The sequence below is a fragment of the Rhodothermales bacterium genome (assembly GCA_041391505.1).
GTDB lineage: Bacteria > Bacteroidota > Rhodothermia > Rhodothermales > JAHQVL01 > JAWKNW01.
Window position 1 is genome coordinate 1 of sequence record JAWKNW010000018.1, and the last position, 115343, is coordinate 115343.

A 115343-nucleotide genomic window follows, 5' to 3' on the forward strand; every position below is an offset into this window, starting at 1 on the left:
CCTCGATCTGTCGCGGATGAACCGGGTGTTGCGGGTGGATGTGGACGATGCCGACTGCACCGTCCAGGCCGGCGTGCGGCGCAAGCAGCTCAATGCCGAGCTGGCGCCGACGGGGCTCTTTTTTCCGGTGGATCCAGGCGCGGACGCGACGCTCGGCGGCATGGCGGCCACACGCGCCAGCGGGACCAGCTCGGTCCGCTACGGCACCATGCGCGACAACGTCATCGCCCTCCAGGTGGTGCTGGCGGACGGGCGGCTCATCGAGACCGGCAGCCGCGCCCGGAAGTCGGCTTCGGGATACGACCTGACGCGGCTCTTCGTGGGCTCCGAGGGGACGCTCGGCGTGATCACGGAGGTGACGCTGCGGCTCTACCCGGTGCCGGCGTACGTCGTGGCGGCCGTCGCCCCGTTCGGGTCGCTCGCCGAGGCGGTGGGGGTGGTGGTGAAGGTGCGCCGCGCCGGCATCCCGATCGGCCGGATCGAGCTGCTGGATGCCCTGATGATCCGCGGCATCAACGCCTACGCCGGGCTGACGCATCCCGAGGCGCCCACGCTCTTCATGGAGTTCAGCGGGACGCGGGAGGAGGTGGAAGGCCAGCTGCGGCAGGTGGAGGCGCTGGTGCGCGCCGGCGGCGGGAGGGATTTTACGTGGGCGTCGGATGCCGGGGAGCGGGCGGCGCTCTGGCATGCCCGGCACAATGCGCACTACGCGGCGAAGGGGCTGCGCCCCGGGGCGCGGTCCAAGGGGACCGACGTGTGCGTGCCGCTCTCGCGCCTGGCCGAATGCCTCGCGCGCGTCCAGGCCGATATGGCCGGCACCTTCCTCATGGCGCCGCTCGTGGGCCACGTGGGAGACGGCAATTTTCATCTGCAGTACCTCATCGACCCCGAGCGCCCCGAGGAAGTCGCCGAATCCGAGCGGTTGCACGAGCAGCTGGTCCGCCACGCGCTCGAACTGGGCGGCACGTGCTCGGGCGAACACGGCGTGGGGCTCGGCAAGACGCGATTCATGGCCGCCGAGCACGGCGAAGCCCTGCACGTCTTGCACACGATCAAGCAGGCGCTGGACCCTGCGGGGTTGCTAAATCCGGGGAAGATGCTGCCGCCGGCGTGAATCGGCGCGCCGGCCGCGGTCGATTTTAACCGGGCCGCCGTCCGTGTTATACTCCGCCGTTTATCGTATCATACGCCGATTCGTTCGCCAGACCTTCCTTCCGGTGCAACTATGGGATCATGCGATGGCGTACATAACGAGGCACTCCCACCCACGCAGCCTCGCCTCGATGACGGGATTTTCGGGCGTTGAGGGGTTGAGACTCCAGAGCTTCCATGGCGATCAATAGTGACACCGTTCATTTCGTAAAGGCCTTTCTCCGGAACCCGGTCGGCGTCGGCTCCATCGTCCCCAGTGCGGCCGAACTGGCTGCCGCGATGATCGACGACGTTTTTGTGGAGCCGGGGGATGTCGTGCTCGAACTGGGGCCTGGCACCGGGGCCTTTACCCGGCACATCCACCGCATGCTGCCCGCCGGGGCGCGTTATCTGGGCATCGAGTGCGAGGGGCGGTTTGTCACCCTCTTGCGGCAGCGGTATCCTGATTTCTCGTTCGTCCAGGGCATGGCGGAAGATGCGCCGCGGCATCTCGAGGAGGCCGGCATGGGGCAGGCGAAACTCATCATATCGAGCCTCCCGTTCGCGAGCTTCGCGTCGCAGGTGCGCAACGCCATCATCACCAGCATCGACGACCTGATGGCACCGGGTTCCGTCTTTCGCACGTTCCAGTACGTACACGCCTACCCGCTGCCGACGGCCGTTCGTTTCCGGCGAAGCATGGAAGAGCGTTTCGGCGCCTGTCACCGGAGCCCGGCCATCCTCCCCAATGTCCCGCCGGCGTTCGTGTTGACGTGGGTGCGCTGATCGGTTTCGACAAGACAGAAAGCGGCCGTACGGACGCCGGTGCTTGGGTCAACAACGCATGCTTGCCAGGGCAAGAATAAACCGGGTATCCGCAGGCCGCTCTCTGATTCGGGGAGAGTACAGTGTAGGAAGGATAGGCCGCCGGCGGTATCCCGTGAATACGTCATTTTAGGTGCTGCGAACCTGCTTTCAACTTTTCTCGCTCCGGGAACACGCGTCGCCGGGCTATGGTAAAGAGGGCATGAAACGATGTCTCTGATAGCTCATCCAGAAGGGTGGAGGGATTAGGCCCTGTGAAACCCTGGCAACCGTCCGTTCGCAGTAATTGAACGGGAAAGGTGCTACGTCCTACCTCAGGTGAGGGAAGATGAGCGGGAGAGAGTGTCACGCGACAGCGTCTGGCTGCAGCTTGCCTCTTCCGCTACCGTACGGGAGGGGTTTTTTTATGCCCCCACATCGTCTTCGCGCTTCTGAGTGAGCATCGCCCATTGGCGGAGCCGGCCGCTCCGCCTTGTTCCAGACCGTGCATGCCTCAAACGCTGATCCTGCCAGAGTTCTCGCTGGAATCCGGAACGACCCTGCGTGAAGTGCCCGTCGCCTACCAGACCTGGGGCACGCTGAACGAAACCCGTGACAACGTCGTCGTCGTGTGTCATGCCCTGACCGGCAATACGGCGATCGACGACTGGTGGGGCGGGCTGCTCGGCCCCGGCAAAGCGCTCGACCCGGCCTGCCATTTTATCGTGGCGGCCAATGTGCCGGGATCGCCTTACGGTTCGGTTTCCCCGCTGACGCGCAATCCGGACACCGGGCGCGCCTATGGCGCCGGCTTCCCCATCTTTTCCATCCGCGACACCGTGCAGCTCCATCGCCGGCTGCTGGACGATCTCGGCGTCACGGGCGTCCAGCTCGTGATCGGCGGGTCGATGGGGGGGATGCAGGTTCTCGAGTGGGCGTTTTTGGGTCCGTATGTCCGCGCCATCGTACCCATCGCCGTCGGCGGCCGGCACTCGGCCTGGTGCATCGGCTGGAGCGAGATGCAGCGGCAGGCCATCTATGGCGATCCCAAATGGAACGACGGCCGGTACGACCCGGCGGACGGTCCCGTCGCCGGCCTTTCGGTGGCTCGTATGGCGGCCATGATATCCTATCGGTCCCATGCCTCGTTCCAGGATCGTTTCGGGCGCCGGCGGATGGCCGAAGAGCGGGAGGACGGCGCCTTTTCCATCGAGAGTTATCTGCGCTACCAGGGCGAAAAGCTCACGCAGCGCTTCGACGCCAACTGCTACGTTCGTCTGACGCAGCTGATGGACACGCACGATGTCGCCCGCGGCCGCGGCGCGTATCCCGACGTGCTCGCGCGCATCGAGCAGCCGGCGCTCATCATCGGCATTACCTCGGATCTGCTGTACCCGCTGGCCGAGCAGGAGGAGCTGCACGCCCACCTGCCCGACTCGGAGCTGTCGATCATCGAATCGTCCGACGGCCACGACGCCTTCCTCATCGAGGTCGACGCCATCAACGAGCGCGTCATGCGCTGGATGCACGACCGGGCGCTGTGCCGGGAGCACGAGCCGGCGCTGCCGCTTGCCGCGCATCGCTGATCCCCGTTTTTCCACGATCATCACCCGCCTCCACACCCACAAACAACCCATACGGGATGAAACACCCTGAATCCCCCCTTCGTGTCGGCATCCTGGGCGCCACCGGAGCCGTTGGCCAGAAGTTTGTCGAGCTGCTCCATGGCCATCCCTGGTTCACGGTCACGGCCCTCGCCGCGTCCTCGCGCTCGGCCGGCAAACCGTACGCCGAGGCCGTCAACTGGATTTCCTCGACGCCCATACCGGACGCCATCGCGCGCATGGACGTGCTGGAGGCGGCGCCGGGCATTCCGTGCGACGTCGTCTTCTCGGGGCTCGATGCCGCCGTCGCCGGCGATCTCGAGCGCGCCTTCGCCGAAGCCGGCTATGCCGTGATCTCGAACGCCAAGAATTACCGGATGCACGAGCAGGTACCGCTGCTGATCCCCGAGATCAACCCGGATCATACCGCGCTCATCGATCACCAGCCCTGGCGCGCCCACGGCGGGTTTATCGTGACCAACCCGAACTGCGCCACCGTCGGGCTCGTGGGCGCGTTGCGGCCGCTGGAAGATGCTTTCGGCATCGAGGCCATCCAGGTGACGACGATGCAGGCCATCTCGGGCGCCGGCTACCCGGGGGTGGCCTCGCTCGATATCCTCGGCAACGTCATTCCCTATATCGGGGGGGAGGAGGAGAAGATGGTGATCGAGCCTCTGAAGCTGCTCGGACGCATCCAGGGGGATCGCGTCGAGCCGGCGTCGATCCGGATCAGCGCCCAGTGCAACCGCGTCCCGGTGCTGGATGGGCACCTCGAGTGCGTATCGCTCAAGCTGCGCAAAACAGCCTCGATCGACGACGTGATCGCGGCGTTCCGCGGGTTCGACACGCCGGCGGCCGTCGCCGGACTGCCGTCCGCTCCCGAAACCTTCCTCCAGGTGTTCGATCAGGCGAACTACCCGCAGTCGCGCCGGCACGCGCACCTTGGGCGCGGCATGACGATCTCCGTCGGCCGCATTCGGCCCTGCGAAGTGCTCGACGTCAAGTTTGTCGTGCTCTCGCACAACACGATCCGCGGCGCCGCGGGCGGGGCCATCCTCAACGCCGAACTGCTGCTGCGCCAGGGCTACCTGAAGGCGGCGCGCGTCGGCAAGGAAGCTGTAGCCTGAGTATGCCCATGGCCTTCGACGTGCGGCAGGCTCGCCCCGCGGATGCGCCCGCGCTCTTCGCGATGTGGCGCGCGCTCATGGAACAGCACATGGCGCTCGAGCCCCGCTTTGTGCTGGCGGCGGACGCGGACCACCGCTGGCGCAACGACCTGGCGGTCTGGCTGGTCGACGATTTCCACCGGTTCTTCGTCGCGACTGACGACGGCCGGCCGGTGGGGTTCGTGCATGGCCAGCGCTGGCGTCCCTACCCGATTTACGGCGACGCGCTGGAGCTGTTCATCGCCGAGTTGTACGTCGATGAAGCGGTGCGGCGGTCGGGTCTGGGCGGGGCGCTGCTCGAACGGATGCGCGCCTGGGGGCGCGAGGTGCGCGCCGCCCGCCTGCGGCTCGGGGTGCTGTCGCGCAACGCGGAGGGCATGGCGTTCTGGGATGCGAGCGGCGCCCAGGCGCTGAGCGTCGAATACACGATCGAGCTCGAGCAAACCCCCGAATCGGCCCCCAAAAAGCCCGGCCGGCTGGGCTTTTTTTCTGGAACCTGAGCCGGACGATGGGGTACACCTCCCCATCGACAAAACGGGCCCGGCTCCGCATAGTCTTCACTTGACAGGCCGGGTTTGCGTTTCGTATCGTTGTCGTCCGCAAAGCGGAACTAGCTCAGCTGGTAGAGCGCAACCTTGCCAAGGTTGAGGTCGCGGGTTCGAGTCCCGTGTTCCGCTCAGAAAAGCCGTTCGATGCCTCGCATCGGACGGCTTTTTGTTTGATATCCGGCAACATGATCCACGGTCGGGGAACGCCTTGACGGATCGGGCATTTTTAAGAGACTTTCTTCACCCACATCGAACCCTACGCATGCGGTATCTATCTTCTCTCACGGCGCTCGCCCTGCTCCTCCTCGTGGCCGCCGGCTGCCAGTCCGATTCGCAGGACGCTACGGAAATGAAACAGGTCGCCCTCGTGGACGAGGCGCTTCCCACCATGATGGTCTACAAGAGCCCGACATGCGGCTGTTGCTCGAAGTGGGTCGAATACCTGCGCGCCAACGGCATGGAGGTCAAGACGCAGGATATCGAGGACATGGGGTCCATCAAGGAACGTTTCGGCGTTCCGGGCCGGCTCTCGTCGTGCCATACGGCCGTCGTCGGCGGGTACATCGTCGCGGGCCACGTGCCGATCGAGGACATCAAGAAGCTGCTGCAGGATCGCCTGAACGCAACCGGCATCACGGCGCCGGGCATGCCGGTCGGCTCGCCGGGCATGGAAGTGGAAGGCCGCGCGGCCGACAAATACGACATCATCCTGTTCGACGCGAACGGCAACCAGTCCGTCTTCGCCTCGCACTGAGCGGCGAGCCCGTCAGCGCACGTCGTACCGGTTGAAGGCGATCAGGGCGAGGGCGACCGCGCCGAAGGCGTAGAGGGTCAGGATGATCAGGTCGGCGGGGGATTGCTCGCTCTGATCGTGGCGTCCGGGCTGTACTGCGGCAAATCGCTCAGGTCCAGCGGCTCCGCCTTTTCGTTGCCGCCGATCCGCATGGTCATCCCGCCGGGGTTTTTCTGCCCGGATATAGGCCGTAAACGCGGTGCGGTAGGCGTACAGCGACTCGGTGAAGCGCCGCTTCAGGCCGAGATCCGTCCGTCCGAGCCGCATGGCGGCGAGCTGGTAGGCCGACGCCGGCGAGAAGCGTGACAGCGAGAAGCCGAGCGATTGCTGGACGGCGCGCACGTTGTTCAAGTCTCTCGTCCACCTTCCGGTTGTACTCCGCGATGTCGTTGTCCATCCGGCTCTGACGGTCGTCGTCCTCGACCATCCAGTCCCATTCGTGATCGGCGTCGTATTGCTTGCGCTCCGCCTCGCTCATACCTTCCTTGGCGCGCGCCCGGCTCTGGAACGATTCCGGACAGCTCCTCGAAAAACGCGCTCCGGCGTTCGCGCGCAAAGCCGTCCTTCCGGCTCTCGATCTCGCTGGCGGAGGGTACCTGCACAGCGCGAGGCGATCATCATGCCGCCGCGCGGCACGACGAGCACCATGGCGATCCAGAACACCAGGAGCGTCAGAAACGACATGGCGGATCGGTGGGTGAGGGTCGAAAACAGGACGCCCAGGCACAGAAAGGCCGTGAGATACAGCATCGAGTAGCCGGTGAGCTTGCCGAGCCGGAGCCAGTCGTCGCCGGCGAACGGGATGTTGAAGACCATCGGGAGGAGCACCCCGATGAGCATGGGGATGATCAGCGGGATCATAAGCCCCAGCCAGGCCCCGGCGATCTTGGCGGCGATGTACTGGGTTCGAGGCACGGCGTTCGCGAGCATCAGGCGGAGCGTGCCCGACTCCTTTTCGCCGCTGATCAGGTCATAGGCGAACACGATGGTGAGGAGCGAAAGCACCACCTGCACGATGAAGACGAAGTCGATGGCCCGGAACACCGCGAAGATCGGTTCGATGCTGTAGGCTCTGTTGCAGACGGACGTCCTGCCACGAACTGATCACCGAAAACCGCCCGATGTCGAAGTGAATCCCCGATGCGAAGATCTGCATCGCCTCCGGCTTGCGGTATACGCGCTGCCGGTTGCCGGAGCTGCCCCCATGAGGTCGCTTCCGACAGCTCCTGGCCGACCAGCGCCGTCGCGGCGGAATACTGCGCGCTGCTGTTGCGGTATTCGACGATGCCGGCGAAGATGCTGGTCAGGATCAGCACCGTGCAGGCCCCGAACGTCGCGACGAACTTGGGGCTCAGCAGCAGGTTCTGAGTTCTTTCTCAACGAGCAGGAAAAACATGGGCGTGGAAGAAGGTCATGAAAGTAAGGTCATGACAGTGAGGTCATGAAGGAGGGTCATGACAGTGAGGTCATGACAGTGAGGTCATGATGAGGGTCGCGACAGTGAGGTCATGAAAATAAGGTCGCGACAGTGGGAGTCATGAAAGTAAGGTCATGATTTGGTAGCTCCTGACCGCGCAGCAAATGACCGCGCAGCAAATGACCGCGCAGCAAATGACCGCGCAGCAAATGACCGCAAATGACCGCGCAGCAAATGACCGCGCAGCACATGACCGCGCAGCTCCTGACCGCGCAGCACATGACCGCGCAGCAAATGACCGCGCAGCAAATGACCGCGCAGCAAATGACCGCGCAGCACCTGACCGCAAAGCTCTTGACCGCGAAGCTCTTGACCGCGCAGCAAATGACCGCGAAGCTCCTTCATCGCACATCGAACCGGGTGAAGGCGAAGAACGCGCCGGCGAAGAAGACCACATTGTACAGCAGTAGCAGTCCGATATTCCAGATGGCGGTCGGCAGCGTTTCTTGGAAGGTGGGAGGCGCGTAGGTAAACGCCGGCACCTCGTTGATGTCGATTTTTTCGGGTTCGGGCTGTTCCTCGGTCGTGGAGCGCATCATGATCATGAAGCCCCCGCCTGAGCTCATGCCGGCTTTCTCTTCCTGGAACGCCTTGAACGAGGTCTGGTAGTCCCGAACGGCCTGCATGAAGTGGCTTTCGGCGCCGAGGGACGTGCCGGCGAGGTCGGTGATGGCCATGGTGAACGCCGCCGCGGGCGATAGCCGGGCGAGGCCGAAGGCCCAGCGCTGCTGGACGAGCTGACGGTTGTAGCGCTCCGTATTGAGCTGGTCGGTCAGCGTCGCCATCTCCTGATCCCGTTTTTCGCCCAGTTCGCGCTGCTTCTTCATGAAGTTGTTCATCCGCTCCTCCATCCGCTTCTGGGCCGCCTCGGGGTCGTCCGACTCCTCGTTGATCTCCATGCGGAAGCTGCTCCCGTCCGATTCGGCGCCCATGGCGGCGGCCAGCGCCTTCATGTCCTCCTGCGCCATCTGCATCATCTTCTGGCGTTTCTGGTACGCGATCTCGTCGACGGACGGGACCTCGACCGCGCGGCCGGCGAAGAGCACGGCGGCGCGGGGGACGACCAGTACGGCCGCGATCCAGATCACGAGCAGCCAGATGAACGAGCTGGACGATTGGGCCGTGATCGCGGAGATCAGCACCGAGATCATCAGAAATACCCCGAAATACAGCAGGCCGCTTCCGACGATGCCGGCAAGGCGGATCCACTCGTCGCCCGTCATCGGCACGCCCATCACGGCGAACAGCAGGCTGCCGAGCAGAATGGGAATGAGCAGCGGGATGCCCAGCGCGAGAAAGGAGCCGGCGATCTTGCCCAGGATGAACTGGTCGCGGGCGACCGGATTCGCGAAGATGAGCCGCAGCGTGCCCTGTTCCTTTTCGCCATTGACCGCGTTGTAGCAAAACAGGATCGCGAAGAGGGAGAAGACGATGGTGAAGACAAACTCGAGGTCCAGCAGCCGGAATACCGCCGCCGCTGTATCGTCGCTGTAGAGGCTGTTTTCGAGCGACAGCTCGCCGCGGCCCTGGATCTGGACGGAGCGCCCGATGTCGTTCGAGACGCCGGATACCAGCGCGGCGAGCGGGCTGGGCGGGACGAAGAGTGTGGGCGAGAGCTGGAGCCACTGATCGGTGGTCAGGTTCGCCATCTGCGTGCTGTTTTCCAGCCGGGCGGACTCGTAGCGCGTCTGCATCAGCCGGTAGTTTTCCGCCCCCATATAAAATGCGAGCAGGATGAGCAGCGAGCATACGCCGAAGGTGACGGCGAACCGGGGCGTGCCGATGAGGTCGCGCAGCTCCTTCTCTACGATCAGACGAAACATGGGTCAAACAGGCCAGAGATGGTATAGGATAGCCGGCCCGAGCAACGGGCCTCCGGGCCGGCGCGATGCTTATTGCCGTTCCGTGCGGATCTGCATCTTCATCTCGGGGGCCTGCGGCTTTTCGAAGATAAGAACCTTTCCGATGCCCTTCTGCTCGATTTCCATCTTCACGCTGCCGCCCACGGCAATGGCTTCATAGGCCGCGTTCAGATCGGCGACCGTAGTCACATATTTCGCGTTGACACTGACGATCACATCGCCCGAGGCGATGTCGGCCAGCTCCGGCGCCTTGCCCGGTATGGGGAGCGCGCGGTCGACGACGACTTCGCCGTTCCGTTCGCCCACGATGAAGCCGGCCGGCCACACCCCGATGTTCTCCAGCCCCGGGACGCCCTCGCCGCCTTCCGAATTGAATTCCATCCGGATACCCTGCCCGCCGAAGGACGTCTGCGGTTCGGGTTTGGCAAAGGAGCGGATCATCTTCTGCTCGCCGCGCTGCACGCCGAGCTTGACCTCCTTGCCGGTGTCGATCCGGTCGAGCAGCGTTGAAAGCTCGACGGCGTTGCCGACCCGCTCGCCGTTGACATACAGGATGAGGTCGCCTTCCTTCAGATCGACGGCGTCCCCGGCGTTGTGGTCGGGCGGCATCACCACCTTTTCGATCTTGACCTGATCCGATCCGGTCACCACGACGATGCCGCCCGGAATTTGCATCATGGCGAGGGCGTTCTCGTCGTCCGTCGTAAAGCTGAAGGCCTGCGCCCGGGCGGTGCCGAGGCCGGCGGCGGCGATGAGCAGGAGGGAAAGAAAGGCGCGTGCGGTACCCAGTTTCATGGCACTCAAAGTGGCTTGTGCGTAGATTGGCGAGCGTTTCGCAATATGAAGGACAACGCCTGTACGCGGGCTGATATTGTATTATGGGAAAGAAGATTCTGATAACGGGCGCCAGCACGGGCATCGGGGCCGCGTCCGCCCTCGAACTGGCTCCGGGCAACGAACTGTTCGTGCATTACAACAATTCGAAGAGCGAGGCCGAATACGTGGCGGCCGGCGTCAACGCGCGCGGCGGCCGGGCGCATCTGGTCCGGGCGGACCTCATGAACGAGGCCGGCTGTAAGGCCCTGCACGAGGTCGTGGCCGCGGAGACGGACCGCCTCGACGTGCTGGTGAACAACGCCGGCGGCATGCTGCAGCGGCACGACGTCAAGACCGTCACCTGGGATCTCATGGAGCGCATCTTTGCGCTCAACACGTTCTCGACGATGCTGGTCACGCGCCTCTTTATCCCCCTCCTCGAAAAGAGCGGCAACGGCTGCATCGTCAACATGACGTCGATCGCGATGCGCACCGGCTCGCCGACGTCGACGCTCTACGCCTCCTCCAAGGCGGCGGTGGACTCCTTCACCCGCGGCAGCGCCCGCGAGCTGGCGCCGAAGATCCGCGTCAATGCCATCGCCCCGGGGGTCATCCTGACGCCGTTTCACGACCGGTACTCGTCCACGGAGCGCCTCGACAAGCTGAAAAAGGACACGCCGCTCGGCGAACACGGCGCCGTGGAGCACATCGCCAGCGCCATCCGGTTCCTCATCGACAACGACTTCATCACCGGCGAAACGATCGACATAAACGGCGGGATGTTTATGCGCTGAGCGCGCCCCGTGCCGTCCTTCCGCCATCTCAACACGATGCCGGCTCAGTAGGATGCCGGGTTGCCCAGGAGGATGGCGGCGATGAGGATGGCGAGTAGGATGGCCCAGAGCAGGATGGCGAGGCGCGTCGCCTTACGGGCCTTCTCGGTCTCGTACCAGCGCATCGGGCGGATGCCCTGGATGAGGAAGGTGACGATGCCGGCGAGGTTGATGGCCGTGAGGTTGGTGATGAGCAGCAGGCCGGCCCGGTAGGCATGCTGCCAGAAGCCGGCGCCGAGCATCATCCCCACCACCACGAGCGGCGGCATGAGGGCGACGGCGACCATGACGCCGATCAGCGCCGAGGAGACCCCCCGCGTCATCGACAACGCGCCGGCGACCCCGGCCGCCAGCGCCAGCGCCATGTCGGCCAGCGTGACCTCGGTGCGTGCCGCGATCTCGGGAGAGTTCGGGTCGACGGGCAGCAGGAGCCCGATCCCGAACGACAGCGCGAGGCCGAGGAGCAGGCCGGCGATGTTGATCCGCATCGCCCGTTTTAGGAGATCGGTGTCGGCCAGCGTGGTGCCCAGCGCGAGCGCGATGTTGGGCCCGATCAGCGGCGCGATCACCATCGCCCCGATGATCACCGCCACGTTGGCGCGCAGGAGGCCGATCGCCGCCACGAGGGTCGACAGCACCACCAGCGTGTAATGGCTTTTTGTGGTGCGGATGGCGTCGTCGATGTCCTGGTACAGCTCCTCGCGGCTGATGCGGGCCTTGCGGCCCGGCGTCTCTTCGTTCGGCGTCTCCGCTTCCTCCTTTGGTTCGAGGCGCGGGAGGGTGGCCTCGACGTTGGTCACGACGATCCGGTAGGCGTCCTCGTCCCCGATGCGCTCGTGAAGCCGTTCGAGCAGCGTCTCGGTGCTCTCGGTCTCGACGAGGAAGCGGACCAGCTTCTGGCTGCCCTCCATGTCGATCTCCCAGCGGGCGACCACTGAAGCCTCGTCGTCCAGCGCGGTAGGCAGGACGGACGCATCGGCGACGTATAAATCGACTTGCTGGAGGGCCATGGAAATGGGCGGGTTACGGGGTGAACGATACCGGAGCCTCTGTTTCGGGGAGGCGCCTGCTCATTCCGTGGGGCTCACAGGGAGACCCCTTGCTTCCAGGGGATGAAGTCGTGCTGCCCGAGGATCTGGGCCTTCGTCTTCATCTCGCCGCTGGCGACCCGGATCAGCATCTCGAGGAGTTCCTCGCCGACATCCTGGATCGACTTTTCGCCGGCGATGATCGAGCCGCTGTCCAGGTCGATGATGTCCGGCAGGCGCTGGGCCAGCCGGGTGTTCGACGAGACCTTGACGACCGGCGAGATCGGGTTGCCGGTCGGCGTGCCGAGGCCGGTCGAAAACGCCATAATGTTGGCGCCGGCGCCGGCCATGCCGGTCGTCGACTCCACGTCGTTTCCCGGCGTGCAGAGCAGGTTCAGCCCCTTCGCCGTCGCGTACTCCGGGTAGCCGAGGACGCCGGTGATCGGCGAGGTGCCGCCCTTCTTCGCGGCGCCGGCCGACTTGATGGCGTCGGTGATCAGCCCGTCCTTGATGTTGCCGGGGGAGGGGTTCATGTGGAGGCCCGAGCCGACGGCCTCGGCCTGCCGGCTGTACTCTCGCATGATGCGGATGAACCGGTCGCCGATCTCCGGGGTGACGGCCCGGTTGATCAGTTCCTGTTCGACGCCGCACAGTTCGGGGAATTCCGACAGGATGACGGTGCCACCGAGCGCCACGAGCAGGTCAGCCGCGTGCCCCATCGCCGGGTTGGCGGAGATCCCCGAGAACCCGTCCGACCCGCCGCACTCGACGCCGAACGTCAGCGCGCTGAGCGGCGCCGGCGCGCGCCGGAGCTGGTTGGCTTCCACCAGGCCGGCGAAGGTCTGCCGGATGGCATCCGAGAGCATGTCGTATTCCGAGGGGCCCCGCTGCTGTTCGTAGAGGTAGAGCGGCTTGTCGAAGTTCGGATTGCGTTTGTGGATCTCTTCCTGGAGCATCTCGATCTGCGCGTTCTGGCAGCCGAGACTCAGCACCGTCGCCCCGGCGACGTTGGGGTTGTGGATGTAGCCGGCGAGGAGGGAGACGAGTGTCCGGGCATCCTGCCGGGTGCCGCCGCAGCCGCCTTCGTGGGTCAGAAACTGGATGCCGTCGATGTTTTCGAAGACGGGTGCGCGGGTGCTGGCGGCTTTCTGGGTCGGATACGCCCACGCGCGCAGCGCCTCGGCCGGCGCGCCGGCGCGGTACTGCTTCACCAGTTCCGCGACATGCTGCTGGTACAGGGCCGGCTGCGCATAACCCAGCTCCTTCTCGAACGCATCGCGCAGGATGGCCACGTTGCGGTTTTCGCAGAACACGAGCGGGATGACCACCCAATAGTTCGCGGTGCCCACCTGGCCGTCCGACCGGTGGTAGCCCATGAACGTCCGGTCTTTCCAGCGGCGCACGTCGGGCGGGGTCCACGAGAACGTGCTGTCGGCGGCGTTGAACTCGGCGGTCGCGTGTTTGACGTTGCCGGTGTGGATGGGCGCGCCGAGCGGTATCGCCTGCGTGGCGCGGCCTACGAGGACGCCGTACATGTAGATCGGGTCGCCCGCCGCGCGGGCCTGCGTCACGAGTTTGTGTTTGGCCTGCACCTTCTCGGGCAGCGAGATGACCGAGCCGTTATCGCGCACGGCCGTGCCGGCGGGCAGGTCGTCGAGGGCGACGAGGACATTGTCGGAGTCGTGGACTTTGAGTACGTTGGCCATGGGTAGATCGAGGTATCGCCTGGTGTGTTGCGCCCTGAATGTACAGCAGATCGCGTCCTCTCGCAGCCCCGCGCCCTCAATTTGCATTTTTATCTGGCAATCCGAACGTACGCACCCTGGCGCTTCGTCCATCGGATGCCGGATGCAGGATGCCTGGATGCAGGATGCCTGGATGCAGGATGTCTGGATGCAGGATCACCGATCCACTAAGAAACCCGCATCCCTGTAGCGCTTCCCTGAGACGCTTACGTCACGCTCTAATCCACACCGATTCATGCGCTCCCTAGCCCTTACCCTCAACCTGAAGGACGACCCCGCCGTCATCGAGGCCTACAAAGCCTACCATGCGAACGCCTGGCCGGAGGTGGTCGAGGCGTTGCAGGCCGTCGGCATCCACCAGATGCGCATCTGGCTGCTGGGCCGCCGGCTCTTCATGGTCGCCGATGTGGCCGACGACTTCGAGCCGGCGGTCGACTTCCCGCGCTACCTCACCCTGCATCCCCGCTGTCAGGAATGGGAAGATCTGATGGGCACCTTCCAGGAGCCGGTCCCGGAAGCGCGGCCGGGGGAGAAGTGGGCCATGATGGAAGAGGTGTTTCGATTGGTGATTAGCGAATAAAAATTAGCGAACAAGGAGGGGGGTGATTGGGGATTCGTGAATAAAGATTTGCGAGCAAGGAGGGGGATTTGATTTTTGGGGATTCGTGAATAAAGATTTGCGATCTGGGAGGGTATGTTTTGGGGCGACTTTGTCTGGTAGGAGATAAGTGGATTTGTACAACAACGAATGACTCTGCCATGAAATCTTCTCGCTCTTCGGGACATCGTTCTGATGCCGTCATTCGTGCGACGGCCTTCGAAAATAGACTCATCGTGTTCGCGATCCGTGCTTGCGATGCAGCCGAAGAACTGCCCTCATCCTTTGCTGGAAGCCACGTTGCCGGGCAGCTCATTCGAGCTGGTACGGCCGCTGCTCCGCATTACGCCGAAGCGCAGAGTGCGGAATCTCGCAAGGATTTCGTGCACAAACTCAAGATCGGCGTCAAGGAACTCCGGGAGGCGAAAGTCTGGCTAAAGTTTATCGAACAAAAAGGATTTCCAGTCTCGACCGATCTGAATTCCTTGCTGGCTGAAGCGGATGAGTTGATCTCGATCTTTGTTAAAAGCATTCAAACCGCTCAACGAAATCAAGCCGGCACCGCGCACACGCGAACGCCTCCCCCTCACCAATCCCAACTCCTTGATCGCTAATCGCTAATCTTTGAGCCGCGCCACCGGCCCCTGGTGTTTGGCTTTCTCTTCGGGCTCGACGTGGATCGTGATGCTGCAATCCGCTATGGCCTCGCGCAGGGCGGCCTCGATGCGGTCGCAGATGGCGTGGGAGGCCTCGACGCTCATCGCGCCCGGGACGACGAGGTGGAATTCGATGAACCGATGCTGGCCGGCGGTGCGCGAACGCAGCGCGTGCGCCTCGATCGCGCCATCCATGTTTTTGCGGATGATCTGCTGGATCTGTTCCATCTGGGCGTCCGGCAGGCTCTCGTCCATCAGGCCGCCCATCGACTCGCGCATGAGGCGGAGGCCCTCGATCACGACATTGATGGCGACCGCGATCGCGAGCAGCGGATCCAGAATCCACCATCCGGTGGCGCTGGCGAGGAGGATGCCGACGAGCACGCCGCCCGTGCTGATCACGTCGGTCCAGAGGTGCCGGCCGTCCGCCACGAGGGCCGGCGAGCGGCGCTTCCGGCCGGTGCGGATGAGGTAGACGGCCCAGCCGGCGGTGAGCACGCCGGCCAGGAGCGAGAGGAGGGCGCCCCGGGTCAGCTCGGTGAGCGCGACGGGCTCCATGAGCCGGCTGCCGGCGGCGCGGGCGATCTCCACCGCCGCAAAAAGAATCATGGCGCCCTCGGCCACGGCGGCGAGAAACTCCGCCTTCGTGTGCCCGAACGGATGCTCGCGGTCCGGCGGCTGCGAGGCCACGCTGATCGCGAACAGCGCCATGAGCGCCGCCGCGACATTGACGATCGACTCCAGCGCGTCGGAATACAGCGATACCGAACCCGTCATGAGGTACGCGGCGTATTTCAGCCCCAGCACCGAGATGCTGAACGCGATATTGATGCGGGCCGTGTTGAGGGGCGACATAGGCGGGATCGCTGATGGGAGATAGGATACCCCTGATGCGCGCATGCGATCCGGCACCGCTTTTTTTCATCAGCAGCGTTCGACATTCCGCCGCCGACCTCCGATATTGAACCCCCGCTACGGTTTGTATTTTCCGCCTCGCTTGCTACCAACCATGTCCATGCGTCCACTTCGCCTGCTCGGTCTTCTGGCTCTCGTGCCGCTCGGGCTTTTCGCCCGCTGTTCCGGGACCGAAACGGCGACCCAGTCGACCCCGGCCCTGCCGGCGGTAGTGGATTTCAACTTCCACGTGAAGCCCATCCTGTCGGACCGGTGCTTCAAGTGCCACGGCCCCGACGAGAAGACCCGCGAGGCCGGCTTCCGGCTGGACACCCGGGAGGGCGCGCTCGCCGCGCTGATGGATGAGGACGGTAACCCGACCGACCGGTACGCCATTGTCCCCGGGGCGCCGGACCGCAGCGAACTGGTCGCGCGGATCCACCACACGGACCCCGAGGAGCGGATGCCGCCGGCCGACTCCAAGCTGTCGCTCTCTCCGAACGAAATCGCCATCCTGGAACGATGGATCGCGCAGGGTGCGGATTGGAAGGAGCACTGGGCCTTCACGCCGCCGGCACAGGCGCCGCTTCCGGACGTGCGTGCCGCGTCGTGGTCCCGGAACGAGATCGACCGGTTCGTACTCGCCCGGCTCGAACGCGAGCGGCTCGATCCGGCCGACGAGGAGGCGCCCGAGATCTGGCTGCGGCGCGTCTCACTCGATATCACGGGGCTCCCGCCATCGCTCGGCGACCTCGACGCCTTCCTGGCGGACCCGTCGCCGGAAGCGTACGAGCGGACCGTGGACCGGCTCCTCGCCTCGCCGGCGTACGGCGAACGCATGGCGACCGTATGGCTCGATGCGGCCCGCTACGCCGACTCGCACGGCTACCAGGACGACCGGCCCCGGACGATGTGGCCCTGGCGCGACTGGGTCGTGCGCGCCTTTAACGAAAACCTGCCTTACGACGACTTCATCACCTGGCAGCTCGCCGGCGACCTGCTGCCCGAAGCCACGTACGAGCAGAAACTGGCCACTGCCTTCAACCGCAACCACGGCGTGACCCAGGAGGGCGGGGTCGTCAACGAGGAGTACATCACCGAATACGTCGCCGACCGCACCAACACCGCGACGACCGCGCTGCTGGGTGTGACGATGGAGTGCGCCCGCTGCCACGATCACAAATACGACCCCATCAGCCAGAAGGATTATTACAGCCTGTTCGCCTTCTTCAATACCATCGACGAGCGGGGCCAGATCAGCTATTTCGATCTCGCGCCGGCGCCGAACCTCCGTGTCGAGGACCCGGCGCTCGAGGCGCGGGCCGATTCGGTACGCGCGCGCATCGCTCGCCTGGAGGCCCGTGTCGCGGAACGCGCCGCGGCGCCGTCGTCAGGCTTCGCGGACTGGGAGATGCAGGGCCTCACCGACGCCGAACTGGAACGAGGGCTCTCGGAGGGGCTCATCGTCCATCTGCCGCTCGACGCGCTGCAGGAAGGAATCGCCGCCAACGCCGCCGGCGCCCCGGCGCGCATCAACACCCGGCTGCTGAATGTGCTGGACCCACCCGCCGTGGTCGAGGGCCGCGAGGGACAGGCCTTCGCATTCGACGGGCACAACTACCTCGATGCCGGCGACGCGGCGGACTTCGAGCACGCGAGCGCCTTCTCGATCGGCGCATGGATCCGATACGAGGGATCGGGCGACCGCGACGCGGCGCTGGTCGTGAAGCGCAACGAGGAGCAGAAACGCGGCGGCTACCAGCTGGCGCTGACAAAGGATCGCCGGCTCCAGTTCAGCCTCATCCACGATCAGGGCAAGGAGCGGCTCGACGTGGCGACGAGCGCGCGGGTGCCTGAAGGGACGTGGGTGCACGTCGCCGCGACGTACGACGGGTCCGGGAGGGCGGCCGGCGTGCGGCTGTATGTGGATGGGGATACGCGCCCCGTCGCCGTCGTCAACGACGCCCTCGACCGCCGCAGCATCCTGAACGGCAACGAGCTGCTCGTGGGCAACTGGAACACCCGCGACACGCCCAACGGCCAGCTGGAAGGATTCCGCAGCGGCGCCATCGACGAAGTCAGGGTGTACGGCCGCACCCTGTCGGCGCTGGAGGTGGCCCGTCTGGCCGGCGGCCGGCCGCTGACGCGCATCTCCGAGGCGCTGCCCCGCGAGACGTTCCGCGATGCGCTCTACGACTACTACCTGCTGCACGACGACGCCGAATACCGGGGATGGCAGACCGCGCTGGACAGCCTGCGCCGCATCAACATCGACATCCCGTACGTGAGCGTGATGGCGGAGATGGCCGAGCCCCGGATCACCCATGTGCTGGCCCGAGGCGCGTACGACGCGCCGACCACCGAGGTGACCCCGGGCACGCCGGCATCGATCCTCCCGTTTCCCGACGATTACCCCCGCAACCGGCTCGGCCTCGCCCGCTGGATGACGCATCCCGACAACCCGCTGACCGCGCGCGTGCTCGTGAACCGCGTCTGGGCGCAGTTTTTCGGACGCGGCATCGTGGCGACGCCGGAGGATTTCGGAAGCCAGGGCGCGCTCCCCACGCATCCGCTGCTGCTCGACTGGCTCGCCGTCTGGGTGCAGGAGAACGGATGGGACATGAAGGCCCTGGTCAAGAAGATCGCCCTCTCGGCCACCTACCGGCAGGCGGCGCGCATCACGCCCGAAAAGCTCGCGCGGGACCCGCAGAACCTCCTCCTGGCGCGCGGGCCGTCGCAGCGGATGACGGCGGAGATGCTGCGCGACAATGTGCTGGCGCAGAGCGGTCTGCTCAACAGCGAGGTGGGCGGCTGGTGGGTGAAACCGTACCAGCCGGCCGACGTCTGGAAAGAGCTGGCCAACCAGATCGGCGAGAACAAGTACCGCCCGAGCCAGGGCCGGGATCTGTACCGCCGGAGCCTCTATTCGTACTGGAAACGCACGATTCCCCCGCCGGCGATGCTCACGTTCGACGCGGCCGAGCGGACGGTGTGCGTGGTGAAACGACAGTCCACCACCACGCCGCTCCAGTCCCTCGTGCTCCTCAACGACCCGCAGTTCATCGAGGCGTCGCGCGTGCTGGCCACGCGGGTGCTGCGCGGCGGCGAGCCCATCGTCGACGCGTTCCGGATGGCGACGTCGCGGGCGCCGACGGAGCGGGAACGCGCGCTGCTGGATCGACTCTACCAGGAAGAGTACGCCCGCTTCGCGGCCACGCCGGCGGACGCCGAGGCCCTCCTCCGCGTAGGCACCTACGGTGTCGATCCGGCCGCCGACCCCACCGAACTGGCCGCCATGACCGTCGTGGTGAGCACCCTGCTGAATCTGGACGAAGCGAAAATGAGATCGTAGCCTCCTGACAGGCCGAGTCCGCCCCGCGACGCGGGGGACGTCGAGACCCTGATGGAAGCACCCTGATGGCGCAACCCATGAATCGAAAAGCACCCCTTATTTACGACGGGCCCGAGCACGAGGCCGCGCTGTGCACGAACCGCCGGCACTTCCTCTCGACCCTGAGCCTGGGTCTGGGCAGTGCCGCGCTGGCGTCGCTGCTGCCGGGCTGCGGGCTGGGCGCGAACCCGAACGCCGTCGGGCCGGCCGCCGGCGGCATCCTGCATGCGCCGCACCTGGCGCCGAAGGCCAAGCGGGTGATCTACCTCTTCCAGAGCGGCGGCCCGTCGCAGATGGATCTGTTCGATTACAAGCCGCGCATGGCCGCGCTGCACGGGCAGGAGCTGCCGGACTCGGTCCGCAACGGCCAGCGGCTAACGGGGATGACCGCCAACCAGAGCACGTTTCCGATGGCCCGGTCGTATTTCGACTTCAGGCAGCACGGCCAGAGCGGGGCGTGGGTGAGCGAGCTGATGCCGCACACGGCCAACATCGTCGACGACCTGTGCTTCATCAAGTCGATGCACACCGAGGCGATCAATCACGATCCCGCGATCACGTTTTTCCAGACGGGCTCGCAGCAGCCCGGCCGGCCGAGCATGGGCGCGTGGCTCAGCTACGGGCTGGGCAGCGACAACGAAAACCTGCCCACCTTCAGCGTATTGCTCTCGCGCGGGCTGCAGCGCCCCCAGCCGATCTATTCGCGGCTCTGGGGCGCCGGCTTTCTCGCCTCCATGCACCAGGGCGTCCAGTTCCGGTCCGGCCGGCAGCCAGTGCTCTATCTCGACAACCCGCCCGGGGTGAGCGACGTCGACCGCCGGCGGGCCCTGGACTACCTCGCCGAGCTGAACGGCATCCGCGCCGAGGAATTTGGCGACCCCGAGGTGCACTCGCGCATCGCGCAGTACGAGATGGCCTACCGGATGCAGACGTCCGTCCCCGAGGCGATGGACATCTCCGACGAACCAGACGACATCTTCCAGCTGTACGGCGAGGACGCCCGCCGGCCCGGGACGTTTGCGGCCAACTGCATCCTCGCCCGCCGGCTGGCCGAACGCGGCGTGCGGTTCATCCAGCTCTATCACATGGGCTGGGATCAGCACAGCAACCTGCCGCACGACATCCGCCTCCAGGCCAGGGATACCGACCAGGCCAGCGCGGCCCTGGTGACCGACCTCAAGCGGCGCGGGCTGCTCGAAGACACGCTCGTGGTGTGGGGCGGCGAATTCGGGCGAACGATCTACAGCCAGGGTTCGCTCACGCCGGACAACTACGGGCGCGACCACCATCCGCGTTGTTTCACGCTGTGGATGGCCGGCGGCGGCGTCAAGGCCGGCACCAGCTACGGCGAGACCGACGAATTCAGTTACAACATCGTGCGCGACCCGGTGCACGTACACGACTTTCACGCGACCATGCTGCATCTGCTGGGTATCGATCACGAACAACTCACCTTCAAACATCAGGGGCGCTACTACCGGCTGACGGATGTGCACGGAAAACGCGTCGAGGGGGTGCTGGCATGAGGCGGGGATTGCTGGGAGGGCTGCTGGGATTGGCGTTGATCGGGACGGTGCAGGCGCAGCCCGCCGGGGAGGCCGGGCCGGCGTTCGGCCCGTTTGTCGAGTCCGGCTTTCCGTTTATCACCACCACCCTGGACGCGGCCGTCGACGGCGGCGTGTTCCCCGAACGCAATCTCGCCGTCCGCTGCCTGGCCCTGGTGCTGGACGACGCGACGTATGCCTGTTTCGACACCGACCTGCTGCGCGTCGCCGCGGCGTGGTCGGGCGATTTTATGGCGCTGACCGGCATGCCGCACGTGTCCTACCACGAGGCCGGCAACAAGAAAAATGAGATCCCCCGTATCACCGGCGACGTGTTCGCGGCCACCGGAATCTATCCCGGGTGGAGCGGCGGGGCGCCCGTGTTCGTCGACCCCCGGCCGGCCGGCCCGAACCCGGCCGAGATCGGGCGCGGGCCGATCGCGGCGTCCGAAGGCCGCTGGGATGGCGTCGAAGTCCTCGGCGGCGAGGCCGTCCTGCGCTACACGGTGCGCGGCGCAGGCGTGCGCGAGGTGATCCGAGCCGTCCCGGACGGACGGGGCATCGCCCGGACGATCGAGGTGCAGCCCCACGCGGAGGCGTTGACGCTCGTGCTGGGCGAGTGGCGGAATCCCGCCCATGTCGAGGGCAACGGGCGCCGGCTGCGCATCCATCACGGCGGCGGTGAGGCGCAAGTCCGCCTTTACGCAGAATCGGAGGGCCCCGCCCTCCGCATGGAGGCCGATCGCTATGCCGTCCTGCATTTGCCCGTCTCGTCGGCGGTCGTCTCCTTTCAGGTGATCGTGGAAGCCGGCGCGGCCGGACGAAGGGCGGAGTTGTCCATCCCCGATCTCGCCTCCGCGCGCACGCTGTGGGACGGTGAGGTGACGACGCACGGCGTCGCCGGCGCGGCGTCGGGGCCCTATGCGATCGACGACCTCACCCTGCCCGTGCCCAACCCGTGGCGACGCAACGTCCGCGTGTCGGGCATCGGCTTTTTCGACGACGGGCGTGCCGCGCTTTCGACATTCGAGGGGGACGTCTGGCTGCTCGCCGGCATCGACGACGGGCTGCAGGCGTTGCGCTGGACGCGTTTCGCCTCGGGGCTCTGCGAGCCGATGAGCCTGAGCGTCGTGGACGGGCACATTTATGTGTTCGGACGGGAAGGCATCGTCCGGCTGGTCGACCGCAACGGCGACGGCGAGGCGGACTTCTACGAGAACTTCAGCAACCTGCCGGTGCAGACGGGCGAGTCGCGCGAATATCCGCTTTCGATGCGGGAACGGCCGGGCGGCGGGTTTCTCGTGGCCAAGGGCAGCGCGCTGAACAACGGCCCTTCCACGAGCCCGGCCATCATGCCCGGATTTCGCGCCGGCGGCCCGCACAGCGGGGCGATCGTGGCCGTCTCCGCGGACGGACGCCGCGCCGAGCTGTTCGCGAGCGGGTTGCGCGAACCCTATCTGGGCGTGCATCCGGAAACGGGGCTCGTCACGGCGTCGGATCAGCAGGGCAACTTCGTCCCATCCACCCCGATCTATGTCATCGAGCCGGGCGCGTACCACGGCGTGCCGGCGTCGGCGCACGGCGCGGATACGACCGTGATCGCGACGCCCCTGCTGTGGATTCCGCACCGGGTGGACCGGTCGGGCGCCGAGCAGGTGTGGGTGACGAGCGACCGGATGGGGCCGCTAAACGGCGCGCTCGTGCACCAGTCGTACGGACAGCCCGGCATCTACCGGATCTATATCGACGAGCGCGGCCGGCAGGGCGGCATCATGCCGCTGCCCGGCGTCTTCCCGGGGCCGACGATGAAAGGCCGCGTCAACCCGGCCGACGGGCAGCTGTACATCGCCGGCTTCCAGGTGTGGGATTCGAGCGCCGACCGCGTCAGCGCGCTGGTCCGCTACCGATACACCGGCCAGCCCGACCCGATGCCCGCGGGTTTTGTCGCGGGGGCGGAAGGCGTGGTGCTGTCGTTCAGCGAACCGGTACAGCCGATGGACGCCGGCGCGTTCTCCGCGTCGCGCTGGAACTACCACCGCACCTCCGCCTACGGCTCTGGCTTTTTCAAGCAGGATGGCACGCCCGGGCAGGAGACGATGCGCGTTCTGGGGGTGCATCCCTCGAACGACGGACGCTCCGTGTTCGTGCAGATCGACGACATGGCGCCCACGATGCAGTTCGCGCTGGGCTATGGCGTAGGGTTCGGCGGGAGCCCGGTGGCGGATACCCTCTACCTCACGGTGCACAACGCCCGACCGCTCGATCTGTCGGCGTTCGACGCCGCATCGATCGCGCGCGCCGCGGCGAACACGACGTCATCCGGGCCGGCGACGGCGGAGGCCGCTCCGACGGTCGACCGTGGCCGGGCGCTCTACGAGCAGTGGGGCTGTGCCGGCTGCCACTCGATCGACGGCAGCACGGCCGGCAAGACGGGGCCGACGTTCAAGGGCCTCTACGGCGCGTCCCGGTTTTTTACGGACGGCACGTTCACGGATGCCGGCGATGCGTATTTACGCCGCTCCATGTACCGGCCCGACGCCCAGGTCGTATCCGGTTTCCAGGTCGCCATGCAGTCGTACGAAGGCGTCCTCTCCGAAGGCGACGTGGCGTCCCTCATCCTCTTTATCAAGTCGCTGACGCCCTGAGGGCGCCTGGCGCGACGCATCGAAACACCCCCATGCCTGCATCAGACGACGCGCCCCGCCGCAGCGATCGCTGGTTTGCGCCGGACGACCTGCGTTCGTTCGGCCACCGCTCCCGCGCCAAACAGATGGGGTATGCCGATGAGGAATACCTCGGCAAGCCGGTCATCGCCATCGTCAATACGTGGAGCGACCTGAATCCCTGCCACAGCCATTTTCCCGAACGCGTCGAGGCCGTGAAGCGGGGCGTATGGCAGGCCGGCGGATTCCCGGTCGAGCTGCCGGCGCTGTCGATCACCGAGACCTACATGAAGCCCAGTCCGATGCTCTATCGGAATCTGCTGGCGATGGAGGTTGAGGAAATCCTCCGGAGCCAGCCGGTCGACGGCGTCGTGCTGATGGGCGGATGCGACAAGACGACGCCGGGTTTGTTGATGGGGGCGCTGAGCGTCGATCTGCCATTGATTTACCTGCCGGCCGGCCCCATGCTGCGGGGCAACTGGCAGGGCGAGACCCTCGGCAGCGGCAGCGACGCCTGGAAGTACTGGGCCGAGCGCTGCGCTGGCCAGGTGACGGAGGCGGAGTGGAAGGGCGTCGAGGATGGGATCGCCCGCTCGCCCGGGCACTGCATGACGATGGGGACGGCCTCGACGATGACCGCCATCGCCGAAGCGCTCGGGCTGACGATGCCGGGCGCGTCGTCGATCCCGGCCGTCGACGCCAACCATCCGAGGATGGCGTCGGCCTGCGGCCGGCGGGCCGTCGAGATGGTGGCCGAAGGGCTCCGGCCCAGCCGGCTCCTGACGCGGGGATCGTTCGAGAACGCCGTCACGGTGGATATCGCGCTGGGAGGCTCGACGAACGCCATCGTGCACCTCGTGGCCATCGCCGGCCGCGCCGGCGTCCGGCTGTCGCTGCACGACTTCGACGCCATCGCGCGGCGGACTCCGCTGCTGGCCAACATTCGGCCTTCGGGGCGCTATCTGATGGAGGATTTTTACTACGCCGGCGGCCTGCGGGCGCTGATGGGGCAGTTGCGTCCGTTATTGAAGTTGGATGAGCGCACGGTGGCCGGCGGCACGCTCAGCGAAGCGATCGCCGGCGCGGCCGTACACGACGACCGGGTGATCGGTTCACTCGAAACCCCCTTCGGCCCGCCGGGCAGCACGGCGGTGCTCTTCGGCAACCTGGCGCCGGACGGCGCCGTCATCAAGACCGCCGCCGCCGAACCGCGGCTCCTGCAGCATACCGGCCGCGCCGTGGTCTTCCGCGACTACGCCGACATGAAGCGGCGCATCGACGACCCGGCGCTGGATATCGACGCCGATTCGGTGATCGTGCTCCAGCATGCCGGGCCGAAAGGGGGGCCGGGCATGCCCGAGTGGGGGATGCTCCCGATCCCGAAAAAGCTCCTCCAGCAGGGCGTGCGCGACATGGTGCGGATCTCGGACGCCCGCATGAGCGGCACGTCGTACGGGGCCTGCGTCCTCCACGTCGCGCCCGAGTCGTTCGTCGGAGGTCCGCTCGCCCTCGTGCGCGACGGCGACCGCGTGACGCTCGACGTCGCGAACCGCGCGCTGCGTCTGGAGGTGCCGGACGACGAGCTGGCGCGCCGGCGCGCCGCCTGGACGCCTCCGCCGCCGCGCTACGGCCGGGGGTTCGGCGCCCTGTACATGGCACATGTCACCCAGGCCAACGAAGGGTGCGATTTCGACATCCTCCACCGCGGACCGGATACGCCCGAGCCGGAGATCCATTGATTGGCGATTAGCGATCACGGATTTGCGATTGTAGATGTAGGGACTCCCGCCATTCTGACAGGCCATTCCTTGATCTGCAATCCTTGCTCGCTAATCGCTAATCAATGACGCTAATCAAGCGGCAGGAGCCACGCCCCGAGCATCGTGATCGCGAGGCCGACGAAGCCCATCACGACCGAAATGGGCGTCAGGGTGCGCAGGGCCTCGCGCTCCGGGAGACCGCCCATCTGCGCCACCACCCAGAAGCCGCTGTCGTTCATCCACCAGATCGGTTTGGAGCCGCACCCGATGGCGAGCGCGAGGTAGAGCGGGTGGAAGGCCAGGCTGCCGTCGCCGGCCATGCCGCCGAACACGCCGGCGGCGGTGATCATGGCGACCGTAGCCGAGCCCTGGGCCGTGCGGATGAGCATGGTGAGCAGGAACGCGACGGGGAGGAGCCATTGCTGGGAGGTTGGCGTGTGCTCCGCGATGGCCGCGCTGATGTTGGTTTGCTGGAAGAGCTGCCCGAGCGCGCCGCCGGCCCCGGTGATGAGGATGATGCCGCCGGCGCTCAGAAGCGCCGGTTTGACGGCCGCCATCGCGTCGTTCCAGGAATCGAACCGGGCGAGGAGTCCGAGCGCGACGAGGGCGCCGGCGAGGAGCGCGATGTTCTTGTCCGCGAGGAAAGCGAGCCACGGGGCTTCATGGATCGCGCCGGCCGTGATCAGGACGAGGGGCAGGGCGATGGGCAGGAGGGCGAGTCCGAGCGAGGGCATCCGGGTCTCGAGGGGGGCGGTATCCGTCTCGAGGTCGGTGGGGGTGAAGGGCCGCAGGGCGTCGGCGTGGCGGGCATAGGCGAAGCCGGCGGCCGCGCAGAGCAGTCCGACCATGCCGCCGCCGACGATCATCAGGCTCAGGTCGACCCCGAACGCATCCGCGATGAAGAGCGGCCCGGGGGTGGGCGGGACGAGCGAGTGGGCCATGACGCCGCCGGCGACGATCGCGAGCACGTAGAGCAGGTAATTGCGGCCCGTCTGCCGGTACAGCGACCGGGCGAGGGGGATCATCAGGAAGAAGACCGTATCGAAGAAGACCGGGATGGCCAGGAGAAATCCGCCGCCGAGCAGCGCCTCCGGCGCCCTTTTTTCGCCGAATAGCGTGAGGAGGCTGCGCACGATCCGGCCGGCCGCTCCGCTCCGCAGCATCCCGACGCCGATGACGGCCGCGAGGGCGATGACGATGCCGATGCTGCCCGTGGTCCGCCCGAACCCCGCGGCGATCCGCGCGCCGACGCCCGTCGCCGCCAGGCGGGCCGCCTCGGCGTCGGACATCCCCTGGGCCAGGCCGTATTGCACGACGAGCGCGTCCGGCGTGATGAGCGCGACGAGCACGGCCCCGAGCAGCAGCGCGAGGAACGCCGGCATCCGGAAGAGGAGAATCGCGCCGACGACGCACACGAGGCCGGCCAGGAAGATGAGGAATGGGAGCATGGGGCGGAGGGGGAAGGGGAAGGGGGATGACAAAATGCGGCAGCCGCCCCTTACACGCAACTGCATCCCGTATCCCGCATCTTGCATCCCGAATCCAACATCCCGCATCCTGCATCCCGCATCCTGCATCCCGCATCCTGCATCCCGCATCCCACATCCCGCAACCCACATCCCGCATCCCACATCCCATCCTCCGCATCCCACATCCCGCATCCCACTCCCGCATCCCGCATCCATCCCACATCCTCCCGTCCCATCCCGCATCCTGCATCCCCATCCGCATCCCCCATCCCCCATCCCATCTTGCATCCCACCCCCCGCATCCGCTATCCTTCATGATTCATGTTCCATCCCCATCCCCACGCCCCATGCGCACCGCTCCAGTCACATCCGAACTACTCGCGTCCAGTGTCCTCGCCGTCCCGCCGCTCGCCCGGCATGCGGATCTTACCTTAAATGAGAAAGAAAACCGCCGGCTGATCCGCCATATCGAGCAGGGCGGGGTTCGCATCCTGCTCTACGGGGGCAATGCGAACTTCTATCACATCGATCCGGAGGAATACCGCGATGTGCTGGCGCATCTGGCGGAGGCGGCTTCGGAGGAGACGACGGTGATTCCTTCGATCGGGCCGGCGTACGGGACCATGATGATGCAGGCCCGCATCCTGCGGGACACGGCGTATCCCACGGCAATGGCGCTGCCGTGTACGTTTGCATCGACGTCCGCCGGGATGGCGGACGGGTTGCGCAGGGCGGCCGACGTGGCCGGCAAGCCGCTCGTGCTGTACATCAAGTCCGAGGGGATGCTGGACGTGGCCGATATCGCCCGGCTCGACGCGGAAGGGATCGTTGCGGCGATCAAGTATGCGGTCGTGCGCGAAAACCCGTTGGAGGACGCGTTGCTGCGGTCGCTGGTGGAGGCCGTGCCGGCCGCGCGCATCGTGAGCGGGATCGGGGAGCAGCCGGCGATCGCGCATCTGCGGCGGTTCGGGCTGGTCGGGTTCACGTCCGGTTGTGTCTGCATCGCGCCGGCGTTGTCGCAATCCATGCTGCATGCCCTCAAGGCCGGCGACTACGGGCGGGCCGAAGCCATTCGCCGCGTGTTCGAGCCGCTGGAAACCCTGCGTAACGAGATCAACCCGATTCGGGTGCTGCACGAGGCGGTGCGCCTGGCCGGCGTGGCCGACACCGGGCCGATGCTGCCTTTTCTTTCGCCGCTGGAAGCGGGGCAGCAGGCGCGGATCCAGGCCACGGCGCAGCACCTGCTAACCGGGCAGGATGTGACCGTTTGAGAGGGCCTGACGGAAAAAAATCGCGCAAGTTGCCCGAAAGCTGAAAAAAAAGTATTGGCAATTTAATTATTGCTTGCAGTAGCGCTTCCGGACTTAAAAAATTAAATATAAATTGGATTTATAGCTATTAAATACGGTGTAACCTCTTTGGTAGTGAAATTTATAAGGGGTTAGATTTTTAGACCCAAGGCTATTGGTGCCGGGGTGGACGATGGGGGATGGCGCGGCGGTTGGAGTTGTTAACTGCGTGTTAAGCAGGATGGAGGGCGGTTTTTGGTCGGAATTGGGGCGGATTGGAGCGGATTGCCCGCCAGGGGGCGAGAATGGCGTGAAACGGCGATAATGCCGGATCGGAAGGGGGAATTACGTTGCCCTGTTTTTTCATGTCTTGATAACACAGATGCAAATTAATAATATCACTATTGGACAATGCGGTATGCCACCACCATGCTGTACCCCCCTGACGCCGGTGCGTAGCAGACGATGCTCCCTGCGGGATCTATCCGCGGTGCGCAGTCGCTGATTCGTTTTGGATGGTGGGCAGGGGTCCGGTGCCGAAGCCGGGATCGTGACAGGATGGGTCGCCGCGGGCGTCGCCACATATTGCACACGCTAGAATCATCCAACTGGAGGAAAGCTCAGATGAAATTGGTGAGGCTACAACTTGTACTCTTGTCGTTCCTGATGCTGTTCGCAGGGACGGCATGGGCGCAGACAGGCAAGATTGCCGGCATCGTAACGAGCGCAGCGACCGGGGAAGCGCTTCCCGGCGTCAACGTGGTTATTGACGGCACGACACAGGGTGCGGTTACGGACCTGAGCGGGTATTACGTCATTCTGAACGTGCGCCCGGGTACCTACAACATTCGGGCGTCATTCGTCGGATTCACCCCCCAGGTATCGGAAAATATCCGGGTGAACATCGACCTGACGACGGAGCTCAACTTCGGTCTCCGCGAGGAAGCGGTCGGCCTCGATGAGGTCGTCGTTTCGGCGGAGCGCCCCGTCGTCCAACGCGACGTGTCGTCGAGCCTCGTGAACATCAGTTCCGAGGAGATCGAGAACCTGCCTGTTGCCAGCGTGGCGGACGTCATCGGGCTTCAGGCAGGCTTTGAGCCGGGCCTGAACATCCGCGGCTCGGGCGGCGACCAGGTCGCCATGGTCGTCGACGGCGTCAACTTCGCGGACCCCCGCGGCAACCAGCCGTTCCTCGGCGTCAGCTATACCTCGATGGAAGAGGTGCAGGTGATGACCGGCGGGTTCAACGCGGAATACGGCAACGTGCGAAGCGGCCTCATCAACGTCGTCACCAAGGATCCGGGCCGGACGCGGTACTTCGCCGATGCGATCTTCCGCTACACGTCCGCCCAGGAGAAGTATTCGGGTGCGTCTCCGGGCGACCTGAACACGTTCTACAAATATCCGCGCTTCAGCCAGGATGTGTACCCGGACGCCAATGGCGACCCGTGCACGGTTTCCATGTGCGGCACCTCCATCCTCCCGCAGTACCTCGCGCGCCAGTACGAACCCTTCGGCGGCTGGATCACGCTCTCGCAGGGCACCGGCTGGACGCCGGAGCAGATGCGCGTGGCGCAGGAGTGGTACTACCGCAAAGACTTCAAGATCGAGAAGCCGGACTACGAGGCCGACGCGACGATCGGCGGTCCGGTCCCGGGTGGCACCTCGCTGGGCAACCTGCGCTTCACGGCCTCCTTCCGCCAGACGCAGACTGCCTATAACGTGTCGCAGCAGCGCCCGACCCAGGACCTGCGCACCTTCCAGGGCAAGGTCATTTCCGATGTGGGCAAGGGCATGCGGCTCGTCCTCAGCGGCATGCACAGCCTCGAGCAGGGCTTCGCGCTCGACAACTTCACCGCCCAGTTCCTGACGGCGGAATCGCCCCAGTATCCCTGGGACGGCCGCGGCTATCTCTACGCCAACCAGGGCAACGGGTACGCGAACAACGGCCTGTATGGCGACTGGACCTACAGCCCGTCGGACATCACCCGCCAGATCCTCGGCGCCGAGTTTACGCATACGCTCAACGCCAGCACGTTCTACACCGTGCAGCTGCAGCGCAACTCGTCGTCGACCCTGACAGGTGAGCCGGATCGCCGGCCCACGTCGCCCGACGGCCAGAGCGCCATCGCGAACTGCGTCACGCCGGGCCTCCAGCTGCGTCAGGCGTCGTCCTGCGCCGCCGACGAAATCCCGGTCACCTATGCGCCGTTCGGCTTCCGCGAGCTGTACGAAACCTCGGTGTTCGGCACCTACGGCGCCCAGGGCGGCGACGCGCGCGACTCCACGGACGTGCTCCGCTGGAGCGGCCGCTTCGACCTGACGAGCCAGCTGAACCGGTTCATGCTCGTCAAGACCGGCGTTGAATTCCTCTACAGCGATTACGACGTGTACCACGGCTCGTGGGACCCGGCCAACCCGCACCAGGAAAACCAGAAGATCCGCTGGAGCCGCAGCCCCGTTCAGGGCGCGCTGTATGCCCAGACCAAGCTGGAATTCCGGGGCATGATCGCCAACCTCGGTCTGCGCGCGGATTACTTCCACGCCACGGGCGAATGGTACGATTACGCTCCGTTCGACCGCGCCTTCTCGGCCCTCTTCGGGTTTGAGGAACTTGACGTCGTGCTCGACACCGCGCCGACGGCCCGTCAGCTGACGCTGAGCCCGCGTCTCGGGATCTCTTTCCCGGTTACCGAGACCAGCAAGTTCTACTTCAACTACGGCCACTTCCGTCAGATGCTCGACCCGGCCCGCCTGTTCGGCATCGAATACCGGATCAACGGCCAGATCAACAACATCGGCAACCCGAACCAGACGCTGCCGAAGACGGTGGCCTACGAGCTGGGTTACGAGCAGGGCTTCGCCGATCAGTTCCTGATCCGTGTCGCCGGCTTCTACCGCGACCTGTCGAAGCAGCCGCGCAACGTGACGTACATCAGCCTCGACGACCTCGTGAACTACTCGCGCGTCGAGCCGCTGAACTTCGCCGACAACCGCGGCTTCGAGATCACGCTGTCGAAAAACCGCGGCCGCTGGCTGCGCGGCTTCATCAACTACAGCTACCTCGTGAAGAAAGGCGGCAACTTCGGGTATGGCCAGATCGACGAGAATCGCCGCGCCTTCCAGGAGTACATCAACAGCCCGTCCTCGCTGTCGTCCTCGACGCCGGTGCCGGAGCCGTTTGCGCGCGTCAACCTCGAGTTCCTGCTGCCGGCGAACGTCTCGCAGAACGAGACGGTCAACGCCCTCCTCGGCGACTGGCGCATCAACCTCCTCGGCGACTGGCGCACCGGCGCTCCGTCGACCTGGGACGGCGGCCTCAACGTCAACGTGAACGGCCCGGGTCAGGACCTCCGCATCGCGTACAACGTGAACTGGCGCGATTACAAGATGCTCGACCTGCGTCTGGCCAAGAACATCGGCACCTCGTTCGGTCGCGCTCAGCTGTTCGTCGACATCACGAACGTGCTGAACCTGAAGCAGATGTACTACCGCAACGGCAACATCTTCGTCGGCACCGACGACGCGCGGGATTACATGCGCTCGCTCCATCTCGACGGCAGCATCTTCGACCCGATCGTGACCTGTTCGACGGGGGCCGACGAGGGCAACTGCGCCTACAATGAGAAGCAGAATCTCCCGTACCTCTGGGTGCCCGGGAATGATAAACCGGGCGACTTCCGGAAGAATGGCGTTGCGTTCGATCCGATTTTTGTCGACGCCAACGTCCAGGACGGCGTGACCGAGTCGTACGAAGGTGCCCTCTACTACGACGTGGCGACCGCCAGCTACATGACGCTCCAGAATGGCACCTTCGTGCCGGCCGATGAGAATCGTGTCAAGCAGGTGCTCGACGACAAGGCCTACATCGACATGCCGAACAACCTGCGCCTGTTCCTCAATCCGCGGAACGTGTACTTCGGCGTCCGGCTGTCCTTCTAAGCTTCGCGGCAGGGGGGAGGATGCCTCCCCTCTGCTGCACCTTCCTTGCTATTTTTCTAAATCCAGATGCAAAACAACATGAACCCTCGGAGAACCCTCTGGTCGAGATTGCTGCCGGCGTTCTTGCTCCTGGCCCTGAGCCTTGGCGTTGCGCAGCAGTCCCAGGCTCAGTATACGTTCCGCTGGCTGAACGTGGGCGACTTCCAGCACCGCTTCTATGGCGGCGGTGCCCAGCCTGAGATTTACAACCCGTTCCCCACCATGCTCTGGCCGGGTATCCAGGCTACCGATCCGGGCGGCGTCTCGTACATGCACGGCCTGTCGACGTGGATCAGCGCGAAGAATTTCACCGATGAAAACGGGACGGCTTTCCCGGTCCGCGTTTCGCACGTCGGCCCTCGTTTCGACGGCGTGGGTGAGTTCTTCGAGGAAGAGAACCGGCTGATCAGCCAGTGGGAGGCGCCTTCGATGACGGTCGACGGGCTCGACACGTTCAAGGACGTCGTCGCCATCGATGAGATCGATCCGAACCTCAAGCCGGATCGCATGGTCATCAATACGGTGAACTCCTCCGTCGGCGTGACGATGAAGCGCACCGCGATGCAGTGGAGCAACCAGTATCACGACGACTACCACATCACCGAGTACCTCTTCACCAACACGGGCAACGTGGACGACGACGAGGAGATCGAGCTGCCGAACCAGGTGCTCGAAGACGTCTTCTTCACGTTCATCCGCCGGCCCAAGACCAGCGCTTCGTCGGCCTCGTGGGATAACTCGGAAGGCGGTTCGGCCTGGGGCCACACCAGCCAGACCGACATCCTCGGCAACGGCGAAAACGACTACGGCCTCGACTGGCGCGGGTTCTTTACGTTCATGCGCCACTCGCCCGAAAAGACCGTCTACAGCACGATAGGCGCACCGATGTGGTCGCCGGGCTCCTGGTGGTACTCGCTGCAGACCGACACGACGGGCCGCCTCGGCGCCGCCGCCATGCACGGCGAGATCATCTTCCATGCGGACTCCTCGCCGCACGCTCCGGGTGTCGCCCAGGCCGACGATCCGGCCCAGCCGTACGGCATGAGCTACATGAACGCGGACGACGCCGACCTGACGGGCGCCAGCAACCACAACAACATTCAGTTGATGGAGCTGGAGCGCGACTGGATCGAGCGCGGCGCGCCGGCCCGCCCGAACTACCCGGGCGTCTGGAGCAATGCGCCGCCCCGCGCCGTGCCGTCGCAGATCTACGGTCAGTACCCGGCTGCCGGACCGATCGAGACCAGCGAAGACTTCATCAACCATTTCGCGACCACCGACGACCCCGCGTTCACCGGCAACTGGATGTACTCCAGCGTGTTCGGTCCGTTCGACATGCAGCCGGGCGAAGAGTATCGCGTGGTCATGTTCGACGGCGTCGCCGGCCTGAGCCTCGACCTGTCGATCGAACTCGGTCAGTGGTACCGCCGCCGCACGGTCTGGGAAGGCCGGCCGCGCGCGGAAGCGGATGCCCTGCTCTTCAGCTGGGATCCCAAGCGGAACGTGACCTGTACCGAAGGCGCTGCCGGCTGTATCAGCCTGACGAAGGACCAGTGGGTCATGACCACCCGCGACTCCCTCTTCAGCCTCATCGAGCGCGCCCGGGCGAACTACGACGGCGGCTACAACGTGATCGCCCCGCCGAAGCCGCCGAGCAGCTTCGCGGTCAATTCCGGACCGGACCGGATCACGATCTCCTGGGTGCCGACCGAACAGCCGGCCGGCGGATGGGAGCTGTACCGCGCCCAGAACCGCTACCTCGGCATCCCGGCGCCGTTCGACGAAGAGCGCTACGTCAAGATCGCCGACCTCCCGCCCGGCGCGACCTCGTACGAGGACACGGACGTAGGCCGTAACGTCGCCTACTTCTACTACCTGACGGCGGTCGGCGGCTCGAACTCGATCGACCCGATGGGCCTCACCGGCACGCCGGACGGCTCGCCGCTGAAGAGCAGCCGGTACTTCTCCCAGTCGTACGATCCGGCCTTCCTCAAACGCGCTCCGGGTTCGACCCTCGAAGCGGCGCGCGTCGTGCCGAATCCCTACAACCTGGGCGCCAACGCGCAGCTGCGCTGGCCGGACCAGCAGAACAAGATCGCCTTCCTCGATATCCCGGGGAACAGCACGATCGAGATCTACACCGAACTCGGTGAGCTGGTCACGACGATCCTTCACAACGATGGCAGCGGCGACGAGAACTGGAACCTGACCACGGACTCGAACCAGCTCATCGTGAGCGGTATCTACCTCGCCGTCATTGTCGACAACGACACGGGCGACAAGATTGTCCGCAAATTCGCCGTCATTCGCTGAGGCAGCCGGCGCGCGGTGCGAGGCCATCGCCCCGCGCGCCCATGCCGCATGAAGCCATAACAGAAGGTGCTTCCAATGAAATTGAACAGAATCGCTTGCATGCTCCTGTTGACCTCGGCGATAACCTTTGCGGCGAACGCACAGGATCCCGGTTTTCAGGAGACGGACGTCCAGAAGACGTCGCAAACCAACTTTAAATTTCTGAGTCTCTCGGTGGACCCCCGCGCCTCGGCCATGGGCGGCGCCGTCGTCGCGCAGGACATGGCCTACTCGAATGCCATGTTCTACAACCCGGCGACGATGGCCTACATGCAGAGCGCGGTGTCGGTGGGCGTGATGAACACGCAGTGGATTGCCGACATCACGTACTACGCCGGGAGCATCGCCTTCCGGCCGGGTAACGGCCAGTTCGGTGTCTTCGGCATCTCCGCCGTCGGCGTCAACTACGGCGACTTCCTCGGCACCGTCCGCGAGGCCGGGAACGCCAGCGGTTACCGCGACACGGGCACCTTCAGCCCGTCCGCCATGGCCGTCGGTTTCGGCTACGCCAAGGCGCTCACCGACCGCTTCGCCGTGGGCGGCAACCTCAAGTTCGCGCAGCAGGATCTCGGATCCAGCATCGTGGACGTGGCCGAGAGCGGCGACGACCAGAGCCGCGACTACTCGAAGGGGACGATGGTGTTCGACTTCGGCGCGCTCTACCAGACGGGCTTCCGGAGCATGAACTTCGCCGTCAACGTCCGCAACTTCGCCCGCGAACTCAAATACGAACAGGAGAACTTCGAACTCCCGCTCACCTTCCGCATCGGCGTGTCGATGGACATGCTCGACTTCGCCGAAATCGACCACGACATGCACACGCTGCGCATCGCGATCGACGCCAACCGGCCGCGCGACTTCTCCGAGCAGATCATGGTGGGGGGTGAGTACACCTTCATGAAGATCTTCTCGCTGCGGGCCGGCTACACGTTCCCGTCGGATCTCGAAGGCCTGAATCTCGGCACCGGCATTCAGTTCTTCATCGACGAGCGGATCGGCGGCGCGATCAACTACTCGTACACCGCGTTCGACGTGTTCGATTCGGTGCATCGCATCGGCGCGCACTTCTCATTCTGACCTCAGATGCCGGCTCGAAGCGCGACGTTTCGGGCCGGCGTTTGCTTAGATCGGCAGTCCATCGCGGCACTCTCCCGGCGAGAGGACCGGGGTGGACTGCTTTTCGTTCGTATGACCTGGTATTTTCGGGCGGCTGGATGGGCGGTTCTCGCGGGGTTTGCGAGTCTCGCCGGTGGATGTGCGGAGGAAGCCCTGCCGCTCGTTTCGACGCGCACCGCCCCGATCGTCTCGCCGGCCATGGCGCCGCCGACCGCGGAGATGACGCGCGAACTCGGCCGGCTCTTCGAGGCATCCATCGCCGCGCCCTCCCGCTACTACTATCTGAACAGTGAACGCGCCGCCGAGGTGCTCCGGGAGATGGACGGCGCGCCGGCCGACCGGCAGAGCCTCCTCCGGCAGGCCTATGCCATCGAGCAACTCTACGCCGGCAACACCCCATCCGCCATCGACCTGTTCGAAGCGCTCCTGCGCGAGGAGGGCGGCGAAGCCGGCAACCTCTCGGCCCGGCATCGCAAACTGCTCGACTTCCTGGCCATCTCGGGGCTGCGGCTGGGCGAACAGCAGAACTGCATCGGCAACCACGCGGCCGAAGCCTGCATCATGCCGCTGCAGGGGGGCGGCATCCACACCCTCCAGGAGGGCGCGCGCAGCGCCATCGGCTGGTACGAAACCCTCCTCGGCACCTATCAGAACGACTACCGATCCCGGTGGCTGCTCAACGTGGCGTACATGACGCTCGGCCGATACCCCGCCGGCGTGCCGGAACCTTGGCGCATCCCCGGCCTGGAGCCGACGCCCGGTCCCATCCCCGCGTTCAAAAACGTCGCGCCCCAGCTCGGGCTGGACGAGCGCCGGCTGGCCGGCAGCGTGGCCATCGAGGACTTCAACGAGGATGGCCTGCTCGACCTCTTCGTGACGGCCCATCGCCTGGGTGACTCCGTCATCCTCTACCTGAACGACGGCGATGGCGGCTTTGTGGATGCCACCGATGCGGCCGGCATCGCCGGGCTCAGCGGCGGACTCAACGTGGTGCATGCCGACTACAACAACGACGGCCACGCCGACATCCTGATCCTACGCGGCGCCTGGCTCGGCGTGTCCGGCGCGCAGCCGAACTCCCTCCTGCGCGGCCGGGGCGACGGGACCTTCGAGGACGTCACCCGCGAGGCCGGCCTGCTTTCGTATCACCCCACCCAGGCCGCCGCCTGGGCCGATTTCAACAACGACGGCTGGCTCGATCTCTACATCGGAAACGAACTGAGCAACCGGTGGCTTTCTGTCTGGCAACAGTCGACCGACACGCCGGCCGACAAGGCCAACCCGTCCGAACTCTACCTCAACAACGGCGACGGCACCTTCACCGATGTCGCGCCCCGGCTGGGGCTGGACGTGTCGCTCTTTGTGAAGGGCGTCGCGTGGGGCGATGTCAACAACGACGGGCTGCCGGATCTGTACCTCTCCGTCCTCGCCGGCCCGAACCGCCTCTACATCAACCGCGGCGGGACGACGATGGACGACTGGCGCTTCGAGGAGGTGGCCGGCAAGGCCGGCGTGCACGAGCCGTTCTTCAGCTTCCCCGTCTGGTTCTGGGATTTCGACAACGACGGGTGGGAGGATCTCTGCGTCGGAAATTCGGACCTCCGGCGTCTGGATGACGCCGCCGCCGACCTGGCCCGCGAATTTCTGGGCCTGCCCGCCCTCGCGGAGATGCCGAGGCTCTATCGCAACAACGGCGACGAGACCTTCACCGATATCACCGCGCCCGCCGGCATGGAGCATGTGCTCTACGCCATGGGCGGGAATTTCGGCGACCTCAACAACGACGGGTTCGAGGACGCCTACTTCGGCACCGGCGCGCCCGACTACCGCTCGCTCGTGCCGAATCGCATGTTTATGAATGTGGATGGTCGCCGCGTGCGCGAGGTGACGTTCGAGAGCGGATTCGGCCATCTGCAGAAAGGCCACGGCATCGCGTTCGGGGATCTCGACCGCGACGGCGACCAGGACATCTACGCCGTGATGGGCGGGGCCTACGAAGGAGACGTGTTTCAGGACGCGCTGTTCGAAAATCCGGGCGTGGCGGATGCGCCGGCGTGGATCGTGGTGCAGCTCGCCGGCCACACCGCCAACCGCGCCGCCATCGGCGCGCGGCTCCGGTTTGTCGTCACCCGCCGGAACGGGGAGCGGCGCGAAATCCACCGCATCGTATCGACCGGAGGCAGCTTCGGTTCGTCGAGCCTGCAGGTGGAAGTCGGGCTCGGGGATGCGGAGCGCCTCGATCGGCTCGAGGTCGTATGGCCCAACGCGGGGCGGTCGACCGACGTCTTCGAGCAGATCCCGCTGAACGGCTACTACCGGGTGGAGGAGGGCGGTGCGATGACGCCGCTCACGGCGCCGCCTGTGCCGTTCCGTAAAAGCGAGCCCGCGGGCCACACCCATTGACCCTTCCGTGACGTCCCTCCGCACCATAACGCCCTTTATTGCGGTCGCCGCGCTGGCGGCGGCGTGCGCCGGCCCCTCGACCGAGCCGTCCCCCGACCTCTTCGTCGACCTCTTCATCGACGCGACGCGCGAGGCCGGTCTGGACGGGTTTCGCCACGAACGCGGCGCCGCTGGCGATCACTGGATGCCCGAGACCTACGGCGCCGGCGTCGCCTTTGTCGATTACGACGGCGACGGCTGGGCCGACGTGGCGGCTGTCGGGGGCGGGGTCTGGGCGGCTCCGGCAGAGGGGCCGGCGGCCATCACCCTCTACCGGAATCTCGGGGACGGCCGGTTTCGCGACGTCACCAAGGAAACCGGGCTCGACCGGTACCGCGCCATCGGCTTCGGCATCGCCGGGGCGGACATGGACAACGACGGGGATCTCGATCTCTACCTCACCGCGCTCGGCCCGAACCTGCTGCTCCGGAACGACGACGGCGTCTTCGTCGACGTCGCCGCCGAAGCCGGCGTGGCCGGCGACGCCTGGAGCACCGCGGCCCTGTTCTTCGACGCGAACCGCGACGGACTCGTCGACCTGTACGTCGGTCAGTACGTGGACTGGACGCCGGAGACCGATCGCTGGTGCACGTCCGACGGGGTCAACAAGGACTACTGCATGCCGCACGCCTACGAGGGCGTCGGCGCCCGGTTTTACCTCAACGCCGGCGACAGCCGGTTCATCGACCGCACCCGCGAGGCGGGCATGGACGACAACCCCGGCAAGACGCTCGGCGCCGCCGAGTACGATCTCAACGCGGACGGCTGGCCGGACGTCGTCGTCGCCAACGACACGCGGCGCAATCTCGTGTACCTGAACCGGAAGGACGGCACCTTCGAGGAAGTTGGCATCCGCAGCGGCGTCGCGTACGACGACAACGGGCGCGCCCGCGCCGGCATGGGACTGGACATCGGGGTGCTGGATGGTACGGGCAAGCCGTCGATCGTGATCGGTAATTTTTCCGAGGAGATGGTGGGGGTCTACCGCGAGGTGGGAGGCGGCATCTACCGGGATCTGGCGCCGGCGTCGGGCATCGGCATGGCGTCGAAGCAGGTGCTGACGTTCGGGGTGCTGCTGGCGGACGTCGATCTCGACGCCGATCTGGATGTGCTGCTTGCCAACGGGCACATCCTGGAGCAGGTCGCCGAGATGCAGGACGGCATGACCTATCGCCAGCCGGCGCAGCTGTTTATGAATCAGGGCGACGGCCGGTTCGAGCTGGCCGGCGCCGACCGCGCCCGCGTCCTCGCCGAACCCCTCGTCGCGCGCGGCGCGGCCTACGCGGATTACGACCGCGACGGCGATCTCGACGTGCTCCTGACCGAAAACGGCGGGCCGCTCCATCTCTGGCGCAACCAGACCGATCCGGCGACGGGCGCGGACGCGCATGCGCTCAGGTTGTATCTTGCAGGCCGGCGGAGCCCGCGCGATGCGCTCGGCGCCCGGGTCGTGGCGGTGGCCAACGGACGGATGCGGCAGGAGCGCCGCGTCCGCGCCGGCGGAAGTTATCTCTCCCAATCGGAGACGACCCTGACGCTCGGGCTCGGGCCGGTCGATCGGCTCGACACCTTGCGGATTCACTGGCCCTCCGGCTGGGTGGATACCTACGAGCAGTTGGAAGCCGGCCGCGAGTTGCGCCTGACGGAAGGGGTGCGCGAGGCGGAGGTGCTGCGCATCTGGGCTACCCCGGGCACGCCGGCCCCGCAAGAACGTACGGAATCACTATGAGGCGAGACACCATCCTGTTACCCACCGGTCTGGGCCTGATCGTCGCTACCCTGCTGATGACGGGCTGTTCGCCGGCCGCGCCGCCGGCCGACGACCCGCGCGCCGTGCCGTTTGTCGAGGCGATGTTCGCGGCGATGCGACGCGGCGACCTGAATGGCGCGCTGGCCCTGTCCGATAGTGCCGCGCGGTACGCCCCGCGCAATGCGGAGCTTGCCGTCGCGCGCGGCGATCTGTACAGCGCGCTGCGCCGCTACGATGCGGCGAAGGAAGCCTACGAGGCCGCCGTCGCCGCCGACTCCCGGTTTCCCGGCGCCTGGTATCAGCTCGGGCAGAACGCCTTTCTCCAGCGCCGGTACCGCGAAGCGCTCGGGTATTACCGCAAGGAGCAGGATGTGCTGGGCGCCGGCGCCGACCCCGCCTCGGCGGCCGCCATCGAGGCGCAGATCGGTCGGACCTACGCCATGCTCGGGGTGCCGGACAGCGCGCGGGTATCCTACACCACGGCCCTGGCCTCGGACAGCACCCAGGCCTCCGCACACGCCTGGCTGAGCGAACTGCTGGAGAGCGAGGGCCGGCTTCCGGAGGCGCTGCATCATGCCCGGCTCGCCCTCCAGGCGAACCCGCGCGAACTCGAAAACGGCTACCGGGTCGGCGCCCTGCTGTTTCAGACGGGCAAGCCGCAGGAAGCCCTGCCGTACCTGAACGTCGTCGCGCAGCGGCTGCCGGGCCACGAAGGGGCGGCGTTCAACCTCGGGCGGGCGCTGCAGGCGCTCGGCCGCGAAGGGGAGGCGAAGGTGTATCTGGATCGGGTCGAGCAGATCCAGGCGCTCCAGCAGCAGGCCGTCGTCGCCGAGCGCGCCGTGGAAACCTACCCCGGGGAGCCGCAGCGATGGATCGACCTCGCCGGCCTCATGATGCAGATGGGGTATTTCGACCGCGCCGAGACCGCGTTGAACGCGGCGCAGGCGCTGCGGCCGCGGGACCTGTCGCTCCAAAGCGACCTGGCCAACCTGGCCTTTACCCGGGGCGACACCACGGCGGCGCTCCAGCGCTTCCAGACGTTGCTTCGCATGGACTCGACCTATGCCGACGGCTGGCTCAACCTGGGCATCGTCTACGCCGTGTCCGGCGATGTGGCCTCGGCGCGGAAGGCGTGGGAAACCGCGCTCCGGCACAAGCCGGGCGACCCCGACGCGACGGCGTACCTGAACCAGTTGAAGAGCGGTCAATGAGCGCGATGCGTCCATACCGCACATGGAGATGGCTCGGCCTGACGGTGCTGGCGATGGGTCTCGGGTGCCAGCCGGCGACGCAGCCCGAGGCGCCCGCTGCCGCCGGCGACAACCTGTTTACCGACGTGACGGAGGAGGCCGGCCTGCTCGGTTTTCATCACGTCACCGGCGCGTTCGGCGAAAAATGGTTTCCCGAGTCGATGGGCTCCGGGTGCGGATTCATCGATTACGACGGCGACGGGCTCGTGGACATCCTGCTCGCCGGCGGCGGCGCGTGGCCGCAATCGGGCATCGAGCCCCCGCAGGCCATCTGGCTCTACCACAACCTGGGCGGCGGCCGCTTCGCGCTCGTCACCCGCGAGGCCGGTCTGGCCGACGCGCCGGGCTACAGCATCGGGTTCGGGGTGGGTGATTACGACAACGACGGCGACCAGGATTTTGTGATGACGACGCTGACGCAAGATCGGATGTACCGCAACGACGGCGGCGTCTTCACCGATGTGACCGACCTGTCCGGCATCGGCGATCATTCGGGATGGAGCACGTCGGCCGCATTTTTTGATGCGGACCGCGACGGGCTGGTCGACCTCTACATCGGCAACTACGTCAGATGGTCGCCCGAAACCGACCTCTTCTGCACACACGACGGCACGATCAAGGGGTACTGTACGCCGGAAACGTACGACGGGCTGCCGGGGCGCTTTTATCACAACCAGGGCGACGGCACCTTCGCCGACTGGACCGAGCGCGCCGGCTTCGGGGCGGCGTACGGCACGACGCTGGGCATCCTCACGTTCGACTTCGACCGCAACGAGTGGCCCGACCTCATGTTCGCCAACGACACGCGCCCCGATCAGCTGTTCGTCAACAACGGCGACGGCACCTTCACCGAGCGCGGCGCGCAGAGCGGCGTCGCGTACGACGAAAAAGGGCGCGCCCGCGCCGGCATGGGGATCGACGCCGGCGTGGTGGACTCCACCGGCGAGGTCACCGTCTTTGTCGGCAACTTCTCGCGCGAGATGATCGGCGTCTATCGCTATGGCGGGAGCGGTTATTTTCTCGACCGCGCGGCGGCGTCGAAGATCGGGCGGAGCAGTTTGCTCACCCTCACGTTCGGGCTGGCGCTCCTCGACATCGATCTGGATGGCGACCTCGACCTCTTCGCCGCGAACGGGCACGTCCAGCCGGATATCGAGGAATTTGCAGACAACGTGCGCTACGCCGAGCCGGCGCATGTCTTCATGAACCAGGGCAACGGCACCTTCGAGGACGTGGCCGCGCACATCGGCGGCGCGGCGGCGCGGCCTATCGTCGCGCGCGGCCTCGCCTATGCGGACATCGACAACGACGGCGACCAGGACGTGCTCGTCGTCGAGAACGGGCGCGGCGCGCATCTGTGGCGCAACGAGGCGAATGCGCAGGGGTACCTCCGGGTACGGACGCAGGGAGGCCCCAGCAACCGCGGCGGCCTCGGCGTGCGCATCGTCGCCGTCGCGGGATCCCGGCGGATGGAGCGGTATATTCGGAGTGGATCCAGCTACCTCACCGCCTCCGAGCAGGTGGCCACGTTCGGGCTCGGCGGGGCGGGAACGGAGGTGGACAGTCTCTACCTGTACTGGCCCAGCGGCCACGTGGATCGGCATGCCGGCGTCCCGGCCGGCCGGCAATGGCTCGCGGTGGAAGGCGCCGCGTCGCTCGAACCCGACCGGGCTCCCTCCTCGTCGAAAACATCCCCATCCCCATGAAGCCGTCGATCTCCCCTCGCGCCCTTTTCGCGTTGCTGTGCCTGCTGGCTATCGGCTGCGGCGACCGTCGCGCGGCGCCGCCGATCCCGGACGGCGACACGGCCGAGCTGCTGCAGGCCGGTGAAGATGCCCTGCGCCAGGGCTACTTCGAAGAGGCGCTCATCCTGGCCGACAGCGCGGCGGCGCGGATGCCGGCGGCCGTCGAGCCGCTCTTCCTGCGGGGCATGATCTTCACCCAGACGATGCGCTGGGACGAGGCCGAAGCGTCGTATCAGGAGGTCCTCAAGCGCGACCCGGAGTACCTCGGCGCATGGAATAATCTCGGCAACATCGCCCTCCGGCAGGCGCGGGTGAACGACGCCCTCACCAGCTATCGCAACGAAATCGCCCTGCATCCCGCCCCGCGGCCCTGGATCTCCGTCGGGCGCGCCTACCGGGAGCTCGGCATGACCGACAGCGCGACCTACGCCTTCGATCAGGCGCTCAAGCTGGACTCGACCGCGCTCGACGCCTATCTGGCTTATGCCCAGATCCGCGAGGAAGAAGGCGAGTTCGACGAAGGCCTGCGTTATGCCCGCAAGGCGTACGCCCGCGCGCCCCGCAATCCCGACGTGCAGTACGTCCTCGGGATGCTGCTCACCAAGACCGGCAACGATGCGGAGGCCGTGGAGCACCTCGCCGCCGTGACGCAGGTATGGCCGTGGCACACCGAGTCGCATTACAGTCTGGCCCAGGCGCTGCAGCGGCTCGGTCGCGACGAGGAGAGCGCCCGGGTACTCGCCGAAGCGGAAAAGCTGTGGCAGCGGCAGGCCGACGTGTCTTTCTTCCAGAAGGCCGTCACCAACGACCCCGACAACGCCTACAACTACGCCGCGCTCGGCACGGCGCTCCGGCTCGCCGGCCGCTTCGAGGATGCCGTCGACGCCTACAAGATCGCCCTCTCGCTGGAGGGGGAAAACCTCGAATTCCAGAATAACCTCGCTTCGCTGTATTTCCTTCAGCAGGATACGCTCGCGGCGATCCGGACGTACCGCGCCATTCTTCAGAAGGATGCCAGCATGCTCAGCGCGTGGATCAACCTCGGGGTGCTCCACGCCGTGTCCGGCCGGCCCGATCTGGCCCGGCAGGCCTGGCAGCAGGTGCTCGCACGCGACCCGCAAAACGAACAGGCGGCCGCGTATATCCAACGACTCGACAACGAGCCGGCGCGCCGGCCTTAAATCTACACGCCATGATGAGGATACGGAGATGCTTCGCCGCGGCGGCCCGGGGCGCCCTGTTGGTCGCCCTGCTGGTCGGCGCCGGCGCGGCGCGGGCGCAAACGGCCACCCTGAACGGGTTCGTCATCGACCGGGCGGATCGGCAGCCCATCGAACTCGTGAACATCGCCCTGCGCGATGATGCCGGCACGCTGCGCGGGACCGTGACCGATCGGGATGGGGTTTACCTCGTCACCCGGCTCACGCCCGGCCGGTATGTCATCACCGCCTCGTTCGTGGGCTACGCGTCGGTCCGTGACACCCTGGTGCTGGAGCCGGACGAGAACCGGACATTCAACATCGAACTCGGAACGGACGAGGGGGCGCTCGGCGAAGTCCTGGTGCAAACCGAGCGCGAGTCCGGCGCGGCGCGCGTGACGGCGGGCCAGCAAACCATCCGGCCGGCCGATCTCGAACTCATCCCCGTGCCGGACGCCTCGGCCGACCTCGCGGGATACCTCAGCACGCTACCCGGCGTCATCTCCACCGGCGACCGCGGCGGGCAGTTGTTCATCCGCGGCGGCGAACCGACCCAGAATCTCGTTCAGCTGGACGGCATCCTGCTCTACCAGCCCTTCCACGTGCTCGGGTTCTACTCGGCCTTCCCGGCGGACATCCTCAACCGGAGCGACATCTACGCCGGCGGCTACGGCGCCAAGTTCGGCGAGCGCATCTCCTCCGTCATCGACATCTGGACGCGCGACGGCAACAAGCGGCGCTACGCCGGCACCGGATCGATTTCCCCGTTCATCGGCACGGTCAGCCTGGAAGGTCCGCTGATCCGCGACAAGGTGTCGTTTCTCGTTTCGGGCCGGCAGTCGCTGCTCGAGCAGGGCGCCGAGAAGCTGGTCGACCAGAACCTGCCGTTCAACTTCAACGACTTCTTCGGCAAGATGCACGCCGAGCTGACCCCGCGCAGCCGCTTCTCGATGACGGCGCTGTCCACGAACGACCGGGGGACGCTGGTAGAGGATCTGGGCGGCGTCGAACCCGAGGAGGTGCGCTGGAGCAACCGCGCGATCGGCGGGCGCTACCTGCTGCTGCCGCGGAAGCTGTCGATCTCGGCGGATCTGCGGTTCTCCCATTCGCGGTACGACTCCGAGCTGGGCCCGGTCAACGACCCCAGCCGCACCTCGTCCATCTGGAATACGGCCATCACGTTCGACAGCCAGTTTTCCGGCGCCCGCGCGAACACCGAAGCCGGCTTTGCGCTGCGCCTGATCTCTTCGGCCACCGAACTCGGCGGGGCGTTCCAGAACACCGAGTTCAAGGGCGTCGGCATCGATCACCTGGCCTTCTATCTCGAACCCGAATACAAGCTCGGGGCCCTGCGCGTCCGCCCCGGCATCCGGCTCCAGTGGTATTACCTCCGGGTCGATCCCTATCTCGAGCCGCGCCTCCGCATCGTGTACAACGCCGGCCGGCACCAGTTCAGCGCGGCCGGGGGGTACTATCTCCAGGAGATCGTCGGCCTCAACGACCGGCGCGACGCGGCGAGCGTCTTCACGGCCTGGACCAACATCCCCCGCCTGAATCCCCGCCAGCCCGACGTGCTCGCCGAGCGGGTGCCGTCCGCTATCCACGCCATCGCCGGCTACCGCGTCGAGCCCGTCGACGGCTTCGAGCTGTCGGTCGAAGGATTCCACAAGTGGCTCGACAACCTGTTTATCTCGGAATGGACCGCCTTCCCCCGATTTACGACGCGGCTCCAGCCGGCGAGCGGCACCTCCTACGGGTTCGAGACCCGCATCGAGCTGCGCCGGCCCAAGTTCTACTCCGTCGTGAATTACGGCTATTCGAATACCCGCTATACGGCGAACCAGGCGTCGCTGCTGCTGTGGTACGGGGAGGAGACGCTGAGCTTCCGGCCTCCGCACGACCGCCGGCATCAGGTCAACGCCCTGATCAGCACCGAAATCGCCGGGTTCGACCTCAGCGCCCGCTGGGAGTTCGGCTCCGGACTGCCGTTCAGCCGCGCGCTCGGGTTCGACGGCTTCGTGCTCGTCAACGATGTCATCGACGTGACGGAAGCTCCCTCGACGCGCCGCGTCATCTACGAGCGTCCCTACCGCGGCGTCCTGCCGACGTACCACCGGCTCGACCTCTCCATCGACCGCACCTTCACCTACAAAAATGCGAGCATGACCGTGCTGGGCAGCATGATCAACGTCTACGACCGGCGCAATCTGTTTTATCTGGACGTCTTCACGCTGCGCCGCGTGGATCAGCTTCCGTTCGTTCCATCGTTTGGCCTGAAGGTGACGTTCGAATGAAAGCAGTTCGCCTCTATCTCATCGTACTTCCCCTGCTCGCGCTGCTGGCTACCGGCTGTGAAGAGGATGTCGTCGCCGTGCTGAATGCCGAGTATCCGTATTCGATGTACGGCGTGCTCAACCCGCTGGCGGACACGCAGTTCGTGCGCGTTTTTGAAGTGGACGCCACGCTCGTGCCGGGCGAGGAGCGGCCGCTCGATGCCCGGTTCGTGTCGCGCGACCTGCAGACCGGCGAAGAGCGCGTCTGGCGGGATTCGCTGATCGCCATCTCCGACGGCACCGTCGGGCATGTGTTCTACAGCCCCTTCCGCGTCGAGTGGGAGCACGCCTACCGGCTGACGATCAGCGGGAGCGAAGGGAGGGAAAGCTACGTGGAAGTCGAGGTGCCGCTGCGCAGCAACCTCATCGTCGATGCGCCGGATACGACGAGCCGGGTGCTGCTGCCGGCCCACATCGAGGGGCAGCCCGAAAATGTCTTTAATAGCGAGGTGGAAGTGCGCGTCAAATACGTGATCGGGACGGACCCGGCCGGCAACCCCTTCTACGAAAACCTGCGCTGGCCCATCCCGTTCGACGACGGCCTGCGCCGGACGGCGACGGGTTGGCGGGTCGAGGTGGATCTCGACGAGGCGTACGTGGATGTCGCCGGCGAGGTGCTGCGTGACTTCCGGTACCAGGCCCGGTACGGCATCGCCCTCCAGCTGATCTCGTTTAGCGCCGTGGTCGGGAACGAGGAATGGGCGCCGCCGGGCGGCGTGTTCGATCCCAACGTGCTCATCCAGCCCGGGGCGTTCTCCAATGTGCAGAACGGGTTCGGCTTCGTCGCCGCCGGCTACACGTTGCAGCGGTCGTGGACGCTGCCGTTCGAGGTAGTGCGGAAGTCGAATTTTGTACCGAATCAGCCCGGTTGACCCGATGCGATACCGCTCCGCCTGGCTCGTGCTCGTCGCCTTGCTCGCCCTGGGGTGCGAGGAGGATGTCGTGGCCGTGCTCGGGACGGACGTCCAGTACTCCCTGTACGGGGTGCTGAATCCGCTCGCCGACTCGCAGTCGGTGCGCGTGTATCCAATTCGGGAGACGCTGGTGCCCGAGGAGGACCCGGAGCTGGTGGCCGAGGTGCGTTCCGTCGACCTGAACACGGGCGAGGAGCGGGTGTGGAGGCAGACGGTGGTGGTCGATCGCGACGGCGGATTCGGGTACATCTACCGGGCGCCGTTTCGGGCGGAATACGGGCATCAATACCGCATCACGGTCGCCGGCCCCGACGGCGGCGAGGCGGAGGCGACCGTGGAAGTGCCGGGCGAGTCCACCATCGCCATGGGTACGCCGATCCTGAGCCGGGACGTCGTGGCGCCGATCGTGCTGAGCGGCCCGGTAACGAACCTGATCCGGATCGAGCTGACCTATTTTGTACAGTACTCGATCGGGTTCATCACCGGCAACGTGCCCAACATCGTCGGCGACACCCTGGTCGTGCCGTTCGAGGGGCGTTTCACGCAGCGAAGTAACGAACTCATCGTCCCCGTCGACCTCAGCGCCGCGTTCGACGCCATCCGCGCCGAGATCCTCAACGGCGTGTCGTTCGACCAGACGTACGGCATCTCCCTGCTCGCCCTGCGTTTCGACGCCGTGGTGGCGAATGCCGCGTGGCAGCCGCCGGGGGGCGATTTCAACCCGCTGGTCCTCATCCAGCCCGGGACGATGTCGAACGTGGAGGGGGGATTCGGCTTTATTGGAGCCGGCTATCGAGTCAGCCTCACCTGGGCCCCGCCGGCGGACGTGGCCGACGAGGCGGGGTTCCGGCCGTTTGGGCGGTGAAATACCTACGTGCCCTTCCGCCTGATCGGGTATATCCTGTACGAGCAGTTGCACACCCTGCTCGGTAGCTGCTCCGAAGGTGCCAATGCGTACGACTACGGTGAAGCTGATGGGGGAGTCCAGTGCTTCGACCCTCAAGTCGTGGTGCACTCGCCCTGAAATGCGTTTCCGCTACAGCCCTCGACGGCCCTCGTGACTTCGTTGCGGGGGCCGTTGCGATTTTATGGCTCGAGTTGGACGCTAATAGATTGCAATAAGACGACTGGCGTCTACGTGATAATGTGTTATATCTTGGGCGGACTTTTCGCACGGGAGTGAAGACAGGGACCGCGCAGTAGTGCGATCACTCAAGAAAGTTCGTTTGATGCTTCGCTTTGATCGTGGTTATTGCGTGCTGATGGCCTTGCTAGCCATCGGGGCTGGCCGTGTCTTCGCTCAGACTGTACCGTATACGGGAATCGATGAGCCCTGGGAGCCCAGAATCCTGTTCGACCGCATGCCGATCGAGCAGGGTTATTTTGGATGGCGATATTACGGAGCCCTTCAGGACGACGCCGGCTTCGTATGGTTTGCCACGCGTTATGGATTACTGCGCTACGACGGCTACAGCTTCACTCCGCTCGAACGCGACCCGGACGACTCGACGTCCGTTCTGACCACCTGGTCGGGCGACGGATTCATGTACAAGGATATCGATGGATCGTTCTGGTTTGCAACTGCCGCCGGCCTTGAACACTTCGATCCCACGACACGCCGTGTGCTAGCTCGCTACGTGCACGACCCTGATAATGCAACATCGGTCAGCGGCAGGTACATATCGGCATTCCTGCGCGACACCCACGGCAGATACTGGGTCGGGACGTCGATGGGTCTCGATCTTTTCGATCCGGAAATGGGGACATTTCGCCACATCTACGACCAGGATAGCACGGGAGAAGGTAGTGTGGCCATCGGGTGGGTACGCGCTATCGAGGAGGATCCTTACGGCACGCTCTGGATTGCCGTGGCCGGCGGTCAGCACCTCGTGCCGGACGACCGGAATCGGCTGATCGGTGGTGTATTGCGTTTCGATCCGGCGACTCAATCTTTTCGGAGATACACCCACGATACATCGGCGGGGCGCCATACCCACGATACCGAAGCCGAAGCGATTCTGGTAGATCGTCGCGGTACAGTCTGGTTCGGCATGTGGGGGGAAGATGGGCTGCACCAGTACGACCGGGACCATGACCGGATCATACATCTGCCGTACGACCCAGATCGTCCCGATGCCCTCAGCGCACCACGACAGCGCGACGCCATCGTGCATGGCAATGATCCGCTTGGGCCAGGAATACGTTTTCTCTACGAGGACGCTGAAGGCATCATCTGGATAGGGGGGTTCAAGCTTGGCCTCAACCGGTACAACCCGATAACCGGCGCGATGCAGCACTACGAAGCCGAGCCTCAAGACCCGGGAAGCCTGGTTGAAGACAGCATCTGGGGGATGCTCGAAACGAGCGAAGGGACCAAATGGATATTGACGTGGGGAGGGATTAATCGCATCCGGTCGACGGTGGGTCGCTTTGATTTTTATCGCTACAAGGCGCCCGAAACGCCGCCTATCAGCGATGGGCGCATCGCGGCCGTTTTTGAGGATACGCGCAATCAACTCTGGCTCGGTACGGTCGCCGGCGGGTTGAACCGCGTCGATCGCGCTTCAGGGACCGTTCAGATTTATCGAAACGATCCCGCCGATACCACCAGTCTGGGGTTCAATTTTGTCTATGATGTCGCACCCTTCGTTTCGGATTCCACCCAACTCTGGGTGAGCACCACAATGGGGAGGAGCAGCCTCGATGTGTCGACAGGCCGATTTGTCAATTATGACACCGACTTCCTCGATGGGCACCCCGATTTTTTTCAGATCCCGGATGTCGCCGGCACCCGAGCCGGCTCGCGTTTCCACATCAAGTCTGCATGGGGGTCCGGATTGCGGATTTGTGATCGCGCCACGGGCGCTTGCGACGCTATCGAACAATCGGATCAGACCGGTGGACTCCCCGATGCGTTCATAACGACAGCCTATTGCGACCGCCGGGACGTATGCTGGTTCGGGACGCGCAATGCTGGGCTTCTGGAATTAATTGGTGATGGAGATATGTGGCGGTTCCAACGACATCTGCCCGAAAAGAACTGGATCACGGCGATTCATGAACGGGCCAACGGCGATTTGTGGGTCTCTTCGTTTCTGGGTTTGTTCTGGCGCAATGGCGAAGGCGCCTGGCATCGACTCACTTCCAGCGATGGATTGCCGAGCACCATCGTCAGCCATTTGGTGCCGCATGGCGAGGATGAAATATGGATCGTTACGACGGCCGGCGTTGCCGTATACCGCTTCTCGACAGGCCAGATTAGGAGCTACGCTGGAGAAACCGAGCATCAGAAAAACTTCCTCTGGACATCGTCCATCTACCAGAACGCGCGCGGCGAGATCATCGTCGGTGGTTTGAACGGCTTCCTCGTGTTTCATCCGGATCGGGTGAAAGCGCTCGACAACCACATACCCCCGATCGTGCACGTTGAAAAGTTGGTCGGCACGTCAGGCCATCCGGCACAGTACGTTTCGAATCGTGATCCTCGTTTTTCGTACGAAGACCGGGATATTGACATCACCTTCACGGGATTGCATTACGACAATCCGGATAAAATACGTTACGCCTATCGACTTGCCGGCTACGACCAGGACTGGGTCGATGCCGGCACGCGGCGCAGCGCGCACTATGCCCGTTTGCCGTCAGGTCGTTACACCTTTGAAGTACGCGCTGCGAATCCTGACGGCCTCTGGAGCGAATCCGTAGTGTATCCGTTTGGCGTTGCCCCGCCTTTCTGGCGGCACCCCGTCGCCTATGTGTTGTATCTGATTTTTATGGGGGGAGGCATTTATCTGGTGTACAGCGCCCAGCGCAATCGCCTCATCCAACGCGAACGCCTCGCTTCGGCTCAGGAGCGCGCCCTCCTCATCGAGCAGCTCGACCGGACCAAGTCCCGCTTCTTCGTCAACCTCTCGCACGAGTTTCGCACCCCGCTCACCCTCCTCCTCGGCCCGGTCCGCGACGCCCTCGACGGGGCCTACGGCGAGCTCGACCCCCGCTTCCACGGCCAGCTCGGCGCCATGCACCGCGCCGCCGACCGGCTCCACCGTTTGATCAATCAGCTGCTCGACCTCGCCAAACTCGAGGCCGGCGGCATGCGCCTCGAAGCCCGCCAGGGTGACCTCGTCGCCTTCGTCCGCGCCCTCACCCTCTCTTTCGCCTCCCGCGCCGAGCGCGAGGGCAAACACCTCCAGCTGGACACCCACGCCGAGGCCGCCGAGGTTTACTTTGACCGCGACAAGCTCGAGAAGATCGTCTACAACCTGCTCTCGAACGCCTTCAAGTTCACCGCCGCCGGCGGCAAGATCCGCGTCTCGGTGGCGGCCTCGGAGGGCAGCGCCCGGATCGTCGTCCGCGACACCGGCGAGGGCATCCCCGCCGGCGAGCTGCCGCACATCTTCGACCGCTTTCACCAGGCCGACGCCTCGCCCACGCGCCGGCACGAGGGCAGCGGCATCGGGCTTTCGCTGGCGAAGGAACTGGCCGAACTCCACGGCGGCACGCTGACGGCCGAGAGCCAGCAAGGCTTCGGCAGCGCATTCACGCTGACGCTCCCGCTGGGCCGCGCCCACCTGCGGGATGAGGACCTCATCGCTGAAGAAACATTACCACAGGTGGACAAGCTGGACGCGGCGGACCCAGTGCAGCAGATCCTGTCCCGCGCGTCCAGCCTGTCCGCCCAGGTCTCACCCCCCACCGCCACCATCCTCCTCGTCGACGACAACGCCGACGTGCGCGCCTACCTGAAGAGCCACCTCGCCGGCTACCGCATCCTGGAAGCCGAAGACGGCGAGGCCGGCCTGGCGCTGGCGATCGCCGAGTCGCCGGACCTGGTGATCAGCGACGTGATGATGCCGAAGCTGGACGGCTACGGACTCTGCGCGGCGCTACGGAAGGACCGGCGGACGCAAGACATCCCGGTGGTGCTGCTGACGGCGAAGGCGGCGGAGGAGAACAAGCTGGAAGGCCTCGGCGCCGGCGCGGACGACTACCTGTACAAACCCTTCAGTGCCCGGGAGCTGCTGGCGCGGACGGAGAACCTGATCTACCGGCGCAAGCAGCTGAAGGCGAAGTACCGCCAGGAAGTGGTGCTGAAGCCGACGGAGATCACGGTGACGTCGGCGGACGCGGCGTGGCTGGAGAAGGTGCGGGGGATCGTGGAGGCGCAGATGGGAGACGGTCAGTTCGGGGTGGAGCGGCTGGCGGAGGAGGTGGGCCTGGGCCGGCGTCAGCTGCAGCGGAAGATGAACGAGCTGACGGGGGGAACGACACACCGGTTCATCCAGGAGCTGCGGCTGGAGCGGGCGCGGCAACTGCTGGAGCAGCAGGCCGGCAACGTGTCGGAGGTGGCGTACCGGGTGGGGTTCCGGGATCCGAGGCACTTCGCGCGGCTGTTCCAGCAGCAGTACGGGAAGCCGCCGTCGCGATGGAGATAAATGCGACAAGGATGTGGATAGATCGGTCGTGTCCGATTTGTCATGAAAACGGCAGATAGGTTTGGGGATGCGGCATCACCGGGCATGCTGCGTTCCGATTTATCCTCACCCATTCTTGTCGCTCTGTCATGAGAAAAAACCTACTACTTGTCCTGATGCTGGGTGTCTGCGTCACGGCGCGGGCACAGACCGGCACGTTCTCCCAGTGACATCGATTCGCTTACTCGTTGCTAGCGTGGCTTTTCTCGCCTTGTTTGATTTAGCCTGTACGGAAGATCCAACCAACGCACTCGATGATGAGACTGGACCGGAAATGTCGGCCCATGCTCGACACGATCACCACATGGGCCGTGGAGCCATTCAGGGAGCCATGAGGCCGCGCCGGCGTCCATCAGTCGGAACTCAACCATTCTGGACTGGCCGCCGGCTGACGATGGCACCTACACAGTCCTGCGTGAAGGAGGCAACGCCTGGTCCTGCTTCGTCGACGACGAATCAACGGCAGTATTCGATCCTGCGTGTCTCGACACGTCAGCCATCGAGTGGCTCAACAGCCTCCTGGCGGGTGAAACACCAAAACTAGCAAGCCCAGGATTGGTCTACGTGATGGCTGGTGCACCGCCGGCAAGCAACATCGACCCTGGAGCGACGGGTCCGACACCCGACAACGAATGGATGGCCGACATTCCTGCTCATATCGCCCTCATACCCGTAAACGTGTCCGATCTGGAAGGATATACAACGGATTACACCAACGGGGGAGCCTGCGTGATGGCGAGGCACGCCCTACGCGCATATCATGCTCCCGGTCGAATGAGGACAGCGCACTAAGGCTCGAAAGGTGATCAAATCCTACGGGCAAACGCCTCTTTTCTCAACGTCGCGATGGCCTCCCGGTCTACAAAACGACCGGGAGGCCATTGCGTTTATGCGATACTATGGCACGCCGATTGGTTTAAACGCTCGTCACAATCTCGTTTCAATTCATCCTGAACGGCCAGAGCGCCGCCGGCCCGAGCCATCCGGAGGCGCAGCAGCAGCAAATCGATCGCCCGGTGAATACACAAGCCATCACGCCCAAATCGCTGAAATCGAGCGTAATCGCGGCACCTCCGCTGGCGCGGAAGGCCGATCTTTCGGTCAACCACGAGGAAAACCGCAAGATCATCCGGTTCCTGGAAGAAGGGGGACTGACCACCTTTCTCTATGCCGCCAACGCCAATTTCTACCACGTCGGACTGGGTGAATATGCCTCGATCCTGGAGTTTCTGGAGGAAACTGTTTCCCCCAACTCGACCGTCATTCCCGCGATCGGGCCGGCGTTCGGGACCATGATCGCCCAGGCAAGGACGTTGCGGCGCACGGCGTTTCCGGTGGCGCTGCTCCTCCCCGCCACCTTCGCGGCCGACTCGGAGGGCATCGAATTCGGCATACGCCGGCTCATCGACGAACTCGGCAAGCCAGTCATCGTGGAGATCAATCAGCCCGATATGATGGACCCGGGCGACATGCACCGACTGGTGCGCGACGGCCTCGTCGCGGCCATCGTCTACTCCGTGCGGAGCGAGAACCCGATCGAGGATCCCTATCTCCGCCGGCTCACCGACCGCATCGAGCCGTCCACGTTTGTCAGCGGGTGCGGCGAGTTCGCCGCCATCACGCATATGCGCGATTTCGGGATGAGCACCTTCGTCTCCGGCTGCGTCTGCGTCGCCCCCCGGCTGGCCCGCAAGATGCACCGCGCCATCCAGGACGGCGACTACGAGATCGCCGAGAACGTCCGGGAACTGTTCGTCCCCCTCGACCGCATCATGGAGCACTACAACCCGGTGCGCGTCGTGCACGAAGCCGTCCATCTCGCCCGCATCGCCGACGCCGGCGCGCTCCTGCCGTTCCTCAGCAACCTCGAACGCGAGCAGCAGCAGGGCGTCCTCCGCAGCGTCCAGCAACTGATGGTGGATAACGTGAACTTCGGCGTCTGATGGGGTAAGGGGTTCAAGGGTCCGGGTTTAAGGTTTAAGGAGCGCGCTACGAACCTTAGACGTTGATCCTGGAGCCCTTCATCATTGCGCGGGGTGAATGGTATCGGTATCTTGAGGCCGATCTTATCTAGCCACCGCCATCATGCTTCTATACAAAACGCCTGCCGGCGCGATCCTGCACCATCTTGCAGGATGGCGCCATATCGCTTCGATCGACTGGGACGACCTGCTGCGACGGGAGGATTTACCCGAATTCTTGAACCAGATCGTGGCTACGGCGCCGGCTATCGAGCCTAGAGACCTGTCGGATATCCTGCCGCCGATCGGTCGGCAGGAAGTCTGGGCCGCCGGCGTAACGTATTTCCGCAGCCGGACGGCGCGCATGGAGGAGGCAAGCGATGCCGGCGGCAGCAGCTTTTACGATCGGGTGTATCATGCCGACCGCCCCGAGCTGTTTATGAAAGCCACGGCGCATCGTGTCGTGGGACACGCCGGCACCCTCCGCCTGCGGAAGGACTCGAAGTGGATGGTGCCCGAACCCGAACTCACCCTCCTCGTCAGCCCCGCCGGCCGGATCAACGGTTATGCGATCGGCAACGACATGAGCTGCCGGGATATCGAGGGCGAAAACCCGCTCTATCTCCCTCAGGCCAAGACGTTCGACCAGTGCGCCGGCCTCGGCCCGGGCATCTTCGTCACGCGCGATCCGCTCCCGTCGGACACGGCCATCCGCCTCCAGATCTACCGCAACGGACGGCTCGTGTTCGAGGACAATACCGCGCTCGATCAGATGCGCAAGACGCCCGACCAGCTAGTGTCCTACCTCTACCGGGAAGCCTCCTTCCCGGACGGCTGCTTTCTGATGACCGGCACCGGCATCGTGCCGCCCGATACGTTCACGCTGGAAAACGGCGATGCGGTTCATATCAGCATCGAACCGATCGGCACGCTCATCAATACGGTTTCCATTTTCTGATCGGGCATCTTTCCCCGGCTCTTACCCCAACGAATCTGCTACACATGGACCTTCTCGGAAAACACCTTCTCGGCGGCGTCTCCAGCGCCGATGGGCAACACGTCTTTTATGCGGTCAACCCGTCCGATGGGTCGAAACTCCAGCCGGGTTTTCATGAGGCGCTTCCGGAGGAGGTGGATCAGGCGCTGCACCTGGCCGACGGGGCGTTTACGGGGCTGCGTCAGATGACGCCGGCGCAGCGCGCGGCCATGCTCCGCGCCATCGCCGAGGAGATCCTGGCGCTGGGCGATGCCCTGCTCGACCGTGCGCATGCCGAAACGGGCCTCCCGATGGGCCGGCTCCAGGGCGAGCGCGGCCGCGCCGTGAACCAGATCCGCCTCTTTGCTGACCTGATCGAGGAAGGATCGTGGGTCCAGGCGCGGATCGACGTGGGGGATCCCGAGCGTCAGCCGCTGCCGAAGCCCGACGTCCGCAGCATGCTCATGCCGATCGGCCCCGTCGCCGTGTTTGGGGCGAGCAACTTTCCGCTGGCGATCGGCGTCGCCGGCACGGACACGATCTCGGCGCTGGGCGCCGGCTGCCCCGCCGTCGTCAAGGCGCATCCGGCGCACCCGGGCACCAGCGAGATGATGGGGCAGGCGATCTCGCGCGGCCTCGCGCGGACGGGCGCGCCGGCCGGCAGTTTTTCGATGCTCCAGGGCGCCGGCCACGCGATGGGGATCGCGATGGTGCAGCATCCGCTCACGCGGGCGGTCGCCTTCACGGGCAGCTTCCGGGGTGGACGCGCCCTGTTCGACGCCGCAGCCTCGCGCCCGGACCCGATCCCCGTGTATGCCGAGATGGGCAGCGTGAATCCGGTCTTCCTGCTCCCGGGCGCCCTCGCGCAGCGGGCCGAGCAGATCGCGCAGGGGTACCTCCAGTCCGTCAATCTGGGCGTGGGCCAGTTCTGCACGAATCCGGGCCTCGTGGTCGGCATCGAAGGCGAATCGCTGGGCCGTTTCGTGGAGGCGGCGGGCAAGATGGCGGCGGAAACGCCGGCCGCCACCATGCTGCACCCCGGCATCGCGGCCGCCTACCGGGATGGCGTCCAGCGGATCGCGCAGACCCAGGGCGTACGCGTGGCCGGTCGTGCGGCGGACGCGGATGAGGCCTCCTGCCAGGCCGCCTGCGTCATCTTTCAGACGGATATCGCCACGCTCGGGGACCAGGAGCAGCTGATGGAAGAGGTCTTCGGGCCGGCCTCCATCGTCGCCTCCGGCTCGAGTCTCGACGACCTCATCGCCGTCGCCCGGAAACTCGACGGGCACCTCACCGCCACCGTCCACGGCACCGACGAAGACCTCGCGTCCCATGCCGAGCTGATCCGGGTCCTGGAGACCAAGGTCGGACGGCTCATCTTCAACGGATTTCCCACCGGCATCGAGGTCTGCGCCGCCATGCACCACGGAGGGCCCTACCCGGCCACGACCGACAGCCACTTCACATCGATCGGCACCGGCGCGATCTTTCGGTTCGCGCGCCCGATCTGTTACCAGAACTTCCCCGACGCCGCGTTGCCGGAGGAGCTGCGCAACCGCAATGCCGCCGGCGTCTGGCGCCTGGTTAACAATGCGATGACGCAGGGCGATGTGGCCTGAAGCGCCGCGCAGGGCTGGTAACAGGCACGACATTTTCTCGGTAACCCTCTCCCGGCATCAAACCTGATTCCGGGTGATTCAGGGCGTCATTCCGGATCGCCCTGCCCGTCATCATCCCATCTCTAGTATGAAAATGCGACTTTTTGTATGGATCGCGGCGCTCGTCGTCGCGACTCTGGCTCCGGCGACCACGCTGGCGCAGAACCGTCCCGAACCCCGCAAAACCTCGGAAGCCCAGCGCGAAGCGCGCGATCGCGGCGAGCGCGCCGGCCGCGAGGCGGGGGCCCGGACCGACAGCGCGGCCCAGGAACTGCGCGAAGGCCGCGACCGCGCCGCGCGCGATGCCCGCGGTCGGGCCGACAGCACCGCGGATCGGTTTCGCGAGGGCCGCGAACGCGCCGGCCAGCGCGCTGACAGCGCAACCGCCGACGCACGCGAGCGCCGGGAACGCGGCGAACGCACGGCGGAAGACCGCATGCGTGGCGACTCCACGGGCATGTCCCGTGTGGATCGGATCGCGATGCTGAACGAACGGATCGCCAGCGCGCGGGAACGCGAGAGCGAACGCCACGAACGCCGGCTGGCCCGGATCGAGGAGATCCGCGCCGTGGCCCAGCAGCAAAACGACAGCGCGGCGCTCGCCCGCGTCGACGAGCTGGTCGAGAAAGAGCGGACCCAGCACACGCGGAAGCTCCAGCAGCTGACCGACATGGAGACGCGGATGGCGCAGCTGCGCGACGGCTCCGATCGTCCGGCTCGCGGTGACCGCGAGCAAAACGAGCAGGAGGAAGATGGCCATGATAACCGCTAAAACAAACCGGAGAGCACCGATGAACTTCCTGACGAAATGCGCCGCCCTCGGTCTGTTTGTCGCCCTCGCCGGCTGCGGATCGAAACCGCCTGAAAAAGCGTCCGCCGAGGCCCGCGACACCACGGCGCCGGTAGAAGCCGTCGAACTCAATGCCGAGGAGGCCGCGCTGCTGGCAGCGCCGGCTCCACCGCCGGCCCCGGCCGAACCGGTCACGCCGGCCAACTACAAGAAGGCGCTCGACGAACTGGAGGCGGAAATCGCCGCCGAGCAGTAATACGCATCCGGGCGTCGCTCCACAGCGCGCCCGGATTTTTTTTGCGCGGCATCACGCCATCGGCTCGAAGCGGGCCGTGAAGTGGCGCAGCGCCGGCGGTTCGTGGGCGATGCGGTAGCCTCGCAGCGCGTCGCGCAGCTTGAGCACGTCCCCGAAACACTCGATCACGTAGTCGATGTGGCTCTGCGTGTAGACGCGCCGGGGGATCGCGAGGCGAACCAGCTCCATCCGCGCCGGCCGTTCGGAGCCGTCCGGTTGCCGGCCGAACATCACCGACCCGATCTCGCAGCTCCGGATGCCGCCGACCTCGTACAGGGCCACCGCGAGCGACTGACCGGGATACTGGAGCGGGGGGATATGCGGGAGCAGCGCGTGCGCGTCGATGTAGACGGCGTGCCCGCCCACAGGGCGGATGATGGGGATGCCCATCCGGGTCAGCGCGTCGCCGAGGTAGCGTGTCGAGGTCAGCCGGTAGGCGAGATAGTCTTCGTCGATCACTTCACCGAGCCCGACCGCAATGGCTTCGAGGTCGCGCCCGGCGAGCCCGCCATAGGTGGGGAAGCCCTCCGTCAGAATGAGCAGGTTGCTCGCCGCCTGCGCCCAGGCGTCGTCGTTCAGCGCCAGCCAGCCGCCGATGTTGACGAGCGCGTCTTTTTTGGCGCTCATCGTCATCCCGTCGGCATACGAGAACATCTCGCGGACGATCTCCTTGACCGGGCGGTCCGCATAGCCGGGCTCGCGCAGTTTGATGAAGTAGGCGTTCTCGGCAAACCGGCAGGCATCCAGGAAGAGCGGCTTGCCGTGCCGCTCGCACACCGCCTTCGCCGCCCGGATGTTGGCCATCGACACCGGCTGTCCGCCCCCCGAGTTGTTGGTGACGGTGATCATGACGATCGGGACGGCGTCGCCCTGTTCCTGGAGGAAGGCGTCCAGGCGGTCGATGTCGATATTGCCCTTGAACGGGTGTTCGTTCGCCGGCTCCAGGCCTTCGCGAATGACGAGGTCGACCGCTTCGGCGCCGCTGGCCTCGATGTTGGCGCGGGTGGTGTCGAAGTGGGTGTTGCTGGGGATGCGTTTGCCGCGGCCGCCGACGATGTGGAAGAGGATGCGTTCCGCCGCGCGGCCCTGGTGGGTGGGGATGATGTGTTTGAAGGGCATGAGGTCGGTGACGGCGGCCTCGAACCGGTGGTAGGAGGGGGAGCCGGCATAACTCTCGTCGCCGCGCATGATCCCTGCCCACTGCCCGGCGCTCATGGCCGAGGTCCCCGAGTCGGTGAGGAGGTCGATCAGCACGTCGTCGGAATGCAGCGAGAAGAGGTTGTAGTGCGCCCGGGCGATGTAGCCGGCGCGCTCCTCGCGCGTCGTCATCCGGATGGGCTCGACGGATTTGATGCGGAAAGGCTCGATAATCGTCTTCATGGAAGCAGGTGCGCGGCGGCGGCCGCGTCGAGGTGTCGGGTTGCGTCGGCGTCCACGATCTGGGGGGTGCCGAAAGGATCTTCCACCGCGGCGTCGGGGTCGCGGAGCACGTCGAGCGAGGCGCGGACGCTGTAGGCGAGCGCCATGGCGTCGTATCCGCCTTCGAGCAGCGCGACGAGCCGGCCTTCCGCCGTGGCGTCGGCCCAGGCGAGCGCCTCGCGCATCATGCGGGCGAAGCCGTTGACCGTGACGTGCATGCCGGCGATGGGGTCGCGCCAGTGGGCGTCGTAGCCGGCGGAGACCAGGATGACCTCCGGCTTGAAACGAAGCGCAAGCGGCGTCAGGATGCGGTCGAATGCGGCGAGGTAGCCGGCGTCGCCCGTGCGCGCGGGGAGCGGGACGTTGACGGTGGCGCCGAGGCCCGCGCCGGCGCCGCGCTCGTCGTTGCGCCCCGTCCCGGGGTAGAGCGGCCACTGGTGCAGGCTCATGTAGAGCACCGACGGGTCTTCGTAAAGGATTTCCTGGGTGCCGTTGCCGTGGTGCACGTCGAAGTCGAGCACGAGCACGCGCTCCACCCCGTGTTGACGCTGGAGCCAGCGGGCGGCGATGGCGGCGTTGCCGAGCAGACAGAAGCCCATCGCTTCGTCGGGCCGGGCGTGGTGGCCCGGGGGACGGACGATGGCGAACCCGTTATCCGCCCGGCCGTCCATCACGGCGTCGCAGGTGGCGAGCAGGGCGCCTAGGGCTTCCATCGCGACGTCCCAGCTCGCCGGCGTGGCGTAGGTGTCGGGGTCGAGCCGCGCACCGCCCGCCTCGCAGGCCGCCTGGAGCCGCTCCAGGTATTCGGCCGGATGGGCCAGCAGCGCGGCCTCGACGGGGGCCGGCGCGGGCGGGAGCCGCAGCGCGTCGCGCAGGGTCTGCCCTTCTTCCAGCACGCGCTCGATGGCGTGGATGCGTTCGGGGCGTTCGACGTGCCCGCTCGACGCATGTGCGTCGTGCAGCCGGCTAACGGTTACGGCTGTCTTCATGGGGTTCGAGGCGCGAGAGGGACAGCTTCACTTCCTTCGGGTAGCATACGTACGGCTTTTCGACCCGCAGCGTGAGCGACGCGATGGCGGCGGTATCGGTGACGGTAGAGAGCTCCTGGATGCCTTCAGGCATGAGCACGTCGATGCCGCCGGGCTCGTGGCCGTACGCGGCGTGGCCGGCTTCGTCGACGCCGAAATAATACGACACGTCGTCATCGGCATGCTCGGGGTCGGTCAGGCGCTGAGCGAGCAACCAGAACTTCACCTGCTCGCGCCATTCACCGGCTTCGTCGTCGGAGGCCTCATGCCCGAGGAAGCGCACGCGGAGGAAGTCGCGGTTGTTGAAGCGCCGGCACAGATCCACCAGAATCGGGTCGCGGTGATGCGCCCAGCGTTTCATGCTGTAGATGATGTCGGAGTCGTCGAGTTCGCAGAAGACGGCGCGCACGTCGGGGTTCTGGATGTCGGCGCCCTTCACGTCGTGCTGTAGGAAGAAGAGCAGGGCGGGCGCTCCGAGTTGGGCTACGCCGGTATCGCCGGCGCCGAGCAGGTAGCGCGCCCGGCGGAGGATGCCCTGGAGGAGGTGGTCTCCGGCGAGGACAGTTTTGTGGAGATAAACCTGCCAGTACATGAGCCGGCGCGCGAAGAGGAAGTTCTCGACGGGGTAGATCCCCCGGGGCTCGATGACCATGCGGGCGTCGGCGCGGCCGGCGGTGGGGGAGACGAGCATCGACTTGATGATGCGCTGCACGCCGACTTTCCCCTCGACGACGCCCGTGAAATACGAGTCGCGCCGGAGGTAGTCGAGCCGGTCCATGTCGAGCTGACTCGAGATCAGCTGGTGGAAAAACGGGCGGTCGCAGGTGTTGTCGAACATCTCCAGCGCCAGGTGCAGCGAGCCGCCGAACCGTTCGGCGAGCTGCACGATGAGCGCGCGGCTCATCTGCTCGTGCTCGAAGTCGGAGATCAGGATGTGTTCGAGCGAATGCGAAAACGGGCCGTGGCCGATATCGTGGAGCAGCGCGGCAGCGAGCGCGGCCGACTCCTCCTTTTCGCTGATCGGCGTATCTTTACCCCGAAGCGTGAGAATCGTATCCTGCATCAGCGCCATGGCGCCGAGGGCATGGCTGAAACGCGAGTGCTCCGCGCCCGGAAAGACGAAGTTGCCGACGCCGAGCTGGCGGATCCGTCGCAGGCGCTGCACCTCGGGCGTCTGGATGAGCGGGAGGATCTCTTTTCGCGGGATGGAGATGAACCCGTGAACGGGATCCGCGACGATTTTGTAGTGCGGATTTCCCGATCCCGGGGCGTCGGCGTTCAACCGTAAAATCATAGCCTATGGCCGGTCGTGAGGGCGTTCGGTCGGGCGGGTATTCATGCCACAGTCTCTCGTACTCCCCTGTTGTGTCGAGGCTCCCCCGGCGTTTGCGCCGAAGGCGCGTTATGCGATCGAGGTCCTGCTGTGCGGACTCGGCGCCGAGCCGCTATGGGTGGAGCGCGCGCATCTGGCAGGGCCGTCGATCTATTACGGACCCGAGCCGGAGGCGGCCGGCCCCACGACCGTGGCGATCCGGCTTCGGGAGGAGACGCCGGCGTATTTCGCGTCCGGCGAGGCCTATCCGGCGCACCGGATGCGGCGCGTGCCGATCGGGGAAGCGACCTGGCCCATGCTCTTCGGCGAACCGGACGACGACGACCCCATCGCCTCCGCCTTTTTCTGGCTCTCCGGGTGGCAGGAGCACACGTGCATCGAGCGCGACCGGCACGGCCGGTTTCCGTACGAGGCCTCGCTGCAGGCGGCGTGGGGCACGGCCTGCGAGCCGGCGGTGGATGCCTACCGCGTCCTGCTGGGCGAGCGCCTCGCGCGCGCGGGCTTCATCGCGGTGCCGACGCGGTGGGCCGGCCACGACTGGGCCTTCTGCGCGACGCACGACATCGACTACCTCCGCAAGTGGCGCCCGGGGATCATGTATCGCGAACTGGTCGAGTACCCGCTGCTCAACCGCCTGGACCGCCCGCCGCCGGAGCGCCGCCGCCGTCTCGCCTCCTCGCTCCGGCAATTCGCGACGCCGGGCGATCCGTTTCGGCTGGCGATCGACCGGATGGTCGATGCGGAACGAGGCCGGCAGGGGAGCGCCACCTACTTCTTCAAGGCCGGCGCCCACGGCCCGCACGACGTTCACTACGGGCTCCACGGCGGCTATATCCAGCACGTGTTCGCCCGGCTGCGTCGCGACGGCTTCGAGATCGGGCTGCACCCGGGATACCACGCGCACGACCATGCCGGGCGGATGCGGGACGAGCGGTCCCGCCTCGCCGGCGCCGCGAAGGCGCCGGTGACGTCCGTACGGCAGCACTACCTCCGCTGGCAGCCCGAGATCACGCCGGCGCTGCACGCCGAGGCGGGCTTCGCGCTCGATTCCACCCTCGGCTTCTCCACCTTCGAAGGGTTTCGACACGGCACCTGCCACCCGTTCCCGCTGTTCGACATCCCGGCGAACGCCGCGCATCCGATCTGGGAAATGCCGCTCTGCCTGATGGACGCGGCGATCTTCAACCGCCGCCACCTCACCGCGGAAGAAGCCCTCGGCGTCTCCCGCCGGCTCATCGACCAGTGCCGCCAGTTCCGGGGCGTGTGCGTCATGCTCTGGCACAATACCCTCTGGGACGAGATCGACTTCCCGGGCTGGGGCCAGCACTTCCTCGATACCCTCGACGCCGCCGCGTCCGCCGGCGGATGCCTGACCACGCTCTCGATGGCGCTGGAGGCGTACAGGTAAGGGTTCAAGGCTCAAGGTTTAAGGTTTAAGGTATTTTTAGAAAAAGCATGCTGAGCTCGGAGGGGGGAGGCGCCAGGCATCTCAAAGGAGCCCCCCTTGAACCTTAAACCTCGAACCTTAAACCCTAACCCACCCCCTTCTGGCCTGGTAATTGCAGGGCCATGCGAAGGCAGGAATTTCCCACAAATAACGATGATGGCTACCGCGGCCCGGATGCGAATCCGAGGAACGGGGCTACGGGAACGACCGAATCGGGTGACCGTAGATCAGAAATGCCGTAATGACCGCCGGGACGTCCCGCATCCGGCCGCCGGCGAGGCTGATCTCGACTGCCTTTCGACGATGTGACACTCAATTTGAGACGGCCTACCAGATTGCTTCTCGCTTCTCCGGACGCGAGACGGCGGCCTCTCCCCATCCACAACGATTTATTACCCATGAGAACGCCTGGTTATTTGTTGCTGCTGATCTTTCTGATGCTGGGGTGCAACACCACGGAGCGGATCGTGCGTCTGGATTCCGACACCATGCCCATGACGCAGTCGTACAATGTGAACGATCTTCGCGCGCGGTATGCCACGGCTCCGGGCGTCTACGTCTCGTACGACCACACGCTCGAGCACAACGTGAGCATCGCCTTCACGAGCACGATTCCGCACTGGCGTTTCTTCGAAGTGATGCAGCGGTCCATGGTCGTGCTCGATCCGAAATCCGACCTGGTCAACACGTTCCGCGTGAGCGTGGCGCCGGGCGATCGGCTGGAGAACGTGGCGATCACCGTACAGGCGCCCGGCAGCGGCGGGCAGAATTTCGACCAGGACGACCTCGTCGAGCAGCCCGGCCCGAACGGCGAGACGCTGTATACGATGAGCTACGGCGGCATCGCCGCCGGCACGATCGTGACCGAGTCGTACGAAATCTCCTATGGCGACCTCGAAAAGGACCCGCCGGTGTACCACGACATCCCCCTCCAGTACGCCCTGCCGGCGGAGCAGATGAACGTGCGGTACATCTACCCGATGTGGTGGCAGGTCCAGGTCAAACAGCTCGGCGCGGGGCAGAATCTGCCGTACCAGCGCATCGAGGACGCCGATCGGCGCAAGATCGTACTCGAATACCAGGCGCAGAATGTGCCGGCGTTCCAGCCGACGCAGGCCGCCTTTTTTAAAGAATCGGCGCCGTACTTCCAGATCCAGGTCACCAACATGTCGATGGGCAGCGCCGTGCGCTACCGGGCTCCGGAGGACTGGGAATCGCTGGGCGACTCCTTCGCCCAGTACGCGTCCCGGCCGAAGTCGCGTGACGAGCGCGAGGTGCGCGACGTCACCCGGCAGATCACCGGCACGCTCGCGACCCAGAGCGACAAGGTGAGCGGCGTGCTCCGGTATGTCGCCGACAACATCACGATCTCACCGGATGCGCGCGACCGCGGCATCGAGACGATGCTGTCGCGGCGCGAGGGCACGGCGTTCATGGCGACCGAGCTGGCCTACGCCATGCTCCAGGAAGCCGGCATCGACGCCGAATACCTCGTGCTCCACAGCGCGGCGGACGGCTTCTTCGACCAGACCTTCTATTCGGATCAGCAATTCCGGGTGCCGGCCCTCAACGTCTTCGCCGACGGTGCGGAATACGTGGTCATCCCGGGCGTCATGCGCACCATCGCGGACGCGCTCCCGAACGAGTTTGCCGGCCAGACGGCCATGGTGATCACGGACGACGGGTTCGGCGGATTTACGCAGCTCACCGGCGAGCGCCTGGCATCCGCCGGCGCGATTCCGGTCAACCAGCCGGCCCCGCAACCCGTTCAGACGCAGCCTCAGCCGCCGGTCGAGCAGCCGCCCATCGCGCAGCCGGTTGGCGATCCCGCGCCGAACCGTCCGAGCCCTGTCATCGACCGGCCCGGACCGCGCAACCAGCCGATCGACACGCCGGCGGCCACGCCCGTTACGCCCCCGCCCGTGGCCGATGGCGGCGGCATCGTAGGGCAGCCGATCGGCGCGCAGCCGTCGCGCCAGACGCCGACGGAAGTCGCGCCGCCGCCCGTGCAGATCGTGCCGCCCCCGCCGGCGGCCGCGACGTCCATGCCCGAATGGATGGGGTCCATCGACCGCAGCGCCCGCGGATGGACGTGGGTGATCGGCTCCAAAACGACCGTCGAGGAGGCTGAGGCCGCCGGGAACGAGTACCTCGACCTGTACCGCCAGGGCCTGAAGGTGGACATCCTCTCCGGCAAGTCGAACGGCACCACCCGCTACCGCATCGCGATCGGACAGTACTCCTCGCGCAACCTCGCCCAGATCGACCGCGAACGCCTCGGCAGCATCCTCCCCTCCGACGCCTGGCTGCTCCAGATCGAGCCGGGGATGTAGAGAATCGAAAATCGGAAATCGTAAAAAGGCAAATTGGGCTGGTCCTGCACCAGGGCCATCGCATGCTCTTCAAACGTGAGCATCTCCCGGTTTGGGAGTATGGGGGTTTGGGAGTGTGGTGGTCTGGGGGATAAAAAATGCCCCCATGCACCTAAACTCCCATACGCTTCTCACGGCCACGGCGAGAATGCGATTGCCCCGGGTTCTGGACCTCCCGATTTGCCTTTTTGCATGCTACGTGGCGCAAGCATCGAATTAAGATCTGATTTTACGCAGCCGTGTGCCTGGTAATCTGATGCAGGATGCAAGATGCAGGATTTTGTACCGGGCAACAGGCTTTTCGGACGAAATCCTGCATCCTCCATCTTGCATCCACAGATGGACACGATGCCTTGCCTAACACGAGTTAAGATCTGATCTTACGCGCCATAGCCTCTAGTCTTCTGATGCAGGATCACGATCAAACGTACGGTTTTTCGGTAAACATCCTGCATCTTGTATCCCGTATCCCTGGGTCGCCGCGCTAACGTGCGTAACGTCACTGAAGATTTCCAATTACTCAAAATCCTTCCTCGCGCAGCATCGCGGCGATGGTGCGATAGAGGCCGTAGGCGTCGAACCCGTTGAGGGTGGGAAACTGGATGCCGAGTTGCTGGGCGTGGTCGGCTTCGATGACGCCGAGGGATTCTCCCCACATAGCGCTTTCGACCGAGACGAAGCCGTCGTTGACGCCCTCGCGGCCGTGCAGGATCAGGTTGAGCGGGCGGAGGAAGGGGCTCATGCTGTGGTCGGTGCCTTTGCCGGCTTTTGCGCTATACGACCAGTACCGCACGCCAGGGTCGTCCGGGGTGGCAGGATTGAAAGTCTCCTTGATGTACGCCGGCGTCAGCTCGCTCACCGTGTTCATGAAGTCGGCATTCACCTCGCGCATGGCGGTCGACCCCAGCCAGTTGGCCAGATCCGCGAGCCAGACGCGCAGCCGATCGGGCTGGTCGAGGAGAAAGCTGGCGATCGAAGAGCCGTGGTGCGGGGTGGAGATCGTTACGAGCGAGGCCACCCGGTCGTGAAAGCCCTCGCGGCTGATCAGATACCGGGCATCGAGCCCGCCCATGGAGTGCGCGATGAGGTTCACCTTTTCGGCGCCGGTCTGGTGCAGAATATGCTGGAGCCGCTCCTTCCAGATGCCGGCGCGCACGGGCACCGGGTTGTAGGGCGGCACGTTGGGCGCAAACGCCCAGATCCCGCGGGCGCGGAGGTCCATCGCGAAATCGTACATGTGCCCGTTCCGCCGCAACGCGGCCACCATCCCGAAACCATGCATCATGACCACGGGATAGCGGAGTCGGATCAGCGGGGGCTCCGGAAACGGCTCCAGACCGAGGATGCGTTGCAGCGCCGATTCAGCCATGAAGAGGTACAGTTAACGGGTGGATGGTTTGTGTTTGGGGCACGCGTCCCCGTCGGAATCACCCTGCCAGGCCGGGCAGGAAACCCATGGGCAGACCGAGCACGAAATGCTCGGTTGCGGCGATCGCCAGGGCGGTGATGAACGGCGCTTGGATATTGTCGTTCAGCGGACCCGGCAGCAGTTCGAGCGCGCCGGCCAGGAGCGCCGCCGCCGGCCCCAGCCAGAAGGCGGGCTTCGGGAAAAACAACGCGGCCAGGGCGCCGAAGACGATGAATCCGATCGTGCCTTCTATCGTTTTAGGACTTCCGCTCCACCGGTGCCGGCCAAATCGCCGCCCGACGAGCGCGGCGGCGGCGTCGCCGATCATGAATACGGTCAGCGCCATCGCGGCAATCCGCGCAGGAAAGCACACCAGGAGCACCAGCGCGGAAAGCAGCACCCACGTCGCGCCGCTGATGCGGATGCGGCCCAACGGGGGTTTCTCGTCCGGGCGCATCATCCAGCCGAACTGCCAGACGAAGAAGCGGTTCACCTCCGGGTTGATCCCGCGCGCGACCTCGAACGCCAGGGCGAGCGCCGTCAGCATCGCCAGCGCGACGAGCCCGGTCGTTCGCGGCACCAGCAGCATCCCGACCGGCAACGCGACGGAAAGCAGGTGGATCGTCTTCCGAAAAAACTCGGATCGGTACGAAATCGGCAGGTCTGACATCACGCCGGCACTATTTTGGTACATCGGGCGGGCACGATAACCGCTATGCGCTGAGGAACGTTTCGCATGCCATCATTTCCAGCTTTACAAAACGACCTGTTGCTCAAGGCCGCCCGTCAGGAGGCCACCCCCCGCGCGCCGGTGTGGATGATGCGGCAGGCCGGACGCTACCTGCCCGAGTACCGCGCGCTCCGTTCCGAGGACGCGTTTTTTTCGCTCGTCCGCACCCCGGAGCTGGCGATGGAGGTCACGCTCCAGCCCCTCGAACGTTTCCCGCTCGATGCCGCCATCATCTTCTCGGATATCCTGGTGATTCCCCAGGCGATGGGGATGGACGTAGAGATGATCAAGGGCCGGGGGCCGGTATTCAAGGCTCCGCTGGCGTCCCCGTCCGACATGGCGCGGCTGCGGAGTCCGGATCTGCGCGCGGCGCTCGACTATGTTTTCGAGGCGCTCACGCTCACGCGCCACAAGCTGGCGGGGCGCGTGCCGCTGATCGGGTTCTGCGGCGCCCCGTGGACGCTGATGGCCTACATGATCGAGGGCAGCGGCAGCAAGACGTTTTCGCTGGCGAAGACGTGGCTCTTCAGACATCCCGATGAAAGCCGGGCGCTGTTGCAGGACATCACGGATCGGCTGGTCGAATACCTCTCGCTCCAGATCCAGGCCGGCGCGCAGCTGGTGCAGGTGTTCGACACCTGGGCGGGCTTGCTCAGCCCGGAGGCCTTCAACCGATTCTGCCTGCCCTATCTCGCGCAGATCGCCGAACGACTGAAAGCCCTCCACCCGGAGGTGCCGGCGACGGTGTTCGCCAAGGGCGCCCACTATGCCCTGGACGACCTCGCCGATACCGGCTACGACGTCATTGGGCTCGACTGGACGATGGACCCGCGGGCCGCACGCCGGGTGGTCGCAGGGCGCGCCGCGCTGCAGGGTAACCTCGACCCCTGTGTCCTTTATGCGGATCCGATGGCGATCCGCCGGGCCGTCCGCGACATGCTCGATGCGTTCGGGCCGAACGGCCACATCGCCAACCTGGGCCACGGCATGCATCCCGACCACGACCCCGCCCACGCCGCCGCATTCATCGAGGCGGTGCAGGAGATTTCCGCCGAGCAGGCGGCGTCACTTCAGGAGCACTAACTTCCGGCTGTAGGTGAAAGCGCCGGCCCGGATGCGGTAGACGTATACGCCGCCCGGGAGGTCGCCGGCATCGAACACGACCCGGTGTTGCCCCGCCGTGCGCGGTCCGTCGATCAAGCGCCCGACGCGTTGTCCGAGGAGATTGAACACGTCGAGCACCACGTCCGACGCCTCGGGCAGGGAGAAGGCGATGGTGGTGGTGGGATTAAACGGGTTCGGATAATTCTGCTCCAGCGCGAAGGAAGCCGGCAGCGCATCGCCCGAACGCATGACGGTCACCTGCGCATCGCTCAGCCCGCCGCGGCCGTCGGTGACCGTGTACGAAAACACATCCTCGCCTTCAAATTCAGGCCCAGGCGTGTAGATCGCCATCCGGCCGTTCACCAGCGCCACCGATCCGAAAGCGCCCTGGGTCACCGAAACGACGCGCAGGGAGTCGCCGTCCTCGTCGCGGTCGTTCGCCAGCAGGTCGATCTCGATGCGTTCGACATACGTCAGCGCCGCTACGTCGTCCTGCGCCTTCGGGGCGCTGTTGTTGGACGGGGAGAGGAGGAAGGCGCGTTTGACGCCGTTTCGCAAGCCGTAGCCGACGATCTGCGCCGCATTGTTGATGCCGAGGGCCTCGACGAGCGTCCACCCCGAGCCGGCGTCGATGAAGTCGTTGAGATCCACCGACACGCCGTTACGCCACAGGAACGCCCGCATCTCGCCGGCGGAAGCGACCGCCACGACCGGTTCGTTCGCGCCGCGCTTGCCGAGCGAATCGGCGGGCATGCCGGCCCCGGCGCGCAGCGCCTGCGCGGAGGCGACGGCCATCCGGGGCGCCGTCAACGGCTGGTTCTTGCCCGGAACGGCGGGGAGATACGCGCCCACGACCCACGTCGAGTTGTTGATGCCGTAGGCTTCGCTGAAGCTGCTCGCGGCGTCGTGGATCACCTGGAGGGCGCCGTTACGCTCCCAGAAGGCCGCCTTGACGGTGCCGTCGTCGATGCTGCCGACGACCTGGCCGCTTTCGTTGAGGGCATAGGCGCGACCCAGCGCGCCGGCGAGCGTCCGCGAGATGACGACGTCGTCCCAGATCACGGCGCTGGCGCCGGCGTAGCCCACCGCGAGGCCCCGTTCGCTGATGTCGAAGGCCTGGCTCTCCACGACCGAAGCCGTTTGCATCTCGTTCAATCGGCCGTCGCGCCACAGGAACGCCCGGAGGACCTCGGTCTGCGCCTTGGTGGAGGTCCCAACGACGAGTCCTTCGTTGTTGATGCCGTAGGCGAGGCTGGAGCGACCATCGAACGCGCCAAGGCGGGTGAGGCCCAGCGAGTCCCACCGGGCCGCCAGCAGCGCGCCGTTGAAGAGGTGCGCCCCGACGGCGGCGCCGAAGTCGTTCACGTCGTAGGCTGTGCTCATGCCCGTCGTTTCCAGCGTCTGCGACGACGAAAACGCCTGCGAAACGTTGCCCGGCAGCAGGGACGAGCCCACAACCTCCCCGATGTTGCTGATGCCGAACGCCGCGCTCACGTCGCTGCCGGCGAGGCCGAGGTCCACGATGTCAAACCGGCCGGCGAACACCGTGATGGTGACCGTCGCCCGGTCCGTCGCGCTGCTGTCGTCGACGACGGTATAGCTGAAAGTGGCCCTGCCGGTGTAGTCGGCCGGCGGGTTGTACAGGAAGGTGCCGTCCGCGCCGGGCTGCACCGTGCCCACGTTCGGGCTCGAGAAGCTCTGGATGATCAGGTCGTCGCCGTCGGGGTCGACGTCGTTGGCGAGGACGTTCACGAGCACCGGCTCGTTCTCGATCGTCGCGGCGATGTCGTCGACGGCGATCGGCGCGTCGTTGAGCGGGAGGACGGTGACCGTGACCGACGCCGTGCGGGTTTCGTCGTCGGCGCTCGTCGCGCGGAAGCTCAGGTTGGCGATGCCGTTCTGATTCGGGGCGTAGGCGATGGTGACGAGCCCGGAGAGGGAGTCGACCGCGACGTCGCTGAAGAGGGTGGCGGACGACGACGTGGCGAGCCGGTATGTGAGCACGCTGCCGGCCGGGAACTGGGGCGCGAAGGTGGGGCGAAGATCGAGGACCGTGTCGTCGGCGTCTTCCAGCACGACGACGTCCGGCAGGCTCAACGTGCCCGTCGGCGTGATCGTGATGAACACGGTGGCGGCATCGGAATCGTCGATGCCGTCGTTCGCGACGTACGTGAACGAGTCGCCGGTGGTCTGCGAATTGTTGTGCCGGTACGAGAACGAGCCGTCGGCGGTGAGGGAGAAGGCCGCCGCGTTGGTGGGCGGGTTCACGATGCGGGCGGTCAACGCGTCATCTTCGAGGTCGGAGTCGTTGGCGAGCACGCCGGTGGCCGCCGGCACCGTCAGCGTGGCGCCCTGGCGTACGATGTAGTTGTCGTCGCTCGCGTTGGGCTGCGTGTTGAACCGGTTGATGGTGATCTTGAAGGTCTGCGCCTCGCTCCGATCCACGCCGCCGTTCTCCGTCCCGCCGTTGTCTGCCAGGACGATCGACACGTTCGCCTCGCCGAAGACGTCATCCCCCTGGGCCGGCGCATAGGAGAGCGTCCCGTCCGGGCTGACATCGGGCAGCACGAGGAAGAGCGCGTCGTTGTCCGTCGTGAGAATGAAGTCCAGCGACTGTTCGGCCTCGTTGGCGGCGCCGGGGGTGATCTCCGTCGCCCAGCCGGGTACGCTCTGCAGCGAGGCATTCTGCGCCAGGGCCTGGTCGGGGCCGGCGACAAACGAAGGGGCGTCGTTGACAGCGTTCACCGTGAAGACCACATCTTCCTGCTTCCAGAGCCCGCCGGTATCGGTGGCGCGGATCCCGAGGCTGCCCGTCCCGAACGCATCCGGGGCGAACGTTATGGTGAGGATGGCCGGCGAACCGGCGATGGTCACGGAGGCGAAGAGCGCCTCATTCACATCGCCCTCGATGGAAAACACCAGCTGGTCGTCGGCGTCTTCCACGTCGCTGAAGATGTCGAACAGGTTGTAGGTGAGCGGGGCGGCGTCTTCCAGGACGGTGGCATCCGCGATGCCGATGGACGTCGGCGGGTCGTTGTCCGAGTTGATGGAGATGACGAAGGTATAGGCCGAGGTGCTGATCCCGCCGTTGGCCGTCCCGCCGTTGTCGGTCAGGTTGATCGTCACGTTGGCGACGCCGCCGGCGTTGGGGGCCGGCGTGAAGGCCAGCGCCCCGACGCCGTTCGCCACGGTCAGGATGGGCTGGACGGTGAACAGCGCGTTGTTGTCGTTCACCAGGCTGATGGACAGCGCCTGGCTCGCCTCATCGGGCGGACCCACGCTGATGGCGGTGGCCCAGCCTGGGATCGACTGCGGCCCCTCATCCTCGCCCAGGGTGATGTTGTCTCCGGGCACCATCGACGGAGGGTCGTTGACGGGGGTGACCGTCACGCTGAAGCTGGTCTGCACGAACAACGCGCCGGGGTCCGTGGCCCGGACGGTGAGGGTGGCGGAGCCGTTGGCGTTGGGCGCGTAGTTGAGCGTCAGGATCCCGGTATCGGCCGCGATGCCGACCGATTCGAAAAGCGCCGCGTTGGTGTTGTTCTCGATCGTGTAGGTCAGCGCGTCGTCGGCGTCGTCGGGGTCGTTGAAGCTGTTGTAGAGGGGGATCGCGGTGTCGATCGCATCCTCCAGAACCGTCACATTGCCGATGCCGGTGGTTTGCGGCGCGTCGTTGGTCTCCTTGATCGTGAAGGTGACGGTGGCGACGTTCGAGTTGCCGAATCCGTCGTTGGCGACGTAGGTGAGCCGGTCGACGGTGTTCTCCGAGCCGTCGTGGACATAGACGAACGAACCGTTCGTGTTGAAGGACCAGGTGGAGGCGAACTGCGGCGGCTGGATGACGGTCGCGGTGAGGGTGTTGCGATCGGCGTCGGTGTCGTTGTCGAGCACGCCGGGAGGGGACCCGCCGGCCGACGCGATGAGCGATTGCCCTTCGAGGACCGTGTAATTGTCGTCGACGGCGACCGGCAGGTCGTTAATGGCCGTCAACGAGATCGTGAACGTCTGCGCCGCGCTCTGGTCGACGCCGCCGTTTTGCACGCCCCCGTCGTCCTGCAAGACGACGGTGACGACGGCGGTGCCGCTGGCATCGGGCGCCGGCGTGTAGCTCAGGACGCCCGTGGGCGTGATGGCCGGCTGTACGCTGAAGAGGGTGGTGGACGGCGTGCTCACCTGGAAGGCGAGGACCTGCCCCGTCTCGTTGACCGGCCCGGCGGCGATGCCCGTGGCCCATCCGGGGACGACCTGCGCCGGCGAGTCCTCCGGCACGCTCAGGTTGGCGCCCTTCGTAAAGACCGGGGCGTCGTTGACGGCGGTGAGCGTCACGGTGAACTGGGCGTCGACGAAGAGGCCGCCCGTGTCGGTGGCGCGCACGATGAGGGCGGACGTTCCGAAGGCGTTCGGGGCATAGTCGAGCGTCAGCGTGCCGGCCACGCCGTCGATCGGCAGCGCGCTGAAGAGGATCGGATTTGAATTCGAGACGACCGAGTACACGAGCTGGTTGTCCGCATTTTCAGGATCCGAGAAGGCGGCGAAGAGATTGATCGCCCGGTTCGGCGCATCCTCGAGGTCGGTCACGTTCGCGATGCCGGTCGTCGTCGGCGGATCGTTCACATCGGACACATTGATGACGAATGTCTGCGGCGCGCTGGTGTCGACGCCGCCGTTGGCCGTGCCGCCGTTGTCGGCCAGCGTGACGGTGACGGTGGCGGAGCCGCTCGCGTTGTTGGCGAGGTTGAACGTCAGCGTCCCGGTCGAGGACACGGCCGGCTGCGCGGTGAAGAGCGCGTTGTTCGTGTTCGACGTCGAAAACGTGAGCGTCTGGCTGCTCTCGTTCGCCGGCCCCGCGCTGATGTTGGTCGCCCAGTTAGGGATGGATACCGGTGGGCCGCTCTCGGATACCGTCTGGTCCGGCCCCTTGACGAAGCTCGGGGCGTCGTTGACGGCGGTGACGGTGACGGTGAAGGCGGGCGTCGACGAAGGGCCGCCGGTGTCGGTGGCGCGGACGGTGGGGGTGCCGCTGCCGTTGGCGTCGGCGGCGTAGTCGAGCGTGAGGGTGCCGGCGGTGCCGTTGATCGCGGTGCTGGCGAAGAGGGCGGGGTTGGTGTTGGACTGGACGGTGTAGACGAGCGCGTTGTCCGGGTCCTCCGGCGTCGGCGAAGGCGGCGAAGAGATCGACCGTGCTGCTGGCGGCGTCCTCGAGGACGGTGACGCCGGCGATGCCGGAGGTGGTGGGCGCGTCGTTGGTGCCGGAGATGGTGATGGTGAAGGTCTGCGCCGGGCTGGTGTCGACGCCGCCGTTGGCCGTGCCGCCGTTGTCGGCCAGCGTGACGGTGACGGTGCTGACGCCGCTGGCGTTGGCCGCCGGCGTGAAGGTGAGCGTCCCGGCCGCGAGACGGCGGGCTGGACGCTGAACAGCGTGCTGTTCGTCGCCGAGGCGCTGAACGTCAGCGTCTGCGTGCTCTCATTCGCCGGCCCCGCGCTGAGGGCCGTCGCCCAGCTGGCGAAGGTCTGCGCGCCGGCGTCTTCGCCGATGCTGATGTCGCTGCCCTTGACGAAGCTCGGGGCGTCGTTGACGGCGGTGACGGTGACGGTGAAGGCGGCGTCGACGAAGAGGCCGCCGGTGTCGGTGGCGCGGACGGTGAGGGTGCCGGAGCCGTTGGCGTCGGCGGCATAGTCGAGCGTGAGGGTGCCGGCGGTGCCGTTGATCGCGGTGCTGGCGAAGAGGGCGGGGTTGGTGTTGGACTGGACGGTGTAGACGAGCGCGTTGTCCGGGTCCTCGGCGTCGGCGAAGGCGGCGAAGAGATCGACCGTGCTGCTGGCGGCGTCCTCGAGGACGGTGACGCCGGCGATGCCGGAGGTGGTGGGCGCGTCGTTGGTGCCGGAGATGGTGATGGTGAAGGTCTGCGCCGGGCTGGTGTCGACGCCGCCGTTGGCCGTGCCGCCGTTGTCGGCCAGCGTGACGGTGACGGTGCTGACGCCGCTGGCGTTGGCCGCCGGCGTGAAGCTGAGCGTCCCGGCCGCGGAGACGGCGGGCTGGACGCTGAACAGCGTGCTGTTCGTCGCCGAGGCGCTGAACGTCAGCGTCTGCGTGCTCTCATTCGCCGGCCCCGCGCTGAGGGCCGTCGCCCAGCTGGCGAAGGTCTGCGCGCCGGCGTCTTCGCCGATGCTGATGTCGCTGCCCTTGACGAAGCTCGGGGCGTCGTTGACGGCGGTGACGGTGACGGTAAACGGCGCATCCACAAACAGCCCGCCGGGATCCGTGGCGCGGACCGTCAGCGTGGCCGCACCGTTCAGATCCGCCGCATAGTCGAGTGTCAGCGTGCCGGACGTCTGATCGATGGCTACCGCCGAAAAAAGCGACGTGTTGGTGTTGGAGATGACGCTGAAGGTGAGCTCCGAGTCCGGATTGTCGGGGTCGTCGAAGGCGGCGAAGAGGTCGATGACCGTGTTCGAGGCGTCTTCCAGCACGGTGACATCGGCGATGCCGGAGGTCGTCGGCGGATCGGCCTGCGCCACGATCGTTATCGTGAACGTCTCTTCGTTGCTCGTGTTGAGGCCGCCGTTCGAGGTGTCCTCGTTGTCGGAGAGCGTCACGCCGATCGACGTGACGCCGCTGGCGTTGGGCGCCGGCGTGAACGTGAGGGTCCCGTCGGATGACAGCGCCGGCTGCACGGAAAACAGTGCCGGGTTGCCCACATTCAAGCTGAAGCTGAGGCTCTGCGCGGCTTCGTTGGCGGGGCCGGCCGTCAGCCCGGAAGCCCAGTTCGGAATCGACTGCGCGCCGGCGTCTTCGTTCACGCTCACGTTCCCTCCCGGCGTGAAGGCCGGCGGATCGTTGACCGGGGTGATCGTGACGCTGAAGCTGGTTTCGGCAAAGAGGCTTTCGGTATCCGTCGCCCGCACCGTCACGACGGCGACGCCGTTCGCGTCGGGCAGGTAGGACAGCGTAAGGATGCCCGTGGCGGGGTCGATGGCGGTCGTGAGCAGGCCATCCGCCGAGACGGACTCGATGGTATAGGTCATGGCCTCGTCCGGGTCCTCGGCGTCGTCGAAGGCGGCGAAGAGGTCGACCGCGGACGGGCCGGCGTCTTCCAGCACGGCGACGTCGGCGATGCCGGTCGTCGTCGGCGGGGCCAGGGCATCCGCGCGCACGGCGGCAGCCGCCATGCCGGCCGCCGGGCACAGCACCCCGAGCGCGATGCCGGCGAGCAAGCCGCTGAATCCGTATGTCGATGGACGTGAGAACATGAACGCGATCACAAATTACGGCTGCTGGGGGAGCACGGCGCAGGCGGGGCCGCTCGGTTGGCTTTCGTTGCCGGACGTATCCACCGCGTAAACACGGTACCACTGTCCGGGCAGGCCTTCCGCGTCGAGCCAGGTACGTTCGGTGAGGACTCCCTCGTGGATCTTTTCGAATACGCCGGTGGCCGATGCGGCGCGGTATACGTGGTAGCCGGCGAGGTCGAAGGCGACGACGGGCTCCCAGGCGAGCGTCACGCCGCCGTCTTCCAGCGGCTCGGCGCGCACGTTGCGCACCGAGCGCGGCGGGAGCGCGTCGCGCATGGCGATCTGCTGCCGTTCGGAGCGGGCGCTTTCGTTGCCCGCCGAATCGGCCGCGGTCACCCAGAACGTGTACGTCTGGCCGGCCTCGAGGTCGTAGGCTTCGTAGCGGCGCTGCCCGGGCGGAATCATCCGGGTTTCGACGCGGGCGTCGCCGTCTTTCTGGCGATAGAGGATATACGCCATCAGATCGGTGCTCGGAGAGGGATTCCAGGTCAGCGCCAGCCGGTCGGCCTGTTCGACGACCGCGTACAGCGCGCCCGGAGGCTCGGGCGCCGTGGCGTCCGGGATGCGGACGGTGATGACCGCCGGCGCGCTGAGGTTGCGGGCCGCATCCACGGCCATCATGCTATACCGGTACACGCCGCCTTCCCTGAACCCGTGCCCCGCTTCGCCGGCATCGACGAAACGCGGCTCGGTGAGATCGTCGACATGGAGCCTAAGATCGATATCGGGGGTCTCGTCGCCCATACGCCGGCGCAGCACGAGGTACGACGCCGCATCCGCGGCCGTCGGCTCCCAGGCCAGCCGCACGACGCCGGGCGCCTCGTACCGGGCCGTGAGGCCGGTGGGGGCGAGGGGCTCGGTGTCGTCGGCCACGAGGACCATGGCGGCATTGCTCAGCGGGCTCTCGTTGCCGCTGTCGTCAATGGCCGAGACCCGGTAGAAAAAGACCCCGCCCTGCGTCGTTCGCAGCGTATCGTTGAACACGGTCTCGCCGACGCCGAGCGGTTCGCCGGTGATGCGGCTGTAGCCGGCGTCGGACAGCACCTGTTCCGACCGGTACACCTGATAGCCGTGCACGTCTTCGTCGCCGCCGGGCGCCCAGGACACGCGGACGCGACCGCCGGACAGCGGCGTGGCCGTCACCTGGCTCACGACCTGGGGCGGACGGGCGTCGAGCACGTCGAACCGCAACTCGGCGCTCGGCGCGCCGGCCTGTCCGGTGAAGTCGACGCCCTGGACAAACAGCCGCTCGGTCTGGCCCGTGGTCGGCGCCTCGAAGGTGATCGCGTATTCGTAGACGGCATTGTTGCGCAGCACGATGGCGTCGTGCAGGCGCGCCGGCGCGTTCGTGGCGGGGTCGATCCGGAACGCCTCGAAGCGGACGAGCCGGTCGTCGGTCCGGAGGCTCGGCGGCACAAAGCGCCAGTAGAGGGTGATCGTCCGCCCGTCATTGACGGCGCGGAGGCCGATCGGCGGCTCGGGCCGGCTCGGCAGCAGCAGCAGCGTCTGTTCGAGCGTCAGCCCCGTCGGCTCGTCGCGGGCGTCGACAAATTCCATCCGGTAGCTGACGACCGTTTCGAGCGGGGCGGTGCGGTCGATGAACCGCCGCCCGAGGGCGTCGGCCGCTTCGGGGTAGATAAAGGTCAGCAGGTTGGCGATGCGGGTGTCGCTTCGGACCTTGGCGAGCGTGCTGTTGGCGTTGTCCTGGCCGGTGGCCGCCTCGATGTCGGTGTACAGCGTCCCGAGAAAGTCGCGCAGCTCGGCGCCCGAGCGCACGCTGCGGATCGGTGCGGCGTTCAGCCGCACGTACTCGCCATCCTCCGTATCGCGCCGGTAGAGGTTGAAGCCGTGTTCGATGGGCACGAGCGCCGTGTGGTAGATCTGCACGGATCGGTCGTCCTCGCGGACGGCGATGCGGAGTTCGCCCGCCGGCGCCGGCGTCTGCGCCGCGGCGGAGGCCGCCGTCAGGCCCAGCATCAGGAGGCTCAGCGCCATCCTGGTTGCGGCTTGCGTTATGGGTGCTCGGTGTGTGCTCACTGGCCTATCCCCGGGGTTTTGAACAGGACCGTCTTGCTGACGAGGGTCTGCAGGCCGGCGCCGTTCGTGGCGCGGACCTCGACCTTCAGCGTCCGGCCGCTCCGGATCGTCGGTTTTTCGACCGCATAAATCTGCCGCTCGAAACGGTCCTGCGGGACGGAGATCTCGAAGACGGGCTTCCAGTCCGCGAGAACGGTCTGGTCGACGTTGTCGAGGAAGCGGTATTCGACCTCATGGATCCGCGATTCGGGATCGGACAGCTCGTTCAGCACGAGCGCCATCTGGTCGGAGAAATAGTGCAGGGCGATTTCGAGGCTGGGCGGGGTGATGTCGCTTTCGATCACGACATCCACCCGCGAGGCGGTCGTCGTCACCAGGCCGGCGCTGTTCACCACGCGCACCTCGACGTCGGCCACCGTGCTCGATGCGAGAAACGGCAGGTCGGCATACAGCAGGGTGCCGGGGAAGCGTTCCTCGGTGGGCCGGGAAACGGAGGTCCAGGCCCCGGTCGCTTCCGTGGCGCCCGGGATGCGGATCCGGTACGCGACGTCCGTTATGGACGACTGCGCGTCGCCGGCCGGCCCGATCTGCAGCTCGAGGCTGTTCGGGTGCTGGGCGTCGTAGGCGTTGTGGTGCACCACCTGCAGCGCCGGCGTATCCGGCGGCGTGACATCCCCCGGAATCGCGATCGTGCCCTGGCGGTAGGCGAACAGGCCGGCGCCGTTCTGCGCCCTGAACTCGACGGTCACCTCGCGGGCGCCGTCGAACGGGAACGCGGTCCGCGGAATGGAAAACGGCGGGGTCGACGTGCGGAGCACGTTCGGCACCGGCAGGCGGGTCCAGTCGCGGAACACCGAGGAGTCGCCCGAGGCGTCGTAGATCCGGTAGTCGAGGCCGGCGATCAGCGACTCGGCGTCCCGGAATGCGCCGGGGGTGACGAGGAGGTACCCTTCGCCCTGCGTGTTGTCCACAAAAGCGAGGTCGATGCGCGGCATCTGCGGCGGCGTGGTGTCGATCTCGATCGCCACCCGGGTGGATGCGGTCGTTTCGAGGCCGGCGGCGTTCTCCGCGCGCACCTCCACGGATACCGTGCGGCTGCCGGCCAGGTTGGGAAGCGGGACGGAAAGGGTGCGGGCGCGCAGACGCGGCGCCTCGGGCTCATCCACCACGGTCCAGTCCTGGATCAGGCTCGTCGTGTCGCCCTCGAGGGCCACGCGGTACGCGATCCGGTCGATCGGCGACTCGGGGTCGGCGATGAGGCCGGGGACGATATCGATGCGGTCGGGCGCGTACGCGGGGCCGGCCGCGGCCGCCGCAAGGCCTTCGATCACCGGCGGCGTGCGGTCGCTGACGAGCGTGATGGGCGACTCGACGAGGCTTTCGAGCCCGATGCCGTTCCGCGTCCGGAGCTGGACGAGCAGCGGTCTGTTGGTCGACGCCGGCGGGACGGTCACGGTGGCCGGGGCCGGCGCGTAATGGCGCTCGTCCTGCTGGTTCGTCAGGGGTGTCCAGTCGGCCACCGGAGCCGTCGGCCGCTCGGGATCGATCAGGCGATAGGCCATTTCCTCGACGCCGGATTCCGGGTCCGTCGCCGACCCCGCGACGATCCGCAGGCGCGCCGGCGTATTGCGCTGCGGCGTATCGAGCTGGAAGACGGTCAGCGCCGGCGGGACCGGCGGCGTGTCGTCGGAGACCGGGGCGAGGGCCAGGCGGGTGGATGCGGTCGTCGTGCGGTCGGCCTCGTTCGTCAGGCGGACTTCCGCGACGGCCTGGGCCGGATAGGCGAGGTCCGGCAGGCCGATCTGGACCCGCTCGCCCGCGAAATAGACACCCGGTTTGATGTCCAGCTCGTACCAGGTCGTATCGGAGGGACGCACGGTCTGTTCGCCGGCGGCATCGGTCAGCGTGACCCGGTACGCGACGGAGGCGATCTCCGAGCGCGCGTCGTACGCGTCGCCGATGCCCAGTTCGAGGGTGTTGGTCAGGATGCGGTTGGCGGCGTCGTAGAAGAACAGGTCGAGGGCGGGCGCCGACGGGCGCGACGCCCGCAGGGCGCCGGCCCGCGGGATGCTCAGGATGGCGTGGCTCTGGAACGCCTGGCCCTGCCGGTTCTCGACGACCAGCTCGGCCAGGGCGGTCTCGATCCGCAGCGAGTCGGGGAGGGCGTGGACGCCCGTGCGGCCGGCGAAGCGCTCGCCGGCGGTGACGGGCACGTCCTGCCAGGGCACCAGTACCCGATCGGCGGCGTCGGCATCCCGAAGCCGGTACCGGATCGCGGACGGCGTCGCCATCGGGTTGGCGATGGGTTTCAGGACGATGTGTATCGCGCCGTCGTCGCCGGCGTCGCTGTAGAACAGGGTGACGTCGGGCGTGGCCGGCGCGGATGCGGCGGCGTCCAGCGCGATGCGCTGGCTCGATACGGCGCTCAGCCCCTGCCCGTTGGTGACGCGGACCTGCACCTCCGGCGCCCGGCTTGCGGGCAGCGTCGCGGGGTCGATTTCGATCGACGCGCCGGGGAACTGGTGCGAGGGGCTCGCGAAGTCGAACGCGCGCCAGTCGACCAGGACCGCCTGGCTGGCGGGGTCGACGAGCCGGTAGGAGGCCGCGGCGATGAAGGATTCCGGATCCTGGACGGGACCCACGTTCAGCGAGATCGCCTCCGGCTGCGCCTGCGTTTGATCGTTACGGATAGCGACTTCGACCGCCGGCGCCGGAGGCGCGGTGTCGTCCACGTCGAGCTGCAGGAAGGCGACCGACGTGCGGGACGTGACGCCGGCGCGGTTGATCGCCCGGGCCTCCACGATCACCGGCCGCCCGCTGTCGAAACGGGGCAGCGGCAGCGAGCGCTCGAGGCTCTCCAGATAGAAGGCCAGCTGATTCGGCGCGAGCAGCACGAAGTCGTCCCAGTCGTAGATGGGCCGGCCCGTCGCGCCGTCGAGCACCCGGAACAGCAGCCGGTCGATACCCGACTCCACGTCGTGGACGTCGTTCAGCAGGATGTGGAGCTGACTCGGCTGCCCGGGCGTGTAGAACCCGCTGTGCGCGAGCGTCAGCTGCGGCTCGCTCGGCGCCGTCGCGTCGCGGCCGGGGATCTGGATGGTGCGGCGCGCGATGGTCTGGAGGCCGGCGCCGTTCGTAACCCGGAAGATGGCATTCAGGTTATAGCCGCGCGGCCGGTAGGCATCCTCCGCCAGCGGCAGGTATTCCGTGCGGGCGCCCAGGTCGCGCTGGGACTGCCGCAGCGTCGTCAACGGCTCCCAGTCGGCCTCCGCCAGATTCGTCTCAAGCCCTTCCACGAGCACGTATTCGACGCGCTGGATGCCCGACTCGGCGTCCTGGAGCGCCTCGAATTCCACCAGCAGGCTGTTCGGGTTTTCGAGGCTGAACGGGTTGAAGTAGGTAAGCGACCGGAGCGCCGCCACGGGCGGGGTGTCGTCGAGGCTGAGGCGCAGCGAGGCGCTGCTCTCGGAACGCAGGCCGGCGCCGTTTTCGGCGCGGGTCTGGACCCGGATGGCGAGGTTGCGTTCCTGCACCGGGAGGCCGGTTTCGATCCGCCGGCCCGGGAAATCCGGCGTCGTGGTGACCACCTGCGTCCAGTCCTGCAGGACGTCGTTCGCATCCTGCTCGTTCACGATGCGGTAGGCCAGCGAGGCGATGCCGGACTCGGGGTCGCGCAGGGCGTCGATCGTGAAGGCGAGGGTGTTGGGCTCGTCGCTGAAGTAGGCGGAATAGGTGAGTTCGGCGATGGCGGGCGCGGGCGGCGGGGTGTCGTCCTGGGGCACCAGCAGCGAGTCCGGGCGGGGCGCCGGCACCTGTGCCGCGGGGTCGACGGGCACGGTGAACCGTCCCGAGCGGGATGCGGTGAGGCCGCCGGCGCCGCGGACGCGCACCGTCACGTCGTACGTCTGGTTGCGGTTCGCCACATCGCGTTTGATGGCGGTATAGGAATAGGCCGGCAGCGAGGCCACGCTGGCGAAGACGGCCGCCGTATCGGATGCCGCGGTGATCGCCACGCTCGTTTCGGCCACCTCGATCGGGTGGCTTGCGCTCCACGAGATGGTCGACGTCGCCGTATAGCCCGTCGTGTCGATGCCGATCTTCAGTGCATCGAGCGTGGGCGGGATGAGGTCTTCCGCGAGGATGCGGTAGTTGCCCCGGTAGGGGAGGAACTGGAACGCGAGGTTGACGGCCTCCGGATCGAGCTGGCGCATCGACGAGCGCCAGTTCTTGTACTCTTCCGCCATGCCGTAGAGGGTCGTGGTCATGGCCGTTTGCATGTCGTACATCGGGTCCAGCGCGCGGGTGTAGGCGCTGTAGGCTCCGGCGATGGAGTCGCGCAGGAGTTCGTAGCGGCCGGCGCGCTCGCTCGCGATGGCGCCCAGGGTATCCGCCGCCGCCGCGAGGGCGGCCGCCGGCGCGTCGAACCAGAGCCATTTTCCCGTGGATCGATACAGCCCCTTGAGGGCTTCGGCGTCGGCCTGCGTCACCCGCTGGCGGAAGGCGGCCTCGTCCGTGACGATCTCGTTCTCCCACCCCGCGGCTCCGGCGATGTCCCGAATGCGCGCGATGCGGCCGAGGATCGTGCTACGCATGACCTCCGGCTTGTCGTCCACCGCGTTGAGCTGGTCGTCGAGGCTCCGGTCGATCTGGCGTTCCTGGGCGGCCAGCCACTGCCGGCGCCCGGACGCCCACTCCCGGAGCGACCACTCGGCGTCGGTCTGCCGGCCGTAGTAGGCGCCGACGGCCTCCATGGCCCGCGCATAGCTCATCGGCTGGTCGGGCGACCGCGCGATCTTGAGGTTCACGAGGTTCATCTCGAGCCCGCCGACGGCGCGGAGGAATTGGATGTCCAGCGCCTCGTTGCGCTGCTTGAAGTCGAGCAGGTTCGCGGTCTGCAGCCGCTGGATGTTCGGGTCGATTTCGAAGCGGCCCGTGCCGGTGGGGGACGCGTTCGGCCACGTGGCGTCGATCAGCGGCGACGCCTTGAGATCTTCCGGGATATCGACCTGGTCGGAGAGCCAGAGGACGCTGCGCGGGGCGAGGCCGCCCAGCGTGAAGAGGTCGGATTCGGCGGTCCGTTCGGCGGTCTCTACGGCCTCCGTCATGGCGCGCCAGGCGTCGGCGGCCTCGGTCGTGGTGGCCGGCACGCCCTGCGCCGCCGTCTGCGCGGGGCGCGCGGGATCCGCATAGAGGCCCTCGGCGAGATCGGCGAGCGTCTCGGGCAGTTTGCCATCGACTTTCTCGGCATCGAGCAGGGCATCGCCAAAGCCGCGCAGCGCGTCGTCGGGGCGAGCGAGCACGGTGGGGAGGGCCGGCGCGAAGCGGTCGGTGGTGGCCAGTTTGAGGACGCGGACGGCCTCCTGCAGCCGCGCAGAGGCGTCGGCGGCGAGCGTGGGCATCGAGGCGCTGTGCTGGCGCGCTTCCGTCACCATCCGGCGGAACGTCATGTTGCGCGCGTCGCCGGCATAATATCCGCCTTCCTGGATCGAAAGCCAGGGGTCGAGCGGGCCGGTGTAGACGAACGGGACGTCGACGAACACATTGGCGGCGGCGTAGAGGAGCCGCTCGTCGCGGTCGTTGAGCAACGTGCCCGTCAGCCGGTTGCGTCCCAGATGGATGCCCGGCATCAGCGACAGGTCGCTCTCGAACGCGGCATAGCCGCCCGGGCTGTTCTGGCCGCGCTCGTACCAGAGATGGATATGCGCCGGCTGCGAGACGGCGAGACCGCCGGTGGCGACCGGCAGTTTTTCCTCCAGGTCCAGCAGGATGCCGTCAGGGCCGGCCTGGTACCGACCGGGCAGCGACAGCGCGTCGTTCAGGACGAAGTCGCCGTACCCGAACGCCGACCAGCCGAGATCGGCCGAGGCCCTGAACCCGGTAGGTACGATGCCGCCGAGAACGGACGTGAAGTTCAGCGTCAGCGCCCCCGTGCCTTCCAGCGTTGCGCCGAGGGTGTCGCGCTGCGTCAGGGCCAGGAAGAGGCCGGCCTCCAGCTCGCGGTCGCGCTGGAGGAGCGTGCCGTTGAGGTCCAGATGCGTAAACGGCCGCCCGAGGGTCAGGAGCCCCCGGCCCGTGATGCCGCTCGCGCTGTCGGCCGGGAGGATGGCGGCGTCGACCGGGAGGTAGAGGGCCAGGTCCGGCGCGTTCGCCGCCGGCCAGCCGGCCGGGTTGTTCGGCTGGAAATTTCCGTTATGGCGTTCGTTCAGGACCAGCGACACCAGCTCCAGATCCGCCGGCTCGGGGCGATAGAAGAGGCCGCCGCCGGCCGTGGTGACGCGGGCGAGGCCCGGTATCCAGGCGAGCTGTTTTTCGGAAGGGGAGAAGAGCAGCGCCAGGCTGGGCCGGCCCTGCCGCGAGCGCACATGGCCCGTCGTCGTCAGCGGGGTCTGCCGCAGGAACGTTGCGCCGTCGATGTCGAGCGTGAGCGGCTCGTCGGCGGAGCGCACATCGGCGACGAGACGGGCGTCCGGCGTGAAGGGCATTTCGAGGCGGTCGATGCGCAGCCCGAGGTCGCCCTCCACGGTCTGGTAGGCGGCCACGCCGTGTGCGACGCCGGCGAACCAGCCGTCGGCGAGGGTGACCCGGAGCGTGTCGCCGCAGGCGGCGCCGAAACGCACGTAGGCCTGCACGGGCAACGGCGTTTCCGCCTCGGCGCCGATCGTGCCGTCCGGTAGGATGAGCACCTGTTCGTTCTCCAGCATGACCTGCTGGAACGTGGTCCGGCGCTGGTCGAGCAGGACGCAGCCGGTCTGGATGGCCAGCATGTCGCCGAAGCTGAGCGTGGCGGCGCCGTCGGCGCGGCCGGCTTCCTGGAGGCCGTCGGGGCCGACGGTCATGTCGCGCAGGGCGAAGTCGCCCGTCATCCCCGGCGTCTTCAGCCGCACGTGGCCGGCCAGCGCGACTGTCGGCGAGGAGGCATCCGGCAGGGATACGGTCTCCACCCGGAAATCGAACAGGGCGTTGCCGACGATAAGCGGCGAGGCGCCGGAGCCGGCCTGGAACGCCGTCAGATACCGCACGGGCGCGCCGGCACCGACGACGATGCCGGGCTGGCGCTCGAGATCCGACGCGCGCCCGAAGGCGACGGCCGGCAGGGTCGAGACGTCGGTCCGCGCGATGCGGGTGCTGTCGCCGGCCTCCACGCCGGAACTGGTGCGCAGGAAGAGCCGCGCGGCGGCGCGGAGGCGCGCGTCCGTCGGCCGCCACGGATTGAAGTCGAGATCGGCCGCCTCGTACTGGAAGATGGCAGCATCGCCGAAGGCCATCTGGAACGCCGGCTTGTCCGCCTGCTGCAGCGTCGCGCCGCCGAAGTCGACCGGCGTAGCCTCGAGGGCGCCGTCGACGCCCACCCGGTAGGTCGCGCGCCCCGACGGAAACAGCGCGGCGGTGGACGGCGCGACGGTCGTGGCGGCCGGACGGCCCCGACCCAGTGCGGCGACGCTCCCGGGCGCCTGGGCGCGCAGCGTCCCGACGCGTTCGGAGGGCGCCGGCAGGTCGATCGGGCCGGCCATGGTCAGGGCCAGACCCTGGTCTGCGAGGGCCACCGAGAGGGAATCCAGCCGGAACACGCCGGGGATGACGTCCACCGTCTGGCCTGCGCCGAGGAGCGAGAGTGCGGTGCCGGTCTGGACGCCGGCGCCGATGCCGGCCTGGCCGAGGGCGACGGCCCCATCCAGCCCGATTTCCATCCCCCGGAACGCCGCCGTGCGGTTCTGGAGGAGGGGCGACGTGTAGGCCCCGTCGAGGGAGGCGACGAGTGCGGCGCGGGCCTCGTCGTAGCGCCATTCGAGCCGGCCGATCTGCATCCCGAGCAGGTTTTCGATCAGCGCCGGACGCTCGACGCCGGAGTAGGGCCGGCCGAGATAGACGCCCGCGGGGCCGATTTCGACGGCCAGACCCAGGCTGAAGGTCTCGCCCAGTCGGGCGGGAAGCTGAACGACGCCGGCGAGGCTCAGCACCGGCAGCGGGTTGGCCTGGAGCCGGTTCGCCAGCATCGGGTCGAGCAGGAAGGTGCCGGCGCCCAGGGCAAACGCGCGTGGCGCGGATTCGCGCGTTGTCACGCCATACGTCCAGCCGGTTTCCGCGTCGTCATAGCGGGCCGTGAAGCGGAGTCCCTGCGTGGCGGTGGAATCGGACTGGAGCAGGGCCGAGGCCATCGACCCTTCAAAGGTGACCGTTGGCGTCTCGTCTTCCAGTTGAAGCACCAGCGATTCCGCCGCGAGGCGGAGGAGATCGTCGTACCACGAGCGCGGCGCGGCGGAGACGGCGGCGAGCGACCGGTCGTCGCCGAGCAGGAGCCGGGCGTCGACGCTCGTCAGGGAATCGGTCGCGAGCAGCGGTGGTAGCGCGGCGCGGACGTCGAGCGTCGTCGAAAAGCGGCGAGTGGCTTCCGAATAGGTTGCCGCGATGCGGACGACCTCCAGCGGCTGCAGCGAAGTGGCCAGCGGCTCGGTCTCTCCGGTGATCGCGCCGGCGAGGACGTCGAACGCGTCATTCACCGTGATCTCGCCGCGGACCGGCATCGTGAAGCGGACGGGCTGCGTGACGAGCAGCCGGGCCTCGCTGCCGGCGGTGAGGACGGTCTGCCCGCGCGTCGAACGCGTAACGGTGAACGCCGGGTCGCCGGCGGCGCCGCGGAGCAGCAGGTAGCCGCTCAGTCCGGGCAGGGCGATCCGGTCCGGCAGATCGGCGGGCTCCATCGCGCGTCCGATCGAAAAACCGGTTTCGTCGAACGTGCCGATCCGCGCGTTCTCCGCGATGAAATCGGCGCGTCCGGTGTTGGCCACGGCCGGCCGGGCGCCCAGTTTGAACGTATCGCCGAAGGCGAAGCGCGCCGGGGTGTCGTCCGAGAGCCGGCGGGCGGCGAGGGTGCTGTCGGCGAAGAAGGTGAGTCCCTTGGCATCGAGGCGCGCCTCGTCGACGTCGACCGCGAACAGCGGGCTGGCCGTCGGGTACGCCCACTCGAAGGCGTCGAGGCGCGCGGAGCCTTCCACGACATGCCCATCGGCGAGGTCGACGGTGATCGTGCCCGTGGCCGGGGCGGTCGTGCCTTGCAGGGGTTGGCGCACGCCCGTGACGTTGCCCTCGATCCAGGTGACCAGCGCGTCGCGGTCGTAGCGGATCTGCACGCGGGCCGAGTCGAACGCCAGGGCGATGGGGCCGGCCGGGACGGGGCCGCACGGCTGCATCGGCGCGGTGCCTCCGGTCCACCCCGAGCGGCTGGACCATTGCAGCGTCGCGGGATACGGGGCGCAGCGGGCGCCGGCGGCATCGGTCAGCGCGGCGTGGGCGAGGTCGCCATCGAACAGCAGCTCAAAGCCCTGCGCGGATCCGTCCGCGAAGAAGCGGCCGGCGATGCGCCGCGCGTCCATCCGGAGCGGGGCGCCGAGGTCGAGGCGGGCGGGCGTGCGATCGAGGGGATACGGGATGAGGGATCCGTTCAGGAAGCCGCCGTCGAGGCGGGCATCCTGCAGCGTGAGCGGGAGGCCGGCGATGGCGGCCGTCTGCGCGCCGCCGGTGGGGCGCACGTCCACGTCGAGCCGGACATCCAGCGGCGAGGTGGCCTCCGCAAGCCGCGTCGACGGGATCCGCAGCGCCAGCAGGGCGAGGTCGAAGCCGCCCAGTGCGATGGTCTGCCGCCCGAGTCCGGGCGTGGCGTCGTTGACATCCTGCGGAGGCAGGTTGAGGCCGTTTTCCCGCAGCTCTACGCCCTGGAGCGGGGCGGAGAGCGTGTCGGATCCCACCCGGAAGCGAAGGCCGGCGTCGAGCGCCGCCATGAACCGGGGCGCCTGGCCATCGGCAAACGAAAGCCAGAGCGCGTCGATGCCGTTGACGTCGAGCGCATGCGCGCCGAGCTGGATCGGATGATGGCCCGCGGCGGGCTCGAAACGCGAGAGGGCGACATCGGTCGCGCCGGCGTACGTGAACCCGATCGCCGCACTGGCGGCCACCGAGTCCGCCGCCATCACCCGGAATGCCCCGTCGACGGCCAGGTCGAACACCCGCGTGTCGCCCCCGAGGAGCGGGAGACGGACGTCGCCGCGCACCTCCTCGATGGCCAGCCGGGCCCAGCCCGCCTCGTCCAGCGCGATCGTGCCTGACACCGTTTCGGGGGCCACGCGGCCGGTCAGCACGCCGTGGGGATCGACGGAGAACGTCACCGCTTTGCCCCCCGCGACCGGTTTGCCGAACACCGTCAGGGCGCCCGTCAACCCGATTTGCGGGGCGCCGTCCCGGACGGCGATGGCGATGCTCGCGGGCGCCAGCGGCACGCCGACGGGGTCGAGCGTGAAGGGCTCGGCCGTGTCGGGAATCGCGATGTCGACCGATCCGCCGGCCATCAGTCCAGTGCCGGACTGTATCGTCACCGACTGCAGCGTGGCGTCGAAGCGGGGCGCCTGGCCCTGCGTACGGCCGCGGAAGACGGGGAAAACGGCCTCGAGGCGCGTGCCGGCGCGCGGAGTGAGTTTCAGCAGCCCGTTGGCCTGCGGTTCGGCATCGACGACGGGGATGCCGTTGCGTTTGAGCGGCACGTAGGCGAGGCGCTCCTGTCCAACGACGAGCCGGTCAGGGATCTGGGCGATGACGGGGTCGCTGCGATCGATCACATGGAAGCCGGCGGGGTCCGCGTAGGCGCGGGCGATGCCCTCGGCCGCGAAATCGATGCGGCCCCGTGTGACCGCGAACGGCTTGAGCGTCAGGGCGATGTCGCCGGAGTAGGTCGCCGTCCACGCGCTGCCGTCGAGTCCGGTGTAGGCGACGCGCGCGGGGCTCGTCCCGTCCGGATGCAGCCCGTCGCGATCGATGCGCAGCCCGCTGTTCCATTCGAGGAGCAGGGCGTCGTCGCCCGTGAGCACGCTGCCCGGGGCGACGAACGCATAGCCGCTGAAGGCGTCCGTCAACGGGTTCAGCGACACCTCGATCGCCAGCGGTTCATCGATAAACAGCTGGCCCTCGATGATCGACTGGGTCTCGACATCGACGAGCACGCCCTCGAACCGCGCCTCGGTCGGCACGCCGTTCAACTCGATCGGGAGCGGGCCGTCGAGAAACAGCTCCGTCTGATCGGGGTCGATTTCCTGCGGGTTGGCGAGGGTGTGGACGATAAAGGGGGTGTTGACCGGATAATTCCACGAGGCCACCATCCCGCCGAGGCCTTCCACGCCGACGGTGAAGGTATAAAATTCCGTCTCGCCGGCCTCCAGGACGGGCATCAGGTCCGCCGCGTCGCGGGCGCGGACCTGCCAGGCGTAGGTGTGATCCTTTTCAAGCGGGAGCCGATCGGCCGTGTAGACGAAGGCCGTCTGCCCGAGCAGGGTCTGGCGCACGAGCTCCCGGTTGCTTTCGAGGGCCTGGAACGGCGCCTGTCCGGGCAGGACCTCCACGATCAGCAGTTCGTACTCGAACAGGCTGCCGGCCGGAGCGCCTACGATCGGCGCCCAGGAAAATACCGGAAACTGGCTGGTCAGGACCGATTGATCGAACGGCGCGAGGAGCATCGGCGGCTCGGCGTAGCGGACCTCAAACACGGCCGTGCCCGGCACGCTGGGCAGGAGGAGATCCGCCTCCTCGGGGACGGCCTCGATCGTGAGGGCATAGGTCCCTTCGGGCAGCAGGCCGGTCGATCCGGTCTTCGCATCCAGCAGGTTGACCAGTTCGCCGTACGAGATCGGGAAGAGGACGGCCGGCTCGTCGTCGAGCCGGCGGTACGTATGGATGCCGGGCTCGTAGGTATTCGCTTCGGAGGTGAGATCCAGCACGGTTTCCCCGTCGCGGTCGAGCGTCAGGTGGAGGCGGAAGCGGCGCGGCTGCCGGCTCGGGCTGATATAGACGATCTGCACCACATAACGACCCTGCTCGATCTGCTGGTCGATGTCGGCGATATACGGCGATTCCAGGATGGGCGGGATGCCGGTCACGATGACCTGCACGGTGCCCTGGCCCATCGACGGCAGGACCCAGCCGGCCGCGAGGACGAGCATCAGGGCACGCCGCAACCAGCGGGACAAAAGGCTATGTGTGCATCGCGCGCGCATCGTGCGGTCGTTCGTCGGGTTCAGGGCGCTGGCGCCGGTTAAAATTTGTGTTCGAAGCGGAGGGTCGACTGGATCTCCTGGAAATTCCCGCGCAGGGGCTGGCTGGTCGCAAAGCCACGCACGTTGAGGCGCAGCACGTCGCGGCCCGTCACCCGATAGGTGCCGGTGAGCGTGAGCGCGTATTGCCGGGAAGTTTCGCGGTTGGCCAGGGTGTTCTCGGCCGTTTCGACGTCGAAGGGCTGGTTGAACGTCAGGCTGGTGCTGGATACGCTGGCGTTGACGCCGGCGTTGAGCTTGCCCTTCATCAGGCCGGCGTTGACGCCGGCGTTGAGGCTGAGCGCCCGCACGTCTGTATAGGGCGCCTTGCTCGTGATGAGGCTCAGCCCGCTGTTCACGGAAAGTCCGGATGGCAGGATGACGGCGTGCGACAGCGTCGAGGTGACGTTGTCGAACTGGACGGCGCGGCGATCCACGCCGGGGTCGCGCTCGGTCTTGTCCGCCAGCTTCTGCACGGCGAGCGTGAGGGAGATGCGGTGCGTCAGCTGCTCGATCGGCAGCGTGAGCACGGGCGAGATCAGCAGGGTCTGCGAGACGAGCCGCTGCCGGAGGAACTGGCTGGCCGGGTCGTCGAATACGGGATTGTTGGCGTTGGCCATCCAGAGGTAGGCGGCGTTGACGAACAGGGCTTCGCTGACCTGGGCCTGGGTGGACAGGTTGATCTGATTCCGGTTGAGTGTCGCGTTCCGGGTGCGGCTCAGGTTGTTGCGGCGCGAGGTGACGTCGAGCGCGAGCTGGACGCGCCGGTCGAGCAGGCGGGCCTGGGGTTGGAAACGCACAACGGACTGGTCGCTGCGCGTATAGGGCCGGCCGAGGGATACGAAGCCGGGCTGGACGCGCTCGTACGAGGCCAGCACGGTGACCTGGTCGAAGATGGACGTGTCCGCGAAATCGGTGTGCGTGTACCGCGTCTCGATATGGCTGGCGACGTCGAATCGGCTCCCCACGCGCGGCGTAAAAAAGCCCAGCATCGCGGGGGTGTCGCCTTCATCGGTTCGGGCGGCGCGGGTGTCCTGCGAAAATGCGGAAGCCGTGAGCTCGCCGCTCACGGCAAGTCGCCGTTCGAGAAGATACACGCTGAATTCCGGCGTGAAGCTGACGTTTTCGACGGGCGCGGCCCGGATGCCGGCGCCGCCCGTGTCGGGGGCGTCGCGCGCGATGAGGCTGATCAGGTGCAGGTGAGTCCGGTTCTCCTGTCCCACGCCCACGCGCGCGGAGAACAGGGTACGGTCGTAGGCCGGCCTTCGGATGGCCGCCCCGATCCCCGTGTCGATGGCGCGGCGGGAGCGGCCGGCGAGGAGCGAGACGACGAAGCGCTCGGGCCGGTAGTCGAGGTACGCGCCGCGCACCGTGGCGCCGTTCAAGCTATAGCGGGAGAACGTCGGGTTGATGTCGCCGAGCGTGGCCTTGAACTGCGCGCTGCCGGCGGAGAGGGCGAACCGGTTGAGCGACTGGCGGAGGCGGTCGTCTTCCGTGGACAGGTAGAAGTCGAGGCCGTAGTTGACATTCGCCGTCGCCGCGGTGGCGGCGCCGAAGAACGCGCCGCTGTTGGAGGGCCGGCGGGCCGGGATGCCGCTGACGCTGTAGGCCTCGGTGCTCACGCCGATCGACCCCCCCAGCGCGAGCGGGCCGAGGCTGGTCGCCGGCGGTCGCGTCTGGGCATCCGCCGTTCCCCTCCCGCAAGCCACGAGCAGGAGCAGTGCGAAGGTCAATATCTTGGGTACGATATCGTAGGACCGGTCGGGACGCAACGTGCTGATAAGACGTTAGGGTGTGGCTGCGCGGAAGTCCGCGGGACAGTAAGAAGCTGCGGGTCCTGGACGGAAAAGCAAGAGTGGGTCGCTGAATGAACCCGGGGCTGCCTGCAAGCCAGCGCCGATCGACCGGATCGGGACGTGGAGATTGCCTGTCGGGAAACCCGGCCTGACGGGACCTGGAGGCGAATGTGCGTCGAAGCGGGAGCCGCGGGATGCTTTCCTGCCGAGGACACAACGATAAGCGCATCCCGAGCAGACTCATTCAGTCTTATGCGCATGGTATCCTGCGCCTTTGGCGCAAAGGGAAACGGCCGATCGCCTCGGCGCCATCCCCTCATTCCCTGCCTTCCGATGACGCGTAATCAGGATGTCGACGCAAACGATGCGGAGCGACTTCGACGTGCAGCTGGCGGCGCGGTTCGCGGCGTACGATGGTGCTGCGAGGCGAGCCAGACAGGATGGGCGTGGGTGAGGCGCGTTGGTGACGGCGTTTCTTCTGCGGTCAACGACGCGTGTTCGGGCGGGTTCCAGCCGGATGAGATTTCGGCCGAACCTCGAGCGGTCTCCTACTGCAGGGCGTGATTGGCGGCCTGCTGGTAGAAATCCATCGCCTCGGCGTACTGATCGAACGCGCGGCAGGCTTCGGCGGCCATGAAGTAAACCTGGGAAGGGTCGGCGTTGTAGCGCGCCGGCGGCTTGCCGTTGTACAGGCCCTGAAGCAGCTCGGCGGCGTAGACGAACGATTCGGCGGCGGTCCGCTGCTCGCCCTGCTCCCAGAGGGCGCGGCCGGCGAGATGATGGATCAGCGGTTCGTGCTCCGCGATCTTGAGCGCCGCCTCGGCATGGTCGAGCGCATCGGCGTAGCGCTCCTGCAGGATGGAGATCTGGATGGCTTCGACGCGATAGGCCAGTTCCTCCTCGCGCGAGAGTTCGTCGTAGTCGAAAGGACCAAACAGCTGCGCCGTGTCGGCGCCATGGACCCGATCGGTCAGCCGGCGAAGGTCGGACGTGCGCGTCGATGGGGTGTTGAGAATGTGCTGCATGGGTGTGTCCTGGTTGTAACGCTGGATCATTCGATCTCCGGAATGGCTGGTCGCATCTAATCGGCGATTACGGGGACTAATTAAGAGAAAGCGGCGCCTTCAAATGTCACAATTGTGTGCAGATTGGATGGCAATGATCTGGTAAATTCCCCTCGTGCCGGCTGCGCTTCCAGATGGGGGCCTGTAGGCGGTTTTCCCGATGTCGCCACGGCGCCTTTCCATCGCGCCGGCGCGACTTTTATCCCCGGCGGGGGGTCGCCTCCTTGCCCCGATCCGTCGTATGTTTGGCGCACCTCCCACGTCGTTGGAAAACATGGCTTCACCACGTATCGCCTCCGTCGCCCGACGTGCGACGGAGGCCGTCCGCTCGCTGCCGGACCGCGCCCTTCAGGAAACGCCGCTGCCCTATACAGCGCTGCATGCCCACGACCAGGCCCAGCTGATCCGGGAGATGCATCGGTATCGCCGCGCCAATCCGGTGGTGGCCCGGGTGTTGTGGTCGGTAGGGGGCCTCTTCGGCGCGCACCGGTATTATCTGGAGCAGTTCGGGTTCGGCGCCCTCATGACGCTATCCGCCGGGGGCGTGCTCGTCTGGTGGATCGTGGACGGCTTCAAGCTTCGCGCCCTGGTCGATGCCTATAACACCGAGCAGGCTGCCCGCGAACGCGAAGACCGCCCGCCCATCGGGATGGATTTTGTGCCCCGCGTGGGGCCCGAGGTGCTGCTGGACATGCCGCCGTGGTACACGGCGCGCACGGAGGCGCGGCGGCGCCCCGAGAGCCGGCTCCGCCGATGGGGATCCATCGGGCTGGACGTCGTCGCCCTGATGCTCTTCGGCTACATGCTCGGGGGCGCGACGGCCGAGGTGGGGCAGCGCATGCCGGCCGTGGCGGCGATCGCCATGATCTTCACCATCCATTTCGCCCACCGGCTCATCCCGTACCGCGAGTGGCCTATCGCACGCGGGCTGCTGCACTGGGATTACAAGCTCCGGCTCTTCTATCACTTCAATGCCCCGGGGCGCCGGCTCGTGCTCTACTTCCGGCCGATCCTCGCCCTGTTTTATGCCCCGTTCCGCCCAAAAGAGCGCGCCGAGGCGCGTCTGTATCTCGAAATCGGCGGGGTGTTTGTCATGGCGTCGGCCCTCATCGGACTCTTCCGGGGCGAGGTCTTTCATCAGATCGTGAACCTCGATATCGGGTCCTTCCTCGAAAACTGGCTGAAAAGCGTCGTCATCGGGTTTGTCCTCATCTGCGGCTTTACCGCGCCGATCGGCGCCATCCTCATGAAACACACCCTCCTGCGCCGGCCGAACGTCGTGCGGTGGCTCATGTCCGCCGCCGTCCTCGTATTTCTGGCGCAGGGCTTTCTGAAGGGGTGGTGAGCCCCCCGGCCATCCATTTTCCAGACAGCATCACAAATCGATGACGTTCGAATCGTTTCGTACCTACTGCCTCGCCAAAAAAGGCGTCACCGAAGAGACCCCTTTCGGTCCGGATGCGCTTGTTTATAAAGTGGCCGGCAAGATGTTCGCGCTCACCGGGTTCGATGCGCGACCCATCCGCGTCAACCTGAAGTGCGACCCGGAGCGGGCGATCGAGCTGCGCGAACGTTACGAATCCGTCCTGCCGGGTTACCACATGAACAAGACGCACTGGAATACGGTTGTATGCGACGGCGGCATCCCGGACGACGAAGTGCGGGAATTGATCGATCATTCCTACGAACTCGTCGTGGCGAGCCTGAAGAAGGCGGACCGCGACGCGTTGCGGGATTGACGATCGCCGGGTCTGGCCCGCCTTCCCCACGCGACCTACCTCATCTCCATGCTCGACCCTGCCTCGATCCTGTATGTCGATAACCATGTGCTGGTGGTCGAGAAACCCGCCGGCGTGCTGTCGCAGGGCGATGCCACCGGTGATCTCGATCTGCTGACCATGGCGAAAGCCTATGTCAAGGTACGCTTCGAGAAACCCGGCGAGGTTTTTCTCGGGCTCGTGCACCGGCTGGATCGCCCCGTATCCGGGGTGATGGTGTTCGCCCGCACGTCCAAGGCCGCCTCGCGCCTGGCCGCGCAGTTCAAGACGCGCGCCATTGGGAAGCGGTATGTGGCGCTCGTGGAGGGGCGCTGCGCCGGCGAGGGGACGCAGGTCGATTACCTCTGGAAAGATCACCTCCGGGTGCGCTCCGTGGGGCCGAACCATCCGAAAGGCATGCAGTCGGAGCTGAGCTGGAAAGCCGTGCGGCAACGGGACGGCATGACGGTGCTGGACGTGCAGCCGAAAAGCGGGCGCCCACATCAGATCCGGGTGCAGCTTGCGGAGATGGGCCACCCGATCGTGGGAGACTTCAAATACGGCGCCCGGCAGCCGTTCGACGGCCGCAATCTGGCCCTGCACAGCTACCAGCTGGCGTTCGATCACCCCACCCGCGAGGAACGCTGCGTCTTCGCGGCGCCGCCGCCCGCGACGTGGCCGGCCTGGGCGCGCGAGCGCATCGTCGACGACCTGCTGGCCTGAAGCACGTCACGCGGCATGCCCTCAGCCCGGCCGCGTCGACCGGACGAGCGCCACGTCGTTCGCCGTCTCGTGCGACGAAGGGAGTACGCACACGAAATGGTCGCGAAGCGGATCGACGACGATGGGGAGGTACTGGTAGCTCTCGAACGTGCCGGCGGTCCGCTGAAACCGCGTGGCGATGGCTCTTCGCAGGGTGGCGTAGGCGGCCGTGCCCATCAGAATATACCGGGGCTCGGAGCCCGCTTCCTGCAGCTGGCGGATTCCGTCATGAATGAAGTCCAGGATCTCCGTCTCGCTCGGCGCATATTCAAGAACAGTCATGGTCGTGGGAGGTCTGGGACGGTTCAAAACATAAGGCTTTATTTATGAGAAATTAGCCTTATTGAGCCGGCGTGTTAAGTAGATTGGTGCGTGATCAGCATGCTGTGAGAGCGCATCGGATGCGGGATATACAGGATGCGGGATGCAAGATGCGGGATACAGGATGCGGGATACAGGATACAAGATGCGGGATACAGGATACAAGATGCGGGATCACCGATTACCAGCAGCTTTTTCGGTAAACATCCTGCATCCTGCATCCTGCATCTTGTATCCCTTATCCCTTATCCCCCCGGCCCTGCGTCGCCTTGCAAACGTCCTTAACATCGCTAGATTAGAGAAAACTTCAATGTCGATCCGGAACTGACATTGTTTGAATTCGACTAAAAGATACGTAGCGAAACACCACCCCGGAAATCGAATCGTTCCCGATGACTCCGCGTCAGTTTCTCACTTATTACCAGTACGATGACCGGCTGATAAGCGGAGCATTCTACGCGTCCGATCCGTTGGCGCTGGAGCATGGGGATAAGGTGGGTGTGGTGCTGTTCAATCTCGGGGGTCCCTACAAACGGGCGGATGTCGCGCCGTTTTTGTACAACCTCTTCATGGACCCCGCCATTATCGATATCCCGCTCAAGGGGTCGTGGCGTCACTGGCTGGCCACGTTTATCGCCAAAACGCGCGGGCGCAAGCTGAGGCAGGATTACGAGGCCATCGGTGGCGGGTCGCCGATCAACCGGCTCACCCAGGAGCAGGCGACGGAACTGGAATCGCATCTCAACGAGGTATATGGCCGTAGCGCCGGCGTGTCGTTCCGTACCTACGTCGCGATGCGGTACTGGCATCCGACCAGCGAGGAGGCGGTACGCCGGATGCAGCAGGACGGCATCACGAAGGTGCTCCTCCTGCCGATGTACCCGCAATACTCCAAGACGTCCGCCGGCTCGTCGTTCCTTTACTGGTGGACGCTCGAGCAGGCCAACGAAATCCCGTACTGGCCCACGTCGTACGTATACGAATACGCGGCCAACCCCAAATACATCCAGGCCATCAGCGAACGCATCGACGAAGGCTTGCAGCGCTTCCCGCGCGAGATTCGCGGCGACGTCGAACTCGTTTTCAGCGCGCACGGCACACCCATCCGGGAAATGCGCGACCGGCACGATCCCTACTGCTGCCATATCCACCGTTCGGTGGAGCAGGTGATGGCGCTGCGCGGGTACGACCGGCCGCACCATGTCGGCTTCCAGAGCAAGGTCGGTCCGGCGGAATGGCTGTCCCCGAGCCTCCCCGGCAAGCTGAAGGAACTCGCCCAGGCCGGCCGCAAGGCGGTGCTCGTCAATCCGATGGGGTTCGTGTGCGACCATGTAGGGACCCAGTTCGAACTGGACATGGAAGTGCGGGAGCAGGCCGAGGGGTATGGCATCACCCATTACGAGGTCACGCGCGGCCTCAACAACCACCCGCTTTTCATCGAGGCGCTGGGCGAGGTCGTGGTCTCGCAGATCCGCATGCCGGCCGGCGAGGGCGCGATGGGTTCCGGCGACGGCGCGCCGGCCACCCGGGAGGGGTATCCGCTGCGTCCGCTCAATGAACTGCCTCGTTTCGACGCCTCGGAAGCGTGCCGGCGCTGCCAGCAGTGCGATGCGAGCGTCGAGGCCAAAAAATGGACGGCGCCGGTGCCCCGTCCCGTGCTTCCCGTCGTCGATCCGAGCAAGACGCAGGATTGAATCCCGACGCACGGGTGAGGCGTTCTTTTTCGCCTGTTTGTCCGTATGCTCCCCCGTCGCGTCATCCCATCCGCCTCTCCTGTACCCCTGTTATGTCGAATCCGATCGTGAGACCCCGCAGCGAGGCCGCGTTCGCTGAAGCCCAGCGTGTCATCCCCGGCGGGGTCAACTCGCCCGTTCGCGCCTTCAAGAGCGTCGGCGGCACGCCCATCTTTTTCGACCGCGCCGAGGGCGCCTACCTGCACGATATCGACGGCAACAGCTACCTCGATTATGTGGCGTCGTGGGGCCCCATGCTGTTCGGCCACGCCGATCCGCGGGTCGTGGCGGCGGTGGCGGAGGCGGCAGGGCGGTCCACCTCCTTCGGCGCGCCGACGCGGATCGAGATCGAACTCGCCGCGCTCGTGCGCGACCTCGTGCCTTCGATCGAGAAGGTGCGTTTTGTGAACTCGGGCACCGAGGCCACAATGAGCGCCGTCCGTCTCGCGCGGGGCTTCACGGGCCGGCAGAAGATCGTCAAGTTCGAGGGGCACTACCACGGCCACGCGGATTTTTTCCTGATCGCCGCCGGCAGCGGCGCGATGACGTTCGGACAGCCCAACTCGCCGGGCGTGACGCCGGGTACGGCGCAGGACACCCTCCTGGCCCGGTTTAACGACCTCCCGCAGGTGCAGCGCATCGTCGAGGCCAACGCCGGCGAGATCGCGTGCATCATCCTGGAGCCGATCGCGGGCAACATGGGGTGCGTCCCGCCGGCGCCGGGTTTTCTTGAGGGGCTGCGCACCCTGTGCGACGCGCACGGCATCGTGCTCCTGTTCGACGAGGTGATGACCGGCTTCCGCGTCGCGCCCGGCGGCGCCCAGGAACGGTATGGCGTCCTGCCGGACCTGACCACCCTCGGGAAGATCGTCGGAGGCGGGCTCCCCGTAGGCGCCTATGGCGGCCGGAAGGAGTTGATGGATTTCGTCTCGCCGGCCGGCCCGGTATATCAGGCCGGCACGCTCTCCGGCAACCCGCTCGCCATGCATGCCGGCTACGCCACACTGCGCCAGATCGCGGACGACCCGGCCGTGTACGACCGGCTCGAACGATACGGCGCCGCCCTCGCCGAGGGGACGCAGCAGAACCTGCGAGCGGCCGGCATCCCCTTCTACCAGACCCGCGTGGGGTCGATGGGGTGTCTGTTCTTCACCGATCGGCAGGTCGTCGACTACGACACCGCCCGTACCTGCGACACGGCCCGCTACGGCCGCTATTTCCACGCGATGCTCGATCAGGGCATCTACCTGGCCCCGTCCCAGTTCGAGGCGTTTTTCTTCTCGACGCACCACGGGGACAAGGAGTTGAACGCGACCCTCAGGGCGCAGCGCGCGGCGCTGGAGCAGGCGGGGTGAGCTCGCCGGGGAGCTTGATCTTTCGTCGCCCTGGATCACGCATCGACCTGAAACGACAACCTCCTCCCACTCCGCACCGCGTCATCCCCGACCCCGATCGGGGTCGCGTCATCCCCGACCTCGATCGGGGATGAGGCCCGCCGCTTGACCTGTCGTCGCCCTGGATCACGCATCGACCTGAAACGACAACCTCCTCCCATTCCGCAGTCATCCCCGACCCCGATCGGGGATCCATGGAAGGCTTGGGAATACCTCATATGCGGTTCCTGGCGCGATGTTAAGCAACCGATATACCTCGTATGGATCCCCGATCAGGTCGGGGATGACTGCGGAATGGGGGGGATGACGGACTCGAGGGGGATGACGGACTCGAGGGGGGATGACGGACTCGAGGGGGATGACGGACTCGAGGGGATGACGGACTCGAGGGGGTGACGGACTCGAGGGGATGACGGACTCGAGGGGGTGACGGACTCGAGGGGGATGACGGACTTGAGGGGGGTGACGGACTCGAGGGGGGTGACGGACTCGAGGGGGGTGACGGACTCGAGGGGGATGACGGACTCGAGGGGGGTGACGGACTCGAGGAGTTTAACGTACTGCAGCGTGACCTGACCCTTCAGCGGCTGACAGGTATCGCGCCGCTACTCTGCCGCGAAATAGGCTTGCAATTCCTTGAGGGTCTCTTCGGAGGTGTCGATCTCGCGGACGAACTCGCCGTCCTCGAGCACGGCGATGCGTTTGCAGACTTCGGTCACGTGCGCGAGGTCGTGGCTTGAGATGATCATCGTGAGGCCTTGCTGCATATTCAGGTCGCGCAGCATGTTTTTGAGCACGATCTGGGAGCGGGGATCGAGGTTGGCGAACGGCTCGTCGAGGATGACGATCTCGGGGTGGAAGAACAGCGCCGCGACGATGCCGACCTTCTTGGCGTTTCCGGTCGACAGGTCGCGGATGAGGACGCCGTGGGGCTCCAGCGCGTCCGCCGGCAGGAACGGGGCGAAGGGCTCGAGGCGCTCCATGGTCTCGGCCTTGGTCAGGCCGTAGACGGTGCCGATGAAGGAGAAGAACTCGAGCGGAGAGAGGTAGTCGAGCAGAAACGAGCTGTCCAGGTAGGAGCCGACGTTGCGTTTCCAGTCCTCCGACTCGGCGACAGTCATCCCGTCGATTTCCACATGCCCCTCGTCGGCGGGGAGGAGGTCCAGCACGAGGCGCAAAAAGGTCGTCTTGCCGGCGCCATTGTTGCCGACCAGACCAAAGGACTGGCCCGCGGCGATCGACAGCGCCGGCACGTCGAGCGCAAACTGCTCGGAGTACCTTTTTTTGAGCCGGTGGACGTTAATCTTCATGTTTCCTGAAGCCCATGGCCATCACGTACTTTCGCCGAAGCAGCTGCCGCGTGAAGTGTTCGCTCCATTGGCGGGAAAAAACGAGGCTGGCCACGCCCATGCCGCCGATAAACAACAGCGCCGTCCAGCGGATGCTTTGCAGCACGAACAGGATAATGGCCGGCGGGAGGACGGTCGGGATGATCCAGAGCCAGTGGGACAGAGAGAACCCTTCATAATTAAAAAAGCTTCCGCTCTTCGCGATATCCACCCGATGCTGGTTCCGTACGGCCAGCGCCAGCACCAGCACGCTCGTGACGCCGGCGTTGTAGAACAGGAACGTCACGTGCAGCAGCAGCAAATCCGGGTTGAGCCAGATAAACAGCGGCAGACTTATGAGGAAGAACAACAAACAGGACCCCTGGAGGATCATCAGCTTGGCCAGTACGATTTCCTCCGGCCGAATCGCCCGGGTGAGGAAGCCATCGAAATAGATGCTTTCCCAGGCGAACATGAGCTGTCCGTAATTCAACGCGAAGGTCCCCGAGGCGAACAGCCCGATGACGGCGTTGATCGCCTCGCTCTGAAACGCTTCCGTATCCGCCAGCATCAGCGAGATATAGGCCACGGCGAACACGACGCTCAAGAGGAAATAGTGTTTGGGCCGTTTGTTGCGCCAGATCATCCGCAACTCGAGCATGATCAGGTTGAGCACCTGGCCGCGTTTCGGGCCGAAGAAGATGGCGCGGCGTATCACGCGATGGCTCTGGGCGTCATCGGCCGCCGAGCGCAGGTTCTGCCGGATGACCGCGCTCGAGTACAGAAACATGCTGAGGGTGAACGCGGCGATCAGAAAGAGAAACCACAGATTGCCCGCCGCGAGCTGCCCGAACAGCGCGATGGATATCAGGTTAATGAAGCGGGTCTGGATCATCTGATCGATGACCAGCGCCGACGCCATGATGGACACCGCGATCAGGAAATGGAGCGAATTGCGGCTCAGGATCGTCCGGAGCAGGTTGATCGTGAAGTGGGACAGCAGCAGGAGCAACGTGAAGCCCGTCAGCCAGGTCAGCGACCCCCGTACCCCGTAGCCGCCCATCACCAGATAACGGGTCCAGAACGGGATGATGAAGAGATACGGGATGAGGTTGTGGAAGCTGACGAGGGAAAAGAGCTGGAAGAAGCGAACGAGCTGTTTGCGGGGGATCGGGAGATGGAGATACGGGCGGATCTTGACCCGAGGGCCCTGCTGCAGGAAAAACCGCATGGAAAACAGCGCCAGCATCACCTCGATCAGATGCTGGTTCAGGAAGCTCACGGTATCCACCCCCGCCGGCGTGCCACGAAAAATCTCCTTGAACAGCAGGCCGATCATGCCGAGCGTCACCGTCACGTATAACATCACCACCACGCCGGCCAGCAGGGTCAGCCAGCGATTTCGCTTGCTCAGCGAACGGGTCAGGCTTTTCCAGTGGTGGACGAGCAGTTGACGGTACACCACCGTGGCAGGTGGAGCGGGACGGGACATGCGTGGATGGGATTACTTGCAGGCGAGACGTACTTTACCGAACCCGCTTGATCAGGACGGGTTGCAGCGCAATGTAACAAGCAGTCATGACAGATACAGGTACCCGGCGGAATGAGGCCGCGAAGGCCCCGATCGCGCGCGGCCGGTATGCGCCCTCGCCGACGGGACGCATCCATCTCGGCAACGCGCGGACGGCGCTCGCCGCGTGGCTCTCCGTTCGGCGGCAGCAGGGCGTCTTCGTGTGGCGGCTGGAGGATCTGGACGCCGCGCGGACGGTGCCCGGCCTGGCCGAGGCGGCCGTCGAGGACCTGCAGTGGCTGGGCATCGATTGGGACGAGGGCCCCGGCGCCGGCGGCGCGTTCGGCCCCTACGTCCAGTCCACCCGAACGGACCGGTACGACGCGGCGCTGCGCCGGCTCCACCAGGCCGGTCGCCTCTTTCCGTGCGCCCGCTCCCGGAAGGACCTGGAGGCGCTCAGCTCCGCGCCCCACGGCGCCGAGACCGCTCCGTACCCGGCCGCACTGCGCCCGGCGGACGTCCCGCCCGGATGGTTCGAGGCGCTCATGGCCGCTCCGGCCCCGGAAGCCAGCATCCGTTTTCGGGTGGAGGATGGGGAAGTCGAGTTGGAGGATCGCGTGTACGGGACGTTGCGCGAACGGGTCTCGGAGGCGGTAGGCGATTTTGTGCTCCGCCGGCGCGATGGCTATTACGCCTATCAGCTCGCCGTCGTCGTCGACGACCTGCAGATGGGCATCACGGAGGTCGTTCGCGGGGCCGACCTGCTCTGGTCGACGCCCCGCCAGATCCAGCTCATCGAGGCGCTGGGGGGCGTCCGGCCGGCCTACGGCCATGTGCCGCTGGTGCTCAATGCGGAAGGACAGAAGCTCTCCAAACGCGACGCCGGCCTGGCGCTTGGCGCCCTGCACGACGCCGGCATCCGGCCCGAGCAGGTGGTGGGCTACCTTGCGCATTCGCTCGGCCTGTTGCCGGCGCCGAGACCGATCGCCCCGCCGGAGCTGATCCCCCTGTTCGATTGGGGCCGCATCGGCCGCGAAGACTGGGTGCTGCCGGCCGACCCGGCGAAGGCGATCGCCGGCGTGTGAAAGGTCACCTCCGACGCGCCGAGCCGATCAGACGGGTTACGGCCTGCGGCACGACACGATGCACGGTATCCCGTATGCGCTGTTGCAAGGTGTCATGGGGGATGGGCCCTATTTGGCAAACCCGAAATCAATCTCTCCCGTGTTCGGATTGGCGCCCTCGATGCGGACGCGGACGGCGAGGCCGGGCTGGAAGGTCTTGCCGGTGTGCGACCCGATGAGCGCGAAGCGCTGCTCGTCGTATTCGTAGTAGTCGTCGTCCATTTCGCGGACATGGACGAGGCCTTCCAGCAACAGGGTCGGGATTTCGACGAAGATGCCGAACCGGGTGGCGTTGGTGACCACGCCCTGGAAGGTGTCGCCGAGGTGCTTGAGGGCGAAAATGGCCTGTTTCTGCTTGATCGAGTCGCGCTCGGCCTCCTCGGCCCGGCGTTCGCGTTCGGAGCAGTGCTCGCAGCGCGACTCCAGATCCTCGTTCTGCGGCCCGCCGGCCGGCATGTTCTTCAGCAGCCGGTGCGCCATCAGATCGGGGTACCGCCGGATCGGACTCGTGAAGTGGCTGTAGTGGCTGAACCCGAGCCCGTAGTGCCCGACGTTTTTGGTGCTGTACGCCGCCTTCGCCATCGAGCGGAGCGCGGCGTATTTGATGACCGGCTCCGCCGGCTTGCCGCGAACGGCCTCCATCAGCGCGTTGAGGTCCTGCGGGCGGACGCGCCCGTCCTGCACCGGGAGTTTAAAACCGAACGCCCGGATGTAGGTCGCGAGCTGCAGGAGCCGCTCGGCGTCGGGCCAGTCGTGCACGCGGTAGACGCCCTTGCCGCCCTCGGCCTTGTGCCGGCCCTTCGCCAGCTCCTGCGCCGCGAGCTTGTTGGCCAGCAGCATCAGCTCCTCGATGAGGAAATGGCTCGCCATCCGGTCCTTGCGTTCGATGGCCAGCGGGTTGCCGGCCTCGTCGAGCACGACGCGCGTCTCGGGCAGGTCAAAGTCGATCGAACCGTGTTCGTGCCGGTGCTTGCGGAGGCGTTCCGTCAGCACCGCGGCGCGGCGCACGTCCGGGGCGAAGGGTTCGTCGAGCAGGCCGCCATCGATGACGGCCTGGGCTTCCTCGTACGTGAACCGCCGGCCCGAGTGGATGACGGTTTCCCTGAACGCATAGTCCGTGACCGTGCCGCTCTCGTCCAGCGTCATCAGGCACGAGAAGGCCAGGCGGTCCTCGTTCGGCCGCAGCGAGCAGAGGTCGCCGGAGAGCCGCTCGGGCAGCATGGGGATGGCGCGGTCGGCGAGGTAGACGCTCGTGGCGCGGAGGTAAGCCTCGCGGTCGAGCGGGCCACCCGGGGCGACGTAGTAGCTGACGTCGGCGATGTGGACGCCGATGTCGAGGCCGCCGTCATCCCGTGGCTCGATATGGATGGCGTCGTCGAAGTCGCGCGCCGTTTCGGGATCGATCGTGAAGATGCGGCGGGGGCGGAGGTCGGTCCGCCGGCGGATCTCCGCTTCGGGGATTTCGGCCGGGATGCCCTCGGCCTCCTCCAGCACGTCGGCGGGGAAGCGGGAGGTCAGCCCGTGCCGGCGCATCAGCGCGCGGGTGAGCGAGTCCGGGTCGTCCGCCGGGCCGAAGACCTCGATGAGCCGGCCGTTGAACTGGTGACGGAAGGCGTCGAAGTCCTCGAGCCGGACGAGCGCCTTCTTGAAATGCAGCGGCTGGTCGGCGTCGGCGGCGACGTTGACCTTGTGGGGAAAGGTGGGATCGTCGGCCTCGAGGAAGAGCTGTTTTCCTTTCTGGAAGAGCGTGCCGATCACGTCCTGCTGCGCGCGTTCGACGATCTCGATGACCTGCGCCTTCCGCCGGCCCGCGCTCGTGCGCGCGTTGCCGTACCGGATCTTGACCCGGTCGCCGTTCATCGCCGAGCCGGCGTCGGCGGGGCGGACGGCGAAGCCCTCCTCGATGCCCTCCACCTCCACATAACCATACCCTTCACGGTTGAGGCGGACGACGCCTTCGGCCACCTGCCGCCGGCTGCCGCCATACTGCACCCGCGCGCCGACGGTCTTGATCTCATCCTGCCGGCGCAACTCGTCGAGCGCCGTCATGAACTCGCGGTAGCTGTCGTAAGCCGTATAGCCGAGGAGTTTCGCGGCTTCCTTGGGGTGGTACGAGCGGTCTCCGTTGTTGCGGAGGAGCTTGAGGATGTTGGCCTTCATGGCCTTGGGGTTCGGGCCGCGCCGGCTCGGAATCTTGCGTCTGGAATTCGCCACGTCGGAAAAAAGGTAGGTAAAGAATGCGATGCTGGTACCAGCGCGGGCGGGCAAGGTTGCGCCGAGAGGGTACGTCACGGCGGCTGGATGCGTCTATCTGGATAAAGACGCCCCCGTATGTCAACCGAACCCCTTCTTCCCCGGCGCGGCGGGTACCGCCACCTCAAGAGCTTCCAGGTGGCGCGGGTGTGCTACGACGTCACCGTCCGTTTCTGCGACCGCTACATCAGTCGCTTCAGCCGCACGCACGACCAGATGGTCCAGGCGGCGCGAAGCGGCGTGCAGAACATCGCCGAAGGCAGTATGGCCAGCGCCACCTCGAAAAAAACCGAGATGAAGCTGACCAACGTGGCCCGCGCCAGCCTCGCGGAGTTACGCCTCGACTACGAGGATTACCTGCGCCAGCGCCGGTTGTCGATCTGGCCGAGCGACGACCCGCGACGGGATGAGTTGGTAGCGAGGCGGTGCCAGAGTGCGGACGAGGTGGCCGCCTGGGTGGCTGAGGTGTGCCGGCGGGGGGGGGCAGGTAGCGGGGGTGGACAGGTCGGACGCGGCGGACTGACTCGCGCAAAGGAAACTGAAAGGGGCAACCACGCTAGAAAACGACGGAAGCGCAACAACCCGTCCCTCGAGTCCCCCCTGTCCACCCGGGGCCCTACCCCCGACGAGGCCGCCGCCAACGCGGCCATTGTGCTCATCAACGTGGCAACCGGCCTCCTGCGCCGTCAGCTGGATGCGTTAGCGGCCACCTTCACCGAAGAGGGCGGTTTCACGGAGCGCCTGTACCGGGCGCGAAAGCAACGCAACCGCCGGCGATAATCACCGCTGCGCCACCTCGTCGTCCGTCGGGTCCGGACGCTTCTTGCCGAAGATGCGCGACCACAGCCGGCGCCACGAGGCGAACTGGGTCTGGTACGACAGGCCGGCGCCGCGCGTGCTCGTCAGCGCGTTTTCGGCCAGCACGTCGCCCTCGCGGCGGAGGAAGACCTCGACCGACACACTCGGGTTCAGCCGAACCTCCACGGTGAACTCGCCCTCCAGGCCGCTCTGGTTCTGCGTCTGCTCGTTCTGGTAGACGCCCTGGCCGCGGATCACGAGGCGCTCGTCGAGCAGGTAGAGCGCCACGCCGGCCGTGACGCCCGGGTCCTGGATGCTCTCGCCCTGGAGACCGAGGTTGAAGTCGACGTTCGGCAGCGCCTCGTTCAGGAAGCGGTTGAGCTGGCTCGCCACGAGCTGCGACACGCTGCTGAAGGCAAGCTGTTCGCCCGAGTTGGTCAGCGAGCCGGCCCCGGTGAGGTTTTCGGTCGTCAGCAGGAACGAGTTGGTGAGCAGTACGCTCGTCGCGAAGTCGGTCGACCGCTCGGGCTGGTTGAGGATGGCCTCGATGCCGGCGTAGTTCCCCGTGTAGTTGCGGTCGCTCTGGTCGGTCTCGAGGCTCAGCGCCACCTCGGGCGTCGACACGCGGCCCGTGATGTCGAGCTTGACGACGAGGGGGATGAACGTCGTTCCGCTGAGCGCCTCGCCCGGCAGGCCGGCCGGCGACGCGCGCGTCTTGTACGAAGCCGGGATGTGGATCGCCGCGTCGATCGGGTCGCCGTCCCACGTCAGCGTCCCGCCGCTGTCGATGAGGAAGCGGCGGGCGAAGACCTCGCCGGCGGTGAAGAGGTAGTCGCCCGAGGCGATGTTCAGCGTCCCGAATGTCGCGATCTCGCCCTCGCGGCGCTGGAGCTGGATGCGCCCGCTGCCGACGGCGTTGACGACGTCGCCGAGGAGGGGGTCGAAGACGAGATGGATGGTCGACCCGGCCGGCGCGAAGATGTTGAGGTCCATCGACAACCCGTCGATGAAGCGCCGCTCGCCTTCGGGGCGTTTCGACAGGAGGTTGGAGCGGTACGCCAGCCGGCGGAAGTCGGGCACCTCGCCCGTCGAATCGGCATAGATCAGGAAGCCGACATCCGAAAACTCTTCTTCCTCGGTGACGGGGATGTACAGCTCGCTGTTGGCCCGGGTGACGGCGTCGGTGGAGCGGAGCAGCGCGTTGTACGCCGGCCCGGTCAACGTCAGCGAGCCGGAGGCCCAGATCTGGCCATAGAACGGCAGGTCGTCGGCGGTGCTCCGGTTCATGATGAGCAGCTCGTCGAGCGCCCCGCGCAGGTCGAACGAGAAATACCGGTATTCGTTGAACAGGAACGAGCCCTCGATCTGCGCGGTGCCGCCCATCTGGTCGCGCAGCGTCGCGTTCGCCAGGTGGATGCCCCGCCGATCCACCCGTACGGGCGATTTGACGTCCCGCAGCGAGAGGTCGAACCGGGGCATGTCGAGCGCGCCGTCGGCGAGCTGGAGATCGGCGTCGAAGAGGGGGTAGGAGAAGTCGCCGGAGATCTTGCCGCTGCCGGCGACGAAGCCGTTCACGTTGCGCAGCAGCTCGGGGAAGATGAACTCGAAGAAGAAGACGTCGGCGCGTTCGAGGTTCACGTCGAGGTTGAGGGCGCCGGGATCCAGGAAGCCGGTGCGCTGGCGGTTGTAGACGGGGAGCCGGAAGGTGCCGGCGATCTGGAGGGCGTTTTCCTCGTAGATGGACCGCACGGCGGCGTCGGGGAGCAGCGCGCTCTGGTCGGCATCGGGCACCGGGGCGAGGTCGACGGTGAGGCCGACGTCGGGGAGCCCGGGAAGGTAGCGGCTCGCCACGTTCAGGTTGCCCAGGACGCGGTTGTCGAGCGAGAAATGGTCGATGTCCACCGAACCGGTGAGCTCGGGCTGCCGGTCGTGCGAGGTGAAGGCCAGCCGGCCGCTCACCAGCCCGCCCATCGGCAGGTTCATGTTGGCGAACTCCGAAAACGGCCGGATGCCGATCTCCTCGATGTGGATGAACGTGGTGTCGACGCTGCGGTCGGAAAACACCCCGTCGATCCGGATGCGCTGGGTCTCGGCGTCGTCGGCGCCGGGGCTTTCGAGGACGAAGTCGGGCAGGACGATGGCGTCGCTGTAAAAATCGATCGGGCCCGACGCGATGGTTTTCCAGGCGGACGAGCCGATGGACAGCGCCAGATCCTGCAGGATGAGGCGGTTGCGGTCTGGCAACAGGTCCAGCCGCGCGGAGAGGCGCTGCGAGCCGGAGCGCGGCCCGCTCTGCGTCAGGAAGGTGAAGCGCCCGTTGCGCCGGCCGAGCGTAAAGGCCATCGACGGATGCCGGAAGTAGTGGCCGGCGAACAGCAGCGAGTCGGCCGCGAGCGACGCCTGCATCTGCAGGTTGTCCATCAACGGTGTATCCAGGCTGCCCGTCAGCTGAAATTCGATGTGGGGCGACTTGCTCTTCGTCAACCCGGTCTCGAGCGAATCCCCGAAAAACGTGCCGGCGATGCCGAGCTGGCTCGGACCAATGTCGAGCTGCAGGTCGCCGTGGAGGTCGGTGTCGAGTTCGTTGAACGTGGGCGGGAACGCGCCGATGAGCAGGTCGGACCGGTGCAGGTCGAGCCGGACGTCGACGTGCAGGATCGAATCCGTCCCGGCCTCGGCGATCCGCTGGTAGGCGCGCCGCTGGAGCTGCTCGATGTACAGCTCGTCGATCGTGGTGGCGAAGGCGCGTTCGGTGAGCGTTTCTTCGGCCTCGTCGGGGTCGAGGACGATCATGCGGGGCTTGTTCCGCTCGCGTTCGACGGCGCGGGCGAGGCTTTCGCCCCACAGCCGGCCCAGCGCGGCGAGCGGCAGCGCCACCATGTTGCCCTCCGCCGTCAGCGTGAGCGCGTCGCCGTCGAGCGTCAGCCGGCGGGCGCCCGTGGGCAGGTCCTCGATCGTGACGGTGCTCTGATTCGCCAAGATGGGCCGCGGCTCGGCGTCGCCGTGGGTGACGGTCGACGAGTCGATGGCCAGCTGGAGCCGGCCGCGGATGTCGTTCCAGGCGAGGCCCTCGCCGCGCCACCGCAGCCGGGCGTTGAGGTCGGTCTGCAGCGAGTCGTTGCGCAGCAGCTCGCCCAGGTCCAGCCGGCGGAGCGTCAGCTCGCCGGCGACGGTGGGCTGGGCCGAGGCGAAGTTGACGCGGCCCTCGGCCTCCAGCCGGCCCGAACCTTCGGGGCGCGCCAGCAGGAACGCGTTCCAGACGCCGGCGTCGGCGGCGAGGTACACGTCGAGCGTGTCGACACGGCGGTCTTCCACCGAGGATGAGCGCAGCGCGAGATGCAGTTCGCCGTCGAGCTTCTCGGGCGCGATGTCGTTGCCGTACGCGTAGAGGGCGCCGTTGATATCGCTCGTCGGGGCCTCCGGCAGCGCCCGGGCGAGATTCAGCGAGTCCACCTGCAGGTCGGTGCGATAGGAGAGGCGGCGCGCCGCGTTCATCGACAGGTCCGCCGACCCGGCGACGTGGCCAGCCGCGCTGTGGGCGTCCAGCGTGAGGCTCACCGAAAACGGCCGGGCGCCGCTCGCGCCGGGGTGGAAGGTGCCGCGCGCATCCAGCCGATCGATTTCCACGACGCCCATCGTCTCGATGGGGTCGAAGCGGCCGGCGGGATAGATGGCCTTGAGGTCGCCGCCGGTGAGCCGGCCGGGGTCGACGTTGACGGCGATGCTGAGCGAGTCGGGGTAGCCGTAGAGGAAGCCGGTGCCCGAGAGGGCCGTGGCGCCGCGGCGCACGTTGAAGGCCGGCACGGACAGGTCGCGGAGGGTGCCCCGCAGCCGCGCCGAGGCCTGCAGCGTGTCCGCTACGGGGAGCCGCGGGAAGAAATGCTGCAGGTCGGCGTGCGCGATCCGGCTGTCGAACAGCTCCAGGTCGAGCGCGGCGTCGCCGGGCATGTCCGGGAACTGCGAGATATGATCGAGGCTGCCCGTCATCACGAGGGTCGTGCCCCCGAAGAGGACCCCGACCTGGTTGAGCTCCACCTTGTCGTCCATGATGACGAACTGCCCCTGCACGTTTTCGATTCGCTTGGCGATCGGCGGGAGGTCGCTCGAAAAGTAGTCGATATCGAGCAGCTTGATATCCGAGACCCACTCGACGTTCATGCGGGTCTGGATGCGGGAGATGTCGTAGCGGGTATAGTCGAACAGCCGGCCCTCCCGCACGGGCAGGGGATCGGCGCCCAGGTTGTGGGTGTGGACCGCCCCGTCCATGATCCGGATGTCGGCCGACGTAAACTCCCACGGATCGTTCCGGACGCTGGGGTCGCGCCGCTTGAACAGGTCTCCGATATTCCAGGTGCTGTCTTCCCGGAGCAGCAGGTTCAGCTCGGGCTGGATCAGCGTGATGCTGTTGAGCGAGACAGTGCGGCGGAGGAGGTCCTGCCAGCGAAGCCGCACCACGGCGGCGTCGATCGAGGCGACGAGGGCGCCGTCCCGGTCCAGCAGGTGGACGTTGTGCGCGTAGAGTGTATTGAGCAGGTTACCCTGCAGCTGGCCAATGCGGAGTTGCCCGTGGAACGTGAGGTTGAACTGCCGCTCGAACTGGAGACGCAGGCCGTCGCGCCCGACCTGGGTGCGTGTGAGGGCCAGAAAGAGGACGGCGCCGGCAATCACCGCGTAGAGCGCGCCTTTCAGCACGCTTCGGGGGATATGTAGCAGTGCGCGCATGGAGATCCGTCTGGCGATACCTGATGCGTGATCCGAAAGGCGGGCTCGCGATCGGAGCGGAGAAACAGCACGTGGCGCGTGATCGGAGGGGGCCGGCACATCACGGGGCACGCAGCGCGCGATGATCGTTATCGATCAATCCGCGCTCGCATAATCCCACGCTGCGTCAATTGTTTCCTCCGACACGTTTTCGGCCACCGTCGCGTGCCCCGGTCGATCGAGGACGACGAACCGGAGCCGGGTGCCGGCTTTCTTCTTGTCGGATTGCATCGCGTCACGTAGTGCTGACCGGGAAAGCCCGTGCAGGGTTCCTTCGACGGGGATTCGGCGGACGAGCCGCTCGGCGCGGTCGAAGTCGACGCCGGGGTACAGCAGGCGGGAAAGCTGCAGCGCCGCGATCATCCCCACCGCCACGGCCTCGCCGTGGGTGAAGGCGCCGTAGCCGGCCACGCGCTCGATGGCGTGGCCGAAGGTGTGACCGAAGTTCAGGATGGCCCGCCGGCCCGACTCGCGCTCGTCCTCCTGGACGACCTCGATCTTGATGGCAGCCGCCCGGTGGATGATGCCGGGCACGATCGCCATGTCCCGCCCGAGGATACCCTCCCACTGGCTCTCCATGCGGTCGAACAGGTCGGGATCCGCGATGAGCGCGTGTTTGACCACTTCCGCCAGCCCGCTGAACCACTCCCGCTCGGGCAGCGTGCCGAGCGTCTCCATGTCGGCATAGACGAGATGGGGCTGATGGAACGCGCCGATGAGGTTTTTTCCGACGCCGTGGTTGATCCCGGTTTTCCCCCCGATGGCGCTGTCGACCTGCGCGATCAGCGACGTGGGCACCTGCACCAGCGGCACGCCGCGCAGCAACGTCGCGGCGGCATACCCCGCGAGGTCGCCCACGACGCCGCCGCCGAGGGCCACGATAGGGGTCTTCCGGTCGATGCCGGCGGCGAGGGCGGCGTCGTAGATCGTCTGCAGATGTTCGGGGGCCTTGGTGGTCTCGCCGGCGGGGAGCGTGATCAGGTGCGGCTCCCAGCCACCCGCCCGAAGCCCCGCGACCAGCGGCGCGCCGTACGGCGCCGCGAGGTGCACGTCGGTGACGACAAAGCAGAGCCCCGGCCGGAGGCCGGCGTCGCGCATTCGGTCCGCCAGGCTGAACAGCGAGCCGATGACATAATCGTACCGGCGTCCATCCGGCAAACGAACGGGGATTGGGGCAAGAGGCATGGGTCGGGTACGGTCAGGAGGATAAAAAAGGCGGGGTCGGTGCGGGCGGGGCGTCTAGTTGACCTTGATCACCATACAGGTGAGGTCGTCGTACGGTTCGGCGCGGCCGACAAAGGCGTTGTAGCCGGCGCGGATCGCGTCGAGCAGTTCTTCGGCGCTCGTATAGCGCGTGGCTTTCAGCAGGCTGGTGAGCCGGTCGTTTCCGAACAACTCCTCGCGGCTGTTGCGCCCGTCGGTCAGCCCGTCGGTGTACAGGATGAGGGTATCGCCGGCCTGCAGCGTAAAGCGCTCTTCCTTGAGGACGCGGTCGAACACCTCGCCCTGCTCGAGCCCGATGCCGATGCCGGGTGGCTGGAGGTAAAACACGATCTGGCCGGCGGGGCGGTAGACGATCATCGGGTTATGGCCGGCGCGCGCGAACGTCAGCAGGCTCTCCCGGATGCTGATGACGCCGTAGGTGAGCGTGACGAACGTGTTCGCTTCGGCGGATTTATAAAACGTCCGGTTGATGCGGCTCAGCGTCGCCGCCGGCGGGGTTTCGAGGTTGGCCTGCGACTGCAGCGATCCCTTGAGCATCGTCATGTAGAGCGCCGCCGGCATGCCTTTGCCCGATACGTCGCCGACGGCGAAGCCGAGGTGGTCCGGGCCCAGCTCGAAAAAGTCGAAGTAGTCGCCGCCCACCTGGCGCGCCGGCTCGGAGAACGCCGCGATGTCGAGGCCCGAGATCTGTGGCAGTTTCTGCGGCAGCATCTGGAGCTGCGCCTTCCGGGCGATGTCCAGCTCGAGCTTGAGCCGCTGCCGTTCGCTGATGTGGCGGACGTACACCGGTTCGATCTGATCCGCGCGCAGCGTCCTCCCGTTCAGCCGCACCCAGAGGCCGAACACGAGCGCCAGCACCAGTACCGAGATGCCGGAGATGCCGCTGCTCAGCAGGGGGCCGGCCGGCTGGGCGACAAGCATCGCGAGGTACGGCACAATCTGGGAGATAAAGATGCCGACCCACACCGCGAACAGGTCGTATTTGAAAAAGAACCCGAGGGCTAGGCTGCTGACGACGATGCCGGCGACGGCCGTGCCCCAATGCGGATGGGTGACGGTCAGATCGAAAAACAGGGCGCCCGACACGGCGGCCGTGATGCCGGCGGCCAGCCCGTAGTGGCGCGTGAGCTTCGTGAGCAGGGGCATCGCGAAGAGGAAGATATACCCCGTCGCCAGCATCGCGCCGATCGCGGCGTAGGCGAACGGCGCCAGCGGCGGCCACGGCGCGAGCGACAGGCTCGCCGCCGAGAGGATCTGCCGCTCCGTCGCGCTCACCGTCGGCCACAGGGCCGGCAGGCGGGTGAGGCCGTACAACACCGCGTACCACAAACCGAGTTGCCCCAGCCCCAGTCCGTATCCCCGCAGGATGCTCCGGCCGATGTCGGTGAACGTGAAATAACGCGCGAAGAGGCCGTCGAAGGTGCGGAGCTTCGCCGGCCAGAGATCGCGCATGTGCGACTCGCCGGCGATCCAGATGAAGAAGAACCCCAGGCAGGTGAAAAAGACCTGCAACCCGAGGTTGATGTACAGCACGGTCATGCTCTGGCCCGGCAGCCCCTCGACCGTCTCCTCGAACACCGAAAAGACGTCGATGAAATACACCGCGAACAGGGTCAGCAGCACCGCCGTGACGAGCAGGCCGTTGCGGACGCTCACCTCGCTCGCCTTGAAGCGGATGGCGAAAATGAACAGCGCCACGATCCAGAGGGCGATCGACAGGATGAGGGTGAGGATGCCGGCGAGCCGGCTCGTCGTCTGATGCGACGCGTACGTGCTCGCAAAATCGGCCGGGAAGTCGATCGACCGCCTCCAGCTGGCCAGCGCGTCGCCCGAGACCGTCGCGGTCAGACGCAGATGGGCGTCGCCGAGGACGGCCTCCGTCGTCTCCCAGGTGAAGGAATGTTCGCTCCGCGCGAGCATGTTCATCGACTGGGCGTCGACCTCGCGGTAGGCGCTCCAGTCTACCGCCATCCGGCCATCGAGGGCATCGCGCGCGATCTGGCGCGCCTCGGCCTGCTCGAGGTGCGCCCCCGACTCCCGCTCGGGGATCTGGCGGGTACAATAAAATACGTCGCCCCCGGGGCCGACATGCACCCGGTAGAAATCGCCCGCTTCCGGATTGGCGAACCGGGCCACCCAGAACGCACCCGGCGCATGCGCTTCCAGCCGGGCCCGCGCGTCGGCCGGGGCGCCGATCGATCGGTAAAAGGCGTCGTTTCGGTTCTCCGTCGAGAACCGGATCGACCGCTCCGTGTAGGGTGTCATATCGACGCCGGCCGCCTCGAGCTGCGCCTCGGCGATCTCAAACGCCTGGTCGCGGCTGACCGTCAAGCCCAGTTGGGCCGAGGGCTGTACCCGGGGGAAAAACACCAGGAACAGCACCAGGCCGAGTACGCCGGCGGCTGCCACCAGGATGTTCTCTACGGAGCGTGCGATGGGCTTCATGAACGGGCAGGATTCCTTTGTGTGCGACGTGTACCTGCGAAGCCCCCCGAGGTTCGAGCCCACCCTGTATGATCCCGCATCCTGCATCCCGCATCCTGCATCCCGCATCCTGCATCCTGCATCCCGCATCCTGCATCCCGCATCCCCCATCCCGCATCCCCCATGTGCCTCCTCGTCCTCGCCCACGACGTCCATCCCGCCTATCGCCTCGTCCTGGCCACGAATCGCGACGAGTTTTTCGACCGGCCGGCGCGGCCGCTGGCGCCGTGGGACGACCCGCCCGGCATCGTGGCGGGGCGCGACCTGTCCGCCGGCGGCACCTGGTTCGGGGTGGATCGCCGGGGGCGCTTCGGCGTCCTCACCAACGTGCGCGAACCCGGCGCCGAACGGCAGGATGCGCCGACCCGCGGCCGGCTGGTCGTCGACTATCTTGCCGGTACGGAATCCGCCGCCGACTACCTCGCGCGCCTCGCCGGGGCGTCGGAGCCCTTCAACGGCTTCAACCTCATCGCCGGCGACGCGTC

68 protein-coding genes, 1 tRNA gene and 1 riboswitch (1 of these 70 running past the window's edge) are annotated in these 115343 nt (G+C 66.4%); of the genes, 43 read left to right on the forward strand and 26 right to left on the reverse strand.

All coding sequences use genetic code 11. From position 1 onward, the window contains the following. From R2834_16230 to R2834_16260, 7 genes are all read left to right on the forward strand, one after another. Positions 1–1114, forward strand: a 1114-nt coding sequence (locus tag R2834_16230; protein MEZ4701882.1) for an FAD-linked oxidase C-terminal domain-containing protein, incomplete at its 5' end; no start/stop codon positions are given. A 215-nt stretch (positions 1115–1329) separates the two neighbouring features. Further along, a complete protein-coding gene (locus R2834_16235) occupies positions 1330–1917 on the forward strand; it encodes a methyltransferase domain-containing protein (protein ID MEZ4701883.1) in 588 nt (195 codons plus the stop codon). A 260-nt stretch (positions 1918–2177) separates the two neighbouring features. Next, positions 2178–2291: riboswitch (SAM riboswitch) on the forward strand. 153 nt (positions 2292–2444) lie between these two features. Beyond that, the gene (metX, locus tag R2834_16240; GenBank protein ID MEZ4701884.1) at positions 2445–3521 is read left to right on the forward strand and encodes a homoserine O-acetyltransferase; all 1077 of its coding nucleotides are present in this window, start codon (positions 2445–2447) and stop codon (positions 3519–3521) included. Positions 3522–3577: 56 nt separating this feature from the next. Next, on the forward strand, positions 3578–4666 hold the full coding sequence (gene asd, locus R2834_16245; GenBank protein ID MEZ4701885.1) for an aspartate-semialdehyde dehydrogenase: 1089 nt from the start codon (positions 3578–3580) through the stop codon (positions 4664–4666). Positions 4667–4674: 8 nt separating this feature from the next. Next, a complete protein-coding gene (locus tag R2834_16250; protein ID MEZ4701886.1) occupies positions 4675–5205 on the forward strand; it encodes a GNAT family N-acetyltransferase in 531 nt (176 codons plus the stop codon). A 104-nt stretch (positions 5206–5309) separates the two neighbouring features. Further along, a tRNA-Gly gene (locus tag R2834_16255) sits at positions 5310–5382 on the forward strand. Between the two features lie 133 nt (positions 5383–5515). Further along, the gene (locus R2834_16260) at positions 5516–6007 is read left to right on the forward strand and encodes a DUF411 domain-containing protein (protein MEZ4701887.1); all 492 of its coding nucleotides are present in this window, start codon (positions 5516–5518) and stop codon (positions 6005–6007) included. Positions 6008–6019: 12 nt separating this feature from the next. Here the strand turns inward: R2834_16260 and R2834_16265 are convergent, their stop codons facing one another. From R2834_16265 to R2834_16285, 5 genes are all read right to left on the reverse strand, one after another. Then, on the reverse strand, positions 6020–6397 hold the full coding sequence (locus R2834_16265; GenBank protein MEZ4701888.1) for a hypothetical protein: 378 nt from the start codon (positions 6395–6397) through the stop codon (positions 6020–6022). Positions 6398–6520: 123 nt separating this feature from the next. Beyond that, the gene (locus tag R2834_16270) at positions 6521–7090 is read right to left on the reverse strand and encodes an ABC transporter permease (GenBank protein ID MEZ4701889.1); all 570 of its coding nucleotides are present in this window, start codon (positions 7088–7090) and stop codon (positions 6521–6523) included. 505 nt (positions 7091–7595) lie between these two features. After that, positions 7596–7868 (reverse strand): hypothetical protein, encoded by a 273-nt coding sequence (locus R2834_16275; protein MEZ4701890.1) that lies wholly within the window; start codon positions 7866–7868, stop codon positions 7596–7598. Further along, positions 7865–9346 carry an ABC transporter permease subunit gene (locus R2834_16280; GenBank protein ID MEZ4701891.1) on the reverse strand — a complete coding sequence of 494 codons (1482 nt, stop codon included), beginning with the start codon at positions 9344–9346 and terminating at the stop codon, positions 7865–7867. The genes R2834_16275 and R2834_16280 overlap by 4 nt, the downstream gene beginning before the upstream one ends. Before the next feature lie 69 nt (positions 9347–9415). Then, entirely contained in the window at positions 9416–10180 is a 765-nt protein-coding gene (locus tag R2834_16285) for a hypothetical protein (protein MEZ4701892.1), read from the reverse strand. Positions 10181–10263: 83 nt separating this feature from the next. On the opposite strand from R2834_16285, the gene R2834_16290 reads away from it, so the two are divergent. After that, a complete protein-coding gene (locus R2834_16290; protein ID MEZ4701893.1) occupies positions 10264–10995 on the forward strand; it encodes an SDR family NAD(P)-dependent oxidoreductase in 732 nt (243 codons plus the stop codon). 44 nt (positions 10996–11039) lie between these two features. On the opposite strand, the gene R2834_16295 is transcribed toward R2834_16290, so the two are convergent. Both R2834_16295 and R2834_16300 read right to left on the reverse strand, forming a co-directional pair. Then, on the reverse strand, positions 11040–12044 hold the full coding sequence (locus tag R2834_16295) for a TIGR00341 family protein (protein ID MEZ4701894.1): 1005 nt from the start codon (positions 12042–12044) through the stop codon (positions 11040–11042). A 74-nt stretch (positions 12045–12118) separates the two neighbouring features. Then, complete coding sequence (locus R2834_16300; GenBank protein ID MEZ4701895.1) at positions 12119–13768, reverse strand: altronate dehydratase family protein; 1650 nt, start codon at positions 13766–13768, stop codon at positions 12119–12121. 274 nt (positions 13769–14042) lie between these two features. Here R2834_16300 and R2834_16305 point away from each other — a divergent pair, with 274 nt between their 5' ends. Beyond that, positions 14043–14387 carry an L-rhamnose mutarotase gene (locus R2834_16305; protein ID MEZ4701896.1) on the forward strand — a complete coding sequence of 115 codons (345 nt, stop codon included), beginning with the start codon at positions 14043–14045 and terminating at the stop codon, positions 14385–14387. A gap of 179 nt (positions 14388–14566) precedes the next feature. After that, positions 14567–15019 (forward strand): four helix bundle protein, encoded by a 453-nt coding sequence (locus R2834_16310; GenBank protein MEZ4701897.1) that lies wholly within the window; start codon positions 14567–14569, stop codon positions 15017–15019. 3 nt (positions 15020–15022) lie between these two features. Here the strand turns inward: R2834_16310 and R2834_16315 are convergent, their stop codons facing one another. Continuing rightward, positions 15023–15916, reverse strand: a complete 894-nt coding sequence (locus R2834_16315; GenBank protein MEZ4701898.1) for a cation diffusion facilitator family transporter — start codon at positions 15914–15916, stop codon at positions 15023–15025. 160 nt (positions 15917–16076) lie between these two features. Here R2834_16315 and R2834_16320 point away from each other — a divergent pair, with 160 nt between their 5' ends. From R2834_16320 to araD, 4 genes are all read left to right on the forward strand, one after another. Beyond that, the gene (locus tag R2834_16320; GenBank protein ID MEZ4701899.1) at positions 16077–19307 is read left to right on the forward strand and encodes a DUF1553 domain-containing protein; all 3231 of its coding nucleotides are present in this window, start codon (positions 16077–16079) and stop codon (positions 19305–19307) included. A gap of 77 nt (positions 19308–19384) precedes the next feature. Further along, positions 19385–20872, forward strand: a complete 1488-nt coding sequence (locus R2834_16325; GenBank protein MEZ4701900.1) for a DUF1501 domain-containing protein — start codon at positions 19385–19387, stop codon at positions 20870–20872. Continuing rightward, entirely contained in the window at positions 20869–23535 is a 2667-nt protein-coding gene (locus R2834_16330) for a cytochrome c (protein ID MEZ4701901.1), read from the forward strand. The genes R2834_16325 and R2834_16330 overlap by 4 nt, the downstream gene beginning before the upstream one ends. Before the next feature lie 32 nt (positions 23536–23567). After that, positions 23568–25292 (forward strand): L-arabinonate dehydratase, encoded by a 1725-nt coding sequence (gene araD, locus R2834_16335; GenBank protein ID MEZ4701902.1) that lies wholly within the window; start codon positions 23568–23570, stop codon positions 25290–25292. A 110-nt stretch (positions 25293–25402) separates the two neighbouring features. Here the strand turns inward: araD and R2834_16340 are convergent, their stop codons facing one another. After that, positions 25403–26761, reverse strand: a complete 1359-nt coding sequence (locus R2834_16340) for an SLC13 family permease (protein ID MEZ4701903.1) — start codon at positions 26759–26761, stop codon at positions 25403–25405. A 368-nt stretch (positions 26762–27129) separates the two neighbouring features. On the opposite strand from R2834_16340, the gene R2834_16345 reads away from it, so the two are divergent. The 18 genes from R2834_16345 (at position 27130) to R2834_16430 (ending at position 58268) form a co-directional block, all read left to right on the forward strand. Beyond that, complete coding sequence (locus R2834_16345) at positions 27130–28053, forward strand: dihydrodipicolinate synthase family protein (protein MEZ4701904.1); 924 nt, start codon at positions 27130–27132, stop codon at positions 28051–28053. Between the two features lie 684 nt (positions 28054–28737). Next, complete coding sequence (locus R2834_16350) at positions 28738–32013, forward strand: TonB-dependent receptor (protein ID MEZ4701905.1); 3276 nt, start codon at positions 28738–28740, stop codon at positions 32011–32013. Positions 32014–32091: 78 nt separating this feature from the next. Beyond that, entirely contained in the window at positions 32092–34365 is a 2274-nt protein-coding gene (locus tag R2834_16355) for a T9SS type A sorting domain-containing protein (protein ID MEZ4701906.1), read from the forward strand. Positions 34366–34464: 99 nt separating this feature from the next. After that, complete coding sequence (locus R2834_16360) at positions 34465–35481, forward strand: PorV/PorQ family protein (GenBank protein ID MEZ4701907.1); 1017 nt, start codon at positions 34465–34467, stop codon at positions 35479–35481. A 111-nt stretch (positions 35482–35592) separates the two neighbouring features. Further along, positions 35593–37923, forward strand: a complete 2331-nt coding sequence (locus R2834_16365) for a CRTAC1 family protein (GenBank protein MEZ4701908.1) — start codon at positions 35593–35595, stop codon at positions 37921–37923. Positions 37924–37930: 7 nt separating this feature from the next. Further along, positions 37931–39691, forward strand: coding sequence for a CRTAC1 family protein (locus R2834_16370; GenBank protein ID MEZ4701909.1), 1761 nt, complete (start codon positions 37931–37933; stop codon positions 39689–39691). Beyond that, the gene (locus R2834_16375; GenBank protein ID MEZ4701910.1) at positions 39688–40923 is read left to right on the forward strand and encodes a tetratricopeptide repeat protein; all 1236 of its coding nucleotides are present in this window, start codon (positions 39688–39690) and stop codon (positions 40921–40923) included. The genes R2834_16370 and R2834_16375 overlap by 4 nt, the downstream gene beginning before the upstream one ends. Positions 40924–40928: 5 nt before the next feature. Continuing rightward, positions 40929–42668, forward strand: a complete 1740-nt coding sequence (locus tag R2834_16380) for a CRTAC1 family protein (protein MEZ4701911.1) — start codon at positions 40929–40931, stop codon at positions 42666–42668. Continuing rightward, positions 42665–43888: a tetratricopeptide repeat protein gene (locus R2834_16385; GenBank protein ID MEZ4701912.1), complete on the forward strand. Its 1224-nt coding sequence runs from the start codon at positions 42665–42667 to the stop codon at positions 43886–43888. Before R2834_16380 ends, R2834_16385 begins: the two co-directional genes overlap by 4 nt. An 11-nt stretch (positions 43889–43899) precedes the next feature. Further along, on the forward strand, positions 43900–46200 hold the full coding sequence (locus R2834_16390; GenBank protein MEZ4701913.1) for a TonB-dependent receptor: 2301 nt from the start codon (positions 43900–43902) through the stop codon (positions 46198–46200). Continuing rightward, complete coding sequence (locus R2834_16395) at positions 46197–47111, forward strand: hypothetical protein (protein MEZ4701914.1); 915 nt, start codon at positions 46197–46199, stop codon at positions 47109–47111. The genes R2834_16390 and R2834_16395 overlap by 4 nt, the downstream gene beginning before the upstream one ends. A gap of 4 nt (positions 47112–47115) precedes the next feature. Further along, positions 47116–48018, forward strand: a complete 903-nt coding sequence (locus R2834_16400; protein MEZ4701915.1) for a hypothetical protein — start codon at positions 47116–47118, stop codon at positions 48016–48018. A 496-nt stretch (positions 48019–48514) separates the two neighbouring features. Continuing rightward, complete coding sequence (locus R2834_16405) at positions 48515–52588, forward strand: ATP-binding protein (protein MEZ4701916.1); 4074 nt, start codon at positions 48515–48517, stop codon at positions 52586–52588. A 1055-nt stretch (positions 52589–53643) separates the two neighbouring features. Next, positions 53644–54570: a dihydrodipicolinate synthase family protein gene (locus R2834_16410; protein MEZ4701917.1), complete on the forward strand. Its 927-nt coding sequence runs from the start codon at positions 53644–53646 to the stop codon at positions 54568–54570. 142 nt (positions 54571–54712) lie between these two features. Continuing rightward, a complete protein-coding gene (locus R2834_16415; GenBank protein MEZ4701918.1) occupies positions 54713–55546 on the forward strand; it encodes a fumarylacetoacetate hydrolase family protein in 834 nt (277 codons plus the stop codon). A 44-nt stretch (positions 55547–55590) separates the two neighbouring features. Then, the gene (locus R2834_16420; protein MEZ4701919.1) at positions 55591–57183 is read left to right on the forward strand and encodes an aldehyde dehydrogenase (NADP(+)); all 1593 of its coding nucleotides are present in this window, start codon (positions 55591–55593) and stop codon (positions 57181–57183) included. A gap of 127 nt (positions 57184–57310) precedes the next feature. Continuing rightward, entirely contained in the window at positions 57311–57994 is a 684-nt protein-coding gene (locus R2834_16425) for a hypothetical protein (GenBank protein ID MEZ4701920.1), read from the forward strand. 19 nt (positions 57995–58013) lie between these two features. Continuing rightward, positions 58014–58268: a hypothetical protein gene (locus tag R2834_16430; protein ID MEZ4701921.1), complete on the forward strand. Its 255-nt coding sequence runs from the start codon at positions 58014–58016 to the stop codon at positions 58266–58268. A 51-nt stretch (positions 58269–58319) separates the two neighbouring features. On the opposite strand, the gene R2834_16435 is transcribed toward R2834_16430, so the two are convergent. Genes R2834_16435 through R2834_16445 form a run of 3 tightly spaced genes read right to left on the reverse strand, consistent with a single transcriptional unit; the run spans position 58320 to position 62048 of the window. Continuing rightward, on the reverse strand, positions 58320–59687 hold the full coding sequence (locus R2834_16435; protein ID MEZ4701922.1) for a tryptophanase: 1368 nt from the start codon (positions 59685–59687) through the stop codon (positions 58320–58322). Beyond that, the gene (locus R2834_16440; protein MEZ4701923.1) at positions 59684–60715 is read right to left on the reverse strand and encodes a histone deacetylase; all 1032 of its coding nucleotides are present in this window, start codon (positions 60713–60715) and stop codon (positions 59684–59686) included. The genes R2834_16435 and R2834_16440 overlap by 4 nt, the downstream gene beginning before the upstream one ends. Next, on the reverse strand, positions 60693–62048 hold the full coding sequence (locus tag R2834_16445; protein MEZ4701924.1) for an HD domain-containing protein: 1356 nt from the start codon (positions 62046–62048) through the stop codon (positions 60693–60695). Before R2834_16445 ends, R2834_16440 begins: the two co-directional genes overlap by 23 nt. Positions 62049–62091: 43 nt before the next feature. On the opposite strand from R2834_16445, the gene R2834_16450 reads away from it, so the two are divergent. Beyond that, a complete protein-coding gene (locus R2834_16450; GenBank protein ID MEZ4701925.1) occupies positions 62092–63495 on the forward strand; it encodes a polysaccharide deacetylase family protein in 1404 nt (467 codons plus the stop codon). A gap of 437 nt (positions 63496–63932) precedes the next feature. Further along, on the forward strand, positions 63933–65867 hold the full coding sequence (locus R2834_16455; GenBank protein MEZ4701926.1) for a hypothetical protein: 1935 nt from the start codon (positions 63933–63935) through the stop codon (positions 65865–65867). Between the two features lie 559 nt (positions 65868–66426). Here the strand turns inward: R2834_16455 and R2834_16460 are convergent. Then, the gene (locus R2834_16460; protein ID MEZ4701927.1) at positions 66427–67275 is read right to left on the reverse strand and encodes an alpha/beta fold hydrolase; all 849 of its coding nucleotides are present in this window, start codon (positions 67273–67275) and stop codon (positions 66427–66429) included. Between the two features lie 58 nt (positions 67276–67333). Then, positions 67334–67984 carry a phosphatidate cytidylyltransferase gene (locus tag R2834_16465; GenBank protein ID MEZ4701928.1) on the reverse strand — a complete coding sequence of 217 codons (651 nt, stop codon included), beginning with the start codon at positions 67982–67984 and terminating at the stop codon, positions 67334–67336. 66 nt (positions 67985–68050) lie between these two features. On the opposite strand from R2834_16465, the gene hemE reads away from it, so the two are divergent. Then, entirely contained in the window at positions 68051–69127 is a 1077-nt protein-coding gene (gene hemE / locus R2834_16470; GenBank protein MEZ4701929.1) for a uroporphyrinogen decarboxylase, read from the forward strand. Here the strand turns inward: hemE and R2834_16475 are convergent. From R2834_16475 to R2834_16495, 5 genes are all read right to left on the reverse strand, one after another. Further along, positions 69110–76399 (reverse strand): Ig-like domain-containing protein, encoded by a 7290-nt coding sequence (locus R2834_16475; protein MEZ4701930.1) that lies wholly within the window; start codon positions 76397–76399, stop codon positions 69110–69112. The genes hemE and R2834_16475 overlap by 18 nt on opposite strands. Positions 76400–76414: 15 nt before the next feature. Further along, positions 76415–78436, reverse strand: coding sequence for a fibronectin type III domain-containing protein (locus tag R2834_16480; protein MEZ4701931.1), 2022 nt, complete (start codon positions 78434–78436; stop codon positions 76415–76417). 38 nt (positions 78437–78474) lie between these two features. Further along, positions 78475–90486, reverse strand: coding sequence for a hypothetical protein (locus R2834_16485; GenBank protein ID MEZ4701932.1), 12012 nt, complete (start codon positions 90484–90486; stop codon positions 78475–78477). A 65-nt stretch (positions 90487–90551) separates the two neighbouring features. Beyond that, positions 90552–92282 carry a hypothetical protein gene (locus R2834_16490; GenBank protein ID MEZ4701933.1) on the reverse strand — a complete coding sequence of 577 codons (1731 nt, stop codon included), beginning with the start codon at positions 92280–92282 and terminating at the stop codon, positions 90552–90554. Between the two features lie 611 nt (positions 92283–92893). Then, positions 92894–93370: a hypothetical protein gene (locus R2834_16495; protein MEZ4701934.1), complete on the reverse strand. Its 477-nt coding sequence runs from the start codon at positions 93368–93370 to the stop codon at positions 92894–92896. A 313-nt stretch (positions 93371–93683) separates the two neighbouring features. On the opposite strand from R2834_16495, the gene R2834_16500 reads away from it, so the two are divergent. The 3 genes from R2834_16500 to R2834_16510 are packed head-to-tail and all read left to right on the forward strand — an operon-like array spanning position 93684 to position 95889. Further along, positions 93684–94754 (forward strand): TM2 domain-containing protein, encoded by a 1071-nt coding sequence (locus tag R2834_16500; protein MEZ4701935.1) that lies wholly within the window; start codon positions 93684–93686, stop codon positions 94752–94754. 40 nt (positions 94755–94794) lie between these two features. Continuing rightward, a complete protein-coding gene (locus R2834_16505) occupies positions 94795–95148 on the forward strand; it encodes an MmcQ/YjbR family DNA-binding protein (protein ID MEZ4701936.1) in 354 nt (117 codons plus the stop codon). A 48-nt stretch (positions 95149–95196) separates the two neighbouring features. After that, complete coding sequence (locus tag R2834_16510; protein ID MEZ4701937.1) at positions 95197–95889, forward strand: RNA pseudouridine synthase; 693 nt, start codon at positions 95197–95199, stop codon at positions 95887–95889. 21 nt (positions 95890–95910) lie between these two features. On the opposite strand, the gene R2834_16515 is transcribed toward R2834_16510, so the two are convergent. Next, positions 95911–96210 (reverse strand): family 4C encapsulin nanocompartment shell protein, encoded by a 300-nt coding sequence (locus R2834_16515; GenBank protein MEZ4701938.1) that lies wholly within the window; start codon positions 96208–96210, stop codon positions 95911–95913. A 431-nt stretch (positions 96211–96641) separates the two neighbouring features. On the opposite strand from R2834_16515, the gene hemH reads away from it, so the two are divergent. Beyond that, positions 96642–97943 carry a ferrochelatase gene (gene hemH, locus R2834_16520; protein MEZ4701939.1) on the forward strand — a complete coding sequence of 434 codons (1302 nt, stop codon included), beginning with the start codon at positions 96642–96644 and terminating at the stop codon, positions 97941–97943. Between the two features lie 92 nt (positions 97944–98035). Beyond that, positions 98036–99337 carry a glutamate-1-semialdehyde 2,1-aminomutase gene (hemL, locus tag R2834_16525; protein MEZ4701940.1) on the forward strand — a complete coding sequence of 434 codons (1302 nt, stop codon included), beginning with the start codon at positions 98036–98038 and terminating at the stop codon, positions 99335–99337. A gap of 644 nt (positions 99338–99981) precedes the next feature. Here hemL and R2834_16530 read toward each other — a convergent pair. Both R2834_16530 and R2834_16535 read right to left on the reverse strand, forming a co-directional pair. Beyond that, positions 99982–100686, reverse strand: a complete 705-nt coding sequence (locus R2834_16530; protein ID MEZ4701941.1) for an ABC transporter ATP-binding protein — start codon at positions 100684–100686, stop codon at positions 99982–99984. Continuing rightward, positions 100676–102196, reverse strand: a complete 1521-nt coding sequence (locus tag R2834_16535) for a DUF5687 family protein (GenBank protein MEZ4701942.1) — start codon at positions 102194–102196, stop codon at positions 100676–100678. The genes R2834_16530 and R2834_16535 overlap by 11 nt, the downstream gene beginning before the upstream one ends. A gap of 86 nt (positions 102197–102282) precedes the next feature. Here R2834_16535 and gluQRS point away from each other — a divergent pair, with 86 nt between their 5' ends. Then, on the forward strand, positions 102283–103299 hold the full coding sequence (gene gluQRS, locus R2834_16540) for a tRNA glutamyl-Q(34) synthetase GluQRS (protein MEZ4701943.1): 1017 nt from the start codon (positions 102283–102285) through the stop codon (positions 103297–103299). 108 nt (positions 103300–103407) lie between these two features. Here the strand turns inward: gluQRS and rnr are convergent, their stop codons facing one another. Then, positions 103408–105552, reverse strand: a complete 2145-nt coding sequence (rnr, locus tag R2834_16545; protein MEZ4701944.1) for a ribonuclease R — start codon at positions 105550–105552, stop codon at positions 103408–103410. 117 nt (positions 105553–105669) lie between these two features. Here rnr and R2834_16550 point away from each other — a divergent pair, with 117 nt between their 5' ends. Then, complete coding sequence (locus R2834_16550) at positions 105670–106371, forward strand: four helix bundle suffix domain-containing protein (GenBank protein MEZ4701945.1); 702 nt, start codon at positions 105670–105672, stop codon at positions 106369–106371. Here the strand turns inward: R2834_16550 and R2834_16555 are convergent, their stop codons facing one another. The 3 genes from R2834_16555 to R2834_16565 all read right to left on the reverse strand — a co-directional run bounded on the left by R2834_16555 (position 106372) and on the right by R2834_16565 (position 114819). Further along, positions 106372–111111 (reverse strand): translocation/assembly module TamB domain-containing protein, encoded by a 4740-nt coding sequence (locus R2834_16555; protein ID MEZ4701946.1) that lies wholly within the window; start codon positions 111109–111111, stop codon positions 106372–106374. It lies immediately after the preceding gene. Positions 111112–111246: 135 nt separating this feature from the next. Then, the gene (gene aroB / locus R2834_16560; protein MEZ4701947.1) at positions 111247–112335 is read right to left on the reverse strand and encodes a 3-dehydroquinate synthase; all 1089 of its coding nucleotides are present in this window, start codon (positions 112333–112335) and stop codon (positions 111247–111249) included. Between the two features lie 54 nt (positions 112336–112389). After that, positions 112390–114819: a PP2C family protein-serine/threonine phosphatase gene (locus R2834_16565; protein ID MEZ4701948.1), complete on the reverse strand. Its 2430-nt coding sequence runs from the start codon at positions 114817–114819 to the stop codon at positions 112390–112392. A gap of 162 nt (positions 114820–114981) precedes the next feature. Here R2834_16565 and R2834_16570 point away from each other — a divergent pair, with 162 nt between their 5' ends. Further along, on the forward strand, positions 114982–115343 hold the 5' end (the start) of the coding sequence (locus R2834_16570; GenBank protein ID MEZ4701949.1) for an NRDE family protein. 409 nt of this gene lie beyond the right edge of the window; only the first 362 of its 771 coding nucleotides appear in the window; the start codon lies at positions 114982–114984; its stop codon lies beyond the right edge, outside the window.

Bases quoted from the DNA above. Each gene is read 5' to 3' on its own strand.
- R2834_16235 (MEZ4701883.1), top strand. From the start codon at position 1,330: ATGGCGATCAATAGTGACACCGTTCATTTCGTAAAGGCCTTTCTCCGG.
- metX (MEZ4701884.1), top strand. From the start codon at position 2,445: ATGCCTCAAACGCTGATCCTGCCAGAGTTCTCGCTGGAATCCGGAACG.
- asd (MEZ4701885.1), top strand. From the start codon at position 3,578: ATGAAACACCCTGAATCCCCCCTTCGTGTCGGCATCCTGGGCGCCACC.
- R2834_16250 (MEZ4701886.1), top strand. From the start codon at position 4,675: ATGGCCTTCGACGTGCGGCAGGCTCGCCCCGCGGATGCGCCCGCGCTC.
- R2834_16260 (MEZ4701887.1), top strand. From the start codon at position 5,516: ATGCGGTATCTATCTTCTCTCACGGCGCTCGCCCTGCTCCTCCTCGTG.
- R2834_16275 (MEZ4701890.1), bottom strand. From the start codon at position 7,868: ATGAAGGAGCTTCGCGGTCATTTGCTGCGCGGTCAAGAGCTTCGCGGT.
- R2834_16280 (MEZ4701891.1), bottom strand. From the start codon at position 9,346: ATGTTTCGTCTGATCGTAGAGAAGGAGCTGCGCGACCTCATCGGCACG.
- R2834_16285 (MEZ4701892.1), bottom strand. From the start codon at position 10,180: ATGAAACTGGGTACCGCACGCGCCTTTCTTTCCCTCCTGCTCATCGCC.
- R2834_16290 (MEZ4701893.1), top strand. From the start codon at position 10,264: ATGGGAAAGAAGATTCTGATAACGGGCGCCAGCACGGGCATCGGGGCC.
- R2834_16295 (MEZ4701894.1), bottom strand. From the start codon at position 12,044: ATGGCCCTCCAGCAAGTCGATTTATACGTCGCCGATGCGTCCGTCCTG.
- R2834_16300 (MEZ4701895.1), bottom strand. From the start codon at position 13,768: ATGGCCAACGTACTCAAAGTCCACGACTCCGACAATGTCCTCGTCGCC.
- R2834_16305 (MEZ4701896.1), top strand. From the start codon at position 14,043: ATGCGCTCCCTAGCCCTTACCCTCAACCTGAAGGACGACCCCGCCGTC.
- R2834_16310 (MEZ4701897.1), top strand. From the start codon at position 14,567: ATGAAATCTTCTCGCTCTTCGGGACATCGTTCTGATGCCGTCATTCGT.
- R2834_16315 (MEZ4701898.1), bottom strand. From the start codon at position 15,916: ATGTCGCCCCTCAACACGGCCCGCATCAATATCGCGTTCAGCATCTCG.
- R2834_16320 (MEZ4701899.1), top strand. From the start codon at position 16,077: ATGCGTCCACTTCGCCTGCTCGGTCTTCTGGCTCTCGTGCCGCTCGGG.
- R2834_16325 (MEZ4701900.1), top strand. From the start codon at position 19,385: ATGAATCGAAAAGCACCCCTTATTTACGACGGGCCCGAGCACGAGGCC.
- R2834_16330 (MEZ4701901.1), top strand. From the start codon at position 20,869: ATGAGGCGGGGATTGCTGGGAGGGCTGCTGGGATTGGCGTTGATCGGG.
- araD (MEZ4701902.1), top strand. From the start codon at position 23,568: ATGCCTGCATCAGACGACGCGCCCCGCCGCAGCGATCGCTGGTTTGCG.
- R2834_16340 (MEZ4701903.1), bottom strand. From the start codon at position 26,761: ATGCTCCCATTCCTCATCTTCCTGGCCGGCCTCGTGTGCGTCGTCGGC.
- R2834_16345 (MEZ4701904.1), top strand. From the start codon at position 27,130: ATGCGCACCGCTCCAGTCACATCCGAACTACTCGCGTCCAGTGTCCTC.
- R2834_16350 (MEZ4701905.1), top strand. From the start codon at position 28,738: ATGCTGTTCGCAGGGACGGCATGGGCGCAGACAGGCAAGATTGCCGGC.
- R2834_16355 (MEZ4701906.1), top strand. From the start codon at position 32,092: ATGAACCCTCGGAGAACCCTCTGGTCGAGATTGCTGCCGGCGTTCTTG.
- R2834_16360 (MEZ4701907.1), top strand. From the start codon at position 34,465: ATGCTCCTGTTGACCTCGGCGATAACCTTTGCGGCGAACGCACAGGAT.
- R2834_16365 (MEZ4701908.1), top strand. From the start codon at position 35,593: ATGACCTGGTATTTTCGGGCGGCTGGATGGGCGGTTCTCGCGGGGTTT.
- R2834_16375 (MEZ4701910.1), top strand. From the start codon at position 39,688: ATGAGGCGAGACACCATCCTGTTACCCACCGGTCTGGGCCTGATCGTC.
- R2834_16380 (MEZ4701911.1), top strand. From the start codon at position 40,929: ATGCGTCCATACCGCACATGGAGATGGCTCGGCCTGACGGTGCTGGCG.
- R2834_16385 (MEZ4701912.1), top strand. From the start codon at position 42,665: ATGAAGCCGTCGATCTCCCCTCGCGCCCTTTTCGCGTTGCTGTGCCTG.
- R2834_16390 (MEZ4701913.1), top strand. From the start codon at position 43,900: ATGATGAGGATACGGAGATGCTTCGCCGCGGCGGCCCGGGGCGCCCTG.
- R2834_16395 (MEZ4701914.1), top strand. From the start codon at position 46,197: ATGAAAGCAGTTCGCCTCTATCTCATCGTACTTCCCCTGCTCGCGCTG.
- R2834_16400 (MEZ4701915.1), top strand. From the start codon at position 47,116: ATGCGATACCGCTCCGCCTGGCTCGTGCTCGTCGCCTTGCTCGCCCTG.
- R2834_16405 (MEZ4701916.1), top strand. From the start codon at position 48,515: ATGCCGATCGAGCAGGGTTATTTTGGATGGCGATATTACGGAGCCCTT.
- R2834_16415 (MEZ4701918.1), top strand. From the start codon at position 54,713: ATGCTTCTATACAAAACGCCTGCCGGCGCGATCCTGCACCATCTTGCA.
- R2834_16420 (MEZ4701919.1), top strand. From the start codon at position 55,591: ATGGACCTTCTCGGAAAACACCTTCTCGGCGGCGTCTCCAGCGCCGAT.
- R2834_16425 (MEZ4701920.1), top strand. From the start codon at position 57,311: ATGAAAATGCGACTTTTTGTATGGATCGCGGCGCTCGTCGTCGCGACT.
- R2834_16430 (MEZ4701921.1), top strand. From the start codon at position 58,014: ATGAACTTCCTGACGAAATGCGCCGCCCTCGGTCTGTTTGTCGCCCTC.
- R2834_16435 (MEZ4701922.1), bottom strand. From the start codon at position 59,687: ATGAAGACGATTATCGAGCCTTTCCGCATCAAATCCGTCGAGCCCATC.
- R2834_16440 (MEZ4701923.1), bottom strand. From the start codon at position 60,715: ATGAAGACAGCCGTAACCGTTAGCCGGCTGCACGACGCACATGCGTCG.
- R2834_16445 (MEZ4701924.1), bottom strand. From the start codon at position 62,048: ATGATTTTACGGTTGAACGCCGACGCCCCGGGATCGGGAAATCCGCAC.
- R2834_16450 (MEZ4701925.1), top strand. From the start codon at position 62,092: ATGCCACAGTCTCTCGTACTCCCCTGTTGTGTCGAGGCTCCCCCGGCG.
- R2834_16455 (MEZ4701926.1), top strand. From the start codon at position 63,933: ATGAGAACGCCTGGTTATTTGTTGCTGCTGATCTTTCTGATGCTGGGG.
- R2834_16460 (MEZ4701927.1), bottom strand. From the start codon at position 67,275: ATGGCTGAATCGGCGCTGCAACGCATCCTCGGTCTGGAGCCGTTTCCG.
- R2834_16465 (MEZ4701928.1), bottom strand. From the start codon at position 67,984: ATGTCAGACCTGCCGATTTCGTACCGATCCGAGTTTTTTCGGAAGACG.
- hemE (MEZ4701929.1), top strand. From the start codon at position 68,051: ATGCCATCATTTCCAGCTTTACAAAACGACCTGTTGCTCAAGGCCGCC.
- R2834_16475 (MEZ4701930.1), bottom strand. From the start codon at position 76,399: ATGTTCTCACGTCCATCGACATACGGATTCAGCGGCTTGCTCGCCGGC.
- R2834_16480 (MEZ4701931.1), bottom strand. From the start codon at position 78,436: ATGGCGCTGAGCCTCCTGATGCTGGGCCTGACGGCGGCCTCCGCCGCG.
- R2834_16495 (MEZ4701934.1), bottom strand. From the start codon at position 93,370: ATGCAGCACATTCTCAACACCCCATCGACGCGCACGTCCGACCTTCGC.
- R2834_16500 (MEZ4701935.1), top strand. From the start codon at position 93,684: ATGGCTTCACCACGTATCGCCTCCGTCGCCCGACGTGCGACGGAGGCC.
- R2834_16505 (MEZ4701936.1), top strand. From the start codon at position 94,795: ATGACGTTCGAATCGTTTCGTACCTACTGCCTCGCCAAAAAAGGCGTC.
- R2834_16510 (MEZ4701937.1), top strand. From the start codon at position 95,197: ATGCTCGACCCTGCCTCGATCCTGTATGTCGATAACCATGTGCTGGTG.
- R2834_16515 (MEZ4701938.1), bottom strand. From the start codon at position 96,210: ATGACTGTTCTTGAATATGCGCCGAGCGAGACGGAGATCCTGGACTTC.
- hemH (MEZ4701939.1), top strand. From the start codon at position 96,642: ATGACTCCGCGTCAGTTTCTCACTTATTACCAGTACGATGACCGGCTG.
- hemL (MEZ4701940.1), top strand. From the start codon at position 98,036: ATGTCGAATCCGATCGTGAGACCCCGCAGCGAGGCCGCGTTCGCTGAA.
- R2834_16530 (MEZ4701941.1), bottom strand. From the start codon at position 100,686: ATGAAGATTAACGTCCACCGGCTCAAAAAAAGGTACTCCGAGCAGTTT.
- R2834_16535 (MEZ4701942.1), bottom strand. From the start codon at position 102,196: ATGTCCCGTCCCGCTCCACCTGCCACGGTGGTGTACCGTCAACTGCTC.
- gluQRS (MEZ4701943.1), top strand. From the start codon at position 102,283: ATGACAGATACAGGTACCCGGCGGAATGAGGCCGCGAAGGCCCCGATC.
- R2834_16550 (MEZ4701945.1), top strand. From the start codon at position 105,670: ATGTCAACCGAACCCCTTCTTCCCCGGCGCGGCGGGTACCGCCACCTC.
- R2834_16555 (MEZ4701946.1), bottom strand. From the start codon at position 111,111: ATGCGCGCACTGCTACATATCCCCCGAAGCGTGCTGAAAGGCGCGCTC.
- aroB (MEZ4701947.1), bottom strand. From the start codon at position 112,335: ATGCCTCTTGCCCCAATCCCCGTTCGTTTGCCGGATGGACGCCGGTAC.
- R2834_16565 (MEZ4701948.1), bottom strand. From the start codon at position 114,819: ATGAAGCCCATCGCACGCTCCGTAGAGAACATCCTGGTGGCAGCCGCC.